The sequence below is a fragment of the Virgibacillus halotolerans genome (genome assembly GCF_016908515.1).
GTDB lineage: Bacteria > Bacillota > Bacilli > Bacillales > Amphibacillaceae > Virgibacillus_M > Virgibacillus_M halotolerans.
Genome location: NZ_JAFBEA010000001.1, coordinates 913,759 through 1,029,101, shown reverse-complemented (window position 1 = coordinate 1,029,101; position 115,343 = coordinate 913,759). Strand labels below are relative to the sequence as shown.

Sequence of the window (115,343 nt, the reverse complement as noted above, 5' to 3'; positions counted from 1 at the left end):
TCACGATATTATTATTGAATCAAGCATGAATCCGTTTCTTATTTCCATGTTAAGACAACTAAGAGGAGTGAATAGTTTTTATAGAAAAGCCATTGTTGACACAGATCCAAAGCATGTAAATAAGGCCCTGGTTGATCATGAAAAAATATATGACGCAATCGCTGCTTGTGATCAAAAATCAGCAAGAAATTTAATGAAAGAGCACATTGAAAATGATTATAGTAGATTTATAAGTTTAATAAAAGAAAAAACGGAGGGATAGGATGTCTAAAGATAAGCCTCTGAAAGGTGTTAAAGTTCTTGAACTAGGCAATATTGTTGCAGCACCATTCGCTGGAAAACTCTTTGCTGAATTCGGTGCTGAGGTAATCAAAGTTGAAGAACCTACTAATGGTGATCCATTAAGGAATTGGCGCGTGATGCATAAGGATACATCTGTATGGTGGCATGTGCAGGCCCGTAATAAAAAATCAATTACGGTAAACATGAGAAAAGAAAAGGGCCAAGATATTATAAAAAGTTTGGTCAAAGAAGTGGATATCGTGTTAGAAAACTTTAAACCAGGTACTTTAGAAAGATGGGGACTAGGTTATGAAGTATTAAAAGAAATTAATCCATCGGTTATTTTAACGAGAATATCTGGTTATGGACAGACTGGCCCATACAGAGAAAAGGCTGGATTTGGAAGTGTTGCTGAAGCTGTTGGTGGTTTACGATACTTAACAGGATATCCAGAATTGCCACCTGTTCGTGTAGGAGTCGCGATGGGTGATATGGTTGCGGGGCTTTATGCTGTAATTGGAACATTATTGGCGCTAAGATCTAGAAATCAAGATAAAAACAAATTGGGTCAAGAAGTGGATGTCGCTCTTTATGAATCTGTATTTAGTTTACTTGAAGGTATGCTACCAGAATACGATTTAACTGGTGCGATACGTGAAAGAACGGGAAGCACGTTACCAGGGATTGCACCATCAAACTCTTACGAATGTGCAGATGGAACATATATCGTAATTGGTGGGAATGGGGATAATATTTTCCAACGCTTAATGGTAGCAATTGATAGAGGAGATCTAGCTAATAACCCGGAATATGCAACGAATCAAGACAGGGTTAAACATGTTGAATTTATTGATGAAGTCATCGGGGCGTGGACAAGAAAACACACGATTGAGGAAGTACAACAAATGCTTGATGAAGCATCTGTACCAGCAAGCCGAATATATAGTATTAAAGATATTATGCATGATGAACATTATAAGGCTCGTGACATGATTCAAGAAATTGAGTTAGATGATGGATTGAAACTTGTCACACCAGGTATTGTACCTAAGTTATCCGAAACCCCTGGGAAGGTTGAATGGAATGGTCCAAAGTTAGGGGAGCATAACGAAGAAATCTATAAAGAATTTTTGGATTTTTCATATAGTGATTTCAAAAAACTCAGAGAGGAAGGAGTTATTTAATGCGAGAAGTCACCATTATTGATGTCAGTGCTCGTGATGGGTTACAAATTGAACCAAATGTTGTTTCTACAGAGGATAAAATTGAACTGATTAATAGATTAATAGCGGCTGGAATTAACAAAATCGAAACAACTTCATTCGTTCATCCTGAAAAAGTACCACAAATGGCAGATGCATCCGAAGTCATGAATAAAGTGGCCACAAAAGCTGAAGTAGATCCAATTGTTTTGATACCAAATATGAAAGGTTTTGAACGTGCGAGTGCGCATGGTAGAGTATATGAAATAAATTGGATATCATCCGCGACAGAAACCTTTAATAAGAAAAATATTAATAGGAGTATCGATGAAAACTTCAAAATATTCGAATCCGTACTTCGAGAGGCAAAATTAGCTGGTATTCGCGTTTGCTTTTCCATTGCTGTTAGCTTTGGTTGTCCATATGAAGGGCATGTCCCAGAGGAAAATGTTCTAAAACTTGTAGAAAGAGCGACAAAAGCAGGCGTAGATAGAATTGGTATTGCGGACACAATTGGAATTGCTACTCCAAATGAAGTAGATAGCCTAATTAAAAAAGTACTAGACGTAGCTGGAGATACACCTGTATCTGTTCATCTACATGATACGCGAGGGTTTGGAGCGGCAAACGCCTATGCTGCGTACTTAGCTGGTTTACGAATTTTTGAAACTTCTATAAGTGGAATTGGTGGTTGTCCATTTGCACCAGGATCAGCTGGGAATTTAGCAACCGAGGATCTCGTGTACCTTTTTAAACGAATGGGGATTCAAACGAATATTAATTTTGAAAAGCTGTTAGACGCTGCAGATTTTGCGGCAAGTCTTTCATCTAAAGAATCTTTGGGAAGAGTTCGACGCTTAAATCGGGAGCGGACGATAGAAGAGGTGCGCTGCATATGAAATTTAAGATAGTATTGTTTTTCGTCATTGTTGGATTGGTACTAACGGGATGTGGTGCCGCTGAATCAAGTTCATCCGAAACAGATACTTCCTCGGATGAATATGAGGCAACTACCATTCGATTAGCATATAACCTACCACCGGATCATCATGTTTCTATTGGGGTAGAGGAGTTTGCAAAAAATGTAACGGAAAAATCTGACGGACAAGTGAACGTACAAGTTTATCCTAACGGTCAACTTCTGACGGACAAGGACATGAATCAGTCTGTTATAAGTGGGGGAGTAGAAATGGGAGTAAACTCTTCTACGATGTGGGCTACGACTGTTCCAGCGATGGGGATTTTTGACGTTCCTTATGTTTTTGACAACTATGAAGAAGCGGGAGAAGCGCTTGGTGGGGATTTTGGTGATAAGCTTCGTTCCGAGATGGAGAAAAGAGGCACAAAGGTGTTGATGTTTGCAGACTATGGTTATGCACAATTTGCTAACAATAATCGACCGTTAGAATCACCAGAAGATTTCAAAGGACTTAAAATTCGTAGCATGGGAAATCTTCCTTCCGAGTTAATTAAGACTTATGGTGCATCGCCAGTATTCATGGGTGGGGGAGAAGTATATATGGCACTGCAAAGAAACACGGTTGATGGTGCTACATCAGGAACGACTGCGATGGTACAACGTAATTATAATGAAGTTGTTCATTATTTGACGATCAATAATTATGCGTATTTAGAGTTTATACTAGCGGTAAACCATGACTTTTGGGAAGAGTTGCCAGAAAAAAAAAAAGTGTTAATTGAGGAAGAAGCTAGCGAAACAGAGGAATGGATTCGTCATCAAGCGAAATTAGAAGATAATCGAACGAAGAATGAGCTTATCGATAGAGGAATGGAAATATATGAAGTATCTGAAAAAGAAATTCCAATCTGGAGAGAAGCGGCAATGCCAGTATGGAATACATTTGTAGAACAAGCTGGTGATGTAGGTCAGGAATTATTAGATATGGTAAATGTAGAATAAAGTTGCCTATCAATAGGGAGGAGCCGTTGTATGAAAAAGATATATGATTTCTTTGATTTATTAATAAAGGTAGGAGCTTATATTGCGGGTATCTTTATTCTAATAACTACATTTATCATTTTCTTTGAAATCGTTTCAAGGGCAGTATTTGGATTACCAACAGCATGGACAACAGAAATATCAATCTACGCTATTATTGGAAGTTGTTTTTTAGGTTCAGCATATGCGGTCAGAACATACTCACATATAACAGTAGATTTAATAGTCAATAATGTGAATGATTTTTGGAAAACCATTTTAGCATATGTATCCAATGCGTTAGGACTTGTATTCAGTATTATATATATGGTTTATGGATTTATCCATGTTATACATACGTTTGATCTTGGAGTTACATCTGCGTCTCTGTTAAGGGTACCAATGTTTCTCCCCGAGCTCTTACTTCCGCTAGGTGGCGTGTTGTTAGTTGCAGCGTTTGTATTGCAATTGATTGATGGCGGTGTGCATGAAGGGGGAGAACATCTATGAATTTCTTTTTTGCTGGCGGTTTAACAACACTATTATTAATTGGATTACCTGTTGCGTTTGCGCTAGGTTTGTTGGCGATATTGGGGTTGTTTTTCTTTGATGGAGGTGCATTTTCTTTTTCAGCAATTCCAATTATATCTTATTCAGCACTAGATGACTTTACCCTAACTGCTTTACCCATGTATGTGCTAATGAGTCAAGTACTTGTCGTAAGTGGAGTGGGTAGAGATTTGTATGAAATGGGTAGCAGGTGGTTCAGACATTTCCCTGGGGGATTGGCAATTGCAACCGTTTTTTGTTGTTTAGTCTTTTCAGCGATTTCAGGATCAAGTGTAGCAACAGCAGTCGCAGTTGGGGCGGTGGCTCTTCCTGAAATGGTCCGTCGTGGTTATGATAGAAGATACGTACTAGGCCTGTTAGCAGCTGGAGGAACGTTAGGAATTTTAATCCCACCTAGTGTACCGATGATTATTTATGGTTCAGTAACAGGTGAGTCTGTTGGGAAGCTATTTATAGCTGGAGTTGTTCCTGGCCTTGTTCTAACATTAGCATTCATGATCTTCTCATCATATCAAATGAGACATATTAAGGACGAACCAGCGACTTGGGCAGAGAGATGGGAAGGATCTAGGCAAGCAATTTGGGGCCTGATCTTACCAGTCATCATTATTGGTGGTATCTATTCAGGTATATTCACTCCGACAGAAGCTGCAGCAGTAGGTGTAGTCATTGCATTTGCGATTGCTTTCTTTGTATATAAAAATCTTAAAATGACAACTCTTAAAAAAATCATTTTATCAACTGTAAAAACAAATGCGATGATCTTGTTTATTATTGTTGGAGCGAAGTTGCTAGGGTATACCATGACGATTCTACAAATACCTCAAATGATTACGCAATTAGCACTATCTTTAGATGTGTCAAAATGGGTTATTTTTATACTTATAAATATCGTTTTAATCATATTAGGTATGTTCTTGGAGACCATTTCAATTTTGGTGATTACGTTGCCAATTCTATATCCAATCATAACTTCTTTAGGATTCGACCCAATATGGTTTGCGGTTATCATGGTTATCAATATGGAATTGGCATTAATTTCTCCTCCAGTTGGTCTAAACCTATTTATATTAAAAGGGCTGGATAAAAGGAATACAATTAGTGAAATCGTTAAAGGTGTTATTCCCTATGTAATTATCATGGTAGCATTTATAGTTGTCCTGTCATTCTTCCCAGAAATAGTAACATTCTTAGTTGATAATGTTGAATAAATGAATGGGATTTAGAGAAGTCTGATTGAGCATAAAAAAGGTAGTTCATTAAGTTGAACTGCCTTTTTAAATTGAAGTTGAGTTTTTAAAAGAATATATCTTTACCCAATATTCATCAAAGCAACTCCATCCCCATTTCTTCCGAGTATAGTTCCAAATATAATCATTTATTTCTTCTTCACGGCTTGCGTATGTTATGTTAATTGTTTGAGGGGCTGATTTGTTCCTTAAGGTTTTGGTTTTTGCTATAATGACCACGATGTAGCTTTAGTTTTTAATAAATAGGGGGAGTGGAATATGGAAAATAACGTTTTTGAACAGATGGCAAAAAAGTATGATACAGAAGAAAGAATGGAATTAGCTAAAGTTATAGTTAAGGAAGTAAGACCAGAATTACGAAATAGTAAATCAAAATCTTTAATAGACTATGGGAGTGGTACTGGCCTAATTAGTTTAGAATTATCGGATTTAGTGGATTCGATTTTGTTGGTAGATGCATCGGAACAAATGTTGGAGGTTGCGAAAGCTAAAATTACTCACAGAGGAATTAGCAATTCAAAAGTACTTTATTCAGATTTTACTGAAGAAACGCCTGAACTTAAGGCAGACATTGTTTTAATGTCACTTGTCCTTCTTCATATTCCAGATACGAGGAAAATATTACAAGCATTGTACAATATTTTAAATAAGGGCGGCAAGCTAATTATTATTGATTTTGACAAAAATAACAATGTAAATCATCCGAAAATTCATAGCGGATTTTCGCATGAAGAACTGAAGAAAAGGTTATCCGAAGTTGGATTTACATCAATTGAAATGAAGACATTCTATCATGGAAAACGTATATTTGCGAAACAGGATGCTTCGATGTTTATATCCAGTAGTATAAAATGATTTCTTATTTTTTGTTTTTTAATTCCTGCAAATTCTAAAAAAGAAGCATTCATATCAGGCGCCTTGGGACTAGTTCTTTGTACATTTGTGTAGTTAAACATTCTGGTGTTGATCGTTTCGTGGTGTTATTTTCTATTACTTTGGATTAAGGTTTAGAAACGAGATTTCACAGAGTGAAAATCCCACCGGTATTGAGAAGAAAACCGTTTTGATATTTTAAGTGTTGTACTTATTGTTCACGAGCGGGCAAGGAAAATAAAATGAAAGCTGATGTTACATAAACGAACGCTATTCTTTCACAAGAAGGCGTTTTTTTGTAATCATGCTTAAAGCTAATATTAAGTTTAGGGGATTGTGAAGAATTCCATATAGCTAGTTGAGTGAGAAGGCAGAAAAATTTAATCATGTCATTAGCAATTTTAATGCAATTGTCGTTTGATTGCATTAATAAAGCGAATGAGGTATAGTGAATAAAGTGGACAATGATTATCTACTTTGTAAAGGGGGGTGATATGATGCAGATGAAAACAGGTGTGGAACAGTCGGTGTATGCCGTTCTTTTATTGAATATGCTGCCGGATAAAGCAGTATTGCCTGGAGAAGTGATTAGCCAGCAGTTGGGTACTTCACCTACTTATTTTCAAAAGCTGTTAAGAAAGTTAGTTAACGCAGACCTGATTACGTCAGTACCGGGCGTCAAAGGTGGATTTAAATTGAAGAAAAATCCGGAAGATATTCGGATATATGATATTTATCTTGCCATCGAGGGTCAGCAGTCACTTTATTCTGCAAGTGGTATTCTGGATGACATGCTTGATTTGGAAAAAGAGGACAGGTGCTGTTTGTTAGCAGACTTAATGGATGAGGCGGAAGCGGCGTGGAAAACTGTACTGAAGCGCGAAACAATTGCATCTTTATCCAATCAAATCCATTCGGACCGTTTTCAGGTACAAGTGAAAGGGTTGCAAACATGGTTAAATGAAAAAATGGTTGTATGAAAATGAGTTGTGATGAGGAGGAATTAATTGGATAAATTTCAATCACATCATGGTTTTGCACGAACATTTAAGGAAAAAAGTTTAACACTGGGGCTCATATTTCCCCTAGAAGCTTATTCAGGAAGTTTTCCAATCATGGATTTAGAAGCGCAGATGAAGCTTGCAAAGAAAGTAGAAGATCTGGGATTTGCCACCCTGTATGTTAGAGATTCCCCGCTCTATGATCCGAGCTTTGGTGATGTCGGAAGTATTTACGACCCTTGGATGTTTCTGGCATACGTAGCGGCACATACTGATAAAATAGCACTAGGAACATCGAGTATTGTCACAACACTAAGACATCCGCTCCACTCAGCAAAATCAGCTGCCACGCTTGACAGCATATCTCGTCAACGCTTCTTATTTGGGGCTGCAACCGGAGACCGTCCCATTGAATTTCCAGCATTTAAAGTAAACTACGATGGCAGAGCGGCACTATTCAGAGAATCGATAACAGTCATGAAGCAGTTATGGCATGAATCATTTCCGCAAATTCAGACAGACAGGGTAGACCTGACCCAAGGTGATGTAGTTCCTAAACCTGGTTTATCTGATATACCTGTTTTGGGTACAGGATATGGTGGTCAATCGATTGAATGGTTGGCACAAAATACGGATGGCTGGCTATTTTATGCACAGGACGTTAAAGGTCAGGGGGAGCTGATTAAAAAATGGCAACAAGCAGCCGGTGGATTCAAGCCGTTTGCCCAAGCAGTGTCCATCGATTTATCAGAGCGCCCAAACGAAGCGCCAAAACCAACGGGTACGGGATTCAGATCCGGACACAAATTTTTGCTTGACTATCTTCATGCCTATCAGGATGTTGGCGTTAATCATATGATGTTTTCGCTCAAACATGGGAGCCGTCCAGCAGAAGAAGTAATCCAGGAATTGGGTGAGTATGTCTTACCTCATTTTTCGGCAATAACATAATAAATCAACAGAAAAGAGGAAAGAAGATGATTCAAGGTTTAGATCGTATTAATGAATTAGCAAAGAAGCAGCGTGAAGATGGTTTAACAAACGCGGAAAAAGTGGAACAACAAGTATTGCGTGAAGACTATTTACGTCAGATTCGCGGGCAGGTTTTACACACTTTTTCAGGACTGAAAGTGGTCGATCCACTCGGAAATGATGTAACACCGGACAAACTAAAAAAAGAGCAGGAAGCAAACAAGGAATAAATCATGCTTATAAGCATAGAAGAAGGGATGTTAATATATGAAATTAAGTGTACTGGATCAAGCACCAGTTACGAGTGGCAATACGGCTACAGATGCTTTGAAAAAAGCGGAGGAACTAGCTGTTTTAGCAGATGAATTAGGCTATACCCGCATGTGGATGGCAGAGCACCATGGAACAACGTCTTTTTCCAGCTCTGCACCGGAAGTGACGGCAGCACATTTAGCTGCCAAAACGAAAAATATTCGTATCGGTACCGGTGGCGTGATGATGATGCATTATTCCCCCCTAAAATTAGCCGAAGTTTTCAAAACACTGAGTGCCCTTTCTCCTGGCCGAATTGATTTTGGCGTGGGTCGTGCTCCTGGAGGGGATAGAGATTCGATATACGCGCTATCTGAAGGGCGCCAACCGATGATGAATGATATGTACGGGAAATTTGCTACAACATTAAAAATGATCAGTGATGAAGCACCCGAAGATAGCTTATACAGTTCAATGGTCGCAACACCAACAGAAATCACCTTGCCGGAAGCTTGGATGCTGGGCTCAAGCGGCAACAGTGCCCTGCAAACAGCGCGGATGGGCGTTGGTTATTCTTTTGCACAATTTTTTAATGGAGAAATGTCAAAAGCGATTCTAGATGCATATAAAAGTAGCTTTCAACCTTCCGTATTTATGGAGAAACCAGAAATTAATGTTGCATATATGGTGACAGCAGCTGAAACAAAGGAAGAAGCTGAGTTTGAAGCGAGACCACAGGATATTTCCCGTTTATGGTTGACGAAAGGGAGAATTGGTCAGTCGTTAACACCTGAAGAAGCTAAAGATTATCCGTTGACAGAGATGGACCGCATGGCTATTCAGGAAAATCGTAAATTGCATTTAGTAGGGTCAGCTAAAGAAGTCGCAACACAGTTACTAGCGGAACAGAAACAATATGGATTTGATGAAGCAATGATTTGTAGCATTCCGCACTCACAAGAAAAAAGATTAGAAGTTTATCGCTTATTGGCGCGGGAAATGTTTTAACGCGGGAAGTGAGCAAAAGCGTGCATCTTTATATAGCACGCTTTTTCACATTTTTTATACTGATAGAAAAGTATAACTTTTATAGGGAACCAGTATAAGTGCAACTAAAACTTTCGCCATTAAAGGCTTGGCGATAAGCCAAGTTTTCTAATTAGGAGGAAAATGTTCGTTAAGTTTCCCTAGTTTTTGTTAAATGAAAATAGTATTGAGATGAAAAATTGGAGGAATAGAACATGAAATGTAAGATTAACCGAAATGCAGCGAAAGTACTAAACAAAATGTTAAGCGCGGAAGAAACGGAAGGGAAAATGATTCGTGTATTTATTACGCATATGCACGGAGCGCATGCACATTATGATATCAAGCTTGATGTACCGACAGAACATGATGAAGTCGTTAAAACCGACAAAGGTATTGAAGTTTTGTTGGACAAGCGCGAAGAATTTTTAGATGGGGTTTGGGTAAAGTATTTTTATATTCCAGAAGAGGGTTTTGAAATCAATAATCCATCTAAGGAAACCGGTGGGCATCACCACCATTAATCACCTTTTCAATTAACCTGGAGCTAAGCGTCTAAGCATATAAAAAAGATAAGCGTTATGAGGGATAACATTTGATGGTTATCTCTCTTTTTTTGATCAAACTACATATAAGTGGTTGTTTATATAAGCAATTGTTTATATAATGAGTTATGCTTCTTCATATACATTAACTTAGGCGTAATAAAATAGTTACTTTAAAAGGTGGTGAATGTACTTGTTAACATTTAGTGATGCTGAACACCAGTTAAAAGCGATTAGTGAGGAAACAAGATTGAGGATTGTTTCTTATTTAACAATAGATACGCTATGTGTTTGTGAACTGGTTGAACTTCTACAAATGAGTCAACCGTCCATTAGTCAGCATTTAAAGCGGCTAAAGCAGTCTGAAATTATTTTAGAAGAAAGAAGGGGAAAGTGGGTTTTTTATTCCATAAATAAGGAGCATCAATTATACACGTTGCTTCTTCACTTAGTTGATATGCTTCCTTCACCGAAGGAGGATATCAACTCATTAGCAAGTGGGGGAAAAAGAATACTTTGTGAGTGAGCGGAGAAGTAGGAAGGGGTTTTTACATTGGTTTATTTAGCAATTTTAATTTTTCTAGTTACGTTACTATTTGTTATCTGGCAGCCAAAAGGTTTATCCATTGGATGGACAGCATCTGCCGGCGCATTAATAGCGCTTATTACAGGTGTTGTTAACTTTCAGGATGTGATAGATGTAACAGGCATTGTCTGGAACGCTACATTAACATTTGTTGCACTTATTATCATTTCTTTAATTCTGGATGAAATAGGTTTCTTTGAATGGGCAGCTCTACATATGGCTCGCTTTGCCAATGGCAACGGGTTTAAAATGTTTTTCCTGGTCACTATTTTAGGGGCAATTGTCGCTGCATTATTTGCCAATGACGGGGCAGCACTTATCATCACGCCAATTGTTTTAGCGATGGTTAAAGCATTAAATTTTAAGGAAAAAATGATACTACCGTTTATTATGGCGTCTGGATTTATTGCAGATACAACCTCACTTCCGTTAATCGTGAGTAACTTAGTGAATATTGTTTCTGCTGATTTCTTTGAGATTGGGTTTGTTGAATATGCCACCCGAATGATTGTGCCGAATTTATTCAGCTTGGTGGCTAGCATGATCATGCTCTACATCGTCTTTCGTAAAAGCATACCAAAAGATTATGATGCTTCTCAATTAAGACAGCCCCAAGAAGCTATCAATGATTTATTTATGTTTCGCTTGTCATGGGGTGTGCTTTCCGTTTTATTAATTGGTTACTTTGCTAGTGAGTTTATCGGCATGCCCGTATCTTTCATAGCAGGGGCTATAGCTATTATTTTCTTGATTATTGCGCATCGAAGTCCTGCTGTTAAAACGATGACAGTTCTGAAAGGTGCGCCTTGGGCTATTGTCTTTTTCTCAATTGGAATGTATGTCGTTGTTTATGGATTGAAAAATGTGGGTTTAACGAGTCTGCTAGCTACCATGATACAGGCAACAGCGGATCAGGGGATGTTTGCAGCTACGGTAGGAATGGGTTTTATTGCTGCGTTTCTGTCATCTATCATGAACAATTTGCCTACAGTGATGATTGATGCACTGGCAATAGCTGATACAAATACAACTGGAGTGATGAGAGAAGCACTTATTTATGCCAATGTTATCGGTTCTGATTTAGGACCAAAAATTACACCAATTGGTTCCCTTGCAACGCTTTTATGGCTACATGTTTTAAATAAAAAAGGAGTCAAAATTTCTTGGGCTTACTATTTTAAAATAGGAATCATATTGACAGTGCCAACACTCTTTATCACGTTGGTAGGTCTATACTTATGGTTGCAGTTCATTCATTAAAATATACGAGGTAACTATAATTCTATATACAAAGAAGTATTGTAGACATCTATTTAGATGTGGTAAAAGAAAATAATGCAGTAGTAAAGCTTATTAATAAAATTAGATGAGCCGTGGCGGCTATTCGTGGGAGAGTAAACCTAATCTATCTGAGGGAGTTTAGTTTTTAAAGAAATGCCAATTATTTTAGATGGCGTTTCACTTTATGGACTTATACTTGCTTTAGAAAAAGTGGATGGTTAACTGAATTTTACATATTTCGACATGTAGAAGGAGTAATAAAATGGAATGGAAACTAGATCGAACATCAAAGAAACCTTTATATAAGCAGATTGCTGATTTTATTGAACAAGGAATTTTAACAGGGATGTTTTCGCAGGATAGTATGTTACCATCCGAGCGAATCCTTGCGAAAGAACTCGGTGTTAACCGAAGTACGATCGTGTCTGCTTACGATGAACTTCAGTCACTTGGTATTGTTGAACGCAAGAAAGGAAGTGGGACACGGATTAGTACAGATATATGGGGAGTTTCCCATAAACGCATTCCAAACTGGGGGCGTTACATGGAAGACGGATCTTTTTTGCCTAATTTGCCATTTGTACGACGCATTCGTACTGAAACCAGGAAACATAATATTATCAATTTATCTAGTGGTGAATTATCGCCTAGTCTGTGGCCAAATGAGCAATTCCGCACGATTTTTACAGAACACCCATTTATGGAGCCGCTTGGCTACGATCACCCAATGGGAAATGCGTCACTACGTGAAACAATCTCTGCACACGTAAAAGAATACAGAAATATTAATACCTCCTCATCGTCGATGTTAATTACGTCTGGCGCGCAACAAGCACTTCATCTCATCGTTCAATGTTTATTGAAGCCTGGTGATGCGATTGCGATCGAGGATCCTTCTTATTTTTACTCATTACCACTCTTGCAATCTGCGGGTTTAAAAGTCTATTATTTGCCAGTCGATCAACACGGTATTAATCCTGACGATGTCGAGAAATTGTATAAGAAACATAGAATCAAAATGATTTTTTTGAATACATCTCATCAGAATCCAACTGGGGCAAGTCTACATCCGTCACGTCAGAAAAAGATATTGGAAATATCGTCGGAACTAGGTATTCCAATTGTAGAGGATGATCCTTATTCACTTATATCTTTTGATGGGGAAAAGGTTTCAACACTAAAATCAATGGATGAAAGCGGAAATGTTCTTTATATTAGTTCTTTGTCTAAAATTGTTGCTTCAGGCCTCCGGATCGGTTGGGTAATCGGGCCATCTAAAGTAATAAATCGTTTGGCAGATGCGAAACAACAAGTGGATTTCGGTCATAGTATTTTTCCACAATGGGCTGCCGATGAATTTTTAAAAGATCCTTATTTTGATGCGCATATTTCTATGCTAAGGGATGAACTGAAAAAAAGACGAGATGAAATTATCAGAAGTTTAGAAGTGTATTTGGATGAGGAAGTGGAATTTATTCCACCTAAAGGCGGCATTCATATATGGTGCCGGGTTAAATCAGCATTTAATGAAAGTCAACTTCTGGAGGAATCAATGAAAAAGGGTGTTTCGTTTGTTCCTGGTAGTGTGTTCGGATCTGGGAAAGGGTATGTACGATTTACTTATGGACGTGGAGAAACAAATCTGATTCAGGAAGGGATTTCAAGATTTGCTGATGCATTGAAAGTATGTACACGACAATAACCCATCATAACGATAGGGGGCAACAATGCTAGTTATACAATATTCAATGTGTATAACTGGAATTGTTGTCTTTTTTTATCGTAAGAACAGAAGTGGATGGGTAAATTCATATCAAATTGGATGGCCATATTTCTTTTTTTTCCTATAAAATGAAAGAAGGATAGTATAAAGAGAAACTACATCAGAGGAGAATGAGATATTAATCAAAGCAATGAAATCTATTTTGGATGAACATGCTTTGCGTCATGGGAGACATAAATACACTAGTAATTAAAGAGATAATAGACTTATTTTGATTTAATATTGTTTCATATGAAATGACAGGGGGCATACAAATGAACAATGAAGCTATATCTAAAAATGTTCGTGTTGCGGTCATTCAAGCCGCTTCTGTGATAATGGATAAAAAAGCAAGTACTGAAAAAGCGATAGAACTTACGAATCAAGCAGCCGAAAATGGAGCGAAAATCGTAGTGTTTCCGGAAGCCTTTATTCCTGCATATCCAAGAGGGCTCTCCTTTGGCTCGAAAATTGGGAGCCGCACTGATGGAGGACGTCAGGACTGGCTAAGGTATTGGGAAAACGCAATTGTTGTTCCTGGAAATACAACGGATAAGTTGGGAAAAGCTGCCCGTAAAGCTGGGGTGTATCTTATTATCGGTGTTATTGAAAAGGATAATGAAACAAGTGGTGGCACGCTTTATTGTACGGTATTATTCTTTGGTCCGGATGGGTCGTTACTTGGAAAACACCGAAAGTTGAAACCGACAGCAGCAGAAAGGATTGTCTGGGGTGAAGGAGATGGAAGTACTTTGCCGGTGTTCGACACTCCATATGGTAGGATTGGAGCGTTAATTTGCTGGGAAAACTATATGCCTTTAGCAAGGACGGCTATGTATGCAAAGGGTGTTCAACTTTATATCATGCCTACAGCCGATTCTAGAGAATCATGGCAAGCAACAATAAGACATATAGCGATGGAAGGGCGCTGCTTCGTATTATCTTGTAATCAATATGTGACGAAAGATATGTACCCGACAGATTTGGCATGCTATGACGATCTCGCTGATTCACCAGAAGAAATGAGTTCAGGTGGTAGCGCGATTGCAGGTCCGCTTGGTGACTATGTGGCAAAACCGGTATATGGACGCGAAGAGATCATATTTGCTGATTTAGACTTAAAAGACATTGCCCGTAGTCAATTAGACTTTGATGTGGTTGGGCATTATTCAAGACCTGATATTTTTCAACTGTATGTGAATGATGAAAAGATGCAAAGTGTAAAGTGGTTGAATGAAAATAAATAATGGAGGTATCTACGTTGACCCGAGAAGCCCCTACTTTAACAAAAGTGATTTTCTTTTGTAAGTGGAGGGTAGTTCACGGATGGCCTATTTCAGTGTGGAAGAACAAAATATAGAGGAACTTTTTGTGTTTATTTATGAAAGTACAAAGGATTTATCGCCTTTTTGAGTGATTCGTTTATATGTCAGTATTTTAGATGGATGGAGGCAATTAAAATGGGAATTGGATTGATAATATTTTTAATTGTTTTATTTATAGCAGCTATAGGCGGGACGTTTTTTGCGTTTCGGCAAGAAGAAAATAAAATGAAAAAATATGCGGAAGAAGGGCAAACGTTTCAGGATGAATTAAAACGGGCAGAAGAATATGAAGAAAGATCACTAAAATCGAATATACCTGTGCTAAGTTGGATTTATGTAATAACGATCTTACTATCCTTACTTGCTTTCGCATTTTATCTGTTTTAACTAGTAGGAAATTTGTTGTTCATCTATAGTAGTCTTTAAAAGCGTACTTGGAGTTAAAGAAAATACATTATTATATTAAACCAGCACCGTAGTCTAATATTAAACATTGGGCAGCGGGTGAAATGACCTTCTCAGCTAGATTGATTTGAGATACAGCTAAACGAATGTAGTTGGGTTAGGAATAACAGAACATATGCCTTGGAACGCCATTAGCTAAAAAAACTTCTTGCTCAATTATATATCCTGGGTAAGACGTAAGTTGTATTTAAATAGTAAATAAAATTACGGTGGGACAACGAAAAAAACATAAAAAGTAATTGCAAAAAGACTAAAGATCCTTTGTTTTGTCTCAAGGGTTTTTAGTCTTTTTTATATGAAAACCAAAAAAAATCGAGTATGTTATAATAGATCGTATTATATTGAAATTGGGGTAATTCTAAACAGAACAGCATGCCCACAAATACCTCAAAAGTTGAATATTGTCTTTCAAATAAAGGATCTTCTCTCATTATTGGATAGCTTAGTAAATAGGTAATTGGTATAGTTAATTATTAAACGTGAAACTTTTTGATTCAGAAGAGGAGGCGTATATTATGACAATGAATCATGATTTTATGGATTACTGGTTATCGATAGAATCAATACAAAATAAAGTGAAGAAAGATTTGGAAAACGTACTGCAGAGCGAGTACAATCTATCCTTAAAAGAATTCTATGTGCTTTATCATCTTTCTAAGACACCTGATAAAAAACTGAGATTGCAGCAATTGCAAGAAATGCTCGGTTTGAGTCAGAGTGCGCTTTCCAGATTAGTAGGTAATATGGAAGCAAAAAGCTGCGGTGTTTTAGAAAAGCAAATTTGTGCAGATGACCGTAGAGGTACCTATACGCATCTAACAGAATTTGGGGAGCAAAAACTACAAAAAAGTCTCGTTTCCTTCCGTGAAATACTAAATTCACACGTTGCTGATATTGATGTTGAAGGAATTTTAAAACAGTTATTAGAAAAGTTATAAAGTACGTATGTTATTGAAGTGCTCAAAATGAGCACTTTTTTAGGTAGGTTGAACTCTTTAATTTGACATAGATAATATATAGCATATAACATATATGCATGCGTAATGCATATATTTTTTAACAAAGGAGTTTTGTAGATGCTAGATTTATTTAGTCCATTCAAAATAAAAGAATTGAAGTTAAAAAACCGGGTTGTCATGTCCCCGATGTGTCAATATTCCGTTGAGAAAAAGGATGGAATAGCCACTGACTGGCATTATCTGCACTATGTAAGCAGAGCAATTGGTGGAACTGGGTTTATCATGATTGAAATGACAGATGTAGAGCCTGACGGAAGAATTTCGGATTATGATTTGGGGTTATGGTCTGATGATCAAGTGCCTGCTTTGAAGAAGATAGTAGAAGCTTGTCATCATTACGGGGCGAAGATTGGTATTCAGATTGCACATGCTGGACGCAAAGCAGAAGATGCTGCTGTGCCGGTAGCGCCATCTGCAATACCGTTCGACGAAAAGTCCAAAACACCAAGAACGCTTTCAACAGATGAAGTAAAAGATATGGTGGAGAAGTTTCGTAAAGCAGTAAGACGTGCTGTTGAAGCGGGATTTGATGCGATTGAAATTCACGGAGCCCATGGTTACCTTATTCATCAATTCCATTCCCCACTTACAAATAAAAGGGAAGATGAATATGGACAGGATTTGACCAAATTTGGCCGTGAAATCATTCAAGCAGCTAAAACGGAAATGCCTACCGATATGCCACTAATGATGCGTATCTCAGCAAAGGAATATGTAGAAGGCGGCTATGGAATAAACGAAAGTATTGAATTTTCTCGAATTTATCAAGAAGCTGGTGTTGATATGTTTGATATCTCTTCTGGTGGAGAAGGTCAAATTGCAGCTTGGGGGAGACCAGGTACACATGTAGCTTACCAAGCACCGTTAGCTAGACAGATCAAAGAAGCGCTTCAAGTACCGGTCATGGCTGTCGGTAGACTGGATGACCCAAGCTTAGCCAATGCAATCATCGGTAATGAAGAAGCAGATCTTATTGCTGTTGGAAGGGGTATGCTGAGAAATCCTTATTGGACATTGGAAGCTGCTAAACAATTAAAGAAGGAAACAACAGTACCAACGCAATATTCAGCGGGATTCTAATTAATGCACGGATATCCGTTTAAAAATTTAATGGTAATAATATATTAACCTTATTACGGGATTCCCCCTATGAATTTTTTATAAAAGAAGGAGTTTAACTATGACAGACAAGAAAACTTTATTTGAGACCATTACATTAGGTAATACAACATTAGATAATCTGGTAGGTGTTGCACCCATGACACGCATCAGTGCAACACCTGAAGGGGAGGTAACCGACCAGATGGTGTCGTACTACACATCCTTTGCTCGAGGCGGGTTTGGCTTAATCATTACGGAGGGAAATTATATTGATGACATGTATAGCCAAACCTATTTTGATCAATCGGGCATCATTTTTGAGGAACAAGCCCAGGCATGGAAGAAAGTAGTAGACTCCGTTCATCAAGCAGGAGCGAAAATCTTTATGCAATTACAGCATTCAGGTGCGCTTTCTCAAGGAAATCGTTTTGCCCAAGAAACACTCGCTCCTTCCGCTGTTCAACCAAAAGGGGAACAATTAGCGATGTATTTGGGGGAAGGTCCATTCCCAACCCCAAGGGAAGTGACAAAGGAAGAGATTCAAGCTGTTATAGCTGGGTTTGTTCATGCTGCCAAGAACGCTAAGCTAGCGGGGTTTGATGGAATTGAAATCCATGGAGCGAATGGTTATTTACTGGATGGTTTTCTTACTGATTATACAAATCAGCGTACAGATGAATACGGCGGTTCCACGAAAAACCGGGTCCGTTTATCGGTAGAAGTGTCTAAAGCGATTCGCGAAGCAGTTGGAAAGGAATTTACTATTGGTATTCGGATTTCGCAAGCAAAAGTAAATGATTACACACACAAGTGGGCTGGTAAGGAACAAGATGCTGCAATCATTTTTGGCCAATTAGGGCAAGCTGGTCTTGACTATATCCATGTGACGGAATATAAAGCATGGGAGCCTGCATTCGATAAAAGCGGACAATCACTTGCTTCTCTGGCAAAAAAATATGGAGGAGTACCCGTTATTGCGAACGGTCATTTGGAGGATCCGCAAAAAGCGGGGGAGATGATTGAAAATGGAGAAGCAGATGTGATTACTTTAGGTAAAGGGGCCCTAGCTAACCATGATTGGGTTAACAAAGTAAAGAATGGAGAGCCTTTAGCAACGTTTAAACCAGAAGAAGTGTTAAGACCGAATGCAAAAATAAAGGAATTTGAAGTGTGAAATCGTGTCTAGATCTTATAACCTCCCCAACGTTGATCAAACTTGGGGGGGTTGTTTAACTACTCATGTAATTAAGACGCATCTTTGTTAGATTCATTTACCGAATCTAAAACAAGTTCCGCAAAAGCCTCTACTGCGGGTGACAACCATTTCTTCTTTTTGATCAGCATATGGGAATAAATCGGATCGAATTTTCCAGCGTGACGCACCACTTTTAGCTTGCCATTATCAATTTCTTCTTTTACTGTCATATAAGGCAAAACAGCAAATCCAAGTCCACTCATCACAGTTTGTTTGATCGCTTCTATGCTCCACAATTCCATCGATTGAAAGTTATGAATGTTATGCTTCAATAAGTATTGTTCGAACATGACCCGATAACTGCAGCCTTCTTCATTCGTTATAAAAAAAGGCTTGCTATTATCTTTATATTCATCAAAATGATCCGGACCATCATGATTGCTTACAAGAACTATTTTCTCTTCACCTAAAGCATAATGAATGCATTTTTCTACATTTAATTGAGGGAAGACCATTAAAGCAACATCTACCCGTCCGCTGAGTAAATCTATCTGGTTTTGTCCACATGTTCCGTTGGTTAAGATGAGCTTTACGTGTGGATATTTTAAGGAATATTCCCTTATTATGGGACCTAATCTGGAGATGGTTAAAGATTCTGGTGCAGCCACCCGCAATACTCCCTTGACTTGATAGGCACTTTGCATATTCTTGATCTGATCATGAGTAGAAAGTAAATCTTCCGCTAAAGGCAATAATTCCCTACCTAAATGAGTAAGTTGCAATTTTCTTTTTATATAAGTAAACAGTGCGCCTCCGATCTCCTCTTCTAGCGCCTGAATATGAGAGGTTATCGTGGATTGCGTATAACCTAACTTTGAAGCAGCTCCTGTATAACTTCCTATTTCCACAATAGCCTGAAAAGTTATGAGATGTCTAATTTCCATATAACTTCCTCCCTATTTTTGATGTATCGAAATAAATGATAATGGTTGTTTATATTTCAATTTTACTTATGGATGTCATTACCATACAATAAATGCACGCAGAAGTAAATACATCAAGAAGGTGAGTTAATGAGCATGATAGCATTTCTATCGTATGTAATTATTACATCCATTACGCCTGGTCCAAGTAATATTTTAATGATGAATGAAGCACGAAAGTTTGGCTTTGTAGGGTCATGGCGATTCAATAGCGGGATCTTGATCGGATTTGCAGTTCTAGGAATGGTAAGTGGAATATTTACAGCAGGTATGTACAATTGGATCCCTGTTGTAAAGCCATACTTTAAAATAGCTGGTGCAGTCTATCTGCTCTACCTAACCTATCAAGTGGGTTTTCCAAAAAGTTCCGGGAAAGATGCGAAGGATGTAAAATCCTCTTTCCTATCCGGTTTTATTATACAGGTGATAAATATCAAAAGCATTTTATTCTTTTTAACAGTGATGAGCGCATTTATTTTACCGTTTAATCATTCCATGGAATCTATTGTATTTTATATAGCTTTAACAATTATTTTAGGATGGTTAGCCTTACTTTTGTGGTCAGGGTTCGGCTCCATTTTAAAGAACTTTCTAGCTAAATATGACAGGTTATTTAGAGTAATCATGTGTGGGTTATTGATTTACGTTACAGTGACTATCTTTCTTTAAGGCTAAGCGCTTATCTATATCTTTTTTTCGTAGTTTGTTAATAACGGATTTCATTTTCCTCAGTCAATATATTTATCTCTAAATGTAGTGACTGATAATTTAATGAAGAGTCAGATGTACTTTAACCATAACAAAGTGGTTGAATTATAACTCAAAGATATGAATCATTTGGAGGTTGATGTTATTGAACCGTTTAAAAGGATTAAAGAAGATGATGACTGGAGTGGAACCGGCAACACCTATAGCTCAATTACTGGGGATAGAAATAATAGAGGTAGGAACGGTTAAATTATTAGGTCATTCTCCTTTTATAAAGGCTGAATCTACTTTTATGTTGCATTCAAGTGTGGACAATAATATTAATCAAGATAGAGCGTAGTTACAGCCAAAAAAGTAACGGGAGTCAAGCTTTTATTTGGACTCCCTTTTTGGTTATTAATGTGCAACGATAATCATTGTATTTGGATCGACTTCATGGGCAGAAGCATCAAGCGTTTTTTCTAATGTAGTGCTAACTTTCTGCAATGACTCTCTGTTTTCTGTTATAAATACTGGTGCACCACCAGCCTTTATCGTTTCTTGTTTTGTTGAAATAATTGCTATTATTTTGGTAGGTTGTTCCATTTCTTCACTCCTCAATTATTTACTCATCCTTTCCCTTTGTCTGACTCACGGGGTAAACGGATGGCACTGTCGAGAACAGGGACATGTTTTAACACTTCCCTTATTTGGCTGAATTCTTTTTCCTTGGGTAAAAAGAATAATGCTAGCCTTCCATCATCCATATCCCTTTTGGAAAGTGGGACAAGATCGGGTTCGCCGGAATCGAGGTAAGAACCCAGCACATTTGAAATATGATGCAATATGGCCTGTCGTTGTCCTAAATTAGATAAAGTTAAAATGCTATTTTGGTTTTTAGGGATAACAATGACACCTGCCGCCCGTTCCATAATCACTTTTTTACTGCTATCTAATCCTACATTTTTGATATGAATATCATTTACATAAAGATTAGGACCCTCAAATCTGATAGTACCTTCAGTGATATCAGCTATATCATTGAGAAGTTTTCCTTTAATTTTAGTTCTAATGATTAAAGCCCCAACAATTCCAATTATGATGGCAAGCCATATGTTGTACAGGGAAATCAGTGTTGTAATTAGGCCGGTAAACATTACCATATAGTTTCTTCCTTCAAAGGCCTGCGCCATGCCCTCTATAAATGACTCACCTCTTTTTACTAACTCTTTTTGATCCACCTTTTCAAGGGTGTCCCTTTCCATTTTACGAACCTCTCGAAACTGGGTTGCTGCAAGACCCAAAAAAGTAACTGCTGTCCAATCAGATTCTATGACCGCTGGAACGGCTACGGATCCAATGAAAGCGGCAATAAAACCAAATGAAAGATTGATAATTCTTCCAGTTGGATATGTGGGATATTGTCTGAAATCTGTTCTTAACAATAAAATCCTTGCTACAAATCCCACAAGTGTCCCAACAATCACTGATACTAAGTATTGATCCACGATTTGGCCACCTTATTATTTTTTAACCCAAATTAAGGGCAGGCTTTCCTATTTTAATCAATGTTTCAGAAATTATTTATAAAGCGTTCCTTACTTTCGAAAGGAATAGATGTTTTCATTTCAAATTATTGCTATAAAAATTAAATACCCAATATCGAGAAATGCGGTGATGATACGTTATCTCAACAAGAAATCCTTGACGAACTGTCAAAAAACTTGAATACATGGAAAGAAAATTATGGTGTAAAGCGAATTGGCTAACAAATGGAAGGCTTAGAAAAGCTGTTAGGTAAAGTAGATAAAGTTAATAAACAATTTTAAAACGGAAAATTAAAGAGTACAAAGGGCGCCCTGCAAGGAAGTGATAATTAGTGTTTGTAGAGAAGAGCAATAAATATATTTCAACTAGGTCGGGAGAGAATGAAACCGTCGGCTACTTCTAGGTATTTGTCCACTTTAATTATCCAAAAAAGCAAGGAGTTTCTTCACTAAGAAATCCGGCCGTTCCTCTGCAATGTAATGACCGTAGTTTTCAATGGCCCCTCCACTGAGTTGTTCAGTGATTGTAATAGGGATTGACGAAGGGAGTCACCTACAGAATGTCCCCCTCCCGATGCCAGAATAGGCATGGATAATTTGTTTGGAACATCGAGTATCGTACACCATGAAGTTTCACTCAATTAGTGCAATATAAAATAAAATCTTATATACTAATTATTAATTAGAGAAAGAAAAAGGAAGTGCGATATGAAGGATTTTGGACTCATGGTACTGGGTACTTTTTTCTTTGCTTTTTCAGTGGCAATATTTGCAATGCCCAACTCGCTCGCAGAGGGTGGTATCCCCGGACTATCCCTCTTACTTTATTTTGAGTTAGGTTGGTCTCCTGCATTGGTGACCTTGATCGCAAATGGATTCATTTTATTAATTGGTTATCGCTACTTACCCAAGGCGATGATAATAAAATCGATTGCTGCCATTCCTTTATTTTCAATATTTCTGTTCATAATGGAGGACTTTGGATCTACAATGGGTGATCCTCTTCTTGCTGCCCTTTATGCAGGAGTATTTACAGGAATTGGCTTTGGTTTCATCTTTCGTTCGGGAAGTACTATTGGTGGAACGTCCACTATTGCAAAAGTGCTAAATTATAAATTGGGTTGGGAACTAACAGGAACAAACTTGGTGTTAGATGCTTTAGTTGTTGCAGGTGGAATATTAGTTATTGGCCCAATTCTAACTTTATACACAGTAGTGGCTTTGTTTATTGGAAAACGAGTGACTGACTACGTCTTAGAAGGTTTTGAGTCAAAAAAGATTGTTCATATATTCTCGGATTATAGCGAATCAATAGCTCGTTCTATCCGAGAGAATCTTGGTGCCCATACTACTATCTTGCAAGGAAAAAATGATGGTAATGGAAACGATGAGAACCTTATTTATGTTGCAGTTCCAAAACAGCAATTGTTTTATTTAAAAAAATTGATTCGTGAGCTCGATGAAGATGCGTTTACTGTTGTAAATACAGTGAAAGATGTGAGTGGTGGTTCGCTTGCCAAAGCTCACTATCCAACACAAAAAACGTTTAGTAGTGCAAAGGAAGAAAAACAGTACTATAAAGAAAAAGCTGAAGAATGACAAAAACATCTGAATTTTAACCAATTATTTCTTTTAGAAAATACCCTCCTATTTTCAGGTGGGGGGTTATATTCCCTTTTAGGAATCCTTGAATCGCCGTTTCATTTATGATATCCGCCCATTTTAAATCTTTATGATAGATTCCTAGAGAATGGTCCACATTTTGCTGGAATAAAGCCATTCTTGTACTGAATATTCTGATTTATCTTGCGAGTGTTACTACTTTCTCATCAGAAAAAGTAGTAGACAACGATCTTCACCCCTTACTGGTTAACACTTCATTCTATGTTATATCATGACAGGCAAATTTTGTGCAGTTAGCTTAGTAATCAAATTAACTGCGCTGATTAATGTATGAAGAATTTATGCTTATAAAAGGAATAATGATCATTATTAAATCTAGTAATTGTATTTTCAGGCGAAGAACGTCCGTTCCTAAATTAGTTGAAACATGATATGCTATAGAAAAACACAAACAAAAAATGGGTGAGTAAAATGAAATTAATTCTAGCGGAAAAACCATCTGTCGCAAAAAACATAGCAGATGCACTAGACATAAAAGCAAAACGAGATGGCTATTTTGAAGGGAATAACTATATCATTACATGGGCTTTCGGTCATTTGGTCGAGCTGTATGATGCCAAGGACTATGACAGCAAAATGGCTAGCTGGAAAATGGATAATTTCCCATTCATTCCATCTGCATTTAAGTATAAGGTGAAAAGTGACCCTAGAAATCGAAAGCAAGCTGATGGAGGCGCGCAAAAACAGCTCAAGACGATTCATGCATTAATGAAAAGGAATGACGTAGATGCAATCATTTCCGCGTGTGACTATGATCGGGAAGGGCAACTGATTGGTGACAGTATTATTTACCGCGCCAAATTGAATAAGCCTGTTTATCGACTGTTGTTAAATGAGTGGACCCGGGATGAAGTTATCCAGGGAATTGAGAAAATAGCACCGAATGAAACAATGAAACCATTACGAGATGCAGGGATTAGCAGACAATGGACGGACTGGGTCATCGGGATTAATTTAACATCGGTTGCCACCTTGAAGTTTCAGAAGGGGAAAGGGAAGGCGTTAAATATTGGTAGGGTGCTGTTGCCTACATTGAAAATTATTTACGATCGTGATGAGGAAATTAAAACCTTCGTTCCTGAGGATTATTTTAAATTACAAGCAACTTTTCAAACGAAATATGAGAAAGATTATGAAGGTACCTATGTAGAAGCAAATAAGGAAAAGTTTAAGAAAAAGGAAACATTGGAATCGATTCTCGACGCCATTCAAAACAAACCCGCACAAATTATTGATAAGCAAGTAAATAAAAAGAAAGAATTTGCACCATTTCTTTTCAACCTTACTAATCTGCAAGGCTATGTTACAAGTAAATTTAAAGGTTTTACATCTGATAAAGTATTGAAAATTGCGCAATCTCTTTATGAGAAGAAGTTTATTACATATCCACGTACCTCAAGTACAGCATTGGATGAAAGTCTAGTAGGAAAAACAGCGAAAGTATTAAAAACGCTATCGGAAGATTTGCCGTATCAAGATGAGATCAAATTTATGAAAACAAAGCGTGTGTTTAATAATGCTAAAGTGGAAAGCCATAGCGCGATCATCCCAACCTATGTAAAACCAAAGCGTCTTTCAGCGGATGAACAAATTGTCTACACCGCGATAAAGAATCGGTTTATCATGCAATTTATGCCAATTGCCGAATATGAAGAGACTAAATTAATAACAAAAGTAGACGATGCGAAAGGAACGTTTCATTCGAAGGGCAAGGTCCAGCTGGTTGAAGGCTGGAAGAAGGTGGAAAACATCCAGTCCAAGGATAATCTATTACCACTTGTACAAATAAAAGATATGGTGCGTTTCATCGATTCGGAAGTTACATCGCATGTCACCAAGCCTCCCAAATTTCATACTGAAAAAACACTGCTGCGTGTTATGGAAACGTGTGGGAAAAGTTATAAAGAAGATGATGAGCACAACGAAGATACACTGGGCAGTATTTTAACTGGCTTTAGTATTGGAACGCCTGCGACAAGGGCAGATACGATGAAAAAGTTAAAGGATGTTGGCTATATTACGGCCGAAGGTAAAAATTTGCGGTGTACGGAGCTCGGGAAAAAGCTTGTAGAGACCTTTCCTGTTCAAGATCTATTTGATTTGGAATTTACGGGACGCCTTGAAAAAGCACTGTCAGATATACAAAAAGGAAACGCCAATAAGCAGGAGTTTTTAAATATTATATTTACATTTACAAATGATGCGGTGAATACAATCAAAAGTGGACAGGACGTAATCATCAATGAAATAGCATCTCCAACAAGCACAAAAGAAGTACTTGGAATCTGTCCCCAATGTGGCAGTAAAGTCATTGAAGGTTATAAAGGATTTGGCTGTAGCAATTGGAAGAGCGGCTGTAAATTTGTTATTTGGAAAAATGATAAGTATTTAGCAACGATGAAAAAGAAGCCTACCAAAACAATGGTAAAGGCATTGCTGAAAAATAAAACAGCTCATGTGAAGGGATTTACGAGTAAAAAGGGCAATAAATTCAATGCTTATTTGCGCTATGAGAAGAACCCAGAAAATGATTATTATAGCTGGAAGATGACGTTTGAAAATTAGGGAAAAAATCTAGATAAAAATAGTTTTTCTTTGGTAAAAGCTATGTTATAATCAAAAGTTATACTTTTTAGACGTAAATAGTGTATACTAGATAGTAGAGGTAAGCAAAATTCGACAAACGGAGCTTTTATCGAATTGTATTATAATGCTAATTTTCTCTATCACATAAGGATGATATCATGAAAAAGGTTACACTAGGTCTACGAAGAAATTTGGCTCACGGAACACTTATCTGGATTTATTCAAACGACAAGAAGGTATACCACAGTAGGAAGCGGTTTGATACTGTTGCGTTTACGGACCAGGATTATAGTTACTTGGGAGAATTGGAGAAGATGCCACCCAAGAATAAAACCCAATCTAAAGCACTGTCCCAATTATTAAAGGGGTCGGATCGTATTTATGGTATTTGTCTGAATGAGAAGTTTGATCAAATTAGCCCGTATAATGAAACGGGGGAAGTTGAGGTCATTTTCTTCCCTACTTTAGATAAGTTAAAAACCTATGCAGAAACAGAATTTCAGGAGCTGGACCACAAGGAAATTCAACGAAGACAAGATGCAAAACAATTATGGCTGGAAAAAGGAAGAACGTATTTACAAAAAGAAAAACAACGCAATAAAGAAGCATAATATTGCTTTTCCAATCTATCCACTTACTTGCCACAGAGAACGAATAACAAATTGCCACTAATCATTGATGAAGCTTGTAGCTTATCTGTTTATTACGGATAAGATACAAGCTTTTTTTGACAGATTGTCTTTAACATTGATCATTACTTAAAAAGCTGATTTATCCATTTTTAAGTAAAAAAGGTTGGAAAGTTAAATCAAATACCCGTACAATAAGTAAGAATGCAATCATTTAATACATATAAACTGATGCGGAAAAGAAACAAACCAAGATAATGAAGACGATCCAGATAAGGAATAATATGGAGAGGTGGAATTACAATGAATAAATTAATAGGGAAGACAGCAATCATAACAGGAGCAAGCAGTGGCATTGGTGCAAAAATCGCGGAACAATTTGCAAGTGAAGGTGCCAACGTTGTACTTGCAGCAAGAAGAAAAGAAAAACTTACCATGGTGGCTGAAGCAATAAACGCAAAAGGTAATGGGCAAGCATTGGCAGTGGTAACAGATGTTTCAAATCGAGCCGATGTAGAGGATATGGTAAAACAAGCAAGAAATGCTTTTGGAGTAGTTGATATCTATGTGAATAATGCAGGATTGATGCTTGAATCTGTAGTTAAAGAAGGAAATGTAGAAGCGTGGGAGAGCATGATTGATGTGAATATTAAAGGGGTCTTATATGGCATTAATGCAGTTCTACCGGGCATGGTCGAACGCGAAACTGGGCATATTGTGAATATCTCTTCCGTTTCAGGTCAGGAAGTGACAAAAACAAGTACGGTTTACAGTGCGACGAAATTTGCGGCACGGGCACTTTCCATGGGATTGGAAAAAGAACTTGCTAGAACCGGGGTCAGGGTAACAAATGTATCACCGGGCATGGTCGATACCGATCTGATTGCCGATAATAAACTAAAAGATCGAAAGCCACTGAATACGGATGACATTGCAAATGCAATTGTATATGCAGTAACCCAACCTGAGCACGTAAATGTAAATGAAATAACCGTAAGACCAGTCTAATAAAGTGAAATTTAATTCAATTTTTTGCTTTATTCACTAAATGTTAGTTGAACGAATCAGGCTTTATGGGCAATTATCCGACCTGAAATTTCCATTTACCTATCATTTTTGATGTGAGGGGTTATTGTCTGTTAACCTGCGATACAATGCATTTGTATAGTGTGTAGAAATTTTTATAGAAAATCAATAAGATCATTAGCCTAATTGAAGAAACTTTGATATTATTGATATGTTATCCATTTATGTATTATTGACTGGTTTGGGCGATTTTTTATTTAAATAAATGTTGTAATCATTTATAATTTAAACCGCTTTTGTCATTTACAATGAATTTACTTAGAACAAAAAGGAAGGTGGATGTTTCATGAGTACAAACAGACCCAAAATAGTCGTTCTTGGAGCAGGCTATGCAGGAATGATGACTACTAAACGCTTAACACAACAATTTCGTCCGGAAGAGGCGGAGATTGTGCTTGTTAATAAACACAATTACCATTATCAATCAACATGGCTTCACGAAGTAGCTGCAGGAACAGTAAGTCATAACCAGGCTCGTGTCATGATCAGTGATGTATTCAATCCAAATAGAGTACGTCTTATTTATGATGAGGTCGTAGAAGTGAATAAAGATGAACAGCGCGTTGTATTGGAAAACAGTGAGCTTTCTTATGATTATCTTGTTATTTCACTAGGATTTGTAACGAACACATTTGGTATTAAAGGAATGGAAGAACATGCATTCTCAATTGAGGATATTGAATCCAGTCAATTAATCCGTGAGCACATTGAATATCAATTTGCTAAATATAAAAGTGAAGAAAATCCCGATGAAAACAGCTTAAACATTCTTGTAGGCGGTGGTGGCTTCACTGGTATCGAATTTGTTGGTGAACTTGCAGAGCAAATCCCGAAATTATGTAAGAAATATGATATTGATCGAAGTAAAGCACGTATTATTAATGTGGAAGCAGCACCATCTATTTTACCAATGTTCGATAAAGAACTTGTCGCATACGGAAAGAAATCGCTTGAAGATCGTGGCGTAGAATTTATGATTGGTGCAGCAATTTCTGAGTGTACCCCAGAAGGTTTCGTTGTGGGTGAGGACAAAGAATTGGTGAAAGCAGGTACTGTTGTTTGGACAGGCGGTGTAACTGGAAATTCCGTACTTGGAAAATCCGGCTTTGAATTAACTAAAGGAAAAGTAAACGTGGACAGTGACTTACGTATCCCTGACGAAGAAAATATCTTTGTGCTTGGTGACTGTTCATGGGTTATGAATGAAGAGCAAGGACGCCCATATGCACCAACCGCGCAGCTTGCGATGCAGGAAGCAGATGTGGCAGCAGCTAATATTAAAGCGTTGGTAAACAACGCACCACTTGAAAGCTTTGTATTTGATGATAAAGGTACTGTAGCGTCACTTGGTGATACAGATGCAATTGGATCTATCTTCACAGATACAAAATTACGTGGCTTGCCAGCAACGGCGATGAAAAAAGTGATTGATAACCGTGCATTATTCATGATTGGTGGACCTAAATTAGTATTGAAAAAAGGAAAATTTCGCGTATTTTAATACCTGCTCCTTTACCTAGATTATTCGGGGCTCTAAAACAAGGAGGTAATTATTAAATGAAAAAGATATTATGTGGCATTTTATTCGTACTAACTGCAATTATAGGATACCGGGTTGCAAGTGAGTGCTTAGAAGAATCAAGAGATTTTCGTTAATAGGAGCTAAAACCCATCTAGTATTTCACTAGGTGGGTTTTTCAATCAAAGAACAAACTGAAAAGAGATTTGATTGATGAATGTGAATAACCAGTTTACAATGAAGGGGGAGGTAATTTACATGAGTATTGGACTAATTATTTCTTTAATAATATTATTTATTGCCGCAATATGTGGTACATTTTATGCATTTAGGCAGGAAGAAAAGAAAATGAAGCAATATGAAGAGGAGGGTGTAACCGTAGAGGAGGAGTTACGGCGATCTAATGCGTATGAAAAAAGCTCATTAAAGACGAGTCTTCCGGTTCAGGTTTGGATCTATGTCATCGCAATTGGGTTAAGCTTGCTTGCTTTCGCAATTTACCTTTTTTGAAGTGAGCAATGAAAAGCATATCATCAGGAATTCGATGTATCATTTTTACCAGACTTTTTAAACAATCTCTATATTGTATGATTTTTATGGGATACCTCATACTAGGTTCAGGAGGTATCATTTTTTATGAATAAAATTATTTTACTCATGGTTTTAATGATTTTCCCAGGGGATCAGGTGCTGGCTAATAGAGTCAACCCTGATATTACCTTAGATAAACTTGAAATCGAACAATATGCGCTGCCTTATACAGAACATCTTTTTATTGATTATACAAAATATCAGCTTTTAGTTGAAAATTTGAAGGAGAGCGTATATCAGGCACCGGAAAATGCCGTTTTAGATGATGCGGGCGAAATTACTCCAGGAAAAGCAGGGGTTACATTAGATACGCGTCAGTTTCATACTAAGTTCCAGGAAGTATTTTATAATAGTGGAAACGGCAAGTTACATGTTCCTACAATTCCAGTCTATCCAGAAGTGGATAGTGAATTGTTAGCGAATATAAGCGTAAGGGAGCTTGGCACATATGTTACATACTTTAAAAAAAGTAATGAAGAACGAACACACAACATTGCGCTTGCTGCTGAGGCGATAAATAATTATGTTCTCTTTCCGAAGGAGACATTTTCTTTTAATAAAGTGGTAGGGGAGCGAACTAAAGAAAAAGGGTATAAACGTGCACCGGTCATTGTGAAAGGCGAGCTTGCCGAAGATATTGGTGGAGGGATTTGCCAAGTATCATCGACATTGTTTAATGCTGTCGATTTACGAGGGATCCAAATTGTAGAACGCTATGCACATAGCCGAAGGGTGCCGTATGTACCACCAAATCGAGATGCGACAGTAAGTTGGTGGGGGCCGGACTTTGTATTCAAAAACATGTATAGCGAGCCAATATTAATTCGTGCACAATCGAAAAATGGAAAAATGGTTGTCAAGATTTATTCAGCTGAAGAAGTGCGTTATACAGATCAGGAAAAAGGGTCTTGATTAGGATGAATCGTACATGTATCATCATCACATTGATTTACCGGTATAATCTTTCTGTTTTTAGCAACTATATTGTAAATAAATGAGCCAAGTCCGATCCATTTGAAAATGTATAGGAAAGGTACCGTTATCCACAGTAATGGCAGCATTTTAGCAATTTGTATGATTGCGTTAAACCCCTTAAACCATTTCCCATGGTGGTCTACAAAAAGCTGTTTTTCCATTTCCGCTGGATATTCCTTTAAAGTACGAAACGATGTAAAGCTGAGCTTGTTTCTCCAGTCCAGTTTCTTCCATATGGTTGATGAAGTCCGGCACAAGCTACAATAACCATCATAATATATGATCATTTTTATTCACTCCATTCTTCTTCTATTTTATCGCAGTTTGGCGGGCAGTAAAACCCCCACTGAATGTAATTTCACTTTATCACCATTTATTACTCCAAATCAACCGTTTGATGCTTCTTATTGAAACCAAATGGGAAAGGGTGCCATCATGATGGCACCCTTTATTTACCTGAAACCGTTATAGGATCAGGGTTGCCAGAGCAACGTTTCTTTATTTTGCTTTTGCGTAGTTAATTAATCCACCATCTAAAATAATTTCCTTTTGACGAGGCGACAGGTCGTGTGCCAATGTTATTTCTGTTTTATTCTTTAAAGTGGCAGTGAGTTGATTGCCTTGCATGAATTTATTTCTTAAATCTGTAAATGTGAGTAGATCTTCTTGCTCAAGCATTTGGTAATCTTCCTCGTTCACAAATCGTAGTGGGAGAATACCAAAATTAATTAGATTTTGCCAGTGGATTCTAGCGTAATCTTTTACGATGACTGCCCGTAGACCAAGATATCTTGGCGCTAATGCAGCGTGTTCACGACTTGACCCCTGCCCATAGTTAAACCCACCGACAATTGCATGTCCGCCTTGTTTTTTTTGAGCCATAGCCCGATCTACGTAGGTAGAATCAACCGCCTCATACGTAAATTTACTAATCTCAGGCAGATTACTACGGAATGGTAGAACACGTGCACCACCGGCAAGAATCTCATCTGTAGAGACATTATCACCTACTTTTAGTAATACCGGTAATTCCAAGGTGTCAGGTAGATCATCCATTTCAGGAATAGAAACAATGTTCGGCCCTTTTTTAAGTGTTATTTTATTCGCTTCGTTTACTGGTAAAGGTGCATCTAACTGATCATCTTGTGCATTAACGTTTGTTAGTTCCTTCACAGTTGGATAAGGAAAATCCAATGTCCGTGGATCGGTGATCTCACCTGTTAAGGCAGAGGCAGCTGCAACTTCAGGACTGCATAGGAAGACACTGTCTTCTTTTGTACCAGACCTTCCGGGGAAGTTCCGTGGTGTTGTTCTTAAACTGTTTTGTCCTGTTGCCGGTGCCTGACCCATGCCAATACAGCCGTTACAGCCTGCCTGGTGTAATCTTGCTCCAGCTTGCAAGAGACTTGCGATATGGAACTCCTTCACTAGGTTTGTCAGCATTTGCCGTGATGTTGGGTTAATATCAAACGATATGCCCGGGGCAATGGTTCGGTCTTTGACAATTTCTGCTGCAATAGCAAAATCTCTATACCCAGGATTTGCGGACGAACCAATATAGGTTTGATAAATGGGTGTTCCAGCGACTTCACCAACCGGAACTACATTGCCAGGACTAGAAGGTTTGGCAATAAGCGGTTCCAGATCCGAAAGATTAATTTCATCATGAAGATCATATGTAGCATCACTGTCAGCTACAAGTTCCTGCCAATCAGCTTCCCTGTTCTGTTGCTTTAAAAACGCTCTGATTTCTTCGTCAGAAGGGAAAACCGTTGCTGTTGCGCCAAGTTCGGCCCCCATATTAGCAATAACATGGCGATCCATCGCAGACAATTCGTCAAGTCCAGGACCATAATATTCTAAAATTTTTCCAACGCCACCTTTTACATCATAGCGGCGCAGCAATTCTAAAATAACATCTTTTGCACTGACCCAGTCAGGCAACTTACCAGTTAGCTTAATCCCGAAGATCTCAGGCATCTTGATATAGATGGGCTCTCCGGCAACTGCCATTGCTACATCGATCCCTCCAGCTCCCATTGCAAGCATTCCCATACATCCATTTGCACATGTATGACTGTCAGATCCGAGCAACGTTTTACCTGGCTTAGCCAAGCGTTGCATGTGGACTGGGTGGCTGACACCGTTACCTGGTCTGCTGTAGTAAAATCCAAACTTTTTGGCGGCGCTTTCTAAGAATAGATGATCATCGGGATTTTTATTATCGACTTGAATCAAGTTATGATCGACATATTGGGCTGAGGCTTCTGTTTTGGCATAGTCCAATCCCATAGCTTCAAGTTCCAGCATGACCATCGTTCCAGTGGCATCTTGTGATAATGTCTGATCTATTTTCAGACCAATTTCTTCGCCCTTTTTCATTTCACCAGATACAAGATGTTCCTGAATCAGTTTTTGTGCAACATTTAAACGCATTGATATTTACTCCCTTCATAAAACTCTGTTATATATGTTTACCCCAATCAAGGGTTTTAAAACAAAACAGGTATGTTTTTCGTTTTGAAAAACATACCTGTTTTGACTATTCTACTTTTATTTTTGTTTCTGTGCTTCTACTTCTATATTAATTGTTACTTCGTCTCCAACAAGTACGCCACCAGTTTCCAGGGCAACGTTCCAAGTTAAACCGAATTCTTTTCGGCTTATTTTTGTTTTACCTGTAAAGCCTGCAGCCTCATTGCCGCTCATCGGGTCTTTGCTTTGTCCTTCGAAATGAACATCAACTGTGACCGGTTTGGTTACGTCGCGGATTGTAAGATCGCCAGTTACATCATAATTATCTTTTGATTTTTTCTTAATATCTGTTGCGACAAATGTCATTTTTGGATGTGTCTCAATATCGAAAAAGTCTGATGAGCGTAAGTGATCATCACGATCTTTATTTCTTGTGTCAATACTGCTCAAGTCTACGTCAAATTCAATCTTCGCATTCGTTAAATCATTCGGATCCGCTTCGATTACCGCACCAAAGTTATTAAATGCTCCTTTTGCTTTTGAAATCATCATATGCTTTACCGAGAATTCTAATAAACTATGTGCTGTGTCAATATTCCATACTTCTCTTGTCATTAATAAATCCCTCCATGAATTTGTTACTTACTAAATATAACCATATATTAATAAGTTAGTATTGTCAAGCTGAAATAAGAAACTTAACATATTGATGGCTTTCCCGCTATGAATAACATTAAACCACAATATGATGATGGACATGATATAATATAATAGAAAAAATGGTCGAAAAGGTTGATTGAATATGAAGAAATTATGCGTCATTCCTTGCGGGAAAAAGAAAATTTGGGATCTGGAGGCGCATTACCCTCAGGCACCCGCAAAGGAGGTCTATTTAAGTACCTTTCATAAACTTTGCAGGCAGTACGCGGAACAGTTCACCGATCAGTGGGTCGTCCTATCGGGAAAGCATGGATTTTTATTTCCAGATGACATGGTCGACGGTCCGTATGATGTGACATTTGGTCAGCGAAATGCAAAAGTCATTTCGATCGAAAGGTTAAAGCAGCAAGTAATAGATAAACAACTCGATCATTATGACGAGCTCGTCATTCTAACAGGGAAAAAATACAAGCCCTATATAAATGGCGCTTTTGATGAAATGATGAAAAAAACATTTCCGCTAGCAGATTATAAAGGGATTGGTTATATGCAAAAGGCCTTGAAGCAAGCGATTGAGGCTAAAAAATCTTTGTCATAAGCTGTTAGCCGTTCCGAATTTGCACCCATTTGAAAATAATAGTATATGACTTGTTCGCAGGAGGTGCAAATCGTGGACAAAGGTACGATTATTCGGACGGTGTTACTCTTTATCGCGCTTCTCAATCAATTTTTGGTCATGTTTGGTAAATCGCCAATTCCGATTGACAGCGAATTAATCGAGCAGTTTGTATCCGGGTTATTTACTATTATTGCCACTTTAATCGCTTGGTTTAAAAACAATTACGTCACTAAAACGGGGCATCAGCAAAAAGAAATTCTACTGGAAAAAGGATTAACAGCTAAAAGGAAAAGAAAAAACAAGCAGTAAAAAATGAGTTATCGCATTATCTGAGCAACTAGGATAGTAGAAATCTTTCTGCTGTGTAATTCTTTTCGTTGAAAGGTCCGGCAGGTGGCAAGTTTGCTAAAAAACCTTCTCATGATTTACAAAAAATGAGAAGGTTTTCATTTTAAATAATTTGACATTTCGTTATACTAAAAAGATAGGGCAAAATTAAAAACTTATTTAGGAGTGGTAACATGCAAACAACGTACAATCCAACATGGGATCTGGATGCAATATTTCCCGGTGGGAGCGATTCTAAAGCATTTCATACATATATAGATAACATTAAAAATGAGATAGAGGAACTTTCCCAACTCGTATATGATTTTAATCCAAAGGAACCGAATATTTCCATCGTAGTTCAAAAAATAGAAGGAACAATGAAAAAACTAAGTGAGGCATTTGCTTTTGTTAGTTGTCTTAGCGCACAAAATATTAAAGATGAAAAAGCGAATTTATTAGTTGGCAAACGGAATGAATTAAAGGCGGAAATGGGAGCAGTACAGACGAGTTTTGAGCAAAAGTTAGTTTTAATCAATGATGCGACATGGCGGGAGTTACTGGTTCAACCTGAGATAAAAGAGCTCGCCTTTGTTTTAAATGAAGCAAGAGAGCAGGCAAAAGAATTATTAACTGCGGAACAGGAAATCTTAATGAATGATCTAGCTGTGGATGGCTATCATGCGTGGGGTCAGATGTATGACACAATCGTGGGAAATATGAATGTAGAAATTGAAACAGATGGGGAAGTGAAATCATATTCCGTTGGGCAGGCATCCAATCAATTAAACGATCCCGATCGCGCTGTCAGAAAGCATGTATTTGAACAATTAAGTCAAGCCTGGGAGGGGCAGGCGGATTTATTTGGACAAACATTGAATCATTTAGCTGGATTCAGGTTGCAGAAATATAAACACCGGAATTGGGAAAGTCCTTTAAAGGAACCATTAGAAATGAATCGGATGCAGAAAGAAACGTTGGATGCGATGTGGACAGCAATTATAAACAATAAACAGCATTTTGTGAACTATTTACAGAAGAAGGCGGAGCTACTGGGACTAGATAAATTAAGTATGTATGATATCGGGGCCCCATTAACAAAAACAGTAAAAAAGTCCACTTACACAGAAGGAGCGGACTTTATTGTTGAACAATTTAGATCGTTTAGTCCCAAAATGGCTGATTTTGCTGAAATGGCTTTTGAAAAACGCTGGATTGAAGCGGAAGATCGTGCAGGGAAACGCCCTGGCGGATTCTGTACAAGCTTTCCGGCTAGTGAACAAACGAGAATATTCATGACCTATTCAGGGACACCATCCAACATTGCGACGTTAGCACATGAACTAGGTCATGCCTATCATCAGCATGTCATGAACGATGTTAATGGGTTGAATCAGCGGTATGCAATGAATGTTGCAGAAACAGCATCCACGTTTGCTGAAATGATTGTGGCCGATGCATCTGTGAAAAATGCCCAAAACAAAGATGAAAAAGTGGCATTACTAGAAGATAAAATTCAACGTAGTATCGCCTTTTTTATGAATATCCATGCTAGATTTCTGTTTGAAACCCGATTTTATGAGGAACGAAAACAAGGAATGGTTTCAGTAAAACGGTTAAACGAATTAATGGTAGAAGCACAGAAGGAGGCGTATAGTGATTCGATTACAGATTACGATCCGAATTTCTGGGCATCAAAATTACATTTTCATAAAACCGGTGTACCATTCTATAATTTTTCTTATACGTTTGGCTATCTATTCAGTCTTGGTATCTATGCACATGCGAAAGAACAAGGCGGTAGTTTTGAAGAAGACTATATCGCATTATTACGTGATACCGGAAGCATGACGGTCGAGGACCTTGCGATAAAACATTTAAATGTTGATTTAACAAAGCCGGACTTTTGGGAACATGCTATTCAATTATGTGTCAATGATGTAGAGGAATTTATTTCCCTTTAGGACAAAAGTCCCTGTTCAAATGTGATGTGCGCGTATATGATAGATAAAAAGTGGAGGATTCAGTCGTATGAATGATTTTATCGTTTTTCCAAAGATAGGGAGAATGATCTGGCTTGGCGTGATGTGTGCTGTGTTTGTATTGCTAGGTGGAGCCTTTCTCGGTTTTGCGATAGTAGAGGATGAAACGTTATGGTTAGGAGTCGTTGGTGTTGTAACAATTATTTTCTTTGGATTATGCATGATTTACTATGTAAAAGAAGTAATAAATCGGAAGCCTGTGCTGACTGTTTCAGGTGAGGGAATCATAGATCGTTCCAGCTTCATTGGAGCGGGATTAATTAAATGGGAAGAAATTGCTGATATCGATTTTATCAATTTTGGTGGTCAAGTTTTTCTTGGTATCTACACCCATGACCCAAAGCTCATTATTAATCGGACAACTGGTATTAAAAGTATGCTAAACAATGTGAATAAAGGTCTTGTTGATGCGCAAGTAAACATACCAGCCAAAAATCTGGACTGCAACGTGGAGGAACTAGTTAAAGTGATTAATAACCATTGGGCCAAGGCGTTGGAAGATACAGAAATAGTATTTGAGTAATGCGTGCGATAATATTGTCGGGGTACGATTGATATGGTAGAATGAAAGCTGAATAATAAAAAAAGCATAAATGAAAAGCCTGCAGGGGGAGCCATTTGGCTGAGAGTGAACATCATTTGTTCTTACCCTTTGAACCTGTTAGTTAGTACTAGCGTAGGAATCGTAGTCTTTTTGATGGAATAAAAAGTAATGTGCGTGGAGCGTCCCCATCAGAAAGTCTCCCCTCAGCATTGCTTTTTTTGTTGCAAATTTTTAGTATCGTACAATTTAAGATGGGGAGGAATTTTAATTTGAGTTCAAAAAGGATTTTATTTTTAATTGAGGTAGCTATTTTTACTGCATTAGCTTTGGTCTTAGATCTTGTTCCATTTCTACAATTTAAAATTTGGGCACAGGGTGGTTCTATTTCATTTGCAATGATCCCAATATTTATCGTGGCATTTCGTTGGGGAATAAAAGGTGGATTAATATCGGGATTTTTATGGGGCGTTTTACAGGTTGCTGTGGGTACAGCATATATATTAACGCCGCTGCAAGGATTCATTGATTATGGTTTTGCTTTTACTGCACTAGGTGTTGCTGGTATTTTCGCAAAGCCGATCCAGTTAGCAGTGAAAAAGGGGAATACGGGAGTCTATTTATCCTATATTACCTTAGGTGTATTTATTGGGTCGATGCTTCGTTTTATCGCCCATTATATTGCTGGTGTTGTTTTCTTCAGTTCAGCGATTGAAGGCCAGCCTGTATGGTTGTACTCATTTGTTTATAATATATCCTACATGTTCCCGGCATTTATATTGTGTACGATTTGTGTGTTTTTCCTGTTTCATAAACAACCGAAAGTGTTATTAAACGCTAGCTAAAATATTGTACTTTTACAATGCAGTTCCTGTTGTAAACCAGTCTATTAATAAAATGGCTTCTTCAATGGTGAACAGTTGCAAATCGGAAAGTTCCTTTGTAATGTACACGCAGAGAAAAAGGCGGAAAAGTAATAAATGGACAACCTTCTCATTGAGAAGGTTGTCCATTACTTTATGCTAAATAACTATTTACATTGTCATTGTTTGTTACAATCAGTAACACTTTACCTTCATCCATATCTGCTTCAAATTTTTCCGCTTCTTCTTTGGAAAAACCAATTTCTTGTACTTTTGTACGTAATTCATCCCCTTTTTTATGGAACAGATTGCCTACTGCTTCTGAGAAATCCATCTCTTTTAAGCCAATTTCATTTGCACCGGCATTGTCTGCGATACGGTCTGTTCTGTCGTCGTCATGTGAAAGAATGTAAACATCTTTCTTGTCAATCCCTTTGTCCTTTAAGATGTTCACGTCAATTTGTAGTTTTTCATCATTAGTGTATTCTTTTACGAATGGTTTCAATGTTGAATCCTCCTTATTTGTTGTATATTCTATGCATTCCCACTCTGACCAGATTAAAACATAAAAGGTATATTTCTTTTTATCGCAGTTTTGCAGGCAGTAAAACCTGCATCTCACATATAGGGAAACTTTAGGATACGTGAAGTATATTTCCGAAGCGGTAAGACAAGAAATATGATTCATTACTTAGAAAAAACAACAATCAATTAGAGAACAGGCTGTCTATAATTGTGAAAAAGGTCGCCATTTTCTTGTCTCCTGCATAGGCTATAGCACAGCCTGAGGAGGGGGATAGTCGATGGTGGAACTTACAATATCTCATTGGTTATATGGTTTCTTTACCTTAATGATAATTGCTACAATGGTTTTTCGAAAAGGAGTTGTACTCCCGACTTTATTGGGGACTTTTGTAATTGCATGGGTGTATAAGGGGAACGTTGTGGAAGGATTTACAGCGATATTTAATGCGAATTTAGTTGCCGCACAGGAATTGTTTAATATCTTCTTAATCATTACGTTTATGATCGCACTGTTACATTCCTTGCGTGATTTGGGTGCGGACCAACGTATGATTCGGCCAATCCAAAAATGGATGGTGAATGGGCATGTTTCCTTTTTTGTGCTTGTCGTTGTCACCTATGTTATATCATTGTTCTTTTGGCCAACACCGGCTGTTCCTTTAATTTGTGCATTACTTGTACCAGCAGCTGTAAGATCCGGACTGCCAGCAATGACTGCGGCGGTTGCAATAGCGATTGCCGGACAAGGGATGGCATTGTCCTCGGATTATATTGTGCAGGTGGCTCCGAGTCTCTCAGCAAAATCTGCTGGGATCGATACAGCGATTGTTGCTGACAAATCACTCATCTTATCATTGATTACAGGTGGCGTAGCAATTCTTTTAGCTTATTTGTTCTATCGGAAATCGATACGGGAAAAAGGGGATCCGATGAATGAACAGGATGCCCGTAAATTACAATCGACTACAGCAGCAAAGAATGAAGTACGGACCCGTCATTTAATGGCGTGGAGTAAGTTATTTTCGATTTTTGTTCCTTTAGCATTAGTGGGTGTCGTTATCTACATGATCTATACAAAACTGTCTGTTGGCAGAATGAGCGGCTTAGAGGGTGGTGATGGTGCGGCGTTTATTGGTGGGGTTGCTGTTATATTATTGTTACTATCAACTGTTGCTTTTGGCAGACAGCATGCACTTGATTATATTAGTAACCACATCACAGACGGATTTGTTTTTGCATTTAAAGCAATGGGGCCAGTTATACCAATTGCGGGATTTTTCTTTTTAGGTAGCGCGGAATTTTCTGGATCTATTTTAGGTGTGGAGGATAATCCACCGGGGTTTTTATTCGATCTTGTACAGTCAACACAGGAGTTTCTGCCGCAAAATGCTTTGTTGGTTGGAATGAGTATACTGGTGATTGGCATTATAACTGGTCTGGACGGTTCGGGATTTTCTGGATTACCACTTACAGGTGCACTAGCAGCCTCGCTACAAACAGGTTCAATCGATTCAGGTACATTGGCAGCGATTGGTCAAATGGGGGCAATCTGGACAGGTGGAGGTACAATTGTTGCCTGGTCATCACTCATTGCAATAGCTGGATTTTGTGGTGTGTCAGTCATGGATCTGGTACGAAAGAACTTCATCCCTGTCATACTTGGGTTGATTGTTTCAACAATTGTAGCTGTTTATTTCTTATAATCAAAGAAGACCATTCACGAGAACGCTTTCTTTTGCTATAATTGAAATAGTTGAATTAATTAGGGATTGATATCCTTGTATTTTATCGCAGTAATGAAGTTTCATTTTATGAGTAATTTAAAAATTGCATTAGTTTGTTTAAAAGGTAGTAAAAGAGGATACAGGATAACAATCCCATATATATATAAATAGAGGAGGTATCGCGTGCAGGAGCACATCATTGTTACGATTAATCAAAAGGAATATTTGGCGAAACCAGGCCAGAATTTATTAGATTTAATTAACACAACGGATGAATTTGTACCACAGATTTGTTATAACGAATCTTTAGGTCCCATACAAACCTGTGATACATGTATGGTTGAGGCTGATCATGAAATCGTTCGGGCTTGCGGAACTACGATCACAGCAGGAATGAATGTAAATACAACAATAGATACAACCAAGCGGGCACAAAAAGAAGCGTTGGATCGGATTTTAGAGAATCATGAATTGTATTGTACAGTTTGTGATTATAACAATGGGACGTGTGAAATTCATAATGCGGTGGCAGATTTTGGATTGGAGCATCAATCCCGACCATTTGAGGCGAAACCGTATGAAGTGGATAATTCGGGATCCTTTTATCGTTATGATCCGGATCAATGTATTCTTTGTGGACGCTGTGTAGAAGTATGTCAGGATGTGCAGGTGAATGAGACACTGCTGATTGATTGGGAGCGTGAACAACCGCGTGTCGTTTGGGATAATGATGTACCAATCGATGAATCCTCTTGTGTGAGTTGTGGCCAATGTGCAACAGTATGCCCATGTAATGCGATCATGGAAACCTCAATGGTTGGTGAAGCTGGTTATATGACCGATCAGCCACCGGGATTATTACGCTCCATGATTGACGTAACGAAAAAGGTGGAGGCCGGATATGGCGGTTTATTTGCGATTTCTGATACAGAGGCAGCCATGCGCGAAGAACGGATTGAAAAAACAAAAACCGTTTGTACATATTGTGGCGTAGGCTGTACATTTGATGTGTGGACAAAAGATCGTAAAATTTTAAAAGTGGAACCACAGCACGATTCACCAGCAAATGGGATTTCAACTTGTATTAAAGGGAAATTCGGTTGGGATTATGTGAATGCTGAAGAACGATTAACCAAACCACTTATTAGAAAAGAAGATCATTTTGCTGAAGTGGAATGGGACGAGGCGTTAAACTATGTAGCCAAGCGTTTTAATGAAATCAAACAGGAGAAAGGTCCGGATGCACTTGGATTTATTTCTTCATCCAAGGCAACAAACGAAGAATCTTACTTAATGCAAAAGCTTTCCCGGCAGGTGATTGGGACCAACAATGTGGATAACTGTTCGCGCTATTGCCAGTCGCCGGCGACACAAGGATTGTTTCGTACAGTTGGACATGGGGGAGACTCCGGTTCGATTGATGACATTGCAGCAGCGGATATGGTCATGGTAATTGGGTCAAATACGGCAGAATCCCACCCCGTGATTGCATCAAGAATTAAACGCTCCCATAAACTGTTTGGCCAGAAATTGTACGTATTTGATTTGCGTAAACATGAAATGGCTCAACGTGCGGATCGGTTTTTCCAGCCTAAGAGTGGGACAGATTTAGTCTGGTTATCGGCAGTAACCAAATATATTATTGATCAGGGATGGGAAAGTAAAGCGTTTATTGATGAATGGGTCAATCATTTTGCTGATTATAAGGAAAGCTTAAGTCAATTTACGTTAGAATACGCGGAAGCATTAACAGGCATTTCACAGGCCGATTTAAAAGAAATAGCAAAGCAAATCGTAAGTGTTGATAAAGTGGCTATATGCTGGGCGATGGGTGTTACACAGCATCAACTGGGTAGTGATACCAGTACAGCAATTTCTAACTTGTTACTCATTACGGGTAACTATATGAAAAGCGGGGCTGGTGCCTATCCATTACGTGGTCACAATAATGTGCAGGGCTGCAGTGACTTCGGGAGTATGCCCAATTTCTTCCCAGGGTATGAAAAGGTCGCAAATGATGCGGTAAGAGAACGTTATGAAGCCGCATGGAATACGGAAATTCCTATTGAGCCAGGAAAAGACAACCATGAAATGATTCGTGCGATTCACGATGGTGAATTGACTTCATTATTTGTTATTGGCGAAGATACTGGAATTGTTGATGCAAATATTAATTATGTAACCGATGCATTTGAAAAGCTAGATTTCTTTGTTGTTCAAGATTTGTTCTTTACGCGGACAGCGGAATTTGCCGATGTCATTCTGCCGGCGGCTCCAAGTCTGGAAAAGGAAGGTACATTTACGAATACGGAAAGACGAATTCAACGTTTATATCAAGTGTTGGATCCTGTAGGAGATTCGAAACCGGACTGGGTTATCCTGAAAGAAATAGCAAATGCAATGGGATATAATTGGGATTATACCCACCCATCAGAGATTATGAAGGAAGCGGCATCTCTTGCACCATTGTTCGCGGGTGTCAGCTATGATCTATTGGAAGGTTATAATAGCTTACAATGGCCAGTTGCTGCAGATGGAACGGATACACCGTTGCTATTTGTTGATGGTTTTCCGTTTGAAGATAACAAGGCGAATTTATATCCATTGGAATATGAGCTTTTATATGACACGGATGATGAATTTGATTTACATGTAAACAATGGCAGGGTGCTGGAGCACTTCCATGAAGGAAATATGACCTATAAATCTGCAGCCATTACAAGAGAAATGCCGACAGCTTTTATTGAAATTTCTCCGGAACTAGCGGAGGAGCGAGGTGTGACAGAAGGTGCTGAAGTTAAATTGATTTCCCATACAGGGGAGGTAACAGGTCCTGTACACATTACAGATCGTGTTTCCGGAAAAGAACTTTATTTACCTTTAAATTCAAACGGGAAATTGGCAGTGAACTATTTAACAGATAACCGTGTAGATAAGGATACGAATACACCTGCATATAAAGAAATCGCAGTAAAAATGAAGGTAATTAAAAAGCAGGGAAAAAGTCCATTACCAGGTCACAATCATCGACGGGGTAACCGCCAGCCGCAAAATGGTGTCGAGGTAAAACGTAAATGGGAACGGACCGATTATATTTTCCCAGGGAGTCAGGTGAAGCAAAATGGCTAATCCAATTACAGAAATGAAGCGAATGGAATTTTCCGAAGAGGCTATTGAAGAGCAAAACCTGGCTGAAGTGACAGCGGCAGTTAGTGAGAACAAGGACGTGATTTTAAAGGGTATTGATCTACTTGCAACATTAGACGAAAGTGGCGCATTGGATGCTTTAAATGCGCTTGTCAAGCACAAACAAGATGCATTGGAAAATGTCGTTGGAGAAATAAACAAACCGCAATACGCTTCCACACTGGAAAATATGAGTGAGTTATTTTTTCTACTTGGTGATCTGAAAGTGGATCAAATCTCTTATTTTGTGGAAAAGATCAATGAGGGGATGGGGGAAGCACGCGTAGCCTCAAAAGAAGAACCCACTTCCTATATGGGGCTGATGAAGACGTTAAAAAACCCTGAAGTTAATCGTAGTATTACGATGCTGCTGGGCTTTCTCCGTGGTATGGGAAGAGAGTAGTAAGATGGATGGGTCTGTTTCTGTGCAGAAACAGACCCATTTGATATATAGTATGGGAATACAGGGAATTAGTAGAAAGGATGAAACCATTGAAAGCATTTGTACATGAATATGGAGAAATGAAATTGAAAGAAATGAAAGAACCGATAGCGGGAGAAGGAGAGGTTGTTGTATCACTTCATGCTGCAGGTTTAAATCGTCGTGACCTGGGATTGCCCAATCGTCGCGGGTCTGAAGCCGATGCATTAATTTTAGGGTCTGATGGTGCCGGTACGATTGATTCAGTTGGCGTGGGTGTTAATGGTGTTACAGTTGGGGATGAGGTAATCATTAATCCGGCACTCCGTTGGCAGGATAATAGTGATGCACCACCACAAGGATTTGATATCCTCGGAATGCCTGACAATGGTACATTTGCAGAAAAAATTGTGCTGTCCGCGGAACAAGTGGAACCTAAGCCTGCACATCTTTCGTGGGATGAAGCGGGTGTGCTAGCTTTATCCGCACTTACCGGATTTCGGGCATTGTTTACAAAAGGGGAAATAAAAGCAGATGAAACCGTGTTTATCCCTGGTGCAGGTAGTGGTGTCGCCACTTATTTGATTTCTTTTGCAAAAAATATCGGGGCAAAGGTAATTGTGACTTCCCGAAGTGAGGACAAACGTAAACAGGCGAAGGAACTTGGTGCAGATATTGTACTTGATACAGCAAGTGATTGGCCGAAAGAATTAGTCAACGAAACGATTGATCTGGTAATTGACAGTGTGGGACGAGCTACGTTTAATCGCTCACTGGAAGTATTGAAAAAAGGCGGACGAATCGTTGTTTTTGGAGCCACAACGGAAGATAACGTTGAACTTAATTTACGAGCATTCTTTTATGGGCAGTATCGATTAATTGGTACGACAATGGGAAGCCGACAGGAGCTGCGTGCCATGCTGGAACACGTCGAGAATTATAATATGCATCCAGTGGTCGATAGCATTTTTTCCTTAGATAATGCCCAAGGCGCATTTGATTATTTACGGGAAGCAAATCAATTTGGGAAAGTAGCATTACGGATTAAATAGAGCTGAGAAGGCCAGCAGACATTTCTGTTGGTTTTTTTATAGTCGGGCATTATAATTTCGTTATCCCAAATAAGGCGTAATCAAATCAATCGCTTTTTGTACTTTCTCACTATTTCTTTGATACATCTCTTTTGTCTCCTCATTCTCTGTTGCTAAAGCAAATAATTCCAAATCCGCTTGGCACTTTTTCAGCGAAGCAAGTAGAAGGGGTTTTTCTGTTGCTTCAGCAACTGTGAGTTTATCGTCATACAAATCAATCGTCAATTGCCCATCTGTATCAGCTTGAGCTAAAAAGACGTTTTCGATGCTGACATTCATTTTGTCTAATTCAGTCTCCAACCAATTGGTGTTTAACGACATATTGGTCAAGGGCTCCAATAATACTTTTCCGTCCATGACCACGGTTTGTGGTTCTTTTTGTGGTGCAGTCTTAAGTCCAATATCCTTTGGTGTTAGTGGTTGATTTTCCCTCTTTGGTAAAATACTTAATGAGCCTGAAGGTTCTAAAACGGCAAACTCGACATCAGATGCCAGAAAAACATCGTTCGCTCGTAACTTTTCGAGTAAATCATCTGATGAATACCCTTCCTTCTTTAAGTTATCTTCCATGATTTTCCCATCTTGAATGAAAATTGTACTCTTCCCTTGGGTCCAGTCACGAAATGTTTTACTTTTTAAGGAAATTTGTTCTATGGTGAAAGGAACTAGAAACCATACAAAGATTGCGAGTAATCCGTATATAAAGTTAATCTGTGCGTCAATAGAATGGATAGCAACAATTCCACCTAAAACAATGCCGGAAATATATTCAAAAATATTTAACTCCGACATTTGTTTTTTTCCGAGCCATTTTGTGATGACAAATAATACAGAAACAAGTATAAATGATCTGGCTATAATAGTGAGCCATTCCGGCATCATTTTTCACCCTTTCCTACATTGTTATTTATATTGTGGTTCCTCTTTTGCTAATTGGATGACCTGTTTTTTTAGGTCTTCTTTTATTTCTGAAATCAGTTGCGCTGATTGCGTAAAAGCTTGTCTGCTTTGGTCCTGCTGTGTTTTCTTTGCCAATAGGCTTAAAGATGCTTCAGCGCTCTTTATGGTTGAAAAACAGCTTTTTACTTGTGATCCAACAGTCATATAAACCCTCCCTTTTATCCTTTTGGTTTAAATAGTATTGCCCCAATTACACCAAAAATGATGGCAGCAGAGATGCCTGCACTGGTAATTTCAAACATACCGGTAATAACCCCGACAATGCCGTGTTTTTCTGCCTCAGCCATTGCACCGTGCACCAATGAATTACCAAAACTTGTGATTGGTACAGTTGCACCGGCCCCAGCGAAGTCAATCAGTGGTTCATACCATCCAAGTCCGTCTAAAACAGCACCGGAGATAACAAGAATGGTTAAGGTGTGAGCTGGTGTTAATTTGAAGACATCAAACATAATTTGTCCGATTACGCAAATGATCCCACCTACAACAAACGCCCAAAAAAACATCATGATGGGTCACTTCCTGATTCGATTGCAACAGCATGAGCAATGCAAGGGATGGTATCTTTTTGCTGCATGCTCATTGGAGAATGGAGGGAGCCAGTTGCTACGACAAGCATCCGATTTACTTCTCCTTGTTCCATTAAACGAAGAAAATGACCATACATTCCGATTGCTGAACATGCCGGGCCACTTGCGCCAGCAAGAATCGGTTGGTCTTCCCGGTAAATGGTTAAGCCACAATCGACATATTGTTCATCCGAGATATCGATCCCGCGTTCCCTTAGCAGATCTAAAGACACCTTCCTACCAATATGCCCCAGATCACCAGTAATGATTAAATCGTAAAAGGAAGCATTGACGTCTCTTTCTTTTAAATGCGTCTCAATTGTGTCGACAGCAGCGGGGGCCATCGCACCTCCCATATTAAATGGATCTGTGAGGCCCATGTCGACGACTTTACCAATGGTTGCTGCGGTAACGACAGGCCCATTTCCTTCTTTAGCAACTAAGGCGCACCCAGCTCCAGTTACTGTCCACTGTGCAGTAGGCGGTTTCTGTCCGCCATATTCAGTAGGATAACGAAATTGTCTTTCTGCTGCAGCATTGTGGCTGGAGGTACCACTTAAGATATAGTCAGCACCATCACCATTGATAATAGCGGCGGCTAGTGCAAGACTTTCGGTAGATGTCGCGCAGGCACTGAATAATCCAAAGTAGGGAAGGTCCATCGTTTTTGCTGCAAAGGTTGTTGGCGTAATTTGATTGATTAAATCTCCACTAATAAAAAACTTGACTTGTCCGATACTAATATCACTTTTTTTAATTGCAATTTGACACGCTTCTTCCATCATCATTTGTTGTGCCTTTTCAAAAGAATCTTGTTTAAGCCAGATATCGTCATGTAAGAGATCAAAGGCATTGGGAATTTTTCCTTTAGCTTCAAAGGGGCCGCCAACAGTGCCTGTTTGAATAATGACAGGTTTTTTATCGAATCGCCATGTTTGATGACCAATTAACATTATAAGCCCCCCCAACTGGTTAAAATCGTTTTGATAAGCGCAATAACAAAGGCGGCAAATACGCCATATACAATCACCGGACCGGCTAATTTCAGCATGTTGCTGCCTACACCTAGAATGAATCCTTCTGTCCGGTGCTCAATAGCTGAAGCAATAACGGCATTACCAAAACCGGTAACAGGTACAGCAGAGCCAGCCCCTGCAAATTGACCGATTCGATCATAGACACCAAAACCAGTTAATAGCATGGTAATAAAAATTAACGTTGCTACGGTCGGATTCCCAACTGTCATTTCTGTAAAGTTGAAGAAATACATATATAAAGTTGAAATGATTTGACCGATAAAACAAATAAATCCACCAACCAAAAATGCCTTGATGCAGTTTTTGAATAGCGTTCTTTTGGTTTCCCTTTGTTGCTGAAAGACTTGATATTCTTGCGCAACAGGTGGTAGGTTCTTTTTCTTTTTATCTGCCAAGGTCTATTCACTCTCTTCTTTTAAGTCTTTTCTTTCGTTAGCTTGATCAGCTGCTTGATTTCTTTTGTCAGTTCTTTCTTAGGTATAGCTTTCGATTGAAGTTCCTTTTCCAGCTTTTCTAATTCAAGATTAATTTTTTGGTCAGTTGATAATTCAACTTTCAAGTTTGGGAATTGCTTTTTCATTTGTTTTGTTAGTTCTTTTCTAGTATTTTCCAATTTAAATCGTCTGTGATGCTCAATTTCCACTGCAATTAAAAGTTCATCCTTCGTGTTAACAGCCTTTACGGATGTGATGCCGTCATATTGACTAAGTGCTCGTTTTGCCTGGTTGGCAGGTTGTTGATCAATCGGACTGTTCGCAGCTGTGTTGGTCAATTCAATTGATTGATTATTATGTTTGGTTGAATCGTTGGCTGAGTCGGTTCCACAGCCGATAAGTAGAAGGGGAAAAAGTAATACAATCATTATTTTGTGCAGATACATCATTATTCCCTCATTTCCAAAGATAGGAAGGAGGTTGGCAGCAACCAACCCCAAATAAGATTTATTGCTTGTATTGTGGTTCTTCCTGTTCAATTTCTTGCATTCTCGGCTCAACATTTTGTAAAACGGTCATTGTTTGCTGTGCCGCATCCTGATAAAGCTTTTTTGCTTGTTTATTATCCGTCTGAAGTGCAAATTGTTCGAAGCTTGCCTGTGCACTTTTTAACCCTGCAATCGTTTGTTTTACCTGGCTAGCTACTGTCATAAGAATCCTCCTTTAGAATCGATCTTCCCTATTATATTGATAACTTTTGCATGTAAATATACTTTCTATTTTTTTCCTTCCACGGTCTTGCCTCGCTATTTTAGATGAAATAGGGATGGAAACCATATCAATTAAAGCTTATTTTTGATACACTTTAATTATTGAAAATATTAACGCCTAGCAGGAAATAAAGAAAGGATTGGTCTAATGTGGTGGAAATACGCAAACCGCTTCCGGTAGGTGAAGCCGTCCAAAAAGTGATGAATTACCGTTTCGCTGGAAAAAAGGAAAAAATATCGATTCATGATAGCGATTTTCGAAGGTTGGCAGAACCAATTATTGCAACAAATAACATTCCATCATTTGATAAATCACCATACGATGGATTTGCGCTTCGTTCAGTTGATACGGAAAACGCTTCACGAGATAATCCAATTGAATTTGAAGTTGTGGAACATATTGGTGCCGGACAGGTCCCGTTAAAGAAACTAGCAACAGGTCAAGCAACAAGGATTATGACAGGTGCTAAAATCCCTGCTGGTGCAGATTGTGTTGCCATGTTTGAGGTATGCAAAGCTTATGAAGTTGACGGACAACCGTTCATGTCGATAAAAAGGAAGATGGAAGTAAATCAAAATGTCATGCAGGAAGGTTCTGAGGTAAAACAGGGTGAAAAACTGATTGATGCAGGAACAATGATAAATCCTGGAGTGAAAGCCGTTATGGCAACGTTCGGCTATCACGAGGTGCAAGTAGCCAAACAGCCGATCATAGGTGTTATTGCTACTGGTACAGAGTTGTTAGATGTTGATGAGAAATTAGAACCTGGAAAAATTCGTAATTCCAATGCATATATGATCGCATCACAAATTAAACAAGCCGGTGCCCAGTATAAATATTTTGGGAAAATGGCAGATGAATTCGAACCGAGCTATGCATTGATCGAGCAGGCACTGGAAGAGGTGGATATATTAATTACAACGGGTGGCGTTTCTGTAGGAGATTTCGATTTGATGCCAGCTATTTTTGCTGAATTGGGGGCAGAAGTGCTTTTTAATAAAGTAGCGATGCGCCCAGGCAGTGTAACAACGGTTGCGGTGAGGGATGGTCAGCTATTGTTCGGGTTATCAGGAAATCCATCCGCGTGCTATGTTGGATTTGAACTGTTTACCAGACCAATTATACAGCATGCGCTATTCAATAATAAGCCGTTCTTGAAACGGATTCAAGCGACATTGGCAGATGAGTTCCCGAAACCAAATCCGTTTATGAGATTTGTACGTAGCTATGTTACATATGACCATGGAGAAGTGAAGTTGAAGTTATCTGGGATAGATCAATCCAATGTGGTTACCTCTTTGGCGCATGCGACAGCACTGATGGTCTTACCAGGTGGCACACGTGGTTATGACAAAGGTGATCAGGTGGAAGCACTTTTATTAACTGAATCAGAGGGTCAACAAGCATTTTAACAAGGAGGAGTGATTGCAGTGGAAAGTGAAATTAAACCTATCAAAGATCATTTTGGCAGAATGCTGAAGGATTTACGGATTTCCGTGATTGACCAATGCAATTTCCGCTGTGTTTATTGTATGCCGAAAGAAATATTCGGAGCAGATTATCCCTTTTTATCTGAAAGTGAGCAGTTAAGTTTTGATGAAATCGTTCGTTTAGCAAAGTCTTTCGCCCAATTAGGAGTAGAAAAAATCCGTATTACTGGTGGAGAACCATTGTTGCGAAAGAATCTCGATCAATTAATCGCTCGATTATTAACAATACCGGGAATTAAAGATATTGCCTTGACAACGAATGGCATTCTGTTGGCAAAGCGGGCAAAAAAGCTCAAAGCTGCTGGCCTGAATCGTGTGAATCTTAGTCTAGACGCGATTGAGGATGAAGTGTTTCAACAAATTAACGGTCGGGGAGTCGGTACACTTCCAGTGATGAAGGGGATTGAAGCGGCCCAGGAAGCCGGGTTAAAAGTGAAGATTAATATGGTCGCTAAAAAAGGGATGAATGAAAGTCAAATCCTGCCGATGGCCCGTTACTTCAAGGGGAAAGATGTCATTCTGCGTTATATTGAATTTATGGATGTCGGTAACCATAATGGCTGGGATTTAAATAATGTCGTTTCCAAACAACAGATCGTTGATACGATTGACAAAGAAATGCCACTTGAATCAGTTGAAAGCAACTATTATGGTGAAGTTGCTTCCAGGTATCAATACAGTGATGGTGGGGGGGAAATAGGTGTTATTTCATCTGTAACAGATTCCTTTTGTGGAACGTGTACGCGCATTCGTTTATCGGCAGATGGGAAGCTTTATACATGTCTGTTTGCTTCCGAAGGATTTAATATTAAAGAAAAATTAAGAAATGGGCTTACAGATATACAGCTTAAACAGGAACTTTCAGCATTATGGGGAGATAGAACTGACCGGTATTCTGATGAAAGATCGGAAGGAAAAAAAGGAAATCGCAAGAAAATTGAAATGTCCTATATTGGAGGTTAATAGATGAAAACCTTTAAATTAAAAACACTTGAAATTGTTGAACAAGAAGATGATGAAATTATGCAAAACAAGATCAGATTGGAAGATGGCTTAATCATTAACCAAGAGGATGAGCAAAACCATTGGGTGATTGAAGCATATGTAGCACGAAGTTATTTAACATTTTTTAAAGCATTACAGGCGGACAAACATGAAGTATTATTACAAGTGAAAATTACAAAGGAAAGCAATGACTATGCTACATTTATTACATCACTAATTGGGCTAAACGAAATAGGAGAAAATATTAATGTTCTATTTAAAGGAACAATTGTAGATAGACAAAAGCATAAAATTGAAGAAATGCTGACCAATTTGATTGATGCAGGATATCAAGGAAATGACCTTCTGGAGAAATTTAAAGAGTTAACATAAAAGATTAGCCCAGTAAAGGCTAATCTTTTTGTTTCAATCAAGGGATTGGGCTGATATACTATCATTATATTTCTTTGGCTGTTCTAGATTATTGTTTTTGCAGGAAACAATAAACGGGAATGCTTTATTGGCAGTCGGTATATGCGAAAACAGTCATTTTTTAAAAGGATAATTAATATTAGGTAAGTTAAGGAGTAAGGCTTATGCATGAACGATATCGGCTCTTAGGCTGGGTAAATAAATTATCCCCAGCGCAAATGTTATTATTTTTTTATTTTATTACAGTAATTATTTCAACACTGCTTATGTCTTTGCCGATCGTTTATCAGGATGGGGTAGAAGTTCCGTTTATTGACATTGTTTTCACAGCGGTAAGTGCATTAAGTGTTACAGGGTTAAGTTCCATAACACTTGCAGACACACTGAGTACCACGGGGATTATTTTTCTTGGATTTATCTTACAGCTCGGTGCAGTCGGAGTTATGTCGATTGGTACGTTAATATGGCTGCTGTTAGGTAAGAAAATTGGACTAAAAGAACGACGCTTAATTATGACAGATCAGAATCAAACCGGATTCTCGGGGATGGTCCGATTGATCAAGCAAATTGTTTATGTATTATTAACGATCGAATTGATCGGTTTTATTGTATTAGGGACTTATTTTCTACAATATTATCCAACAGCAGGGGAAGCTTATTTAAATGGCTTTTTTGGGACTATTAGTGCTGTTTCCAATGGTGGCTTTGACATTACAGGGAACTCACTTATCCCATTTAAAGATGACTATTTCGTGCAGCTCATTAATATGTTATTGATCATCTTTGGAGCAATAGGGTTTCCGGTCTTAATAGAAGTAAAACAATTTGTCTTTTCTCAAAAGGATAAACGCATATTATTTCGTTTTAGCCTCTTTGCAAAAGTTACAACGGTTACCTTTTTCGCTTTAATTGTTATAGGTGCGCTTATGATATTTTTACTGGATATTACGAATTTCTTTGCGGATAAATCTTGGCATGAGGCATTCTTCTATGCTTTATTCCAATCGGTTACAACAAGAAGCGGTGGTCTATCTACGATGGATATCACCCAGCTGACAGAGCAAAACCATCTTTTTATGTCCTTTTTGATGTTTATTGGTGCTTCGCCGAGCAGTGCTGGTGGTGGTATTCGTACGACTACCTTTGCGTTGGTGATTATCTTTATTATCACCTATGCCAGGGGAGGGGAGAGCATCCGTATATTCAACAGGGAAGTTCATGAAGAAGATTTATTAAAAGCTGTTACGGTTACGCTGATGGCGATTATTATTGTCTCAAGTGCGGTAATGGTCATTTCTGCGATTGAGCCGTTTTCGTTAACGGAAATTATATTTGAGGTGACTTCAGCGTTCGGTACAGTGGGACTTTCCCTAGGGATCACAAGTGAGATAAGCATGACTAGTAAAATTATTTTAATGCTGCTGATGTTTATTGGCAGGGTAGGCATTATCACCTTTTTGTTTATGTTTAAAAATAGTAAGAAGCGTGGGAAGTACCATTATCCAAAAGAGAAAATTATTATTGGTTAATTGTAGGGGATACAATATTTCAATAGTAAAGAAATATAAAAGTTTTCGACTCCTTTTGTTCGCGACAAAGTGAGCCACGTCTACCTTTGAACATACAGGATGTACTAGTGGAACGTTTCAAAAGTCTTTTCCACAACCTTGAAATGAACAATTACATGTTTGAAAATTATTTTCGGTGGTTTGCTTTACTGTTTTGATTCATCGAAGTCAATATCATAAACATTTCAACTTATTCTTAGTCCGAAGTATAGACTATCATTTAATCATTCATTAATTCGGAGCACTACATCGTTGATTGGAACGGAAAGCGTCCGCCTGCAGTGGAAATCAACAGTTTTAGCACACATCCAAATAGTTCAGACTTACACACACAGATTTTAAGTGACAAAATTGACTCAAATATTTGCAACAGAATAATGTTCAACACCTGTAAGGACGCTAGCGCTTTTGTTCAATATGTATAACAGCCTGTGCTATTATTTTTGGATAATAGCACAAGCAATCGTTTAGCAATAAAAAGCTGCGCCCACAATGACTAGAAGAATAAAAAGCACAACAATTAATGCGAAAGAATTTCCTTGGTTGCCACATTGCTCATATCCGCATCCACCGAATCCGCCATAACCGTAGCCCATAGATTTTCACCTCCCGCCTGTTACATTTACACTATATGATACATAAACGAATGTGTATGGACGATTTCATCAAATAAAGCAAAAAATATCATGTTTATTGCCCATAAGCCTTGGCGGGAGGGGATATTTTTTATTTTTTCGGATCGGACATTTTTAGTATTTTTAATTGGTCATTTTCATAGCCAATCGTAAATTCTAATTTTGAGGTGGATTTACTAACCTCTTTTTTATTTCCTTCTCTTTTTTCGATCGTTACTTCTGCACTTGCTTGCAGTTGGTTATCTTCCACGTCATTTGCCTGCAGATTCTTATATGTTAAACCAAGTATATCAATTGAATTATCCCTAAATGTTGAATAGGTTAAATTGGATTGGATGGAGCTACTTAGTACGGTATAGGCGTTGACGTAATCTCTAATATCAATACTTGTTAAATAATAATCAATCATGTATAAAGCATCTTCTTTAAATTGCTCGGGGTCAGGTGTGTGAATCATATCTGACGTACTGGCAAAATCCAATTGATCATTTTGCGCTTCATTGGACCATTGTTCCACCTGATCAACTACTTCACTCATGGGGATGCTGAATCCAATGGTTCCATCCTCGGTACCAACAGAGTTGACGCCAATAATCGCTCCGGTTTCACGATTAATTAAAGGACCACCACTATTTCCGTGTGTAATTTGTGCAGAAATTTGATAGACGCTATTATAATCATAGCCATCGATAGCGAAATTGCGGTCCGTTCCAGAAATAATTCCTAATGTAACCGTATTTTGAAATCCATGTGGACTCCCTAATGCAATAATTTCATCGCCGATTTCCGATGAATTTTCTTTTTCTATCGGCAAAATGGTCTGATCAGCAAGCTGTGGAACCCGAATCACAGCAATATCAACACCATCACCAATCCCTACAACCGCTGCGGGATAGGTTTGTGCATTGGATGTCCGCACATAAATCACGTCGGCATCCTCAATCACATGGGCATTCGTAACAATATCGCCTTTTTGATTATAAAGAAATCCGGAACCAGTAATTACACTATCTTGATTTTGCCCTTCAATTTGTATCACATTTTTCTCTGCCTCATGTATGATTGATTTTAAATCCACAGCTTGCAGGCTCTCTGAAACATGATTGATCGCCGGTTTGGTCATCGGGATATCTTGTGTGTGCCATTTATCATACATAAAGATGAGGCCTGTTACGCCAATGATAACGATGCATAGGGAAGTGATAATAGGAAAAAGCTGTTTTTTGTGCATGACGTTCACCTCAGTTGATTGTAATGCTTAATCGGTATACCAAGTTATTTTATTTACCTCAATCGTTAAGTTTTTAGCTTTTTCTTCTTTGTCTAAATGTGTAAATTTAAATTCCCCTGACTCTTTTGGGTATAATTTGTCAGGATAAACAAAAACTTCATTCGTTAAAATCTCGGACTTCTTTTTATTATAAATGGTATACTCAATTAATATCGAGTTGATGGGAATGGTTGCGTCACTTTTAACCTCACCCTTGACGACTAGTTTTCCGTTTTTATCACTTTTAATGTTGGCAGATACCAGTTCAATGGCCTCATCTTCATTAAACTTCTGATCTTTGGCAGCGGTATCCATCGCTTGCTCGATACGTTGCTGTTGTTCCGATTCAAATGCTGTCTTTTCTTTGTCAATTGTTGTCTGTAGACTTCGCAGTTTTTCAGATTCGGGCGCATATTTTAAACCATCTTCAATCAGTGTTTGTGCATCTGTAAATTGCTTCGTGTTTAACTGTTCGGTTGCCTTCGAAAAAAAATATTCTATAATTTCGTTACGTATATCTTTCGTCATATCTTCCGCTTCATTGTCATTGATTGCATCAGCTTCCCAGATTAAAATTTTCAATTCATCAATACCGGGATCCTTTTTTAATGATTCCTTCAGTTTCGCTATTTTAATGGTATTACGCTTGAACATAATCTGATCAATTAACATAGCAACAGCATCACCATTAAAACTATTTAAGTTGCTTTCTGCCTCTTTAATGATTGAAAGTGCCTGTGAATAATCCTTTTTCTTCAGTAAATCATCTGTCTTGGTTAATAAGGATTCTACTTCTAATGCTCGCTCAGCAAACGCTAAAGACGTCTCAGCCTGCACGAAATTATCTTTTTTATCCAAAGCTTTCGTAAACAGTTTACTTGCTTTATTATAATCCGCATCAAGTGCTGCCTGTTCACCTTGCACATAGGATTCTTTTGCATGTGTTGTATTACTTTGCAGCATAAAATAATAGATACCGGAAGAAACTAGGAATACGGCAGCAATAATGAGTGGAATATACCAATATGTATTAAATTGCTTTTTGTTTATAAGACGATGATGCATATCGTTAGGTAGTTGTTTACCGCATTTGATACAATATTGCTCATCCTCATTGACGCTTGTTCCACAGTATGGACAGTGCAGCATCATCATCACCTGCTTCCGGTTGTGGTGTACTAATTATGACATTAGGTTTATTTTATCATAGAATTACTTTATTTAGGTCGGGAAAATTGATATGATGATATGGAAGGATGTTTTTTCATAAAATAAAATATGATTGATTGCGCTTATTACATAAAGGAGGCACATACTCATGTGGGAAATAGCTTTTGGAATCATTTGTTTTGGACTTGTAATACTTAATATCGGATACTGCATTTTTGACAATGAGAAATAAAACCTCAAATTAAGAAGGTCGGGCATTCGTTGCCCGACCCTTATACTACGATAACGCATTCTATTACTTTGTTCTGGACCAATCGGAAAACGGAAAAATAATAAACTCTGATCGACCGATAATTTCATCTTCATTAATAAGCCCCAAACCATTTCTGCTATCTTTACTGATTGCACGGTTATCTCCCATTACAAAATAGCTATCATCCGGGATTTGAATCGGTCCGAAATTCCCAGTTTCCATTTCTGCTTGTTCACTAAGAAATGTTTGATCGTATTTTTTACCATTAATGTATAAATCATAACCACTAATTTCAATTGTTTCACCAGGTAAGCCGATTACTCTTTTAACATAATTTTTTAATGGTCTTTGGATGATGACAATATCTCCCCGATCAGGTTTACCGATAATATAAATTGCTTTATTAAAAATTACTCTCTCGCCATCTTCAAGTGTTGGATCCATACTTTCACCTTCGACAATGGAAGTAGCGAAAATAAACGACCTTAGAAAAATGGCAATTAATATAGCAATTAATATAGCTTTACCCCATTCCAACCATTCATTTTTCTTTTTTGCTTCAGTCAAGTGAGACATCCTTTCCAAAAAACATTACATAAATATATTAGCATAGTGACCGTAACTATTCGAATATAAACCTTTCCGCAAGTTGCTCCAGTTCCACATTTTCAAGCAAATAATAAAAAAATTTAAACTTGTATTACAGTGATTATTTATGCTACATTTATATAAATTGAGTGAAAGGGGAGTTTACTATTATAATGTATGCGAACGATGAGCTACTCGTAAGAATAGAATCCCAGCGTAATAAAATGACAGAAGTAGCATTAGATAAAGGGTTTACGAGTGCGGAGTCCATAGCAATTAGTCAGGAACTGGATCGATTATTAAATCTGTATGAAAAAGCGAAGGAAAGCAGGAAAATATAAATTCTCTAGGCAACACCCAATGTTAGATGTTCGTCCCCAATGATCTTCCATTTCATACACTTCCTCTTGTTATGTTAACCAAATCGTTTATCTTTTGAAAAACCCTTACAATTGCATGTTTTATTCTGAATTTACTCATTAGTTTAGTAACTGTAATATAGTGACACTAAACCTTAACAAAATGTTCAAATAATTATGATTTGTGAGCAAGAAAATAGGGTATACTAATAATAGTACTATAAAGGAGTGTATATGATGAGACCTAAAACTTTAACCTTTGAACAACTTGTTAATGAAAATAGACAAGAACTTTTAGAGGATGAAAAGAAGATATCGCAAATTGAAATGCGATTAGATAAGAAACGAGCGGCGTTAGCGAATTCTGAACGCAAATAATTTTTCTTATTAAAACAGCTCTCCCATTAGTGGGACGAGCTGTTTTTACTTTTGTTTGCGGTTTTACCTAGTTTTACTTTTCTTTGTGGGCTTCCATAAAGTTGCATAAGTATGACAGCGCCGATGATACATCCCATACCGATCATTTGTATCCAGGTAAACGCCTCTTGAAAAATAAATATGCCAATCAATGTTGCAACAACAGGCTCTATAGTTGATAAGATAGAAGCCTTTGAAGCTTCTGTATGATGCAGTCCATATGTATAAATAATATATGCAAAGGCTGTAGGTAAGAACCCTAGACCAAATGTATAGAATAAAACGGTTGGATGAAGTAGCAAGTGAAATTTATCCTGATAAGGAAAAAATGGAATTAATGCAATGGCCGCAACGATAAAAGTGAATGTTGTAATCGTTAAGCTTGTATATTTCTTTAATGCAAACTTGCTAAAAATGCTATAGAAGGCATAACCAACTCCAGAACCCAAACCAAAGAGTAGACTCGTCAATTGTAGCGCCTTTAGATTAAGTGGAATTAAGCCAACGACCAAACAGGTACCAAGTAATGTAATGAATAAGGAGGTGAGCTTAATGCTTGTTAATGGTTCCTTAAATAAAATAAAAGACATGATCGTAACAAAGGCAGGTGCTGTATATAATAACGCAGTGGCTACTGGAATGGTAGATAGTTCAATGGCCGTAAACATACAGTAATTGAAGAAAATAATACTTAAAATACCAGTGCCAAGAAAATACTTTATATCAGCGAATGATTGCAACTTCAGTTTTTTTGGCGAGACGATTAATAAATAGATGAATAACAATAGGGCGGAGGACCAAGCCCGTAATGTAACCACTTCCATCGGTGTAAACCCCAAGGCATATAAATGTTTCACATACCATCCAATGGTTCCCCATAGCGCAGCACCAATGATTATGTAGGTAAAGGCCTTATTCAAGATGTTAACCACCTTTCCATAGAAAAGACATTTAAATTGATTATACCAAATTTACAGGAAGATTATGATAAAGTGATGCGTATATAAATGAAATAGATCGTTTAGACTGTGGATAGGAGAGTTAGGTGCGTAATCATTGTAAATAGGAGTGCTAATCATCGAAGATAAGATTTTATATTTAATCCTTGTTTCTTTTGTTATCGGAATGATTTTTTTAATGATACAACCATTAATCAAATGGCTTGTCAGACTTCAGTCTGTAAAATTATTATGCTATATGTATTGCAGTCTATTTATACTGCTATTATTCTTCGTGACGATTTTATTTGTCGGAAGTATGCGGGATTTAGCCATTCCATTGTTAAAGATCCTATTACAAGGGATAGCAATCTTTGGCGGTGTTTTATTTATACTGTACAGTACGTATTATCTGCTGAAAGGGAAGCGAAAACAAAAGCGCGTATGAAAGGAGTTCATACGCGCTTTACTATTCCTCGTTTTCAATACCTAATCGTTCCTGTAATTCTTCCATCCATCGGAAGACCTGAACGAATCTTTCTTGAGGTGAACTTAAATCTTCGGGGGCTTCTTCCATCACTAACTTTTTTTCTGCTTCAGTTAAATTTTCATACCTATCTTTTAAGACGTGCATTTGTTCCGCATAACGGCCGAGCTCATACATGAAATCTTTCAATTCAGTCATAATGATTCCTCCTTTAAATTGTGTATTACCTTAATTGAAAGTAATCAAACAATCGGAGTCTTTAATCTTACTAATTTCGATGTGATCTTCGTGGTGGCCATTCCATTTTTCCGAGTGAAGATGGGGTGAAATAAGCGGACGAATATTTTTTTTGCTTCTTTGGGATTTTCTTCTCGGGTTTCCAATCAATATAACGATAAACTACTCTCTTGGCTTGTGATAGGGACATCTTTGATTGGGGATTACGATAATTTTCATCTAATGCTCCCAGATGCTCAAGCGATTTGAAGTCTTCTTTTGACGGAGGTATATGGAAAAAGTAATTGTCCACTTTGATAAGCAGGGTGGAATGTTGATTACTGAATTTAGGATGATTGGAAAAATGAAGACCTACTTTCCTTGCTCTATTCTCCTTTAGCAGCCGATTAATGGTTTCTTTTTTTAAATAATATAAATGTTGCGGCTCTGGGGCTGTTTTTGCATGGCGATTAATAGAATATAAAGCTTGGGCAATTTCCCTTAATGGGATATCCTGTTCCATCGATGTTCCTCCCTTCTTTATATTATAACTTGTCCTTATCGTAACGCAAAGCTTGTCTGGACGCAAGAAATAATATAGAAATAGTTGTTCAATGTATAAAAAAGAAGATTGGAAATGATAGCTTTCCATTCTTCTTTTTTGCTATAAAGAAAGCGTTATATACTTTTCTGCATAAATGCACAAAGGACTTTCGCTTAAAGCCCTGGTGAATGCCAAGTTTTATTAATAGTATCCGTGATAATAATATGGGGGAGGGGGTCCATAATAATAGTATGGAGGGGGATAGTAGCCTCCATGGTGGAATGCCCCATACAGAAGCGGTGCAACAGCAAGACCAGCTAGAAACGGGATGACGGGTAAGATACGTTCATCTCCATTTTCGGATGTGCGATAGGCAGTTGGATAACCATAAGAAATTGGAATCAAAGAAAACCTTCCTTTCAATAATTGGTTGTATACCAGTCTATGCATCACTAAGAAAATGGAGCATGATTACTTGCTAGCTATTATTTTTCAGCGTATATAAATGAATTTCAGGCTTGCATAAAAAGCGATACGGCAGCCTTGTTGTACCTATTCCACTATTGACAAATAGGGTTAGTTTGTCGTGATTAAATGTGAATTTACCCTGGACATATTTCACAGCATATGCAGGCGTATATAGATCGCCGATAAAAGGGAAGCGAACCTGTCCACCATGGCTGTGTCCGGATAATTGTACGTCCACAGGATAATTAACAGTTGTATCCGCATAGTCCGGTTCATGTGCTAATAGCATGGTGAACAAATCCGGATTTACGTTTTTTAATGTTTCCTCTAAGTCCGGTTTGCCAAGTATGACATCGTCAATTCCTGCTAATACGATCCGGTCGCTATCCATTTCAATAATAGAATGATTATTTTTTAATAGTTCAAAATTTGCCTGTTCCATTACATCTTGGATAATCTCTGTCCCATATCCACCATGGTCGTGGTTTCCATATATCCAAAACTTTCCGCAAGGGGCTTTTAATGCTTTTAATGCATTGGTTAATTTACTGCTCCAATAGTACTGATCGGGTTTGTCAACGAGATCTCCTGTAAATACAATTAAATCAGGCTGCAATGCATTTATTTGTTCGACAAGCTCATTGAATTGTTCTAATGTATAATGGAATCCGATGTGGGTATCAGAAAATTGTATGATTTTAAAGTTATTAAATGCGGGTGTTATTTTATTTGAAGTAATTGCTTCTTCGTGTATTTGTAGCATAAAAGGTTCAATTTCACGGGCATAATAAAATGTTCCGCCACCTAATCCAACCAAAGCTAACAAACTGCCAATTGTTCTTTTTAAGAAAGATCTTCTATTCATTATTTCATACCTTTCATGATCGTTCATTCATACAAATTATAGCACGGAAAAGGGGCTAAAGAGCAAGTTTTTTTGCGAAATGAATTACTTTAGTTATCTGTATTTTTTGACTTCAATTATATTAGAGAATATCGTTGTATGTAGTAATTTATTACAGACTGGAAATGATGGTGGCGGAAACGGCAATATGTTACCAAAATCCCTCCGTCATGCCATGGGAATTTACCGATATAGAGATATGTACTACGGAAAAATTAAGCATTTAATGGCGGCAGAATAGATGTTTCTTCATATAATATATGGTAAACTATTCATGTAGAGAGAGAATATATACGGGAAAAGTGTATTTTAGCAGTAAAGAAATTATTTATATTTCTGCTCACTGGATAAAAAAGTGACGTTTATGCGTTGTAAGTGCAACTAAGGCTATTCGTATAAAGACTTACGGATGCCAAGTTTTCTGAAAAGGGGTGTTTGGTTATGAGCACAATTCAAGACAAACATATAACAGATATTTCTGTTGGGGATTTAATGATATCCTCCGAAAAAGTTGCCCATGTACAAATAAGTAATCCTTTAGAACATGCGTTGTTAGTACTTGTGAAGTCAGGCTATTCGGCTGTCCCTGTACTTGATTCATCTTATAAATTCGTCGGGACGATAGGCAAGACAGTTATTTTAAATCAAATTCTGGGTCTGGAGCGTATTGAGATCGAAAAGCTCTCGGACATACTCGTGCAGGAAGTAGTGGATAATAATATTCCTTCACTTTCTAGAGATAGCAGTTTCATGGAAGGTCTCGATGCTGTCATCAATCATCCGTTTATTTGTGTTGTAGATAAGGATGGTTACTTTGACGGTATTTTAACGCGTAGGGCAATTTTAAAACAGTTTAAAAAAAGTATGTATACGACCGATTTATTTAAAAACGTGTAAAAGATAAAAGATAAATAACAAACCTTGCCTGCTTCGATGGGCAAGGGTTTTTTTCGTTTCTTGCCTGCAGAATATCTTTTTCTCAAATGGAGAAACTAGTGGAGCATACCAGAGGTTCTTTTCCAGAGCAAATATTTGAGTCAACTTCGTCACTTGAAATCCGTGTATAAGTCCGAATTATTTGGTTGTGTGCTAAAACCGTTGATTTCCACTGCAGGCGGACGCTTTCCGCGGGCACGGCTTCAGTCCCCTCGAGAAACCCACTCTGCGGGGTCTTCAGACACGTGCTGTTCCCGCTGGAGTCGCCGCCTTCCGTTCCAATCAACGATATAGTGCTTCAAATTAGTGGATGATTAAATGATGGTGTATCTTATATTTCGGACTAAGGATAAGTTGAAATGCTTATGAAATTGACTTCTATGAATCAAAACAGTAATGCAAGCTGCCGAAAATGAAAACCCATCCTAGCAAATGGAATACGCGAGACTCCTGCGGGAAAAAGGCCTCGATGAGACCCCGCAAAGCGCCAGCTTGGGGAGGCTCATTAGCCGCCCGCGGAAAGCGAGTGTATTCCATTTGCGGCAATCGAAGAGAATATTTTGGCACATATTTTTTCCAAACATAAAATTTATCATTTCAAGGTTCTGGAAAAGACTTTTGAAACGTTACACTAGGTATGTAAATTTTCATACGAAGGAGGAAGAGAAATATGGCACGTATCGGAGTAGAAGAATCGCTTAGTGATGTAAAGGATGCATTAGTTCAGGCGGGTCATGAAGTTATCGATTTACATTCGGAGGAAGACGCAAGCGGCTGTGATTGCTGCGTGATTACAGGGCTTGATAAGGATATGATGGGAAATGCAACGGCAAGTATTGAAGGCCCGGTAATTAATGCCCAAGGTAATAATGCGGATGCTATTTGTCAGATGGTAGATGAAAGATTAAGCTAAATAGGATGATTAAGGCAAAACTGGTTTCCAGCAAGTGGAATCAGTTTTGCCTTTTTTGAATTTATGAATCTTTAATTAGGGTATATGTTGACCTTCGTCCTGGCAATACTTATAAAGGAACCGTTATTATATTTGGAGGGATGAACATGGTAGAAAGAATGGTAGGTACACAAGCACCACGTTTTGAAATGGATGCTGTTATGCCAAATAAAGAATTTGGCAAAGTCAGTTTAGAAGAAATAATGAAAGATGATAAATGGACAGTACTTTTCTTCTATCCAATGGATTTTACATTTGTATGTCCGACAGAAATTACAGCAATGTCTGATAGATATGACGAATTTGAAGATCTTGACGCGGAAGTAATCGGCGTGTCCACTGATACGATACATACACATAAAGCATGGATTAACACAGATCGTAGTGATAACGGTCTGGGTGAATTAGCATATCCATTAGCAGCAGATACAAGCCATAAAGTTGCTACAGATTATGGTGTTTTAATTGCAGATGAAGGTGTTGCACTCCGTGGCTTGTTTATTATTAATCCAGAAGGTGAATTACAGTATCAAACTGTATTTGATAATAACATCGGTCGTGATGTTGATGAAACGCTACGCGTACTGCAGGCGTTACAAACGGGTGGTCTTTGCCCGGCAAACTGGAAGCCTGGTCAGGCAACACTATAAGAAACAAATTGAAATAAAATTCATATATAAATATAGATGATATACATTAGGAGCCGGCATACACAATAGGAATATTTCTTTTTTTCTGCCGGCTTTTCTTACACTGATATGGGAGGCAGGAACGATGAAATTAAGAGAACAGATGCCTGAGCTTGATGGCGCAACGACATGGTTAAACAGTAATGGAATCGCAAAAGAGGAGCTTATCGGAAATAAGCCTACACTGATTCATTATTGGTCAGTCAGCTGTGGACTATGCAAAGAAGCAATGCCGAATGTGAACGAATTTCGTGATGAGTATAAAGATGATCTGAATGTGATTGCAGTTCATATGCCACGTTCGGAAAAAGACTTAGATCTTGAACTGATTGAAGAAGTTGCCAAAGAACATCATATTACCCAGCCAATCTTCGTTGATAATGGTCTCAAACTAGCGGATGCTTTTGATAACCAATATGTTCCTGCATATTATGTATTTGATGCGGAAGGCCAGCTAAGACACTACCAAGCTGGTGATGGTGGTATGAGAATGTTGAGAAAACGTGTGAATCGTGTTTTAGGAATCAATGATAAATAATAAAGGTTGTTTATCTTCATTTTGAACAGGAACTAACAGGTGACCCCCTTGTAGGTGTGCAGGGGGACTTTTTGCGTTTACTGGCTAACTTTACTTATGAATAATGCGGAAAATACGGATTAAAAAAATATTTTTAAAAATTAGGTAAAAGAACTGGAAATTTGTTTCGGAACCCGTTATATTAGTAAATACGGAAAAACATCCGTGGGGGAGGGAACGCTTTGTGGATATATTTAAAAAGTTAAAGCAGTTTTTTTGGCCATATAAAAAATATTTCTTTTTATCTTTGTTCTTTTTATTTTTTGTGACGATTATTACTGTGGTATATCCAATTATTTTACAGCAAACGCTTGATGAGGTAGTGCTTAAAAATCGATATGGTCTCATACCATATATCGCGCTTGTATTTTTAGTCTTAATGATTATAAAAGGATTTGCAACGTATTACCATCAATATTTGGGAGATTTGTTTGGGGTAGCAACTGTATATGAATTAAGAGAGGCCTTATATGGAAAACTACAAAACTTGTCTTTTAAATACTATGATAATGCAAAGACCGGTGATATTATGTCTCGCTTAACTGCAGATGTTGAAGGGTTTCGGTTTTTTCTTTCTGCAGGCGTTGCAGAACTGATTCGAATTACATTGTTAATTGTATTCAGTTTATCCGTGATGTTTTATTATTCGGTACCGTTAGCGTTGGTCACAATGGCAGCGATGCCATTTTTGGCATTTGTTGTTTTTCAGTTTGATAAAAGGGTACATCCGGCGTTTAGAAAGATTAGAAAATCATTTGGTAGATTAAATACGCGTGTCCAGGAAAATATCAGTGGCATGGAAACTGTAAAATCATTATCTCGTGAAGATTTTGAGATTGGGCGATTTTCTACAAGTAATAAAACATATAGAGATAATTATCTTAATACAGCAAAAATTTGGTCCAAATATTTTCCGCTTATGGAATTCATTGGAGATTTTTGTGCTTTAGCATTACTTGCTTTTGGCGGATATTTGGTTATTACTGATGCCATCAGCCTTGGTGTGTTAGTAGCATTTTTTAGTCTGGTTTGGTATATTCTTGGGCCATTAATGAATTTAGGGTTCGTCATCAACCAGTTTTCACAAGCGAAGGCTTCCGGGGAACGTTTACTGGAGATCCTCGAAGAGAAGGAGGATATTGTGGAAAAAACAGATGCACTAGATATACCGATTCAAGGCCATGTAACATTTAAAGATGTGACATTAAACTATTTAGCGGATGATGATATGGCACTAAGTCATGTTACTTTTGATGCCCCACCAGGTAAGATCATTGGACTAATTGGTGCAACAGGATCAGGTAAAACGAGTATTACCCAATTGATCACAAGATTTTATGAACCACAGGAGGGAAAGGTACTTGTCGATGAGCGACCTGTTGCCGATTATAAACTGAAGGCTTTACGTAAATCGATTGGTTTTGTACTGCAGGAACCGTTTTTATTTTCTACTTCGATCCGGGAAAATATTGCCTATGGAAATCCGGAATTGCCGGATGAACAGATTATTGATGCTGCAAAAAGAGCACAGGCTCACGAGTTTATTATGGAAATGCCAAAAGGGTATGACACGATGCTTGGTGAACGTGGTATGGGCTTATCTGGTGGGCAAAAGCAACGTATCGCAATCGCTAGGGCAATTTGTATAAATCCAAGTATTCTTGTTCTTGATGATGCAACTTCCGCGGTAGATATGCAAACAGAATTTAAAATCCAAAAGGCATTAAAGGAAGTCATGCAGGGAAGGACATCCTTTATTATCGCACACCGGATTTCATCACTTAAACATGCGGATGAAATATTGGTATTGGAGGACGGTGAAGTGGTGGAACGTGGTACCCATGACTTCCTTGTGACACAAAAGGGGGCTTATCAACGAATTTATGATATTCAATACCAGGACCGTGAAGTGATCATGGATACAACAACTTAATAGAGGAGGGATTGGCATTGGTAAAAGTAAAAAGTAAACTGGAGGAGAGTCGGCACCTTAAACGATTTCACTATACAATTGATCAGGCAGTTGAAAAGCAATTTAACTGGAAGCAAATGCTAAGGCTGCTTACTTATTTAAAACCATATGCGAAGACGTACCTTCCAGGAGCTATTATTGCTATGCTACTATCGACAGTGGTAAGGTTAATTGTCCCGATTTTAATCGGTAAGGTAGCGATTGATGTAGCAGTTAAAAATAAAGATACGACCCTACTAACTTATCTTGTTATCGGAATTGGAATCCTATATTTACTCAGCTATGTAGGAAATATATTTCGAATAAAATGGGTCAATATTTTAGGGCAAAATGTGATTTATGATTTGCGTCAACATTTATTTTCCCATGTACAGCGATTGTCACATCGTTTTTTTGATACAAGATCAGCTGGATCAATTTTAGTAAGGATTATGAACGATGTAAACTCCTTACAGGAGCTGTTTACGAATGGAATTATTAACTTATTGATGGATGTCGTAACATTGATTGGTATTATTGTTATTCTATTGGCTTTGAGTCCGAAATTAGCACTTGCGATTATGATTGTTATTCCATTAATGTTTTATATTTCAACCAAATTAAGAAGAAATATTCGTCGTTCCTGGCAAAATGTACGAATACAGCAATCACGTCTGAATTCGCACTTAAATGAAAGTATTCAAGGCATTCGTATTACGCAATCATTTACACAGGAGCGGGAGAACGCAGCGTATTTTGATGGAATTAATACCGATAACTTTGAGAGTTACCGTGTTGCATCGAAAAAAAGTGCGATGTTCAGCCCATTTGTTGAAATGAGTAATGCAATTGGAACCATTATACTAATTACCTATGGTGCTTACTTAATTCTATTAGGGGCTGGTAATGGCGGAATTGAAATCGGGACATTTGTATCTTTTGCCTTTTTCCTTGGGATGTTCTGGGATCCAATTTCAAGGTTGGGTCAAATGTACAATCAACTCTTAATGGCAATGGCTGCATCAGAGCGGATATTTGAATTCTTAGATGAACAACCAAATGTAGAAGAAAAGGAAAATGCCTTTGAATTTGCAGAAATGGAAGGTCAAATAACATTTGATAAAGTTCAATTTTCATATGAAGCAGATCGTATCGCACTTCATGAAATTTCACTAGATATCAAACAAGGGGAGACGGTAGCCTTAGTTGGACATACAGGTAGTGGAAAGTCGACGATAGCAAATTTAATTAGTCGCTTTTATGACCCGACAAGTGGATCGGTTAAGATTGACGGGCACGATTTACGTAATGTGCAATTGGATAGTTTACGGCAAAAGATTAGTGTTGTATTGCAAGATACGTTTGTTTTTTCCGGCACGATTATGGAAAATATTCGTTTTGGACGTCCAAGTGCAACGAATCAGGAAGTCATTGAGGCAGCAAAAGTTGTTGGTGCAGATGACTTTATACAGCGTTTAGCACATAATTATGAGACAGAAGTTGAAGAACGTGGAAATATCTTGTCTGCAGGTGAACGTCAATTGTTGTCCTTTGCTAGGGCATTACTGGCAGACCCAAGTATTTTAATTCTCGACGAAGCAACAGCAAGTATTGATACAGAAACAGAAGTGAAAATACAAACCGCTTTAGGTAAACTATTGAAAGGAAGAACAGCAATTATTATCGCACATCGTCTTTCAACAATCAGGGAATCGGATAATATATTTGTGCTGGAAAACGGTAAAGTATTAGAAAATGGCAATCATAGCGAATTGATGGCTAAACGTGGAGAATACTTTGGTCTCGTTAAATCGCAGTTTCAAATGTTAGATGCCATATAGAGAAAAGATGCAGGTCTAATTGCAGACTTGCTTCTTTTTTGTTCCAAAATAGTATGGTAAACTGAATGAAAAAGCATGTTTGATTGATGGAGGAAGTAGTATGAAACGGGAATTTGCTGTAATTGGTTTAGGACGATTTGGTGGCAGTATTTGTAAGGAATTGAGTATGGAGGGGATGCAAGTACTGGCAATTGATATTGATGAAGATAGGGTAAACGAATATAAAAATATCGCATCCCATGCAGTTATTGCAGATACAACAGATGAAGTTTCACTAAAAGAAATAGGTATCAAGAATTTTGACCATGTGATTGTGGCTATCGGAGATAATATTCAGGCTAGTATTTTAACAGCCGTTATTCTAACGGATTTAGAAATTAAAAAGATTACGGTAAAAGCACAAAATGATTATCATGAAAAAATACTGACCAAAATTGGCGTTGATCAAGTCGTCCATCCAGAACGGGACATGGGGAGGAGAATTGCCCATAATATTATTTCCAACAACATTCTCGACTACCTTGAATTATCAGATGAACACAGTATTGTAGAGGTAAAGGCTAGTAAAAGGATGATTGGAAAATCGCTTGTTGATCTTGACATCCGGGCAAATTATGGCTGTAACGTTGTGGCGATTAAACATGGAAAAGATATAAACGTATCGCCAAGCGCAGAAGATGCGTTAAAAGAGAATGATGTATTAATTGTAATTGGCGCTGATATAGATATTTCTCGATTCGAAAAACATCTTGTAATTGATGATAATTAAAGAAGGGTGTTTCCCTTCCCCGCGTTATTTGCGAAGCGTTGAGATACTTCGCAATTTATACTACTTTTAGATTCATTACTCAGACAAAACAATAATCTTTTAGAGAATAGCCTTAAAAAAAAACCGTATCCTTGCAGATATGGTTTTTTTTTTGAGGAATTGGGAATAGAACAAGTAGTTATATTATTTGTATGGAATAGAAAGGATGTCACTTGTGCAAAACAGACGAACAGGAGAAATTATAACAGAGCTACTTGAACAATGGAAAATCGATCATATATACGGCATGCCAGGAGATTCGATTAATGAATTGATAGAGGATCTACGAAAAAAACAAGAATCAATTCAGTTCGTTCAAATCCGGCATGAAGAAGTCGGCGCTTTATCCGCTAGTGCCTATGCAAAACTGACAGGAAAGATCGGTGTTTGCTTATCTATAGCCGGTCCAGGCGCGGTGCATTTATTGAATGGTTTATATGATGCGAAGGAAGATGGTGTACCGGTTTTAGCAATAGTGGGGCAAGTATCAAGTACGAAAGTCGGAACGAATACTTTTCAGGAAATAAATTTAGAAAATATGTTTGATGATGTAGCTGTCTTTAATGAACGTGCAGCCTCTGCAGAACAACTGCCTGATTTACTTAATATGGCAATTCGTTCGGCCTATGCGAATAATGGACCGGCCGTATTAATCGTTCCTGATGATTTATTTAAAGTGAAGCAAAAATATGATGTACCTTTAACAGCGCCAATGTATAATAAACCTGCCGTTATACCGGACCAGGAATCAATGTCACAGGCTGTACATTTAATAAACAATGCGAAAAAGCCGGTCATCCTCGCGGGAAGAGGTAATAAAGGTGCAAGTCAATCATTAATTGATTTTGCAACAACCATTCAAGCACCTATCGTATTAAGTTTGTTAGGGAAAGGAATTATACCGGACTATCATGAATTAAACCTGGGGCAGCATGGCCAAATTGGAACGAAGCCGGCCTATGGGGCTATCATGGAAGCTGATTTACTATTACTTGTTGGAACCTCATTTCCATACCGGGAATTCTTACCTAATAACACAAAAGCAATTCAAATCGAAATAGAGTCCGATAAAATCGGCAATTATTATCCAACTACGGTTGGTTTGTGTGGTGATATCAAAAAAGTTTTACCAATGCTTACGTCAATGGTTACTGGAAAAAGTGACAGTCCTTATTTGCATAAATATCAGGAGAAAATGAAAAAATGGCATATTCATATGCAAGCGGAGAAGAAAGAGAAATCACATCCAATTCAAGCACCTCAGGTTATGCATGAGTTAGAACAAGTCGTTGAAAATGACGCGGTGATATCAAGTGATGTTGGCAATGTAACCGTATGGACAGTACGCTATTTTCCATTTACAAACCAAAATTTTACGATTTCCGGTCGTTTAGCAACAATGGGGGCCGGATTGCCAGGTGCGATTGCAGCACAGATTGCTTTTCCTGACAAGCAAGTTGTTGGAATATGTGGTGATGGGGGGTTCTCCATGGTTATGCATGATTTTATGACAGCGGTGAAATATGAACTTCCCATTAAAATTGTTATATTAAATAACAGTAAGATCGGAATGATTAAATATGAACAGCAAGAGATGGGACATTTAAATTATGAGACAAATTTAGGCGAGGTAGACTTTGCTGCATTTGCCAAGGCATGCGGTGGAGATGGTTTCCGTATTGAAAAAAATGAAGACCTGGCAAATACGATGAAACAGGCATTTCTATCAAATAAGCCAACAATCATAGATGTAGCCATCGAAGATATGGCACCATTACCAGGTAATATTTCTTATGGTCAGGCTATTAAATACGGAGAGTTTTTAATAAAGGATTTCTTTACGAATAAAAAAATAGAATTTCCAGATTTGAAAACATCGTTGCGTCGTTTATTATAAAAAGAGACATGGCCGGAAGCTCCCAGCCATGTCTCTTTTTCGTTACTAGTGAATTATCATTTAAACTTCCATGATAATTGGAAGTACCATTGGTCTACGTTTTGTTTTTTCGTAAAGGAATGGTGCAATTGTATCGGTAATTTCATTTTTAATTTCTGACCATTGCGTTGTTTTTCTCTCCATGACTTTTGCCAGATGTCCGGAGACAAGTTTCTGTGCCTCATTAATCAAGTCCTCGGACTCTCTCATATAAACAAAACCACGGGAGATGATATCTGGACCAGAAGCAATTTTGAATTCCTTCATGTTAATGCTGACCACGACAATGACCAAACCTTCTTCAGAAAGTATGCGACGATCGCGTAATACAATATTTCCGATATCACCAATTCCGCTTCCATCTACATAAATAGATCCGGAAGGAATTTTACCAGCGATAGCGGCATTATCTTTTCCTAATGCAAGTACATCACCATTATCCATGGTAAATGAGTGATCCGGTTCAATATCACAAGCCTCAGCAAGCTTTATATGCTCTTTAAGCATGCGGTATTCTCCGTGTATCGGCATGAAGTACTTCGGTTTAATCAAGCGAAGCATCATTTTTTGTTCTTCTTGACTACCATGTCCGGAAGTGTGAATGTTACTTAACTTACCGTGTATGACATCTGCACCAGCCCGGTATAATTTATTAATCGTTCTACCAACACTTACTGTATTTCCTGGGATTGGAGATGAAGAAAATACAACCGTATCATTTGGTATAATTTGTATTTGTCTGTGTGTTCCATTAGCAATGCGAGATAGAGCAGCCATTGGTTCCCCTTGCGAACCGGTACAAAGGATTGTTACTTCGTTTGCCGGAAGCCGGTTAATTTGATTGGCTTCAATAAACGTATTCTTAGGTGCTTGAATATATCCCAATTCTTGACCGAGTGTAATGGCAGATTCCATACTGCGACCAAATACCGCGATTTTTCGTTTGTGCTTTACGGCAGATTCGACAACCTGTTGTAATCGATAAATATTTGATGCAAAGGTAGCGAATATCAGTCTTCCATCAACTCTGCTAAATATATCGTTAATGGTTCCACCAACTACCTTCTCAGACATTGTAAATCCGGGAACTTCACTATTTGTACTGTCTGAAAGTAAGCAAAGTACGCCTTCTTTACCAATTTCAGCCATTTTTGCTATATCAGCTGGTTCGCCGACAGGAGTAAAGTCAAATTTGAAATCTCCTGTGTGGACAATATTTCCAGGAGGTGTTTTTACAACAACACCATATGAATCCGGAATACTGTGTGTGGTACGGAAAAAACTAACGGAAGTCTTACGGAATTTAATAACATCATCTTCTTGAATTGGGTTTAACTTGGCAGTTCTCAATAAACCGTGTTCATCTAACTTATTACGTATCAATCCGAGTGCAAGCTTACCTGCATATATTGGCACATTAATTTCACGTAAGAGATATGGGATTCCTCCAATATGATCTTCGTGTCCATGAGTTATAATTAATCCTTTTATTTTATCTTGGTTTTGTATGAGATAGGTGTAGTCTGGTATGACATAATCAATACCAAGCAGTTCATCTTCAGGGAATTTAATTCCAGCATCGATTAAGATGATTTCATCCTGAAATTGAACAGCATACGTGTTTTTCCCGATTTCACCGAGACCACCTAATGCAAAAACAGCTGTTTGGTCGTTTTTTACAAATTTCATCTTACACGTTCTCCAATTTAAAATCGCTGGATTGTTTTTCATAATTTAAATGTGCCTCATCTAATTCATGGATAAATTCGATGTTCATTTCTCTGCCTTGCAACTTATTTCGTACTTCGCGTTCTGAATCAGCTTCCACGTACAGAACCTGGGTGCGTTCACGTACAGGAATTTCGTTTACTAATGCTTGATATAAAACTTTATAAACCATTTCATCTCTCCTGACAAATTTCATTTTCTATTTTGTTTGATTTTTTTCTTGCGTAAAAAAGCTATGCTCACAAGAGCAATAACGCTTATAGCTTGTTTCATTCAAATGTTAACTGAGATTCCGCTCGACATTTCGTTTTGTTCCGTTCCATGCGCTTCCGTAGCATGATAACGTTATTTATGATACCTTAATTGTTGTGATTGGTTACATCAATGGTAGTCTTTTTCACAGGTTGTTGGTACACGTTCTCGGCCTAAAAAGTCTTTCCAGCGTTTCTTGAGCTTTTCTTTTAGGCGTTTTAACATGTGACACACATCTCCTTTCAAATATTAAGAAAAGCAACAAAAATATTCTACCGATCCAATCCCTCTTATTTATAGTATAGTACGATTCGGGTAATATTGGAATAAAATATACTCAAATTGTATAAAAAAGATTCATAATGACTGTAAAATGATGGCTATATCTATTTTTTACAGAGAAATGATTCCTATACATAGTGGTCATATAATAAGGCTGTTTTCGTATACGTTGTTGCCATGGATAGAAAAAGCGACATAAGAACATGTTGATTTCCGCTCCGGGCAGTCGCTTTCCGAAATGGTAAGACATAATGCAGTTTATACCTACTATTAAGATACATTACTTCGAAAAAGCAACATCTATTAGAGCACAGCCTATCATAACGAATGAGGAGTAGATAATATGGAAAATAACATTGTATTTTTTGATATTGATGGTACATTGCTGGATTCAAACAAGCAAATTCCGTCATCAACAAAAAGGGCGGTTGAGAAATTAAAACAAAATGGCACATATGTAGCAATTGCAACTGGAAGGGCGCCATTTATGTTTGAGGCTATTCGGGAGGAACTCGGAATAGATTCATTTGTGAGCTTTAATGGGCAATATGTTGTTTTTGAAGGGAAAACGATTTACAACAATCCCTTGGAACAAAAGGGTTTAAAGGAATTATATCGTAATTCAAGTGCGTATCGTTACCCGATGGTTTTTATGAATGAGGAAACGATGCGTGCCACGGAAGGTAATCATCCACACATTACAAAGAGTCTGAGCAGTTTGCAATTTAAATATCCTAAAGTAGATCCCGATTTTTTCGAGGATAATACGATCTATCAAGCATTATTATTTTGTGAACAAGACCAGGAAAAGGCATTCATAACAAAAGATGATGTTTTTCACTATATTCGCTGGCATGATTATTCCTGCGATGTATTACCGGGTGGTGGATCGAAAGCAGTAGGGGTACAGAAATTGATTGAAGCAGCTGGGTTTTCTCAGGAAAATGCTTATGCTTTTGGTGATGGTTTAAATGACTTGGAGATGTTACAGGAGATTGGGACAGGAGTTGCAATGGGCAATGCTGTTCCGGATTTGAAGCACGTAGCAGATTATACGACGGATCATGTGGATAATGATGGCATTATGAATGGCTTAAAACACTTTCAATTGCTGTGAATAAAAGAGCCAGTTCAATGATGAACTGGCTCTTTCTCTATTCAACTGCTTTTGCATCCTCCGGTATGAGATATGGGTTTTCCTTGTTTATATGATCATAAAACATGATGCCGTTTAAATGATCAATTTCATGTTGGAATACTACCGCGGGATATCCTTTAAGTCGTAACTTTATTGGATTACCTTCAATGTCGGTAGCCTTTATGGTCACCCGAGCGTAGCGGGGAACATAACCCTCAACCGGTCGATCAACCGAGAGGCAACCTTCACCAGAGGATAGGTAGGACATTTCAACAGAATGGCTAACAATTTTAGGGTTAACAAGACCGTAGCTATAAAGTTTGCCATTTTGATCTTCGAAATGAACAGCTGCTAGGCGTTTATTTAATCCTAGTTGTGGTGCAGCCAATCCGACACCGGGTCTTAATTTATACTTTTCAGCAATCGTTTCATCCTGGCTATTCTTTAAAAAAGTAATCATTTCAGTTAAAAGTTCTTTATCCTCATCGCTTAGGGGTGTTTCCACCGGGTCAGCAATGTTCGTTAAGGTCGGATTACCTTCACGAACAATATCTTTCATTGTAATCAATTTTTCTCACTCCTTACTCATGCAGGTGCATACGTTGTAATCATATTTTATCATATATTGATCCGGATTTTCATAAATTACTATACCACAAAGTGAAACTAAAGTTTTTGTGAAGGTTTTACTAATTCTTATGTTATACTGGAAAAAAATAAAAAATGCAAGAAAGCATTAGAGGGAGGGATCCTTTCGTGTTGTTAAAAAGGCAACTACTAAGCATACTATCAATTGGCTTTATTATTGTTTTATCGGCTTGTAGTGGAGCGTCAACAGAGGAAAAAATACATAATCATTTAGAAGAAGCCGTTTCAGCAGAGACGGGTTTTGAAGAACAGCAAAAAGATATTACTGATCTGGAAAAACAGGAACAGAAAATTTATGGTGAAATTATCAAATTAGGGATGGAAGAATTTGATGAGATAAAAGAACTTTCCCAACAAGCGTTAAAATCAATCGATAAACGTTCGGAAGCGATAAAACTGGAAAAGGAAAGCATTGATGAATCACAAGAAGCATTTAATGAAACAGATTCTTTAATTGATAAGCTGGAAGAAAAAGAAGTAAAAGCGAAAGCAGAACAATTACAAAAGGTAATGAATGATCGTTTTAAGGCGTATGGCACATTGTATAAGGTTTACAGTAAGTCTTTAGAGCAGGAAAAGGACCTATATGGGATGTTGCAGAAAGAAGAATTAGAACAAGAGGAATTAACAGAGCAAATTACAGCCATTAATGAAAGCTATGAACAAGTATTAAAAGCCAATGATCAATTCAATGAGGATACAAACGCATATAATGACTTGAAAAAGGAATTTTATGACGCAGCAGATATTAATGTTACATTTGCTGATAATACAGAAAAAAAATAACAAGTAGGAAATGGGCTGGATAACTTTTATTCAGCTCTTTTTTTATTGAAAAGTTTAGCTTTTGAGTAATACAGTTAACATAACCAATTATAACAGCGAATGGAAATCTGTTAGCGGAACCGAGGAAGTGCATGTAGTCCTATAACAAAAATGAATAAAACGAAACAAAGTGTTTGACCATTTCAATGATATAGGCTAATATTTAAGTTGGATTAAGAATTGTACCAATGGTTTTTTGGGTGAATGTATAACAGATTTTTATTTGTCCTTCTTAAAGATTGAATAGCAGCAAATAAGGGTACATGATTTAGAGTGAAAGGTACAATTTTACTTGTTTTGGGAAGGCTATGAAGGAAATATTAAAAAGATATAAAGGAAGAGGTGGACGATTTTGAAACACGTACTTGAAAGTGTCGAAAGTCAGTTCGAAGTGTTCCAGATTCTAAATGAAGATGGGAAAATTGTTAATAAAGACGATATGCCGGATTTGTCGGATGAGGATTTAAAAGAACTTATGCGTAGAATGGTCTATACACGGGTATTGGATCAACGTTCTATTGCATTAAATCGTCAAGGAAGATTGGGTTTCTACGCACCGACTGCCGGTCAGGAAGCGTCGCAGCTAGGAAGTCATTTTGCACTTGAGAAAGATGATTTTATTTTACCGGGCTATCGGGACGTACCACAATTAATTTGGCATGGTCTTCCACTATACCAGGCTTTTCTATTTTCCAGAGGACATTTCCACGGTAATCAGATGCCTGAAGGTGTAAATGCTTTAAGTCCACAAATCATTATTGGTGCACAATATGTACAGGCTGCAGGTGTAGCATTAGGCATGAAGCTTCGTGGCAAAAAGGCAGTGGCTGTTACTTACACTGGTGATGGTGGAACTTCACAGGGTGATTTCTACGAAGGAATGAACTTTGCGGGTGCATATGGTGCACCAGCGATATTCTTTGTACAAAACAACTACTTTGCTATTTCAGTGCCGGTTGAGCAACAAACTGCTGCAAAAACATTAGCGCAAAAAGCAGTAGCAGCTGGTATCGAAGGTATACAGGTAGATGGTATGGACGTGCTGGCCATGTATGCTGCCACGAAACATGCACGGGAACGCGCAATTAATGGAGACGGACCAATGCTTATTGAGGCGTTAACCTATCGTTATGGACCACACACGATGGCTGGGGATGATCCAACACGTTACCGTACAGAAGATCTTGATAATGAATGGGAGAAAAAAGACCCAATCGTACGCTTCAGAACGTTCTTGGAAGGTAAAAAGTTATGGTCTGAAGAAGAAGAAAATAAAGTGATTGAACAAGCAAAAGATGATATTAAAGAAGCGATTAAAGAAGCGGACAAATATCCGAAACAAAAAGTGACAGACCTGATGGAAAATATGTATGAAGAACTTCCACACAACCTACAAGAACAATGGGAAGAATATAAAGAAAAGGAGTCGAAGTAAATCATGGCTCAAATGACAATGATTCAAGCGATAACTGACGCAATGCGCGTAGAATTGAAAGATGATGAAAATGTACTTGTATTTGGTGAAGATGTTGGTAAAAACGGCGGTGTTTTCCGTGCTACAGAGGGTTTACAGGATGAATTTGGCAAAGAACGTGTATTTGACACACCGCTAGCTGAATCGGCAATTGGCGGGCTTTCAATTGGACTGGCTCTGGAGGGTTATCGCCCCGTACCGGAAATTCAATTCTTCGGTTTCGTTTATGAAGTGATGGATTCCATTAATGGGCAAATGGCTCGTATGCGTTATCGTTCCGGCGGGACAAAATCACAACCAATTACGATTCGCTCGCCATTTGGTGGTGGTGTGAATACACCTGAAATGCATGCAGACTCGCTTGAAGGCTTGATTGCTCAGCAACCAGGGATTAAAGTTGTGATACCATCGACACCATATGATGCGAAAGGATTGTTAATCGCTTCTATTCGGGACAATGACCCTGTTGTTTTCTTGGAGCATATGAAACTATATCGTTCATTCCGTGGGGAAGTACCTGAAGAAGCATATACAGTTGAACTTGGTAAGGCGGATGTGAAACGTGAAGGTAAGGACGTGACACTCATTGCCTATGGTGCCATGGTTCATACATGTTTAAAAGCAGCTGAAGAGCTTGAAAAAGATGGCATTGATGCAGAAATTATTGATTTAATGACTGTCTCACCATTGGATATAGATACGATTATTGAATCAGTTAAGAAAACAAACCGCGTCGTAGTGGTTCAAGAAGCACAACGTCAAGCAGGTGTAGCGTCCACAGTTATTTCTGAAATTCAGGAAAGGGCAATTTTACATCTGGAAGCACCGGTATTAAGAGTAACAGCTCCAGATACAGTGTTCGCATTTTCTGAAGCAGAAAAAATTTGGTTGCCAGATCACAATGATGTTATTGAAAAAGTAAATCAAGTAATGAACTTCTAAAAAATAAAGACGGGAGGTAACAATTATGGCTTTTGAATTTAAATTACCGGATATTGGTGAAGGAATTCATGAAGGTGAAATAGTTAAATGGTTTATAAAAGCAGGCGATGAGATTCAAGAAGATGATCCACTGTGTGAGGTGCAAAATGACAAATCTGTCGTTGAAATACCTTCACCGGTACAAGGAACAGTTAAAAAAGTATATGTTGAAGAAGGTACGGTAGTAGTTGTTGGAGACACGATTGTATCCATTGATGCTGAAGGGTACGAATCAGAGGATACTTCAGAGGAAGAAACTGAAGACAAAGGTGAAAAAGAACAATCTGAAAAACAAGAAGAGAAGCAGCCTGTAGCAGATGACTCTAAATCAGAGGAAGAAGATGCACAGTCTGATGATAGTCGCGTGATTGCGATGCCATCTGTAAGAAAATATGCTCGTGAACAGGATGTTAAAATCCAAAAAGTTACTGGATCAGGTAAAAATGGCCGTATTTTAAAAGCGGATATTGACAGTTTCTTGAGTGGTGATCAACCTGCGAAAAGTCAGGATAGTTCTGAAACAGCTGAAGCAACAGAACAAGCAGAAGAAAAACAAACTGCCACAGCACCACAAGGCGCATATCCAGAAACCCGCGAAGCAATGAGTGGTATTCGTAAAGCAATTGCAAAAGCAATGGTAAATTCGAAAACGAAAGCACCTCATGTAACATTGCTGGATGAAATAGATGTAACAGAACTGGTTGCACACCGTAAGAAATTTAAGGCTGTTGCAGCAGAGCAGGATATTAAATTAACGTATCTACCATATGTTGCAAAAGCACTTGTTTCTGCATCACAGAAATTCCCGATTTTGAATGCATCGGTAGATGATGAAACAAACGAAATTATTCACAAGCATTATTATAATATAGGTATTGCTGCAGACACGGATAGAGGTCTACTCGTTCCTGTTGTAAAAGATGCCGATCGTAAATCAATATTTTCTATCTCTAAAGAAATTAATGAATTGGCAGAAAAGGCACGAAGTGGTAAACTTACATCTGATGAGATGAAGGGTGCATCCAATACAATCACAAACATTGGTTCAGCAGGTGGTCAGTGGTTTACGCCTGTGCTTAATTATCCAGAAGCAGTCATTTTGGGTATTGGACGTATCGCTGAAAAACCTATTGTTCGCGATGGAGAAATTGTTATTGCTCCAGTACTTGCATTATCATTTAGTTTTGATCACCGTATTGTTGATGGAGCAACTGCACAACTCGCATTGAATCAAATCAAACGATTATTGAACGATCCACAATTAATTATGATGGAGGCGTAGATTATGGTAGTAGGAGATTTTCCAGTTGAAGTAGACACATTGGTTGTCGGGGCAGGACCAGGAGGATATGTTGCTGCAATCCGTGCCGCACAATTAGGACAAAAGGTAACCATCGTTGAAAAAGGAGCAGTAGGTGGCGTATGTTTGAATGTTGGGTGTATCCCATCAAAAGCATTAATTCAGGCTGGTCACATGGCTGCACAGGCACATGGCAGTAAAGATTTGGGAATTTCTACAGAAAAAGTTACTGTTGATTTTTCCAAAGTGCAGGAATGGAAAGGTTCGGTAGTTAATAAGCTTACATCTGGTGTTGAAGGCTTATTAAAAGGAAACAAAGTAGATATCGTCAAGGGAGAAGTTTACTTTGTGGACGAACATACAGTGAAAGTGATGGATGATAAAACGTCACAAACATATAAATTTAATAACTGTATTATTGCAACAGGATCTTCACCAATTGAAATACCAAGCTTTAAATTTTCCGATCGCGTACTTGACTCAACAGGCGCGTTGGCTTTAAAAGAAATCCCTAAGAAAATGGTTGTTATTGGTGGCGGTTATGTTGGAACTGAGCTTGGTTCTGCTTACGCCAACCTGGGAACTGAAGTTACTGTTCTGGAAGGCGCAAAAGATATTCTTGGCGGATTTGAAAAACAAATGACACAGATCGTCAAAAAAGGATTGAAAAAGAAAAACGTTGAAATTATTACTGAAGCAATGGCAAAAGGTGCAGAAGAAACAAAAGACGGTGTGAAAGTTACGTATGAGGCAAATGGCAAAGAAGAAACACTTGATGCTGACTACGTACTGGTAACGGTTGGCCGTCGTCCTAACACCGAGGAAATTGGTTTAGAACAAGCTGGTATTGAAGTAGACGATAAAGGTCTTATTAAAATTGATAAACAATGCCGCACAAGTGTAGATAACATTTATGCTATCGGTGATATTGTTGAAGGCCTGCCACTCGCACATAAAGCCTCTTATGAAGGTAAAGTGGCTGCTGAAGTAATCGGTGGAGAAAAATCCGAAATTGATTACCTTGCAATACCATCTGTTGCATTCACTGATCCCGAACTTGCAATGGTAGGTTATACGGAAAAAGGAGCGAAGGAAGCAGGATATAAAGCAAAAGCATCCAAGTTCCCATTTGCAGCTAATGGTCGTGCATTGTCATTAAATGACAGTGAAGGTTTCTTAAAACTAATCACAAGGGAAGAAGATGGACTGGTTATCGGTGCACAAATTGCCGGACCCAATGCCAGTGATATGATTGCTGAAATTGGTTTAGCTATTGAAGCAGGAATGACCGCAGAAGATATTGCACTTACTATCCATGCACATCCTAGTTTAGGGGAAATCACCATGGAAGCAGCTGAAGTTGCATTAGGTACACCAATTCATATGTTGTAATGTAAAGAAGACGAAGGTTCAAGTAGGGTTCTAGCCTTATTTGAACCTTCCTTCTTGTTTATTTCAAAGCCTGACGATACTTATCATCCCAGTATGGGGAGGGGTGGTGTATGGTAACGCGGCGCAGATATAAGAAAACAAGCGTGCTGTTATAACTAACAGCACGCTTGTTTTCTTATTGAATCGTTAATTGCAATTCATTCACTATTTCCGTTTTGGACATTTCTCCGGTGAGCCGGGAAATGGTTTGTCCATTTTTTAAAATAAGTAATGTAGGGCTATTTGAACTGACCTTATAATTAAGTTCGTCAATGTTTTTTTCTTCTTCCAAGCCACCCTTGAATTCATCCGGGTATGCCGCTTTTAGTTCTAAAAGTGCATCCATATATATATTTTTTAACGATTTACTTGATTGATCAGTGAAAAGCATTACGTCATAATCTGCGGGCTGGAATGTGATGACATCTACTACAGCATCTGTTTTTTGGCATCCCGTGGTCAGAAGTAAAAAGAAAAGTAATAGAATAGCATAGTTTTTCCTGATTTTTAACACCTTCCTATGATGTCAAACAGTAAGCGTGAGCACTTATCTGATTTTGATTGACTATAGAATAGTGTAACAAATAAAAGGGCTAACAACCGGTATGTTATGGAACTGTTAACCAAATGCAACAGATTTGTAGGGAAAGTAATTATTTGTCAATATGTGTTACTGATTTGCAACTTCTAAATAAAAAGGTTAGACCTCTTCATTTAGAAGAAATCTAACCTTTTCTTATTCTTTCCTTTTTAATTCCATCTCTTTCGCTTCTTGTTTAAAGGCCTTCATTAACGATATAACGATTAATATCAGTATGATCGCAAATGGAAACGCGACGATGATGGAGGCGGTCTGTAAGGCTTGTAGACCACCTTGCCATAACAATACTGCGGCAGCACCTGATTGCAAAATACCCCAGATAAGTTTGACAACGTTTGGAGGGTATAGGCTACCACCAGTCGTCTGCATCCCTAATACAAATGTTGCTGAATCTGCCGATGTAATAAAGAAAATACTGACCAGGAGGATCGCGATAATCGACATGAACGTTCCTAGTGGAAATTGGTCCAGCATGGCAAATAATGCTGCTTCTTCACCAATTTCATTTACTTGTTGCATAATATTGGCATCCTGGAAGAATTCTAAATTGATCGTTGTTCCGCCAAACACTGTAAACCAGATTGCACCGAAAATAGTAGGTACTAACAGGACTCCTGATACGAATTCTCTAATCGTACGACCACGGGAAACCCGTGCAATAAAAGTGCCTACAAATGGTGCCCAAGCAATCCACCATGCCCAATAAAATACTGTCCAGTCTTTGATCCACGAGTTACCCGGATCAAACGGAGTCATTCGCAAACTCATACTTGGCAAATCTTGAATATAGCTACCAAATGTAGATGTAAAAAGGTTTAAAATAAAATTTGTTGGTCCTATAAACAGTAATAGTAACATTAAAGAAATGGCTAGTACTAAATTTGTGTTACTTAAATATTTTATACCTTTATTGATCCCTGTCATTGCGGAAGTTAAGTATAATACCGTAACGATAAGTATGATGATCATATCTAATGCTATTGATTGGTTGATACCGAAAACATAGGATAATCCACTACTAATTTGGATCGCGCCGAAGCCCAGTGATGTTGCAACACCAAAAACTGTTGCAATAACAACAACAACATCAATTGTCGTACCCCAGGCACCTTTTATACGGTTACCGAATAAGGGAACCAATATGTCACTTATAAGACCCGATGACTGGCGTCTAAATTTGAAATAGGCTAATGCCAATCCAAGTGTTGCGTAGATTGCCCATGGGTGTAATCCCCAATGGAAAAAACTATACTTCATTGCTGTTGCAGCTGCTTCAGCTGTTCCACCTTCACCATACGGTGGGATATTAAAATGGGATAGCGGTTCTGCAGCGCCCCAGAATACTAAACCAATACCCATTCCAGCACTAAACAACATAGCAAACCAAGAGATGTAACTGTGTTCTGGCTTATCGTTTGGTTTACCCAATTTTATTTTCCCGTATTTGGAAAAGATTAGGTAAATGGCAAAGATCAAAAATGTTGTAGCACTTAGTAAGTAAAACCAGCCGAATTGATCGACCAAATAGGTTTGGATTGCTGTCGTAACGGTATCAAGATTTGCATTTGGTAACACTTCCTTAGGAATAATTCCCCAAACAACAAATAGAAATGCTAGAACTGCTGAAATGTAAAATACGCGAGTAACTTTACTCATAAACAAAATTCCTTTCTGTAATGATAAATTTTCAGTTAAGTAAAACGGTACAAATAAGAATCTAAGGACAAAGAAAAGTACTCATCGAAATAGGGCGATCGTAAATTTAAAGCACAATTATGTATTTAAACATATCAAAGCATAATGATCAAATACTTTATGCGCCCAATCCGTATCTTTACTATTTCCTTTTGTCCATATTATCATTCTTAAATAGGGATAATTAAATGACTGAATGGTAATGTATCTACCCTATACCCTATAAAGATTTTTTTTAAAACAACGGTATTCACAGGAAGGATAATTCCGTTATAATGGTAGCGTGGTATGAATACAAAAAGAAGAAAAATAGGAGGGGTCGGATGAAAAAGATATTTTGGCTGTCACTGTTGGCAATGCTAATTGTTTTATCAGCATGTAGCAGTAACCAAGCTAGTAAAGAACAAGAGCCAGATGATGCAACTAATGAACAGAAAAAGGATAACGCCCAAGAGAAAGAAAACCCGGAGCATGCAGAAGATAGTGCGTCAGACGGACACAAAAAAGATGATAATCAAGGGGAAAAAGAACAAGAAGCTGATCCAGATCCGGAATATAGAGTTTCTGATACTTGGAATATTGTTCCTTTAGATAAAGAGACAAATGATGAAGTCGCTTTGATAACGATTGATGATGCACCAGACAAGCATGCAGTCGAGATGGCGAAAACGTTAAAAGACTTAGATGTTAATGCAATATTTTTCGTTAATGGGCATTTTATTGAATCGGATGAAGGACAAGAAAAATTAAAAGAAATACATGATATGGGCTTTTTAATTGGTAACCATACATATACACACCCATTTCTACCAGATTTATCGGCAGATGAACAAGAAGAAGAAATTGTTAGGGTCAATGATAAGGTCGAAGAAATAATTGGGGAACGTCCAAAATTTTTCCGTGCTCCAAATGGGGCGAATACGGACCATACGAAACAAGTTGCGAAAGATGAGGGCATGACATTAATGAATTGGACCTATGGATACGATTGGGAACCAGAGTACCAGACAAAAGAGAAAATAACGGATATGATGCTCAACAGCGAATATTTGGGGAACGGTGCAAACTTACTAATGCATGATCGCGATTGGACTGCGGCTGCTTTGGCAGATATTGTTGAGGGGCTGCGTGATCAGGGATATGAGTTAATAGATCCAAAATTAATTGAGACGGAATAGAAGACAGAAGGTCAACAACCTGTTAGCAATTGCTAGCAGGTTTTTTAATGATAACGTATATTTTTAATGCGTTATACTAATTAGGGGTTGCATCTTTTAATGTGACATCATATAATATGAATACGCTATCATAATGCAATGAAGGAGATGGGCTAAATGGGAACGATTGTTTGTCAGGAGTGCGAAAAGGTTATTGAGCAGTATGACGATGAAAAAGTTACTACCCTTTATGGCACTTGTCCAAATTGTAACGGAAAATAAAAACAAGAAAGAACTGCAATCGAGATTGCAGTTCTTTCTTGTTTTTATTACTTCATTAAAGTGGTAGGATAGTTGTAGTAAATATGAATCCAAAGGGGATGGGATAAACATATGGGGTGGAATACACGTATAACAAAGTTATTAAACATTGATTATCCAATAATACAGGGTGGATTAGCTTATTTGGCATATGCTGATCTGGCTGCAGCCGTTTCTAATGCTGGGGGTTTAGGACAAATCACTGCAATGAGCCTTCCAAATCCGGAAAGTTTAAGAGAAGAAATTAAACGTTTAAAAACAATGACTTCTAAGCCGTTTGGTGTTAATTATGCGATTGGGCAACATGGCCGTCCTTTTGAGCAAATGGTAGAAGTAGCGGTTGAAGAGGAAGTACCGGTTATATCTGTAACTGGAGGTAATCCACAAGGTGTGTTGGACTTAATTGCTGACCACCCGATTAAAAAGCTCGTTCTTGTCGCTTCAAGGAGGCAAGCGGAAAAGGCGGAAGAACTGGGAGCCGATGCAGTGATGGTCGTTGGTCAGGAAGGTGGGGGACATTTGGGGAGAAGTGATGTCGGCACATTCGTACTGACACCAAAAGTAGTGGATCACGTGTCTATTCCTGTTATTGCATCAGGCGGTATTGTGGACGGAAAAGGTTTAATGGCAGGACTTGCGCTTGGGGCTGAAGGAATTGAAATGGGAACACGATTTATTGCTACGGAGGAATGCGTCGATGCCCATGCAATTTATAAACAAGCGATTTTGGATGCAGATGAAAATGCAACGGTTGTTATTAAGCGGACGCTTGGATCACCGGCAAGAGCTTTGAAAAACAGCTGGACAGATCAAATTTTAGAAAAAGAAGCATTGGAAGCAGGATATGAATCAATAGGGAATTACATAAGCGGAGAAGCGAATAAGCGATTTATTTATGATGGAAAAGCCACACAGGGGTTTGGCTGGGCTGGTCAGGGTTCAGCTAGAATCCATGATAGTCCATCCGTAAATACATTAATTCAATCGATGATCCTGGAAGCGGAAGATATACAAAAAAAGTGGAGTAACGTGAGGTGAGGAACGATGGGTTATCATTACCCAATTGATGAAACATGGACGAAAGAAGAAGTAGTGGATGTTGTAAACTTTTTTAGCTTAGTGGAAAAAGGCTATGAAAAAAGTGTGAACCGTGATGAATTGATCCTATTGTATAAACGGTTTAAACAAATCGTACCTTCGAAAAGTGAAGAGAAGAAGTTATTTTCGGCGTTTGAATCGGCATCAGGTTATTCCAGTTACCATCTGATAAAAAAAGCACGAGCGTCAAATGAAAACAAGATAAAAATGTAAAGAGAGAGCATCGAAATAGATGCTCTCTCTTTATCTACTTAGCGCTTAAAGCTTGCTGATAAAATGGAATCAATGTTTGAAATGTGCTTTTAGCTGTTTCTAAAAACTTTTCCCCATTTGTGACGCGTTCATCATCAACAGGTAGATGTTGTCCTATTAGGAACTCAGCTTTTTTCACATCGCGAAATCGTTCAACGTCCTTTAATTGTAATTCAGGAAGTGCTATAGCACCTTTTTTCATATGATCAAGGGAAACGACGTAATGGTCAGGAAGTTGTTTTATCTCATCAAAATGATTAATAAACGTCTCGGCGATCGCCTTTTTATGGTCCAATTCATAAATAAGTGCTAACCAGATGAATATGTGATCATCAAACACACCGACTTGAAAATGCGGATGTTTCTTATATCCTCGTTTATTATCAGCAATGGCGAGCCATGTGTCCTGGGGTGGATTCACAGTTCTTCTGGCATGTCTTGCGATATGTAAATAAACTTCATTACCTAAATGAGCAGACAAAAAGTCAGTTAATTCGCTCCCGATCTGTTGAAATTTAGGCTGTATTCTTGATTGAATAGCCTCCATACGTTCATCTAAACCCTCTATAGAAAAAGTATCAAAATCCCTTTTTTCAAATCCATTAAATGTCAAATTAGTCATCCTTTCATTTTCTCCATACATTATAATAATTATTAATTATATACTTTGCTACGTCAAGCTAAATACCTCCAGAATAATATAGTATAAAATAAAAGTAATCTAATCAGGTTTAAAACCAGGCAAATAAGGGGAATTTATATAGTAAGTAGCACAATGAAAAAAATGAATGAACTAAATTGGAAAATTATCATAAAATAAAAACAAGTAATCATGACAATACCGGCAAGTAAATGATAAACAAAATGAAGGGTTGTGGATGAATTGAAATATGTAATGGAGGCGCTCAGACGTAAAGAAGCTGAGGAACAACTACCGGTAATTCGTATGGAGATTGATTATGAACTTGTAACACTTTTCGACGCGTTACAAGCAAATAATACGGTTGACATTATTAAAACAAAAGAGCGATTAGAACAACTGAGACTACAATGGCTTGAGATTGAAAATGATGAAACATAATTTACGACCCCAATATGTATATGCCACGAAGAAATAAGTGTGCCATGTATATATTCGGGTCGTTTATTCGTTTTTAACGCGTTAACAATGACGCGGGTTCCGGTCTTTGATACAATATAAGACATATCAACGTACTGGGGGAATACTGATGGACTTGGAACTACGTGATCAACTTTATGCACAAGCAAAGGAATGGGTTTTAGCGGCCGGAAAACAAATTAGAAATAAAATAAATGATCCGCTCGTAATTGATACAAAATCAAATCCCAACGATCTTGTTACGACAATGGATAAAGAAACAGAAGCGTTTTTTGCAACTGAAATTAAAAATAAATACCCTGATCATTTCATATTAAGTGAAGAAGGGTTCGGGGATGACTTAAAAACACTGGATGGAACGGTATGGATCATTGATCCGATAGATGGAACGATGAATTTTGTCCACCAGAAAAGAAACTTTGCTATTTCAATTGGTATTTATCAGGACGGTGTTGGTGAAATTGGTCTTATCTATGATGTGATGTCTGACATTTTGTATCATGCAAAAAGAAACGAAGGGGCATATAAGGATAAGGAAAAACTGGCACCATTAAAATCAGATGTGAAATTGGAACAATCTATTCTCAGCTTAAATCACTTTTGGTTGTGTGAAAATCGATTAGTGGATGAACGCGTGATGCAAGGTTTAGTTAAAAAGGTCCGCGGTACGAGAACATATGGATCTGCAGCTTTAGAGTTTGCGTATGTTGCGGAAGGGATATTGGATGGCTACCTTACCATGACGTTATCACCATGGGATGTTGCTGCCGGAATGGTTATCGTCAATGAAGTAGGTGGTGTAACGGGCAATATTGATGGGGAAGCCCTAAATATGTTGAAGCGGAATTCTGTTTTTACATGCAACCCGGTTATTCAAAAAGATATTATAGACGATTATTTTGTTAAAGGAAAAAAGTGACCCACTGATGTGGCGTCACTTTTTTTTCCGTTTTAATGATAAACCAAAACCCATGATTGCAAATCCCAATACTAAGAATAAAAGAATCAGCCAAATATTTTGAAATGCGATTGAAATCCCTACTAATACAAACATGGCAATAACCAAAATTGCCAAGAGTAGCATGGATACGTTTATATTTTTCATCAAAACACCTCTATTTCTACATTGTTAAGTATATCCTAAATTAAATTGAAGTTCAAAAAGTTTTGTCGAAAGTCATATTTTAACTAGCATGACCTACAAAGATTTAGTATGATGGTAAAAGAGTTTAAACATAATGGGGGAGACAGATGGATAATAATTTTAGTCTTATTTTTGATTTACTCATACATTATAATGGTACAGCCCACATATTCTGGATATTTTTTGTGCTTAATTATATATTTGCAGCAATTGCCTTCCAGTTGGGGTTTGCAAAAAAACTACCACCATTAAAAACTGTGTTCGTTTATATCATGCTTGCTGTTGGAGTTTATATTATAACGATCTTTAGTATATTTAAATTACCAATTACGGAAAGCTTAATTATCATATCACTGGTACTGGGAATTTATCGCTTTCGCTTACATAGAGAGAGACAACGGAAAGCCCAAAATAGCTAAACAAAAAACGCCTTTAGGGCGTTTTTTGTTTAGCTATACCTAGGTAGATAGTAAAGTTTTAAATTTTACTACTGCATCGTGCAACTAAGGCATTCGCCATTAAAGGCTTAGCGAATACCAAGTTTCCTAAAAGTAATGATCGTCTTCCTTTTTCTTCTTCTTATAAAGGTGGAAATGACCAGTAGCTTGACGCTGTTTTGTTTTATAGTCAATTCGCTTATAACATTTTTCACATAAGTACATTTGATTTCTACGATTTCTTAAGCGTTTAGCACGTAATGAATGGTCGTCCAATCCCTCTATATGGTCACAAAGAACACATTTTACTTGCATGGCTTCACCTCTATAATAAATGTATCGTTTAATGCTTCTTATTAACTGGAAATATAATATATTTAAATTGTAACATAGGACTTGTATTTAGAATAAGCATACGTATTAAATTACACCGATGCAAAAACAATTTTAAGCTATTAGTAGGACTCATATTATCACCATTATGTTGGACGATAAGCCAAATTTTCCAATGTTTTATATAAAAATATGTGGGGAATATATAAATAAGCTAAAAGAAGAGAGGGCGATTTAATGAAAAAACGTTATATTATCTCAGCAGCAGGTGTAGCCGGTGCTGTCGGAGCTACATTAGCTGGTCGACGCTATTTCAAAAACAAAACGGAGCAGAACAAAGTGACTACGTTTGAAGATGCGGGTATTCCGGATCAGACCTCTAATATGGATTTGGCTCAATTCGAAAATGCGAAAATGGTTTCAGAAGGGTCTCAATTTGGTGTTAACTATTACAATGAAATGAAAGAGGAATTGGAAGAACAAGCAGAACAATAAGACAGAAAAAAGCTGGCATTTAGTAATCAAAACTAAACGCCAGCTCTTTTATTTTTGATTGGATTGTTCTTCTTCGACATCATCTATTTTTTCTTTGTCTTTCTCGGGAATAATTTCCTTGTTTTGATCTGGTTCTTGTGGCCGGTTTTCATTTATCGGGAATTCAGGCATGTATCTTCCGACAATTGCGGATAATTCGTCGACAAATCCATAGACAGGATGACCTTGACTGATTTTATTTGCCATCCCGCGGAGCCTTTCCATGACATCCGCATCGGCGATAACGACAGCGGTTTTCCCGTAAGGATCATGTTGTAGGGCTTCTACGACGGAGTATTTAATGGTACCCACCCGTGACCTGTCTAAATCTTTATCTACATCGATACCAACAACTGCATAGGGTCCCGCAACTACTGCAGCTGCATCATTAACATTGGGTACGTCACTTGCCAGATCAGCTAAATGTGTGGCCATTTCACTATATTTCAGATCGGGATTCTCTCTTGGGTCCGAATTTTTAACGTTAACAAACTGATTATTACGTTGTTCTTTATCAGCTAAAGAATTGCTGTCTTTTTGCTGGCATCCAACGATAAGAAGCAAGCAAGATATAGATAATATAATTAAACGTTTTTTCATTCTGCATCCTCCTGGTAAAAGTATTTTCTACTGTTATTTTGGTTAGAATGCAAAATAATATACGAAAAAGGCCAATACAGTATTCGTGTATCAGCCTCAAAGTGTTAATTAATGATAATCTTACTTACGTTTTTGATAGGTGCATCTTTATTTGAACCGTCGTTAAAATAAAAATATACTGGGCCATCATCTTTTAGTGGTTTGCCTTTATTGGCAAATTGAAGATAGCAATACTTTAATTCAGAAAGCGATATTTGTTTATCCCCATCCTTGGTAACCAAGGTTGCCCCCGTTGCGTCCGGTTTTATTTCTGCGTTCTCGACAAAATCAATAATGGGCATAACATAGGAGTTTTGTAAAAACTTTTCTCCTTCATGTCGTGAAATACTTTTATTTACCGGGGGTTTCATATGCTGTGGATAAACGGCACGTTCCCATCTTTGTGCGGCTTTTTCTGCCTCGTCTGTATCTGTGGTTGGAACAGCATTAACTGTGAATGCTTCATCTAACAATACTTTTCTGTCATCGAAGATCCAAACCGTCGGATCCAAGGTTATAGCGTATGTAACATTTCCAGTAATTGGTACGATCATTATTTTTCCCCCTAAGAATATATATCAATATTAAGAATAGCAGACCTCTGAGAAGATTTCACCAATTTAAAATAAAAATCACGCAATCCCATTATTTTAGTTGCATTTTTCCAGTGCTAACGATAATATAGTATTGAGGAAAGTCTTTTGAGGAGTAAAGAAAACACGTGCCTGTTTTCTTTCTTTTAAGCGCGCAAAGGAGCGATACATCGCAGACGAAATTCTTTTCGTCGGACGAAGGCTTCGCCCAAAGGCTTGGCGAATGTCAAGTTTTCTAATGGAGGGGATAGAAATGATGCCCGAGGTGACCATAACACATCGTGAAAAAGCCCAAGCCCTTCTAAAGGCTGATGCTGATAAAATTTTGCGACTAATAGAAGTTCAAATTAAGAACTTAACGATGCCACAGTGCCCGTTGTATGAAGAAGTACTTGATACACAAATGTTTGGTCTCTCAAGAGAGATCGATTTTGCTGTGCGTTTGAACTTGATCAGCGAAACGGAAGGTAAAGCACTTCTTGGGAATTTAGAGAAGAAGCTTAATATACTACATGAGACAGCGCAGAATTCGGTGTGAACTTTGTTGATTCATGTGTTGGCTTTGTGAAATTTTGCAAGAGCCTTGCCTGCATATTTAATTGGCAAGGTTTTTTATTTATATTCATTTACTTTAATAAGTAAATGGTTTGAAAAATGATGATGAAACAATATATATTTTTTGAAATATGATATACTAGGTAAAATATTTCTAGTATACTTCCAATAGAAATAGTGAAAAGGGATCATTGGATACATATTTTTCGAACAAGCATCATGTTCAGGTGCCGGATTGGTTAGCTGTAAAGCTCGCACTAGACATTGATAAAGCTGATTATTCTGTTTTTTGGTATCGTGATTGTTGTTTTGTTCTTTTCCCGGTCAGCTTTTTATTACAAATGCTGGTCTGGAAAAACATATCTTAAAGCCGGATAGGAATAAGATCTGGCAAATACAATATGGTAACTTAAAAAGTTGTTCATCAGAATAGGGGAGGAAAAGCATGACTGAATTAAATCAAATAAACAAAGTGTTAGTAGCAAATAGGGGAGAAATTGCAATCCGGGTTTTTCGGGCTTGTTCTGAGCTGGGTATCCGGACCGTTGCAATTTATTCGAAAGAGGATTCAAGCTCATATCATCGTTATAAAGCAGACGAGTCTTACTTAATTGGAAAGGATAAAAAACCGATTGATGCTTATTTAGATATCGAAGGGATCATTGAGCTGGCTAAAGAAGTAGGCGTAGATGCCATTCATCCAGGCTACGGTTTTTTATCTGAAAATATCGATTTCGCGAAACGTTGTGAAGAAGAGGGCATTATCTTTATTGGACCAACAAGCGAACATTTGAATATGTTCGGTGATAAAGTGAAAGCAAGAACAGAAGCACTTCATGCTGATTTACCAGTAATACCAGGGACGGATGGACCGGTATCTTCTGTTAATGATGTTCTAGAATTCGGGAAGAAGAATGGCTTTCCAATTATGATTAAAGCTTCATTAGGTGGTGGCGGCCGAGGAATGCGGGTTGTTCGTAGCGAAGCCGGTGTATCGGAAGCTTATGACCGTGCAAAGTCGGAAGCAAAAGCGGCGTTCGGCAATGACGAAGTATATGTTGAAAAACTAATTGAAAACCCAAAACATATTGAGGTACAGATAATTGGAGATACACAGGGGAATATTGTCCATTTATTTGAAAGAGATTGTTCCGTACAACGGAGACACCAAAAAGTTGTAGAAGTTGCACCGAGTATGTCTCTAACTGCTGAACTTCGAGAAGAAATATGTGAAGCGGCAGTTAAACTAATGAAAAAAGTAGGTTACATTAACGCCGGAACGGTTGAATTCCTCGTTACGGATGACGCTTATTATTTTATTGAGGTAAATCCACGTGTACAAGTAGAGCACACGATTACGGAAATGATAACTGGTATAGATATTGTACAAACACAAATAAAGGTTGCAGATGGACAAGCTCTTCATGAATCCATTGGTATGCCAGAGCAGGATCAGCTTGCAATTAATGGGGTTGCTATCCAATCACGTGTAACTACCGAAGATCCGTTAAATAATTTTATGCCTGACACAGGTAAAATAAATGTTTATCGTACTGGCGGCGGCTTTGGCGTTCGTTTGGACGCTGGAAACGGCTTCCAGGGAGCAATAATTTCACCGCACTATGATTCTTTGCTCGTTAAAGTCTCGACGTGGGCATTAACGTATGAGCAAGCGGCAAATAAAATGGTTCGTAATTTAAAAGAATTCCGGATTCGGGGAATTAAAACGAACATCCCGTTTTTGGAAAACCTGATGGTTCATGAACAATTTTTATCAAGTGATTACGATACGACTTTTATTGATAAGACGCCTGAATTATTCGTATTTCCAAAACGGAAAGACCGTGGTACAAAAATGCTTACTTATATTGGTGAAACCACTGTTAACGGCGTACCAGGTGCAGAGAAAAAAGTAAAACCGGATTTTTCCAATTTAATTATTCCTAAAATAAATAAACTGGAAGAAATCCCTGCTGGAACAAAGCAGATTTTGGATGAACGAGGCCCAGAAGGATTGGCGGAGTGGCTTAAAGAACAAAAAGAGGTTCTTCTGACCGATACAACCTTCCGGGATGCGCATCAATCATTGCTCGCTACACGCGTACGAACAAAGGATTTATTGCAAATAGCAGAGCCAACTGCACGACTGTTACCCAATTTATTTTCAGTGGAAATGTGGGGCGGCGCAACATACGACGTTTCTTACCGGTTCCTGAAAGAAGATCCATGGGAAAGATTATTAAAATTACGTGAAAAAATGCCCAATGTTTTATTTCAAATGCTATTACGGGCAAGTAATGCGGTTGGGTATAAAAACTATCCAGATAATTTAATTAATCAGTTTGTTGAAAAAAGCGCTGAAGCAGGCATTGATGTGTTTCGCATATTCGACAGTTTGAACTGGGTGGAAGGTATGAAATTGCCGATAGAAGCTGTCCGGAACAACAATAAAATCGCGGAAGCATCTATGTGTTATACAGGCGATATCCTCGATGTTGGACGAGGGAAATATGATCTAAGCTACTATAAAAATTTAGCAAAAGAGCTGGAAGAATCCGGTGCGCATATTTTAGGGATAAAGGATATGGCTGGCTTATTAAAACCGGAAGCAGCTTATCAATTAATAGCAAGCCTAAAGGAATCAACGGATCTGCCTATCCACCTTCATACACATGACACAAGCGGTAATGGCGTTTACACATACGCTCGTGCAATTGATGCAGGAGTTGACGTAGTAGATGTGGCAAGTGGGCCAATGGCAGGACAAACATCACAACCTAGTGCGCAATCACTCTATCATGCGCTGGAAGGTACTGCACGTCAGCCAGAAATAAATGTGGATAACTACGAAAAGCTGTCCTATTATTGGGAAGGTGTAAGGGATTATTATCAGGATTTTGAAAGTGGAATGAAAGCTCCACACACGGAGGTATATTTCCATGAAATGCCTGGCGGACAATACAGTAATTTACAACAACAAGCAAAAGCAGTCGGACTTGGCGATCGCTGGAATGAAGTGAAAACAATGTTCCGTACGGTAAATGACATGTTTGGCGATGTTGTTAAAGTTACACCATCCTCAAAAGTAATCGGGGACATGGCTTTATTTATGGTACAAAATGGTTTAACTGAAGATGCAATCTACGAACATGGGGAGTCGATTGATTTTCCTGATTCAGTAATTGAATTTGCACAGGGGTATATTGGACAGCCATACCAGGGATTCCCACAAGAATTACAACGGATTATTTTAAAAGGGAAGGAACCTATTAAAGTTCGTCCCGGGGAATTATTGAATCCTATTGATTTTGCTGCATCAAGAGAATCGTTATTCCAAGCACTTGATCGTCCGGTTACTAGTTTTGATCTGATTTCATATGCATTATATCCGAAGGTGTTTATGGATTATAATAAATTCTGTGAGCAATATGGGGATGTCTCTGTATTAGATACACCTACATTCTTCTATGGCATGAAGTTAGGTGAAGAAACTTCAATTGAAATTGAACAGGGTAAAACATTAATTGTAAAGCTTGTATCTATCTCTGAGCCAAAAGAGGATGGAACACGTGTTATCTACTTTGAATTGAATGGTCAATCTCGTGAGGTTGTTATTCAGGATAATAGCTTGAAGTCATTGATTGATAGTAAGCCGAAAGTTGATAAAAACAATGACAAACATATCGGTGCGACGATGCCTGGTACAGTTATAAAGGTAATTTGTGAAAAAGGTAAAAAGGTTAATAAAGGTGATTACTTGTTAATTACTGAAGCAATGAAAATGGAAACAACCATACAGGCACCATTCTCAGGTGTTATCAAAGATATTCACGTAAGTAGTGGGGGAGCAATCGCAGTTGACGATTTATTAATTGAATTTGAATAAAACAAAAGCGGGAGAAGTTATACAACACTTCTCCCGCTTTTTCTAAGCTTATTTAATTTTACTTTTCTTTTCAGCCTGAGCACTTCTCGACGATAACAAAATGAAGTAGCTTAGCATGGCGAAGAAACAGGAAATAACCAATGCGTGCATGAGTGCAATACCTAAGTTTAACATAGTAAAAATGATCATCGCACCAAAGAATACTTGTAGTACAATGAGGGACACTGTCGTAATCCATCCCCAGAACATTACAGGGCTATTACGATAATTCCTGATCATTTTGATAAACAAAAGGACTGTCCAAATAAATAAAAGACCTGCTGCCAAACGATGTCCCATTTGAATCCATTGCTCAAAGCTATATGCAGAAAAATTAAATGGAGAAATATTTGAACAGAATGGCCAATCCTTACAAACCATTTCCGCACTTGAATGACGTACCAAAGCACCTGTATAAACAACAAGGATTGTGTAAATTGTCAGTAAATAAATCTCAATGCGGTGTTTCTTTTGAATGAACAATGCGTTGGCATCAAATTTCCTATCTATTTCAAATATTAGCAGCGTTAGTAAAAATACAGAGGCAAACGATACGAGTGAAATACCGAAGTGTGCCGCCATAACAAAATCGGATTGTCCCCACATAACAGCAGCAGCGCCAATAAGACCTTGTAATAATAGAAAAAAGACAGACAAAAAAGCTAAAAACTTCGTTTCACGTATATGACCGATATATTTCCAGGCTAGAAAAGATAGTGCCAGAACAGTGAAGCCAACAATTCCGGAAACCAGTCTGTGGCTAAGCTCAATGACTAGTTCAGCTGTAATCTCAGAAGGCATAAATTGTCCGTGGCATAACGGCCAGGTACTTCCACAACCTGCACCGGAACCCGTTTTTGTTACAAGCGCCCCACCAATTAGGATAAAGACCATTCCAATGGTAGAGACAACAGATAAAATCTTTAAAATTTTAACCATAGTACAGCCTCACTTTATGATGATTATAAATACAGATCGATACAATACCTTAATAATAGTACCATATCCTTATATAATGCAATCAAATACATATTAAAAATGACAAATGACACACAATTGTTATACTCTTAGACGTTATTGTGGTTTCCAAATTAAAAAACGCAAATACCCCTTGCATTGTTCCGTATAATTTGCTAGAAATAGAGTAGATGGTAATTCGCTCTATCTCAAAAAAGTACGGCAAATTAGTAGAATTGTTATACATAAAAACAACACAAATGCTCATCGTAAATAAAAACTTTACAATAAATTACTTTACGCTGTTCTATGGGGTGTAAGACAATTCCATCATTTCGTGGTACAATGAACTTGATAATCAAGGATACTTTAATCAAAGTGAGATAAACTTAATTTAAAGGTATGCTTGTTTTTATTGTGTAATTTGACAAGTGAGAAGGGGGGATATATGGATGAATAAGGTGGAGACACCATCTTCACAAATGATCGGAAATCCTGCACTGTCGGATGAAGTGCATCATGTAACGTTATTATCTGACATAAAAGCACTTGTTAAGATAGGAATCGTCAATTCTAATTTAATAACTGTTTTTACTGGATTTTGGTTGGCGTTATATTTTACCAATGCCGGATTTTTAGCTAATCTGGATTTGTTTTTATTAACAATGTCGGGCAGTGCATTAGTGATCGCCGGTGGTTGTATCCTCAATAATTGGTATGATGTTGATATCGACCCTGTTATGAAGAGAACGAAAGACAGGCCAACTGTAACGGGAAGAATTCCTTTGAAAATAGTTCTTACAATGGGGCTAATTTCTACTGGGATCGGTTTACTACTTCTATCTTTTACGACCCTAGAGGCGACATTGTATGCTTTTATAGGGTGGTTTATCTACGTTGTATTGTACACTGTCTGGTCTAAACGAAGATATACATTGAATACCGCTATTGGGAGTTTCTCCGGAGCAATGCCTCCTTTAATTGGATGGGCCGCAGTTGATTCCAGTATGCATGTTGTACCAATTGTATTATTTATAATCATGTTTATATGGCAAACACCACATTTTCTTGCATTAGCAATGAAAAAATGTGAAGACTATAAAACAGCAGGTGTTCCAATGTTGCCGGCAGTACACGGTTTTAATATAACAAAGCGTCAAATTGTTATATATATTGCCTGTTTATTACCATTGCCATTTTATTTAGTTTCGTTGGGATCAACGTTTGTTGTGATTGCGACGGTTCTAAATATAGGTTGGTTATCAATGAGTATTAGTGGATTTTTTATGAAAAATGACATAAAATGGGCTAATATGATATTTATATATTCATTATTTTATTTGATGATCATGTTCTTTTCAATGGTTGCTGTTACAATTGAATTTCCATTTAGTTAATGTAGTCCTTTATAAAAATTTATATATAAGGAAGAAATAGAGAAAGAGAGGTATGCATACATGAAAGGTTGGATGGGAAAATTCAAGGCTTTATTCCTATTAAGTTCGCTAGCACTGTTCTTAACTGGATGTGGTAAAGAAAACCTGACAGCGCTAGTGCCCAAAGGGTATGGTGCTAAGTCTTCAATGGATTTAATTATTCTTACGACAGTCATTATGTCTTTTGTGCTCTTAGCAGTTATGATTTTCTTTGTTATTGTCTTAGTGCGCTTTCGTAAAAAGAAGGGTCAGGAAGATTACATACCGAAGCAAGTGGAAGGTAATCAAACCCTTGAGACTATCTGGACAATTATCCCGATTATTTTAGTTATCATCATGGGGGTACCTACAGTCATTGCTACATTTGATTTAGCCGATGCATCAAAGGCTGACGAACACATAAACGTTGATGTTACAGGTAACCAGTATTGGTGGCATTTTGACTACGGTGAAGATGAATTCCAAACGAGTCAGGATCTGTATATTCCTACAGGAGAAAAAGTTTATTTACATCTGAAATCGTCTGATGTTATTCACTCATTTTGGGTACCAAGTCTTTCAGGGAAGTTAGACGTGAACCCTGAAAACGAAAACACGATGTTCTTAGAAGCACATGAAGAAGGCGTTTACTGGGGGAAATGTGCTGAGTTATGTGGCCCGTCCCACTCATTAATGGACTTTAAAGTAATCGCTGTAAGTCCAGATGATTATGAACAATGGGCAAAAGATATGAATGACTTTGATCCTGAAGCAAAACCGAAAGATACGGTTGCACAGGAAGGTCAGGAATTATTTGAGGAAAAAAGCTGTATGGGCTGTCACGCAGTTGGTTCATCTCCAGTTGCAACCGGACCAAATCTAACGGATTTTGGTAATCGTACAAAAATTGCCGGTATATTGGAACCAACAAAAGAAAACTTAGTTGATTGGATTCAGGATCCTGAAAAAATTAAACCTGGAAATGAAATGACTGGTAAATATCCAAGCCTTTCAGATGATGAAGCAGATAAAATTGCAGAGTACTTGTTGCAATTAAAACCAACTGATGTGGCACCAGAAAGTGCAAGTAAATAGTATGAATAAATTTAGGAATGAAAGATGTAAAAGGGGGTTTAAGTCGTGAGTGTAGCAGCTACACAGAAGAAGGGATTCGGCGCTATGTTATGGGATTACTTAACTACAGTAGACCATAAAAAAATTGCACATTTATATTTAGCTGGCGGCGGTTTCTTCTTCATACTCGGTGGATTAGAAGCTTTAGTTATCAGGATTCAGCTGATAAAGCCTGAGAACGATTTTGTTAGTGCAGGTTTATATAACGAAATGATCACGATGCACGGAACCACGATGATATTTTTGGCAGCAATGCCGATCTTATTGGGATTGATGAATGCCGCCATGCCGTTACAAATAGGCGCGCGCGATGTTGCCTTCCCATTTTTGAACTCATTGGGTTTCTGGTTATTTATGTTCGGTGGATTGTTACTGAATTGTAGTTGGTTTTTAGGAGGGGCCCCGGATGGTGGTTGGACTTCCTATGCATCCTTTGCACTAACGTCGCCTGGTCACGGAATTGATTTCTATGTTCTGGGCTTACAGATAGCCGGTGCGGGGACATTAATGGGTGGTATTAACTTCTTAGTTACGATTGTTAATATGCGAGCACCTGGAATGACATATATGCGTATGCCATTATTCTCATGGGCTACGTTCATCACAAGTGTACTTATTTTATTTGCGTTCCCTGCATTAACGGTAGCATTATTTCTGTTAATGTTTGACCGTATGTTTGGATCGGCATTTTTCGATGTCGCCTTAGGTGGTAACACCGTTATCTGGCAGCATTTATTCTGGATATTCGGACACCCAGAAGTGTATATTTTGATTTTACCGCTGTTCGGATTGTTTAGTGATGTTTTTGCAACTTTTTCTAAGAAACGATTGTTTGGTTATACTGCAATGGTTTTCGCAACGATGCTGATTGCATTCTTAGGATTTATGGTGTGGGCTCACCACATGTTCACAGTTGGATTAGGTCCGGTTGCTAACTCGATCTTCGCAATAGCAACCATGGCAATTGCAGTACCGACAGGTATTAAAATCTTTAACTGGCTTGCCACAATGTGGGGCGGAAGTATAACGATCAACTCGGCGATGCTATGGTCGTTAGGATTTATACCTACATTTACAATTGGTGGTATGACTGGGGTTATGCTAGGCTCCGCTGTTGCGGATTATCAATATCATGACACATACTTTGTTGTGGCCCACTTCCACTATGTTATTGTCGGTGGTACAATATTTGGAATCTTTGCCGGCCTGCATTACTGGTGGCCAATGATGTTTGGCCGAATTTTAAATGAGACGATGGGTAAGATCACATTCTGGTTTTTCCTAGTTGGTTTCCATTTAACTTTCTTTATCCAGCATTTCTTAGGACTAATGGGAATGCCGCGTCGTTATTGGGTATTCTTAGAGGACCAAGGATTGGATTTAGGTAACTTAATTAGCACAATAGGTGCATTCCTAATGGCAATAGCTGTTATTGTGTTCTTTATTAACATTATTTACACAGCTGCTAAAGGGGAGAAATCTTCACCGGATCCATGGGATGGTCGTACTTTGGAATGGGCTGTAGAAACGTCACCGCCGCCATTCTATAACTTTAAGCAACTTCCGCTTATTCGTGGACTTGATCCATTATGGATTGAGAAAACGGAAGGTAAGGGAAAAATGACACCAGCGGAACCATTGGGTGATATTCATATGCCAAATGGCTCGATCTTACCATTCATCATGTCGATTGGATTCTTTATTGCAGGATTCGGCTTCATTTATCATGGTGATCATGCAATATGGTATCTTGCATTGTATGGTGGAATGGCGTTAGCGCTTGGTTGTATGGCTGTAAGATCGCTTAAAGATGACCATGGTTTCCACATTAAGAAAGAAGAACTTGAAAGGGAGGCTGACTAATATGAGTCAAGATCATTCCTTAAATCCTGAAACAATGCCAAATGAGCCGGAAAAAGCCACCCTTGAAGGTAAAAATAAATTTTTGGGCCTTTGGTTCTTTCTAGGCGGAGAAACTGTGCTGTTCGCTAGTCTGTTCGGAACGTATCTTGCTTTGAGAAATTCAGCGGCAGATGGTCCAACATCTGAAGAATTATTCGGGTTAGGTCTCGTATTCCTTATGACTATTTTGTTACTGACCAGTTCATTAACAAGTGTCTATGCTATGTATCATATGAAAAATAATAATTTTAAAAAGATGCAAGTATGGCTTGGGATTACCGCATTACTGGGTATTGCATTCTTAACTTGTGAAATATATGAGTTTACACATTACATTACAGAATATGGATTTACATTCCGTTCATCTGCGTTTGGTTCCGCATTCTATACATTAGTTGGATTCCATGGTGGACACGTAACATTTGGTTTGTTCTGGTTGATCGGACTTATGATACGTAATGCGAAACGCGGATTAAATTTATACAACGCACCGAAGTTTAATACATTCAGTCTATATTGGCATTTTATTGATGTTGTATGGGTATTTATCTTTACAGTTGTATATTTAATGGGAAAGGTGGGTTAATAAATGACTGATAACACCAATACCAATCAAATTGATCCATTCCAAAAGCAAAAGAATAAAGAAGAATTGAAGAAACATTTAATATCGTTTGCGCTTATGATTGTCTTTACTGTTATTGCATTTGTCATTGTCGCATCTGAATCAATGGAGAAGATGTTCGTTATTCCGTTGATTATCATCATGGCAGTGGTTCAGGTTGGATTTCAGTTTTACTATTTTATGCACTTGAAAGAAAGAGGACATGAAATGCCAGCGGTAATGATTTATGGAGGCGTATGGTGTGCATTGTTGACGCTAGCAGCCTTAGGAGTTATTACCTGGTGGTAAAATATAAGGTATTTAAAAAGGAGATCGGGTTATCATACCCGGTCTTTTTGTTTGATACAAATTTAAGAGCGGGTCAATGCTTTCGCTATTAGACCTTGGTGAAAGCCAAGGTCTCTAACAAATTTGTCACATTATATGTGTGTGTTTAAGGATCAAATGCGTTATAATATAGGATAGGTTATAATCAGTGTTATGGAGTGGATAATTATGTGGCTGGAGTTACAAATTTTTGGATTTCGCGCATTGTGGAGTCCTTATTTCTTAGCTTTTGTACTTATTTTAGGCTTGGCCTATTATTTAATAACAGGACCATACCGCCATCGATTTGGTGGGGATGAAAAGCCAACAGGCAAGCAGCAGATATACTTTTATATGGCTTTGTTTTTGTTATATGCTATCAAAGGAGCCCCTATTGATCTGTTATCACATATAATGCTGACGGCACATATGATTCAAATGGCAATTTATTATTTAATATTCCCCATTTTTATCATTAAAGGAATTCCGGCATGGATCTGGAAGAAAATCGTTAATATACCAATCATTAAACCAGCGCTTAAGCTGTTAACGAAGCCGCTTATTTCATTGCTGCTGTTTAATTCATTGTTTTCGCTTTATCATATTCCGGCGGTCTTTGACTTTTCAAAGTCATCACCGATTGCACACACAACGATCTCATTGGTTATCTTAGTGGCTGCATTTATTGTATGGTGGCCGCTTATGACTCCTTTGAAGGAATTTGATACGATGAAGCCGTTACTTAAACTCGGTTATATCGTTGCGAATGGCGTTTTAATTACACCAGCATGTGTTTTGATCATTTTTGCGCCTGATCCACTATTTGCTGCTTATAGTCAGGATGGTGCATGGATACAGGCAATGGCCTTATGTGTGCCAACCGACGTCTTAACAGGTATTAGTGGCTCTATTTCAGGACCAGAGTTGTTTTCTCCGATGAGTACGGTAGAGGATCAACAGCTTGGCGGGATTATTATGAAAATAATGCAGGAAATTGTTTATGGAATCTTATTGGGACGCGTCTTCTTCAAATGGTTTAATAGAGAAAGTCGTTCCATTGATCCACTTCCGTCTACACCAATATCAGAAAACTGATCATTGGCGGGCAATAAATAACACGGGTTTCACGAGTTGTGAAATTCGTGTTATATTCTTATGTTTATTTTTATATTTAAGCGATTTGTAAAACGATGAAGACATTAGTATAAAAGCAAAAGAGGTCTTTGGCATTAAGATTTTGGCGATAAACCAAGTTTTCTAAGAAGGAGACAGTGCAACCATGCCTTTTTTACCAACACTTAGTACATTTTTTATTTTATTAAGTGCCATACTTGTAGCTATCGGCTGGCGGTTAATTATCAAAAATAGAAAAAAGGCGCATAAAAAAGTAATGATTGCCGCCGCGATCAGCGCATTATTGTTCTTTATTATTTATGCTTCCCGTACCGTTTTTGTCGGCAATACAAGCTTCGGTGGTCCAGAAGATTTAAAAATTTATTATACAATATTTTTGATCTTTCATATCACGCTGGCAACGATCGGCGCTGTATTTGGGATTGTAACACTCGTATTGGCATTCAAACGGAAAATTACAACACATAGAAAGATAGGTCCTGTAACAAGCATTATTTGGTTTTTAAGTGCGATAACAGGATGTATGGTCTATTTGTTACTATACATTCTTTATGACGGCGGGGAAACAACAAGTATGATTAAAGCTATATTGGGAACATAATAAGGGTGATCACAATGAGTGATCACCCTTATTACTTGTATGCATATTATTTTTTATATTGCTGAATTTCATCGACGACTTTAGTTACTAAGTTATTTGCACGTTCCACTAGATTTTTCGGGAAGTTTTCTTCTTCTCCATATTCCACACCGTGCGGATAATAGTGCTTACCTAGAAGTGGAGTCATCAGTTGAATCACTGCATCACCGCGATCAACATCGCCTTCTAACGCATAGCCTTGGATACGAATATAATATGTAATGTTTTTTTCCTTGGAACCAATTTTATAATCATAAGTTACTCTTTCATAATCCCATTGACCAGCACGAATAAATGCATGTTTTCCTGTTAGATGATCCAGAGGTTTTAAATCAATAACAACATCTTCAATTCCTGTGTTTTCCAGTCTCATTTTATTCACCTCGCATATTTGTCCTCACTCATTTATAATAATACGAAATCATATAAGATGCAATGGAAAACACTGTGTCAGGCAAATTTACGGAACTTGGGGCGTATCTTATGAAATAATAGGGAAAGTAGAATGTAAAATGATTTGTAATCATATAGATGTTTAACATAAAGAAGATTTGGTTCAAGTATTTTCTAATTCCTTGAACCTTAGTCACACGTACCTTGTAGTGTGACCCGCGAAGATAAAAAATTTAAATATATTTAAAGGAGAACATTTTTATGCGGTTTATACGATCTTTAATTATTTTATCACTCGTTGCTATTGGTATCTTCTTTGTATTGGAGCAATTTGATCCACCAGCAGACGAAGCGAAAGACAAGATAAGTAAAGTAGTAAAGGAAAAGAAAAATCTATTGGAAAACAAGTCAGTACCAGAAAAAAGAGTAGAAAAAATACCGCTTGATGGGGATATCTACCAGTGGGTTGGCCAATCTTCTGATAAGCTCATTGAATCACTTGGAGAACCAGAAAGAAAAGATAAAAGTGCCTATGGGTACACATGGTGGGTCTATACCGATCAGACATCACAATATATTCAGTTCGGTATATTAGATGATGAAATTGTAACAATTTATGCAACGGGAGACGATTTGGATATCGAACCAATTCAAATAGGACAGGATTATCAAACGGTTGATGACGCGCTGTCTTTTTCCAATGAAGTATCCTACAATAAGGATGTATCTTCCTATCAATTTAAACTGAAACCTGAGGATATGGAAATGCGTCCTTTGGCAAAAATCACCGATGATATATTTATTCAATGTTATTTTGATACCTTCACAAATGAGTTATCTTCCATTCGGATATTAACAGCAGATGTGTTATTGAAACATCATCCCTATGAAATAGCGTATCGCGGTAATTTACCAGAGGAACCGGATCTATCTGATGAAGATTGGGAACAAGTTGATTCCGGAATGGAGAAACAAATATTTGATCTCACGAATGTGATGCGAAATCAGTATGACATGCCGGCACTGGAATGGGAAGAAACAGCAAGTGAAGTGGCATTTACCCATAGCAAAGATATGGCCGATAATCATTATTTCTCACATGATAGCTTGGACGGTAGCGGGTTAAAAGAACGACTGGCGGTAAAAGACATTTACTACTTGTCTGCAGGTGAAAATATTGCAGCGCAGTATACAGATGCGCCCGCAGCTATGATTGGCTGGCTAAATAGTGAAGGTCACCGTGAAGCATTATTTAATGATGCATACACACATTTAGGTGTCGGTGTGCATCACTTGTACTACACACAAAACTTTTTAGGCAAACCATAAAGTAAAACCCCATTCAATGGTGTTTTACTGGCTGCCAAACTGCGATAAATAATGTTTTATCAGACCCCACCGTGAAGTTTGGTGGGGCTTTTTGCATTGCTAAAAGGATATCAGTATAAGTGCAACTAGAGCGGCCACTAATGTTTCGCACAATCCGGGTGAATGTAACATAAAATACAAATGATAGATATTGAGTCAGAGATGGGGTGAATCATTTGGCTGATAACAATCTGGATCCAACTGTGATTGCATTTAAGCATTTTATTAATAAGCACCCTGCGTTAATTAAAGATATAAGAAAGCATGGCAGATCATGGCAGGATCATTATGAAAAGTGGGTATTGCTAGGGGAAAATGACCCGTATTGGGATCAATATAAAGTAGGAAACAATGAGCAGCAAGCCGGAACAAAGGAAAAAGAGAAATCATCAGAACTATTTAGTCATTTAATCAAGATGGCGGAAAACATTGATGTCGATAAATTGCAAACGCAGGTTCATCAATTAAATAATACGATTACAACTGTTCAGGAAGTTATAACCCAATTCCAACAATCAAAAAGCAAGTCAACTTCAGCAAATAAACCGACCAATTGGCTGCAGGATTAAGGAGGGATAAGGTGGATTCATTTAGCTATTATTATGTGTCAAATAATCCGGAAATTGCCAAGTTTATTCGTTACAATCCTGTTTGGTACCGTTATTTATCACGTGATCCTAATCGAATCAACGAGTTGGAAAAAGAAGCAAAAAAATTCTATGGAAAAACATTTCCACAAAAAGTGGAGAAATTAAATAATCAGATGCAGATGGTTAGTATGCTTATCCAATTTGCCGGGGCAATGAAAGATTAGCACATATGTATTTTCTTCCTGTTCTATTAGTGATAAGATGATGGTGGAGGTGGTAACATGATAGCTACATTAGAATATGTAGACATACTTGACACATCAGAACAGCTAGGAAAAATGATAATGAACTCTGAGGTCATGGAATCATACAAAAGCGCACAACAGGTACTTAATCAAGACAAAACAGCACAACAGCTTATTAAAGCTTTTATAGATATGAAAGATAATTACGAAGATATTCAGCGGTTTGGCAGTTATCATCCGGATTATAATGAAATAATGAAGAAGGTTCGAACTACTAAACGAGAAATGGATATGAATGATAAAGTAGCGGCCTTTAAAATTGCCGAACGAAGTTTACAAAATCTGTTGGATGAAATTAGTCAATATGTCGCTTTAAGTGTTAGTGAACAAATTAAAGCGCCGAAAGATGGTGCAGCATTATCTGATAGTGGTTGTGGTTGCGGAAGCGGCGGCGGGTGCAGCTGTGCATCGTAAATCTAAGTTGGATAAACCTTCACCTTTATGGAAGATTATTTGATCAAACGGAAATCGTTTGCTAAACTAAGATAAAAGTGATGTGAGTGAGGAAAAGATATGAGAATAAAAAGGCAAGGAATGATTGTCTGGTTTCAACATATGAAGAACATAAAACAAATTAAGAAATATGGACATTTAATCTATACATCAAAAAGATTAAAGTATGCGGTTCTTTATGTTGATCAAACGGAGCTTGAACATGTTGAGCATAGATTACTAAAGCTTTCATTTGTTTCAAAAATTGACCGTTCTTATAAGCCTTTTGTGGAGACGAACTTTGAAAACGCAAAACCGGATAAAGCGAAAGAGTATGATTATAAAATGGGAATTTAATGCCTTTGCGGGTTTATCGAATCCGCAAAGGCATTTCGTTATTGTGAAAAAGAAAAAACCTGCAGGCATAAGCGCTGCAGGACCCTTCGTTTTCTAAAATAAAAAACAGAAAGGCAAAGGGAGAGGAGAAACCGGAAGAAGAACTTATGGGGAAATTAAGTCTTCTCCGTATATTGAAACAACCAAACTAACAATATGCTGTTTCACATGTTATTATGTACGAGAACAAAAAAATATATACATATCATATCATTTTTTCTATCTATCGTTTTCTAATGCTTCATTTTATGGTAGGATTAATGGCGAATAGTGTCAATCCGAGGTGGAATTATGCGTATCATAGCAGGTGATTTAAAGGGAAGACAACTTAAAGCTGTTCCAGGCAAAAACACCAGACCAACTACAGATAAGGTGAAAGAAGCTGTATTTCAGGTCATCGGGCCTTTTTTTCAAGGTGGGGCTGTATTGGATCTATTTGCAGGAAGTGGTGGATTAGGGATAGAGGCAATCAGCAGGGGAATGTCCCATGGTATTTTTATTGATAAGCATCCTAAAGCGATACATACGATTCATGAGAATTTAACGTCAATGAAAATAGCGGATAAAGCGGAGGTATTCCGTGCTGATGCATTCCGTGCGGTACATGCTGTAGCAAAGAGGGACCTGCAATTTAATCTTATTTTACTTGATCCACCATATGGCACGATAGATTATGGGGAATTTCTAAATGAGATTGTTAAACTGGAGCTGTTGAAGCGGAATGGGATAATTTATTGTGAACATGATATAGCTGAGAGACTTCCAGTGCAGCACTCGGATTTTCAGGTGGTAAAAAAGGCGAATTATGGTGGAACAATTGGAATAACAATATTTCAGACAACAACATAAAAAGAGGGGTGTATCGCATTGAGTCGTTTAGCAATCTGTCCAGGAAGTTTTGATCCTGTTACATATGGACACTTAGACATTATCAGGCGTGGAGCAAGCATTTTTGATCGGATTATCGTAACAGTATTTAATAACCAATCGAAATCACCATTATTTGATGTGCAGGAAAGAATTGCGCTGATTGAAGAAGTAACAAAGGATTTGCCTAACGTTACTGTTGATTCTTCTGACGGGTTATTAATTGACTATGCAAAGGAAAAAAATGCACAGGCTATTATCCGGGGATTACGCGCTGTTTCCGATTTTGAGTATGAAATGCAGATTACTTCTATGAATAGAAAACTCGATAAAAATATTGAAACCTTTTTCATGATGACGAATAACCAATACTCTTTTCTCAGTTCAAGTATTGTAAAGGAAATAGCAAAGTATCAAGGAAACGTAGCTGATGTCGTTCCACCTGTTGTAGAAAAAGCGTTAAAAGAAAAATACAATGTATGAATAGAAAAGATGCTGCCGGGATTCAAGCAGCATCTTTCCTATTCATCCGTTTGTATAATATAACCGCAGTAATAGCCAGGGAAACGATGGTTATTAATGGGCCTGCATGTTTTAAAAGTTCTAAGGTATTTATCCATATATTGTTTGTGATATCCTGTGATACTGGTATATCGCCTGGCTCGAAGGCCTGTTTATTTAGATAGAGCGGCTTATAGAGCAGAATGGTTAATATACTGGCAAATATGCCGTGTAAAAATCTGGCGAAAAAATAAGGTCGAAAGCGAATATCCGTTTGAGCGAGGATACTTGCTACTTGCGCTTGAATCGAAAATCCATTAAAACCTAAAATAAAACTGATGATAATTGCTTTGGGTAGCAATGTATCGGTTGCTATTTCTGATATCATATCCGCACCAATGGTTATTTCAAACATCCCTGAAAATAACGGGAGTGCGAGTTCAGCAGGAAGCATTAATAAGCTCAACCCCTGTTGCAGGACGACGGTGAAGATAGAAGTTATACCAACGATAAAAAGCAGTTTAATGAGCACTGAGAATAAGACAATGAATCCCCCGACCATGACCAGTGTCTTGATGGAATTAACCACTGCATCGCCGATAATTTCACCAAGTGCACGTTTATCTTGTATACGGGTACGATGCATTTCTTTTAGTGCTTTTACAGCTTTATTATCATCACTTTGCGGTAATTTTCCGCTATTGGATTCATTTTTGCCATAAAATCGCATACAGATACCAACGAGTGCGTTACCAACGTAATGACAGGTTGCCAGTAATATGCCTATCCTTGCATCATGGAAAAATCCAACAGAAACAGCTCCAAAGATAAAAAGTGGACTTGTTGCATTTGTAAATGAAACGAGCCTTTCTGCTTCTACTTTGGACACTTGATTATCTTCTCTAAGCCTGGCCGCAATTTTTGCTCCTGTAGGATAACCACTTGCCATACCTAAAATCCACCCAAAACTCCCTACCCCTGGAACATTGAAAAGTGGTCGCATAATCGGCTCAAATAAAACACCAATAAATTTTACAACACCAAAGGCAAGTAACAATTCGGAAATAATAAAGAAGGGTAATAAAGAAGGGAAAACGATCTCCCACCACATATTCAACCCACGTATACTTGCCTCCAGTGCCTGATCCGGAAATTTTATCAAGGAAAATGTGATGAAAATGGTTACGCCTGCCAATAATAATGTTTTAATGATCTGTTTCAAAATGAAGCCCCCCGGGAATGAGCCTTGCTCTGTACTTCTTGATTTGGTAGTAGTAAAATAATGTTTGTTTGTGATTACTTTTTTGGTACAAGTCTTTATCAATATACGCTCATACACATCCGATTTATGCCATACACTTTTAAAAAAAGCGTTATTGTTGTATTTTAAAACAATATAGATGTAGTGCCACAGCAAGGAATGGAAGGGGAGTTATCGTGAGATTTTCAAAAAAACATATTATTTATTTAGTTGTTATCGTAGTGCTTGCATACTTTTTATCGGCTTATAAACTTCCATACTATATCTATAAACCAGGTGGAGCGGATGCGTTAAATCCGATAGTTGAAGTTGATGACGGGTATCGAAGTGAGGGCGATATGCACCTTGTTACAGTAAGTGGTTTGCAGGCTACACCAATTCAATACGTGTGGGCAAAAGTCTTGTCCTATAATGAGATTTTGCCGATTGATCAGGTGTTTCCTGAAGGTATTTCACAGGACGATTATATGCATGCCCAGTTGCAAGTGATGGAAAGCTCCCAGGAGGCGGCAACAGTTGTTGCCTATGAAGCAGCTGATAAAGATATAACCATTGATTATAAGGGCGTCTATGTTGTATCTGTTGTTGAAGGTATGCCTGCTGATGGAAAACTGAAAGCGGGGGATCGGATTATTGGTATTGATGGTAATGAGATAAAAGAAGCTGATGACCTAACCGATTATATCGATAAAAAACAAGCAAATGATACGGTCGCCTTAGATGTTGTTCGGGAAGAAAAAGAGCGTACAGAAGAGATTACGTTAGAAGCATTTAGTGATCAAGAAGATAAAATAGGTATGGGTATTCAATTAGTCACTGACCGTAGTGTAAGTGTAAACCCTGAGGTTCACTTTTCAAGTGGCAGTATCGGGGGACCGAGCGCCGGGTTAATGTTTTCATTGGAAATTTATGATCAATTAACAGAAAAGGATTTGACAGGCGGGTATCAAATTGCGGGTACGGGCGAAGTGGATTATAGTGGAAATGTGCTGCGCATTGGAGGCATTGATAAAAAAATCGTCGCGGCTGATAAAGAGGGCTGTGATATTTTCTTTGCTCCTAACGAGAATGGTGCCAAAGATTCCAACTATCAACTGGCAAAAAAAACAGCAGAAGATATTGGAACAGATATGAAAGTGATTCCAGTTGATACATTTGACGATGCCATAGATTATTTACAAAACATGGAACAGAAACAATAAAAATAAAACCTGCCCATTTATAGGGCGGGTTTTATTTTTAATTCTATATTATGGCATTTGTATCACACCATAATGGGTGGCTGTAATTCCTGCTTGCGGAGCAGATGAAGTCGTTCCGACGGGAGAGCGCTGTAATAAGCATTACTTGCTTTTTCTTCTAAGAAAAACAGCGGATCCATTTTTCGGCTTGGCTTCGTGATGATTGGTATGTCTGTTTGCTTTTTTTGGACATTTAAATAGGTCCTTCCTGTCTGTGTTAATCCCAGCAAGCGGATGTAAGGGACAGATGCTTGCTTGTTTATTTCCGCAATATCTTTTTTTGTTGTATTTGTCAGGATATGTACAAACATACGTTGCAGTCTTGTCCAAGTATATCTTTTTGTTTTAATGGCCTGTACCCAATCATTAAAAGAGGTAGCTTTCCTCGCTGTTTTCTTGATCCGGTGTTCTAACCCCTCGTCAACACCATGAATCGCTCTAAGCTCCTCTAAAGACATTGTAAGCACACGGTAATGTAGCAGTTGAAAATAATCTTCCCACGTATGCCACTTTCCAGCAATCTCTTTATATTGCTGGAGCTGTTGAATTGTTCCCTCGGGAATCGTTTCTTTGATAACGCTTGTTATATGGTGATTTTCCAGTAGTTGTTTACGAATACTGGTTGCACTTGCTATTGGATTTGTTATGCTAGTATCATGGTAATCATTTTTAGTTCGTTTAATTGTTGTGGCCTGAATTGGCAGATTATGCTCTAATATTGCTTTTACGTAACTGAATCCGAGTATATTGTTCGGCTGCGCTAGATTCATTTCGTGGGTAGTTAATCCTATTTTTTGATACGCATGTCTACTTGCTTCCGGAAAGGACATTCCTGTTCCCAGGTAATGATGGAGCGTTTTCTGATAGATGGGTGCTTTTTCTTTAAAGGTTTTGTAGCTGTCAATAAAATGAGATATATCACCAGATTCACTACCAAAGCAAATACTTGATACACCAATTTCATCAAGGCTTTGGACGGCTCCTTTTGCAAATAAATCACTGTTCTGAACTGCAAAAGCGTAAGGTAATTCAATGACAATATCGATGCCAGCGCTTAATGCTGCTTTTGTCCGGTGAAATTTATCAATGATTGCTGGCTCACCCCTTTGCAGGAAAGCTCCGCTCATTACGGCAATCATGCAATCGGCACCAGTTTCCTTTTTAGCCTCCTGTATATGATAGGCATGACCATGATGAAAAGGATTATATTCAACGATTAAACCACAGGCTTTCATACGTTCAGCTCCTTTAAAGATGATGCTTTATATTGTATCAAAAAAACAATTAAAACGCATAATTGAAATAAAAATTGCTTAAAAAAAAGACTATCAAATGACAGAAAGGGAATCCTTTGAATAGCTGTAAAGAAAATATGTTGACAAATGTCTGTTTTTCTTTTAAAATTACTCTTGTTGCCTAGAGGTGATACAAATGAAATTTATATTAAGCCAAATTAAAAAAAGTGCTTATCATGGACCTTTCACATTTGATGATAAGGTAGATGTTTCTGAACTGGAAACAATGAATAATGATATACGTAAAATAGAACCTGTACGGGTCTATGGTACATGTATCCTACAGGGAGAGCAGATTATTTTCTCATTTACGATTGAAGGAGAATTAATTTTGCCCTGTGCACGTACACTGGTGGATGTGCCTTATGCTTTTGAAGTGAAGGCAGACGAGGTGTTTTCTACGTCGCCCTATTATGGTGAAGAGGAAGAAGAGAATGAAATTCATCCTGTTGATGGAGAAGTGATTGATTTAGCTCCATGGATAAAGGAAAATATTTTATTAGAACTTCCTTATCGCGTATTTGCTGATGAGGCTACAGAACAAGAAAAAGCTCCGATAAAGGGGCAGGACTGGGAAGTAGTTTCAGAAGTGAAAGAAGAAGAGGCGATCGATCCACGCTTAAAGAAACTGGAATTTTTGTTTAAGGATAATAAGAAAGAAAAATAAGGATCAACGTTCATATTTTGCTTTCATTTTTTGAAGGAGGTGTAAGTCATGGCAGTACCTAAAAGTAGAACTTCTAAAAAGGTAAAAAATCAACGTCGTACACATAAGAAATTACACGTACCTGGCATGGTAGAGTGTTCAAACTGTGGAGAATTAGCAAAGCCACACCATGTTTGTAAAGCGTGTGGACATTATGATGGTAAAGAAGTGGTAAGTCAGTAATCGTAAAGGTTCAGATCAGCAGATCACAAATCAATGTGGTCTGTTTTTTTATGTCGAAAATTATGCTAAGCTTATACATAGGTAAAAGTAGAAAGGACGAAATCAATGACAGAAATGATTCAATATCATAGAGATGATCAAGCATATGGAGTAATTTGTTTAAATAGACCAGAAAAACACAATGCTGTAAATAAAGAAATGGTTGAACAATTGCATGCTGTTCTTCAACAGGCCAAGCAGGATGAACTGCATTTCCTGGTTATTACTGGCGCCGGTGAGAAAATGTTTTGTGCTGGAGGCGATTTAACAATTTTACATGGTGAACTAACTCCGGACGAAGCATTCTCACGCCTGTATCCAATGAAAGAAGTATTGCATGAAATCATTTCATTTCCCGTACCTACCATTTGTTTATTAAATGGAGACGCCTTGGGTGGGGGATGTGAAATTGCTACTGCGTGTGATATCCGCATTGCCAAAGAAGACACGAAATTTGGATTTATTCAATCCCAATTAGGTATTATACCTGGCTGGGGCGGTGGTGCATTATTATATGAAAAGGTTAATTCAAGTTTCGCCTTCCAGTGGCTTATGGAAGCTGAAACATTCGAAGTGGAATATTTATTGGAGCGCGGTTGGCTCCATCGCACCATTTCAAAACAAGAATGGGGTAATCGTGAATTAATACTTCAACCTTACCTATCCAAATCTTATCAGCAAATGCTATTATTAAAAAATCAATTTAAATTGAAACTATCCAGTCTTGCATTGTCATCACTAATGAGTGAAGAGGTTCGAAATTGTGCGACTTTGTGGGATTCTCCTAAACATAAAGAAGCTGTTAAAGGACTTTTATCTAACTAAATCAGTAAACGCGATTCTATCACGCCTATTTTTTGCATACATTGATAGCAAAAGGATAAGGAGGGATGGAATGAACGCGACACGCCAAGATGCCTGGACAAAAGATGAAGATATGATGCTAGCTGAAACGGTACTCGGGTATATTCGAGAAGGAAAAACGCAGCTTGAAGCCTTCAAAGAAGTAGCAAAACAACTATCACGTACATCTGCTGCCTGCGGTTTTCGCTGGAATGCGACAATTCGTAAACACTATCAGGAAGCCATTCAAATAGCGAAGCAAGAAAGAAAACAAGGTGGCAATAATGACATATGGACGACTGTAGAACCTGTATATCAGGAAAAACAAACAATAGAAACTGCAATATTATTGCTGGAAAAAATGAAAAGTCATTTTCCAGATGAAAATAAGCTTATCCAACAAGAGCAAGCAATTATTGTAGAACAGTTAGAGCAGGAAAATATCAGGTTAAAGGGAGAATTGAAGCGATACGATCAAGCGTGGGAGGAAATGGGGAAATTATGGGGGTGGGTGAAAACCAGTAACAATGAGTGAAATGTTAAAAGACATGAATGGCGTGTAAACATTCATGTCTTTTCAATTGCTTTTATTAAGCATCTTTTTCCTTCACACCTTCAGGCATCCAGATCAGTGGGTTCTCCCCAAGATCCCTTTCCATCTCATAATGCGCTTTTTGAAAGCCCATTTTTTCCCAGAAGTGTTTGGAGTTAATCAGTGGATTTGTTTTTATTGGCAATTTATATGCCTTTGCAAAAT

125 protein-coding genes, 1 pseudogene and 1 riboswitch (2 of these 127 only partly in view) are annotated in these 115,343 nt (G+C 37.9%); of the genes and pseudogenes, 89 read left to right on the top strand and 37 right to left on the bottom strand.

The features are described 5' to 3' along the window. The 21 genes and pseudogenes from JOC34_RS05770 to JOC34_RS05675 all read left to right on the top strand — a co-directional run. Positions 1-262, top strand: partial view of a GntR family transcriptional regulator gene (locus tag JOC34_RS05770; protein WP_338062645.1) — the 3' portion only. The gene continues 452 nt to the left of window position 1, outside the view; the window shows 262 of its 714 coding nt (coding positions 453-714); its start codon lies beyond the left edge, outside the window; the stop codon is at positions 260-262. Position 263: 1 nt separating this feature from the next. After that, a complete protein-coding gene (locus JOC34_RS05765; RefSeq protein ID WP_205135749.1) occupies positions 264-1,466 on the top strand; it encodes a CaiB/BaiF CoA transferase family protein in 1,203 nt (400 codons plus the stop codon). Further along, positions 1,466-2,383 carry a hydroxymethylglutaryl-CoA lyase gene (locus tag JOC34_RS05760; RefSeq protein WP_205135748.1) on the top strand — a complete coding sequence of 306 codons (918 nt, stop codon included), beginning with the start codon at positions 1,466-1,468 and terminating at the stop codon, positions 2,381-2,383. The genes JOC34_RS05765 and JOC34_RS05760 overlap by 1 nt, the downstream gene beginning before the upstream one ends. Next, the gene (locus JOC34_RS05755; protein WP_205135747.1) at positions 2,380-3,405 is read left to right on the top strand and encodes a TRAP transporter substrate-binding protein; all 1,026 of its coding nucleotides are present in this window, start codon (positions 2,380-2,382) and stop codon (positions 3,403-3,405) included. The genes JOC34_RS05760 and JOC34_RS05755 overlap by 4 nt, the downstream gene beginning before the upstream one ends. 30 nt (positions 3,406-3,435) lie before the next feature. Further along, positions 3,436-3,933, top strand: coding sequence for a TRAP transporter small permease (locus JOC34_RS05750; RefSeq protein WP_205135746.1), 498 nt, complete (start codon positions 3,436-3,438; stop codon positions 3,931-3,933). Next, positions 3,930-5,204, top strand: a complete 1,275-nt coding sequence (locus tag JOC34_RS05745; protein WP_205135745.1) for a TRAP transporter large permease — start codon at positions 3,930-3,932, stop codon at positions 5,202-5,204. Before JOC34_RS05750 ends, JOC34_RS05745 begins: the two co-directional genes overlap by 4 nt. A 297-nt stretch (positions 5,205-5,501) precedes the next feature. Beyond that, positions 5,502-6,098 (top strand): class I SAM-dependent DNA methyltransferase, encoded by a 597-nt coding sequence (locus JOC34_RS05740; RefSeq protein ID WP_205135744.1) that lies wholly within the window; start codon positions 5,502-5,504, stop codon positions 6,096-6,098. A 515-nt stretch (positions 6,099-6,613) separates the two neighbouring features. Next, positions 6,614-7,096: an RrF2 family transcriptional regulator gene (locus JOC34_RS05735; RefSeq protein WP_205135743.1), complete on the top strand. Its 483-nt coding sequence runs from the start codon at positions 6,614-6,616 to the stop codon at positions 7,094-7,096. Between the two features lie 27 nt (positions 7,097-7,123). Continuing rightward, on the top strand, positions 7,124-8,068 hold the full coding sequence (locus JOC34_RS05730) for an LLM class oxidoreductase (RefSeq protein WP_205135742.1): 945 nt from the start codon (positions 7,124-7,126) through the stop codon (positions 8,066-8,068). A 26-nt stretch (positions 8,069-8,094) separates the two neighbouring features. Beyond that, positions 8,095-8,319, top strand: coding sequence for a DUF896 domain-containing protein (locus tag JOC34_RS05725; RefSeq protein WP_205135741.1), 225 nt, complete (start codon positions 8,095-8,097; stop codon positions 8,317-8,319). Between the two features lie 37 nt (positions 8,320-8,356). Continuing rightward, positions 8,357-9,349: an LLM class flavin-dependent oxidoreductase gene (locus JOC34_RS05720; protein ID WP_205135740.1), complete on the top strand. Its 993-nt coding sequence runs from the start codon at positions 8,357-8,359 to the stop codon at positions 9,347-9,349. A 233-nt stretch (positions 9,350-9,582) separates the two neighbouring features. Continuing rightward, positions 9,583-9,891 (top strand): iron-sulfur cluster assembly accessory protein, encoded by a 309-nt coding sequence (locus tag JOC34_RS05715; RefSeq protein WP_205135739.1) that lies wholly within the window; start codon positions 9,583-9,585, stop codon positions 9,889-9,891. A gap of 214 nt (positions 9,892-10,105) precedes the next feature. Further along, positions 10,106-10,438 carry an ArsR/SmtB family transcription factor gene (locus JOC34_RS05710; RefSeq protein ID WP_239544065.1) on the top strand — a complete coding sequence of 111 codons (333 nt, stop codon included), beginning with the start codon at positions 10,106-10,108 and terminating at the stop codon, positions 10,436-10,438. A 27-nt stretch (positions 10,439-10,465) separates the two neighbouring features. Then, positions 10,466-11,758, top strand: coding sequence for an arsenic transporter (locus JOC34_RS05705; RefSeq protein ID WP_205135737.1), 1,293 nt, complete (start codon positions 10,466-10,468; stop codon positions 11,756-11,758). A gap of 283 nt (positions 11,759-12,041) precedes the next feature. Next, positions 12,042-13,481 carry a MocR-like pyridoxine biosynthesis transcription factor PdxR gene (gene pdxR, locus JOC34_RS05700; RefSeq protein ID WP_205135736.1) on the top strand — a complete coding sequence of 480 codons (1,440 nt, stop codon included), beginning with the start codon at positions 12,042-12,044 and terminating at the stop codon, positions 13,479-13,481. Between the two features lie 335 nt (positions 13,482-13,816). Beyond that, positions 13,817-14,788: a carbon-nitrogen hydrolase family protein gene (locus tag JOC34_RS05695; protein WP_205135735.1), complete on the top strand. Its 972-nt coding sequence runs from the start codon at positions 13,817-13,819 to the stop codon at positions 14,786-14,788. Positions 14,789-15,001: 213 nt separating this feature from the next. Next, a complete protein-coding gene (locus JOC34_RS05690) occupies positions 15,002-15,253 on the top strand; it encodes a hypothetical protein (protein WP_205135734.1) in 252 nt (83 codons plus the stop codon). Between the two features lie 160 nt (positions 15,254-15,413). Further along, positions 15,414-15,511 (top strand): annotated as a pseudogene (locus tag JOC34_RS22175) (arginase family protein); the annotation flags it as partial. 335 nt (positions 15,512-15,846) lie between these two features. Next, positions 15,847-16,269: a MarR family winged helix-turn-helix transcriptional regulator gene (locus tag JOC34_RS05685; RefSeq protein ID WP_205135733.1), complete on the top strand. Its 423-nt coding sequence runs from the start codon at positions 15,847-15,849 to the stop codon at positions 16,267-16,269. Positions 16,270-16,407: 138 nt separating this feature from the next. Next, positions 16,408-17,430, top strand: coding sequence for an NADH:flavin oxidoreductase/NADH oxidase (locus JOC34_RS05680; RefSeq protein WP_205135732.1), 1,023 nt, complete (start codon positions 16,408-16,410; stop codon positions 17,428-17,430). A 100-nt stretch (positions 17,431-17,530) separates the two neighbouring features. Beyond that, on the top strand, positions 17,531-18,625 hold the full coding sequence (locus tag JOC34_RS05675; RefSeq protein ID WP_205135731.1) for an oxidoreductase: 1,095 nt from the start codon (positions 17,531-17,533) through the stop codon (positions 18,623-18,625). A gap of 71 nt (positions 18,626-18,696) precedes the next feature. On the opposite strand, the gene JOC34_RS05670 is transcribed toward JOC34_RS05675, so the two are convergent. Then, on the bottom strand, positions 18,697-19,590 hold the full coding sequence (locus tag JOC34_RS05670; RefSeq protein WP_205135730.1) for a LysR family transcriptional regulator: 894 nt from the start codon (positions 19,588-19,590) through the stop codon (positions 18,697-18,699). 129 nt (positions 19,591-19,719) lie between these two features. Here JOC34_RS05670 and JOC34_RS05665 point away from each other — a divergent pair, with 129 nt between their 5' ends. Both JOC34_RS05665 and JOC34_RS05660 read left to right on the top strand, forming a co-directional pair. Then, positions 19,720-20,298, top strand: coding sequence for a LysE family translocator (locus tag JOC34_RS05665; protein ID WP_205135729.1), 579 nt, complete (start codon positions 19,720-19,722; stop codon positions 20,296-20,298). 184 nt (positions 20,299-20,482) lie between these two features. After that, complete coding sequence (locus JOC34_RS05660; RefSeq protein WP_205135728.1) at positions 20,483-20,677, top strand: hypothetical protein; 195 nt, start codon at positions 20,483-20,485, stop codon at positions 20,675-20,677. Between the two features lie 56 nt (positions 20,678-20,733). On the opposite strand, the gene JOC34_RS05655 is transcribed toward JOC34_RS05660, so the two are convergent. Both JOC34_RS05655 and JOC34_RS05650 read right to left on the bottom strand, forming a co-directional pair. Then, positions 20,734-20,922, bottom strand: a complete 189-nt coding sequence (locus tag JOC34_RS05655) for a capping complex subunit for YIEGIA (RefSeq protein WP_205135727.1) — start codon at positions 20,920-20,922, stop codon at positions 20,734-20,736. A 23-nt stretch (positions 20,923-20,945) separates the two neighbouring features. Continuing rightward, complete coding sequence (locus JOC34_RS05650; RefSeq protein WP_338062644.1) at positions 20,946-21,803, bottom strand: YIEGIA family protein; 858 nt, start codon at positions 21,801-21,803, stop codon at positions 20,946-20,948. A 768-nt stretch (positions 21,804-22,571) separates the two neighbouring features. On the opposite strand from JOC34_RS05650, the gene JOC34_RS05645 reads away from it, so the two are divergent. The 7 genes from JOC34_RS05645 (at position 22,572) to JOC34_RS05615 (ending at position 30,869) form a co-directional block, all read left to right on the top strand. Beyond that, positions 22,572-23,462: a YitT family protein gene (locus tag JOC34_RS05645; RefSeq protein ID WP_205135725.1), complete on the top strand. Its 891-nt coding sequence runs from the start codon at positions 22,572-22,574 to the stop codon at positions 23,460-23,462. A gap of 495 nt (positions 23,463-23,957) precedes the next feature. Next, on the top strand, positions 23,958-26,111 hold the full coding sequence (locus JOC34_RS05640) for a type IA DNA topoisomerase (RefSeq protein WP_205135724.1): 2,154 nt from the start codon (positions 23,958-23,960) through the stop codon (positions 26,109-26,111). 179 nt (positions 26,112-26,290) lie between these two features. After that, the gene (locus JOC34_RS05635; protein ID WP_205135723.1) at positions 26,291-26,743 is read left to right on the top strand and encodes a hypothetical protein; all 453 of its coding nucleotides are present in this window, start codon (positions 26,291-26,293) and stop codon (positions 26,741-26,743) included. A gap of 321 nt (positions 26,744-27,064) precedes the next feature. After that, the gene (locus JOC34_RS05630; protein ID WP_205135722.1) at positions 27,065-27,769 is read left to right on the top strand and encodes an SDR family oxidoreductase; all 705 of its coding nucleotides are present in this window, start codon (positions 27,065-27,067) and stop codon (positions 27,767-27,769) included. A gap of 364 nt (positions 27,770-28,133) precedes the next feature. Then, positions 28,134-29,348 carry an NAD(P)/FAD-dependent oxidoreductase gene (locus tag JOC34_RS05625; RefSeq protein ID WP_205135721.1) on the top strand — a complete coding sequence of 405 codons (1,215 nt, stop codon included), beginning with the start codon at positions 28,134-28,136 and terminating at the stop codon, positions 29,346-29,348. Between the two features lie 276 nt (positions 29,349-29,624). Beyond that, a complete protein-coding gene (locus JOC34_RS05620; RefSeq protein WP_205135720.1) occupies positions 29,625-29,876 on the top strand; it encodes a hypothetical protein in 252 nt (83 codons plus the stop codon). A gap of 126 nt (positions 29,877-30,002) precedes the next feature. Continuing rightward, entirely contained in the window at positions 30,003-30,869 is an 867-nt protein-coding gene (locus JOC34_RS05615; protein ID WP_205135719.1) for a VanW family protein, read from the top strand. Here the strand turns inward: JOC34_RS05615 and JOC34_RS05610 are convergent. The 3 genes from JOC34_RS05610 to JOC34_RS05600 all read right to left on the bottom strand — a co-directional run bounded on the left by JOC34_RS05610 (position 30,851) and on the right by JOC34_RS05600 (position 34,022). Beyond that, entirely contained in the window at positions 30,851-31,219 is a 369-nt protein-coding gene (locus JOC34_RS05610) for a thiol-disulfide oxidoreductase DCC family protein (protein WP_205135718.1), read from the bottom strand. The two genes, JOC34_RS05615 and JOC34_RS05610, sit on opposite strands and share 19 nt — an antisense overlap. Before the next feature lie 211 nt (positions 31,220-31,430). After that, a complete protein-coding gene (locus tag JOC34_RS05605; RefSeq protein WP_205135717.1) occupies positions 31,431-33,368 on the bottom strand; it encodes an aconitate hydratase in 1,938 nt (645 codons plus the stop codon). A gap of 117 nt (positions 33,369-33,485) precedes the next feature. Further along, entirely contained in the window at positions 33,486-34,022 is a 537-nt protein-coding gene (locus JOC34_RS05600) for a YceI family protein (RefSeq protein WP_205135716.1), read from the bottom strand. Positions 34,023-34,209: 187 nt separating this feature from the next. On the opposite strand from JOC34_RS05600, the gene JOC34_RS05595 reads away from it, so the two are divergent. The 5 genes from JOC34_RS05595 to thiT all read left to right on the top strand — a co-directional run bounded on the left by JOC34_RS05595 (position 34,210) and on the right by thiT (position 38,441). Then, complete coding sequence (locus tag JOC34_RS05595; RefSeq protein WP_205135715.1) at positions 34,210-34,665, top strand: DUF6884 domain-containing protein; 456 nt, start codon at positions 34,210-34,212, stop codon at positions 34,663-34,665. A gap of 72 nt (positions 34,666-34,737) precedes the next feature. Beyond that, positions 34,738-34,995: a phage holin gene (locus tag JOC34_RS05590; RefSeq protein ID WP_420856098.1), complete on the top strand. Its 258-nt coding sequence runs from the start codon at positions 34,738-34,740 to the stop codon at positions 34,993-34,995. 212 nt (positions 34,996-35,207) lie between these two features. Then, complete coding sequence (locus JOC34_RS05585) at positions 35,208-36,977, top strand: M3 family oligoendopeptidase (RefSeq protein WP_205135714.1); 1,770 nt, start codon at positions 35,208-35,210, stop codon at positions 36,975-36,977. A 67-nt stretch (positions 36,978-37,044) separates the two neighbouring features. Continuing rightward, entirely contained in the window at positions 37,045-37,578 is a 534-nt protein-coding gene (locus tag JOC34_RS05580; protein WP_205135713.1) for an STM3941 family protein, read from the top strand. Positions 37,579-37,652: 74 nt separating this feature from the next. After that, positions 37,653-37,756, top strand: a riboswitch (TPP riboswitch). A 112-nt stretch (positions 37,757-37,868) separates the two neighbouring features. After that, positions 37,869-38,441, top strand: a complete 573-nt coding sequence (thiT, locus tag JOC34_RS05575) for an energy-coupled thiamine transporter ThiT (protein ID WP_205135712.1) — start codon at positions 37,869-37,871, stop codon at positions 38,439-38,441. Between the two features lie 172 nt (positions 38,442-38,613). Here the strand turns inward: thiT and JOC34_RS05570 are convergent, their stop codons facing one another. After that, a complete protein-coding gene (locus tag JOC34_RS05570; RefSeq protein ID WP_205135711.1) occupies positions 38,614-38,964 on the bottom strand; it encodes a YflT domain-containing protein in 351 nt (116 codons plus the stop codon). 301 nt (positions 38,965-39,265) lie between these two features. On the opposite strand from JOC34_RS05570, the gene JOC34_RS05565 reads away from it, so the two are divergent. The 4 genes from JOC34_RS05565 to JOC34_RS05550 all read left to right on the top strand — a co-directional run bounded on the left by JOC34_RS05565 (position 39,266) and on the right by JOC34_RS05550 (position 45,367). Beyond that, positions 39,266-40,687 (top strand): hypothetical protein, encoded by a 1,422-nt coding sequence (locus JOC34_RS05565; protein ID WP_205135935.1) that lies wholly within the window; start codon positions 39,266-39,268, stop codon positions 40,685-40,687. A gap of 204 nt (positions 40,688-40,891) precedes the next feature. After that, a complete protein-coding gene (gene fdhF, locus JOC34_RS05560; RefSeq protein ID WP_205135710.1) occupies positions 40,892-43,837 on the top strand; it encodes a formate dehydrogenase subunit alpha in 2,946 nt (981 codons plus the stop codon). Beyond that, positions 43,830-44,297: a helical membrane plugin domain-containing protein gene (locus JOC34_RS05555; protein ID WP_205135709.1), complete on the top strand. Its 468-nt coding sequence runs from the start codon at positions 43,830-43,832 to the stop codon at positions 44,295-44,297. Before fdhF ends, JOC34_RS05555 begins: the two co-directional genes overlap by 8 nt. A gap of 89 nt (positions 44,298-44,386) precedes the next feature. Then, positions 44,387-45,367 (top strand): zinc-binding dehydrogenase, encoded by a 981-nt coding sequence (locus JOC34_RS05550; protein ID WP_205135708.1) that lies wholly within the window; start codon positions 44,387-44,389, stop codon positions 45,365-45,367. Positions 45,368-45,427: 60 nt separating this feature from the next. Here the strand turns inward: JOC34_RS05550 and JOC34_RS05545 are convergent, their stop codons facing one another. The 7 genes from JOC34_RS05545 to JOC34_RS05515 form a co-directional block, all read right to left on the bottom strand. Then, on the bottom strand, positions 45,428-46,285 hold the full coding sequence (locus JOC34_RS05545) for a DUF421 domain-containing protein (protein ID WP_205135707.1): 858 nt from the start codon (positions 46,283-46,285) through the stop codon (positions 45,428-45,430). A 24-nt stretch (positions 46,286-46,309) separates the two neighbouring features. Beyond that, a complete protein-coding gene (locus tag JOC34_RS05540; RefSeq protein ID WP_205135706.1) occupies positions 46,310-46,510 on the bottom strand; it encodes a DUF1657 domain-containing protein in 201 nt (66 codons plus the stop codon). 14 nt (positions 46,511-46,524) lie between these two features. Further along, on the bottom strand, positions 46,525-46,875 hold the full coding sequence (spoVAE, locus tag JOC34_RS05535; RefSeq protein WP_205135705.1) for a stage V sporulation protein AE: 351 nt from the start codon (positions 46,873-46,875) through the stop codon (positions 46,525-46,527). Continuing rightward, positions 46,872-47,888, bottom strand: coding sequence for a stage V sporulation protein AD (spoVAD, locus tag JOC34_RS05530; protein ID WP_205135704.1), 1,017 nt, complete (start codon positions 47,886-47,888; stop codon positions 46,872-46,874). The genes spoVAE and spoVAD overlap by 4 nt, the downstream gene beginning before the upstream one ends. Next, positions 47,888-48,367, bottom strand: coding sequence for a stage V sporulation protein AC (gene spoVAC, locus JOC34_RS05525; RefSeq protein WP_205135703.1), 480 nt, complete (start codon positions 48,365-48,367; stop codon positions 47,888-47,890). The genes spoVAD and spoVAC overlap by 1 nt, the downstream gene beginning before the upstream one ends. Positions 48,368-48,387: 20 nt before the next feature. Further along, on the bottom strand, positions 48,388-48,852 hold the full coding sequence (locus tag JOC34_RS05520) for a YhcN/YlaJ family sporulation lipoprotein (protein ID WP_205135702.1): 465 nt from the start codon (positions 48,850-48,852) through the stop codon (positions 48,388-48,390). Between the two features lie 61 nt (positions 48,853-48,913). Next, the gene (locus tag JOC34_RS05515) at positions 48,914-49,117 is read right to left on the bottom strand and encodes a DUF1657 domain-containing protein (RefSeq protein WP_205135701.1); all 204 of its coding nucleotides are present in this window, start codon (positions 49,115-49,117) and stop codon (positions 48,914-48,916) included. Positions 49,118-49,326: 209 nt separating this feature from the next. On the opposite strand from JOC34_RS05515, the gene JOC34_RS05510 reads away from it, so the two are divergent. From JOC34_RS05510 to JOC34_RS05495, 4 genes are all read left to right on the top strand, one after another. Beyond that, on the top strand, positions 49,327-50,589 hold the full coding sequence (locus tag JOC34_RS05510) for a molybdenum cofactor synthesis domain-containing protein (RefSeq protein WP_205135700.1): 1,263 nt from the start codon (positions 49,327-49,329) through the stop codon (positions 50,587-50,589). A gap of 18 nt (positions 50,590-50,607) precedes the next feature. Beyond that, positions 50,608-51,630, top strand: coding sequence for a GTP 3',8-cyclase MoaA (moaA, locus tag JOC34_RS05505; RefSeq protein ID WP_420856097.1), 1,023 nt, complete (start codon positions 50,608-50,610; stop codon positions 51,628-51,630). Between the two features lie 3 nt (positions 51,631-51,633). Then, complete coding sequence (locus tag JOC34_RS05500) at positions 51,634-52,044, top strand: YwpF family protein (protein WP_205135699.1); 411 nt, start codon at positions 51,634-51,636, stop codon at positions 52,042-52,044. Positions 52,045-52,247: 203 nt separating this feature from the next. Beyond that, entirely contained in the window at positions 52,248-53,612 is a 1,365-nt protein-coding gene (locus JOC34_RS05495) for a TrkH family potassium uptake protein (RefSeq protein ID WP_205135698.1), read from the top strand. Positions 53,613-54,118: 506 nt separating this feature from the next. Here the strand turns inward: JOC34_RS05495 and JOC34_RS05490 are convergent. From JOC34_RS05490 to lepB, 4 genes are all read right to left on the bottom strand, one after another. After that, positions 54,119-54,247, bottom strand: a complete 129-nt coding sequence (locus JOC34_RS05490) for a YjcZ family sporulation protein (protein ID WP_205135697.1) — start codon at positions 54,245-54,247, stop codon at positions 54,119-54,121. Positions 54,248-54,377: 130 nt separating this feature from the next. Beyond that, positions 54,378-55,517 carry a S1C family serine protease gene (locus tag JOC34_RS05485; protein WP_205135696.1) on the bottom strand — a complete coding sequence of 380 codons (1,140 nt, stop codon included), beginning with the start codon at positions 55,515-55,517 and terminating at the stop codon, positions 54,378-54,380. Between the two features lie 27 nt (positions 55,518-55,544). Beyond that, a complete protein-coding gene (locus JOC34_RS05480) occupies positions 55,545-56,705 on the bottom strand; it encodes a zinc-ribbon domain-containing protein (protein ID WP_205135695.1) in 1,161 nt (386 codons plus the stop codon). Positions 56,706-57,021: 316 nt separating this feature from the next. Next, positions 57,022-57,546: a signal peptidase I gene (gene lepB / locus JOC34_RS05475; RefSeq protein ID WP_205135694.1), complete on the bottom strand. Its 525-nt coding sequence runs from the start codon at positions 57,544-57,546 to the stop codon at positions 57,022-57,024. A gap of 194 nt (positions 57,547-57,740) precedes the next feature. Here lepB and JOC34_RS05470 point away from each other — a divergent pair, with 194 nt between their 5' ends. Together JOC34_RS05470 and JOC34_RS05465 are read left to right on the top strand one after the other, a co-directional pair. After that, positions 57,741-57,908, top strand: coding sequence for an aspartyl-phosphate phosphatase Spo0E family protein (locus JOC34_RS05470; protein ID WP_205135693.1), 168 nt, complete (start codon positions 57,741-57,743; stop codon positions 57,906-57,908). Between the two features lie 255 nt (positions 57,909-58,163). Next, entirely contained in the window at positions 58,164-58,304 is a 141-nt protein-coding gene (locus JOC34_RS05465) for an FbpB family small basic protein (RefSeq protein ID WP_205135692.1), read from the top strand. A 26-nt stretch (positions 58,305-58,330) separates the two neighbouring features. Here JOC34_RS05465 and JOC34_RS05460 read toward each other — a convergent pair whose 3' ends face one another. Further along, entirely contained in the window at positions 58,331-59,263 is a 933-nt protein-coding gene (locus JOC34_RS05460; protein ID WP_205135691.1) for a DMT family transporter, read from the bottom strand. Positions 59,264-59,480: 217 nt separating this feature from the next. Here JOC34_RS05460 and JOC34_RS05455 point away from each other — a divergent pair, with 217 nt between their 5' ends. Further along, a complete protein-coding gene (locus JOC34_RS05455) occupies positions 59,481-59,729 on the top strand; it encodes a hypothetical protein (protein ID WP_205135690.1) in 249 nt (82 codons plus the stop codon). A 21-nt stretch (positions 59,730-59,750) separates the two neighbouring features. On the opposite strand, the gene JOC34_RS05450 is transcribed toward JOC34_RS05455, so the two are convergent. The 3 genes from JOC34_RS05450 to JOC34_RS05440 form a co-directional block, all read right to left on the bottom strand. Continuing rightward, positions 59,751-59,966, bottom strand: coding sequence for a hypothetical protein (locus JOC34_RS05450; protein ID WP_205135689.1), 216 nt, complete (start codon positions 59,964-59,966; stop codon positions 59,751-59,753). Between the two features lie 70 nt (positions 59,967-60,036). Next, the gene (locus tag JOC34_RS05445; RefSeq protein ID WP_205135688.1) at positions 60,037-60,507 is read right to left on the bottom strand and encodes a YkyB family protein; all 471 of its coding nucleotides are present in this window, start codon (positions 60,505-60,507) and stop codon (positions 60,037-60,039) included. A gap of 499 nt (positions 60,508-61,006) precedes the next feature. Beyond that, entirely contained in the window at positions 61,007-61,861 is an 855-nt protein-coding gene (locus JOC34_RS05440; RefSeq protein ID WP_205135687.1) for a metallophosphoesterase, read from the bottom strand. A gap of 480 nt (positions 61,862-62,341) precedes the next feature. Between JOC34_RS05440 and cbpB the strand changes: the two genes are divergently transcribed. The 8 genes from cbpB (at position 62,342) to JOC34_RS05400 (ending at position 71,551) form a co-directional block, all read left to right on the top strand. After that, on the top strand, positions 62,342-62,797 hold the full coding sequence (gene cbpB, locus JOC34_RS05435) for a cyclic-di-AMP-binding protein CbpB (protein WP_205135686.1): 456 nt from the start codon (positions 62,342-62,344) through the stop codon (positions 62,795-62,797). A 709-nt stretch (positions 62,798-63,506) separates the two neighbouring features. Next, a complete protein-coding gene (locus tag JOC34_RS05430; RefSeq protein ID WP_205135685.1) occupies positions 63,507-63,749 on the top strand; it encodes a YkuS family protein in 243 nt (80 codons plus the stop codon). A gap of 146 nt (positions 63,750-63,895) precedes the next feature. Beyond that, positions 63,896-64,438: a peroxiredoxin gene (locus JOC34_RS05425; RefSeq protein WP_205135684.1), complete on the top strand. Its 543-nt coding sequence runs from the start codon at positions 63,896-63,898 to the stop codon at positions 64,436-64,438. Between the two features lie 124 nt (positions 64,439-64,562). Continuing rightward, on the top strand, positions 64,563-65,015 hold the full coding sequence (locus tag JOC34_RS05420) for a redoxin family protein (RefSeq protein WP_205135683.1): 453 nt from the start codon (positions 64,563-64,565) through the stop codon (positions 65,013-65,015). A 223-nt stretch (positions 65,016-65,238) separates the two neighbouring features. After that, positions 65,239-66,987 (top strand): ABC transporter transmembrane domain-containing protein, encoded by a 1,749-nt coding sequence (locus JOC34_RS05415; protein ID WP_205135682.1) that lies wholly within the window; start codon positions 65,239-65,241, stop codon positions 66,985-66,987. A 116-nt stretch (positions 66,988-67,103) separates the two neighbouring features. Then, positions 67,104-68,846, top strand: a complete 1,743-nt coding sequence (locus JOC34_RS05410; RefSeq protein WP_239544137.1) for an ABC transporter ATP-binding protein — start codon at positions 67,104-67,106, stop codon at positions 68,844-68,846. Between the two features lie 100 nt (positions 68,847-68,946). Beyond that, complete coding sequence (locus JOC34_RS05405; protein WP_205135680.1) at positions 68,947-69,615, top strand: potassium channel family protein; 669 nt, start codon at positions 68,947-68,949, stop codon at positions 69,613-69,615. 214 nt (positions 69,616-69,829) lie between these two features. Continuing rightward, positions 69,830-71,551 carry a pyruvate oxidase gene (locus JOC34_RS05400; RefSeq protein ID WP_420856094.1) on the top strand — a complete coding sequence of 574 codons (1,722 nt, stop codon included), beginning with the start codon at positions 69,830-69,832 and terminating at the stop codon, positions 71,549-71,551. A 60-nt stretch (positions 71,552-71,611) separates the two neighbouring features. Here the strand turns inward: JOC34_RS05400 and rnjA are convergent, their stop codons facing one another. Further along, a complete protein-coding gene (rnjA, locus tag JOC34_RS05395; RefSeq protein ID WP_205135678.1) occupies positions 71,612-73,279 on the bottom strand; it encodes a ribonuclease J1 in 1,668 nt (555 codons plus the stop codon). 1 nt (position 73,280) lies between these two features. Next, the gene (locus tag JOC34_RS05390) at positions 73,281-73,490 is read right to left on the bottom strand and encodes a DNA-dependent RNA polymerase subunit epsilon (protein WP_205135677.1); all 210 of its coding nucleotides are present in this window, start codon (positions 73,488-73,490) and stop codon (positions 73,281-73,283) included. 705 nt (positions 73,491-74,195) lie between these two features. Here JOC34_RS05390 and JOC34_RS05385 point away from each other — a divergent pair. Continuing rightward, on the top strand, positions 74,196-74,969 hold the full coding sequence (locus JOC34_RS05385) for a Cof-type HAD-IIB family hydrolase (protein WP_205135676.1): 774 nt from the start codon (positions 74,196-74,198) through the stop codon (positions 74,967-74,969). Positions 74,970-75,006: 37 nt separating this feature from the next. On the opposite strand, the gene def is transcribed toward JOC34_RS05385, so the two are convergent. Beyond that, the gene (gene def, locus JOC34_RS05380) at positions 75,007-75,558 is read right to left on the bottom strand and encodes a peptide deformylase (protein WP_205135675.1); all 552 of its coding nucleotides are present in this window, start codon (positions 75,556-75,558) and stop codon (positions 75,007-75,009) included. Between the two features lie 188 nt (positions 75,559-75,746). Between def and JOC34_RS05375 the strand changes: the two genes are divergently transcribed. The 5 genes from JOC34_RS05375 to lpdA all read left to right on the top strand — a co-directional run bounded on the left by JOC34_RS05375 (position 75,747) and on the right by lpdA (position 81,610). Continuing rightward, positions 75,747-76,424, top strand: coding sequence for a YkyA family protein (locus tag JOC34_RS05375; protein WP_338062635.1), 678 nt, complete (start codon positions 75,747-75,749; stop codon positions 76,422-76,424). A 391-nt stretch (positions 76,425-76,815) separates the two neighbouring features. Further along, complete coding sequence (pdhA, locus tag JOC34_RS05370) at positions 76,816-77,898, top strand: pyruvate dehydrogenase (acetyl-transferring) E1 component subunit alpha (protein ID WP_205135674.1); 1,083 nt, start codon at positions 76,816-76,818, stop codon at positions 77,896-77,898. A 3-nt stretch (positions 77,899-77,901) separates the two neighbouring features. Continuing rightward, positions 77,902-78,879, top strand: coding sequence for an alpha-ketoacid dehydrogenase subunit beta (locus tag JOC34_RS05365; protein WP_205135673.1), 978 nt, complete (start codon positions 77,902-77,904; stop codon positions 78,877-78,879). A 25-nt stretch (positions 78,880-78,904) separates the two neighbouring features. Continuing rightward, positions 78,905-80,200, top strand: a complete 1,296-nt coding sequence (locus JOC34_RS05360; protein ID WP_205135672.1) for a dihydrolipoamide acetyltransferase family protein — start codon at positions 78,905-78,907, stop codon at positions 80,198-80,200. A gap of 3 nt (positions 80,201-80,203) precedes the next feature. Beyond that, positions 80,204-81,610, top strand: coding sequence for a dihydrolipoyl dehydrogenase (gene lpdA / locus JOC34_RS05355; RefSeq protein ID WP_205135671.1), 1,407 nt, complete (start codon positions 80,204-80,206; stop codon positions 81,608-81,610). Positions 81,611-81,785: 175 nt separating this feature from the next. Here the strand turns inward: lpdA and JOC34_RS05350 are convergent, their stop codons facing one another. Together JOC34_RS05350 and JOC34_RS05345 are read right to left on the bottom strand one after the other, a co-directional pair. Further along, a complete protein-coding gene (locus JOC34_RS05350; protein WP_205135670.1) occupies positions 81,786-82,163 on the bottom strand; it encodes a thioredoxin domain-containing protein in 378 nt (125 codons plus the stop codon). 222 nt (positions 82,164-82,385) lie between these two features. Further along, positions 82,386-83,906 carry a glycine betaine uptake BCCT transporter gene (locus tag JOC34_RS05345; RefSeq protein ID WP_205135669.1) on the bottom strand — a complete coding sequence of 507 codons (1,521 nt, stop codon included), beginning with the start codon at positions 83,904-83,906 and terminating at the stop codon, positions 82,386-82,388. Between the two features lie 362 nt (positions 83,907-84,268). On the opposite strand from JOC34_RS05345, the gene JOC34_RS05340 reads away from it, so the two are divergent. The 4 genes from JOC34_RS05340 (at position 84,269) to JOC34_RS05325 (ending at position 86,734) form a co-directional block, all read left to right on the top strand. Further along, positions 84,269-85,123 (top strand): polysaccharide deacetylase family protein, encoded by an 855-nt coding sequence (locus JOC34_RS05340; RefSeq protein ID WP_205135668.1) that lies wholly within the window; start codon positions 84,269-84,271, stop codon positions 85,121-85,123. 156 nt (positions 85,124-85,279) lie between these two features. After that, positions 85,280-85,384 carry a GapA-binding peptide SR1P gene (locus tag JOC34_RS05335; protein ID WP_205135667.1) on the top strand — a complete coding sequence of 35 codons (105 nt, stop codon included), beginning with the start codon at positions 85,280-85,282 and terminating at the stop codon, positions 85,382-85,384. Between the two features lie 111 nt (positions 85,385-85,495). After that, positions 85,496-86,461, top strand: a complete 966-nt coding sequence (locus JOC34_RS05330) for an NAD(P)H-dependent flavin oxidoreductase (RefSeq protein ID WP_205135666.1) — start codon at positions 85,496-85,498, stop codon at positions 86,459-86,461. A gap of 6 nt (positions 86,462-86,467) precedes the next feature. After that, positions 86,468-86,734: a UPF0223 family protein gene (locus JOC34_RS05325; protein WP_205135665.1), complete on the top strand. Its 267-nt coding sequence runs from the start codon at positions 86,468-86,470 to the stop codon at positions 86,732-86,734. A gap of 34 nt (positions 86,735-86,768) precedes the next feature. On the opposite strand, the gene JOC34_RS05320 is transcribed toward JOC34_RS05325, so the two are convergent. Then, positions 86,769-87,386: a YktB family protein gene (locus JOC34_RS05320; RefSeq protein WP_205135932.1), complete on the bottom strand. Its 618-nt coding sequence runs from the start codon at positions 87,384-87,386 to the stop codon at positions 86,769-86,771. A 270-nt stretch (positions 87,387-87,656) separates the two neighbouring features. On the opposite strand from JOC34_RS05320, the gene JOC34_RS05315 reads away from it, so the two are divergent. Both JOC34_RS05315 and JOC34_RS05310 read left to right on the top strand, forming a co-directional pair. Next, entirely contained in the window at positions 87,657-87,854 is a 198-nt protein-coding gene (locus JOC34_RS05315) for a hypothetical protein (protein ID WP_205135664.1), read from the top strand. 148 nt (positions 87,855-88,002) lie between these two features. After that, positions 88,003-88,812, top strand: a complete 810-nt coding sequence (locus tag JOC34_RS05310) for an inositol monophosphatase family protein (protein WP_205135663.1) — start codon at positions 88,003-88,005, stop codon at positions 88,810-88,812. Between the two features lie 15 nt (positions 88,813-88,827). On the opposite strand, the gene JOC34_RS05305 is transcribed toward JOC34_RS05310, so the two are convergent. Next, positions 88,828-88,998, bottom strand: coding sequence for a DUF5325 family protein (locus JOC34_RS05305; RefSeq protein WP_205135662.1), 171 nt, complete (start codon positions 88,996-88,998; stop codon positions 88,828-88,830). Between the two features lie 146 nt (positions 88,999-89,144). Here JOC34_RS05305 and JOC34_RS05300 point away from each other — a divergent pair, with 146 nt between their 5' ends. Then, positions 89,145-89,456 carry a YlaH-like family protein gene (locus JOC34_RS05300; protein WP_205135661.1) on the top strand — a complete coding sequence of 104 codons (312 nt, stop codon included), beginning with the start codon at positions 89,145-89,147 and terminating at the stop codon, positions 89,454-89,456. A gap of 126 nt (positions 89,457-89,582) precedes the next feature. On the opposite strand, the gene JOC34_RS05295 is transcribed toward JOC34_RS05300, so the two are convergent. Beyond that, positions 89,583-89,789 carry a YlaI family protein gene (locus JOC34_RS05295; RefSeq protein ID WP_205135660.1) on the bottom strand — a complete coding sequence of 69 codons (207 nt, stop codon included), beginning with the start codon at positions 89,787-89,789 and terminating at the stop codon, positions 89,583-89,585. Positions 89,790-90,044: 255 nt separating this feature from the next. Here JOC34_RS05295 and JOC34_RS05290 point away from each other — a divergent pair, with 255 nt between their 5' ends. Continuing rightward, positions 90,045-90,302: a hypothetical protein gene (locus tag JOC34_RS05290; protein ID WP_205135659.1), complete on the top strand. Its 258-nt coding sequence runs from the start codon at positions 90,045-90,047 to the stop codon at positions 90,300-90,302. Between the two features lie 48 nt (positions 90,303-90,350). Here JOC34_RS05290 and JOC34_RS05285 read toward each other — a convergent pair whose 3' ends face one another. Beyond that, on the bottom strand, positions 90,351-90,941 hold the full coding sequence (locus JOC34_RS05285; RefSeq protein WP_205135658.1) for a YhcN/YlaJ family sporulation lipoprotein: 591 nt from the start codon (positions 90,939-90,941) through the stop codon (positions 90,351-90,353). Between the two features lie 104 nt (positions 90,942-91,045). Then, complete coding sequence (locus JOC34_RS05280) at positions 91,046-91,534, bottom strand: hypothetical protein (RefSeq protein WP_205135657.1); 489 nt, start codon at positions 91,532-91,534, stop codon at positions 91,046-91,048. A 295-nt stretch (positions 91,535-91,829) separates the two neighbouring features. On the opposite strand from JOC34_RS05280, the gene JOC34_RS05275 reads away from it, so the two are divergent. Then, positions 91,830-92,111 carry an Fpa/YlaN family protein gene (locus JOC34_RS05275; RefSeq protein ID WP_205135931.1) on the top strand — a complete coding sequence of 94 codons (282 nt, stop codon included), beginning with the start codon at positions 91,830-91,832 and terminating at the stop codon, positions 92,109-92,111. 462 nt (positions 92,112-92,573) lie between these two features. Further along, positions 92,574-96,014, top strand: a complete 3,441-nt coding sequence (gene pyc / locus JOC34_RS05270; RefSeq protein ID WP_205135656.1) for a pyruvate carboxylase — start codon at positions 92,574-92,576, stop codon at positions 96,012-96,014. A 48-nt stretch (positions 96,015-96,062) separates the two neighbouring features. Here pyc and JOC34_RS05265 read toward each other — a convergent pair whose 3' ends face one another. Further along, complete coding sequence (locus JOC34_RS05265; protein ID WP_205135655.1) at positions 96,063-96,992, bottom strand: COX15/CtaA family protein; 930 nt, start codon at positions 96,990-96,992, stop codon at positions 96,063-96,065. A gap of 470 nt (positions 96,993-97,462) precedes the next feature. On the opposite strand from JOC34_RS05265, the gene cyoE reads away from it, so the two are divergent. From cyoE to JOC34_RS05230, 7 genes are all read left to right on the top strand, one after another. Then, positions 97,463-98,407: a heme o synthase gene (gene cyoE, locus JOC34_RS05260; protein WP_205135654.1), complete on the top strand. Its 945-nt coding sequence runs from the start codon at positions 97,463-97,465 to the stop codon at positions 98,405-98,407. Positions 98,408-98,467: 60 nt separating this feature from the next. Beyond that, positions 98,468-99,520 carry a cytochrome c oxidase subunit II gene (coxB, locus tag JOC34_RS05255; protein WP_205135653.1) on the top strand — a complete coding sequence of 351 codons (1,053 nt, stop codon included), beginning with the start codon at positions 98,468-98,470 and terminating at the stop codon, positions 99,518-99,520. 45 nt (positions 99,521-99,565) lie between these two features. Beyond that, on the top strand, positions 99,566-101,422 hold the full coding sequence (ctaD, locus tag JOC34_RS05250; protein ID WP_205135652.1) for a cytochrome c oxidase subunit I: 1,857 nt from the start codon (positions 99,566-99,568) through the stop codon (positions 101,420-101,422). 1 nt (position 101,423) lies between these two features. Continuing rightward, positions 101,424-102,047: a cytochrome (ubi)quinol oxidase subunit III gene (locus JOC34_RS05245; protein WP_205135651.1), complete on the top strand. Its 624-nt coding sequence runs from the start codon at positions 101,424-101,426 to the stop codon at positions 102,045-102,047. Positions 102,048-102,050: 3 nt separating this feature from the next. Beyond that, positions 102,051-102,374, top strand: coding sequence for a cytochrome c oxidase subunit IVB (ctaF, locus tag JOC34_RS05240; protein ID WP_205135650.1), 324 nt, complete (start codon positions 102,051-102,053; stop codon positions 102,372-102,374). Positions 102,375-102,581: 207 nt separating this feature from the next. Continuing rightward, positions 102,582-103,487: a cytochrome c oxidase assembly factor CtaG gene (ctaG, locus tag JOC34_RS05235; protein ID WP_205135649.1), complete on the top strand. Its 906-nt coding sequence runs from the start codon at positions 102,582-102,584 to the stop codon at positions 103,485-103,487. Positions 103,488-103,671: 184 nt separating this feature from the next. Further along, positions 103,672-104,127 carry a DUF420 domain-containing protein gene (locus JOC34_RS05230; RefSeq protein WP_205135648.1) on the top strand — a complete coding sequence of 152 codons (456 nt, stop codon included), beginning with the start codon at positions 103,672-103,674 and terminating at the stop codon, positions 104,125-104,127. Positions 104,128-104,173: 46 nt separating this feature from the next. Here the strand turns inward: JOC34_RS05230 and JOC34_RS05225 are convergent, their stop codons facing one another. Continuing rightward, positions 104,174-104,539, bottom strand: coding sequence for a YugN family protein (locus JOC34_RS05225; protein ID WP_205135647.1), 366 nt, complete (start codon positions 104,537-104,539; stop codon positions 104,174-104,176). A 281-nt stretch (positions 104,540-104,820) separates the two neighbouring features. Here JOC34_RS05225 and JOC34_RS05220 point away from each other — a divergent pair, with 281 nt between their 5' ends. The 7 genes from JOC34_RS05220 (at position 104,821) to coaD (ending at position 109,000) form a co-directional block, all read left to right on the top strand. Beyond that, positions 104,821-105,888, top strand: a complete 1,068-nt coding sequence (locus JOC34_RS05220; protein ID WP_205135646.1) for a CAP domain-containing protein — start codon at positions 104,821-104,823, stop codon at positions 105,886-105,888. Between the two features lie 215 nt (positions 105,889-106,103). Beyond that, the gene (gene ylbD / locus JOC34_RS05215) at positions 106,104-106,496 is read left to right on the top strand and encodes a YlbD family protein (RefSeq protein ID WP_205135645.1); all 393 of its coding nucleotides are present in this window, start codon (positions 106,104-106,106) and stop codon (positions 106,494-106,496) included. A gap of 11 nt (positions 106,497-106,507) precedes the next feature. Further along, on the top strand, positions 106,508-106,741 hold the full coding sequence (locus JOC34_RS05210) for a YlbE-like family protein (protein WP_205135644.1): 234 nt from the start codon (positions 106,508-106,510) through the stop codon (positions 106,739-106,741). A 57-nt stretch (positions 106,742-106,798) separates the two neighbouring features. Further along, positions 106,799-107,236, top strand: coding sequence for a YlbF/YmcA family competence regulator (locus JOC34_RS05205; protein WP_205135643.1), 438 nt, complete (start codon positions 106,799-106,801; stop codon positions 107,234-107,236). A 99-nt stretch (positions 107,237-107,335) separates the two neighbouring features. Continuing rightward, a complete protein-coding gene (locus tag JOC34_RS05200) occupies positions 107,336-107,611 on the top strand; it encodes a YlbG family protein (protein ID WP_205135642.1) in 276 nt (91 codons plus the stop codon). Between the two features lie 330 nt (positions 107,612-107,941). Beyond that, positions 107,942-108,499: a 16S rRNA (guanine(966)-N(2))-methyltransferase RsmD gene (rsmD, locus tag JOC34_RS05195; RefSeq protein WP_205135641.1), complete on the top strand. Its 558-nt coding sequence runs from the start codon at positions 107,942-107,944 to the stop codon at positions 108,497-108,499. A gap of 18 nt (positions 108,500-108,517) precedes the next feature. Then, positions 108,518-109,000, top strand: coding sequence for a pantetheine-phosphate adenylyltransferase (gene coaD, locus JOC34_RS05190; RefSeq protein WP_205135640.1), 483 nt, complete (start codon positions 108,518-108,520; stop codon positions 108,998-109,000). A gap of 22 nt (positions 109,001-109,022) precedes the next feature. Here the strand turns inward: coaD and ylbJ are convergent, their stop codons facing one another. Then, positions 109,023-110,240 carry a sporulation integral membrane protein YlbJ gene (gene ylbJ, locus JOC34_RS05185; RefSeq protein WP_205135639.1) on the bottom strand — a complete coding sequence of 406 codons (1,218 nt, stop codon included), beginning with the start codon at positions 110,238-110,240 and terminating at the stop codon, positions 109,023-109,025. A 215-nt stretch (positions 110,241-110,455) separates the two neighbouring features. Between ylbJ and JOC34_RS05180 the strand changes: the two genes are divergently transcribed. Continuing rightward, positions 110,456-111,481: a SepM family pheromone-processing serine protease gene (locus JOC34_RS05180; RefSeq protein WP_205135638.1), complete on the top strand. Its 1,026-nt coding sequence runs from the start codon at positions 110,456-110,458 to the stop codon at positions 111,479-111,481. A gap of 62 nt (positions 111,482-111,543) precedes the next feature. On the opposite strand, the gene JOC34_RS05175 is transcribed toward JOC34_RS05180, so the two are convergent. Beyond that, entirely contained in the window at positions 111,544-112,755 is a 1,212-nt protein-coding gene (locus JOC34_RS05175; protein ID WP_205135637.1) for a nucleotidyltransferase, read from the bottom strand. A 196-nt stretch (positions 112,756-112,951) separates the two neighbouring features. On the opposite strand from JOC34_RS05175, the gene JOC34_RS05170 reads away from it, so the two are divergent. The 4 genes from JOC34_RS05170 to JOC34_RS05155 all read left to right on the top strand — a co-directional run bounded on the left by JOC34_RS05170 (position 112,952) and on the right by JOC34_RS05155 (position 115,121). Beyond that, positions 112,952-113,482 carry a YceD family protein gene (locus JOC34_RS05170; RefSeq protein WP_205135636.1) on the top strand — a complete coding sequence of 177 codons (531 nt, stop codon included), beginning with the start codon at positions 112,952-112,954 and terminating at the stop codon, positions 113,480-113,482. Between the two features lie 48 nt (positions 113,483-113,530). Continuing rightward, entirely contained in the window at positions 113,531-113,704 is a 174-nt protein-coding gene (gene rpmF, locus JOC34_RS05165; protein WP_205135635.1) for a 50S ribosomal protein L32, read from the top strand. 105 nt (positions 113,705-113,809) lie between these two features. Then, positions 113,810-114,568 carry an enoyl-CoA hydratase/isomerase family protein gene (locus JOC34_RS05160; RefSeq protein ID WP_205135634.1) on the top strand — a complete coding sequence of 253 codons (759 nt, stop codon included), beginning with the start codon at positions 113,810-113,812 and terminating at the stop codon, positions 114,566-114,568. Positions 114,569-114,638: 70 nt separating this feature from the next. Next, a complete protein-coding gene (locus JOC34_RS05155; RefSeq protein ID WP_205135633.1) occupies positions 114,639-115,121 on the top strand; it encodes an RsfA family transcriptional regulator in 483 nt (160 codons plus the stop codon). Positions 115,122-115,176: 55 nt separating this feature from the next. Here JOC34_RS05155 and JOC34_RS05150 read toward each other — a convergent pair whose 3' ends face one another. Beyond that, positions 115,177-115,343, bottom strand: the final stretch of a protein-coding gene (locus JOC34_RS05150) for an N-acetyltransferase (RefSeq protein WP_205135632.1). It continues 310 nt past the right edge of the window; the window shows 167 of its 477 coding nt (coding positions 311-477); the start codon falls outside the window, past its right edge — the gene reads right to left on this strand; the stop codon is at positions 115,177-115,179.

Bases quoted from the DNA above. Each gene is read 5' to 3' on its own strand.
- JOC34_RS05765 (WP_205135749.1), top strand. From the start codon at position 264: ATGTCTAAAGATAAGCCTCTGAAAGGTGTTAAAGTTCTTGAACTAGGC.
- JOC34_RS05760 (WP_205135748.1), top strand. From the start codon at position 1,466: ATGCGAGAAGTCACCATTATTGATGTCAGTGCTCGTGATGGGTTACAA.
- JOC34_RS05755 (WP_205135747.1), top strand. From the start codon at position 2,380: ATGAAATTTAAGATAGTATTGTTTTTCGTCATTGTTGGATTGGTACTA.
- JOC34_RS05750 (WP_205135746.1), top strand. From the start codon at position 3,436: ATGAAAAAGATATATGATTTCTTTGATTTATTAATAAAGGTAGGAGCT.
- JOC34_RS05745 (WP_205135745.1), top strand. From the start codon at position 3,930: ATGAATTTCTTTTTTGCTGGCGGTTTAACAACACTATTATTAATTGGA.
- JOC34_RS05740 (WP_205135744.1), top strand. From the start codon at position 5,502: ATGGAAAATAACGTTTTTGAACAGATGGCAAAAAAGTATGATACAGAA.
- JOC34_RS05735 (WP_205135743.1), top strand. From the start codon at position 6,614: ATGCAGATGAAAACAGGTGTGGAACAGTCGGTGTATGCCGTTCTTTTA.
- JOC34_RS05725 (WP_205135741.1), top strand. From the start codon at position 8,095: ATGATTCAAGGTTTAGATCGTATTAATGAATTAGCAAAGAAGCAGCGT.
- JOC34_RS05720 (WP_205135740.1), top strand. From the start codon at position 8,357: ATGAAATTAAGTGTACTGGATCAAGCACCAGTTACGAGTGGCAATACG.
- JOC34_RS05715 (WP_205135739.1), top strand. From the start codon at position 9,583: ATGAAATGTAAGATTAACCGAAATGCAGCGAAAGTACTAAACAAAATG.
- pdxR (WP_205135736.1), top strand. From the start codon at position 12,042: ATGGAATGGAAACTAGATCGAACATCAAAGAAACCTTTATATAAGCAG.
- JOC34_RS05695 (WP_205135735.1), top strand. From the start codon at position 13,817: ATGAACAATGAAGCTATATCTAAAAATGTTCGTGTTGCGGTCATTCAA.
- JOC34_RS05690 (WP_205135734.1), top strand. From the start codon at position 15,002: ATGGGAATTGGATTGATAATATTTTTAATTGTTTTATTTATAGCAGCT.
- JOC34_RS05685 (WP_205135733.1), top strand. From the start codon at position 15,847: ATGACAATGAATCATGATTTTATGGATTACTGGTTATCGATAGAATCA.
- JOC34_RS05680 (WP_205135732.1), top strand. From the start codon at position 16,408: ATGCTAGATTTATTTAGTCCATTCAAAATAAAAGAATTGAAGTTAAAA.
- JOC34_RS05675 (WP_205135731.1), top strand. From the start codon at position 17,531: ATGACAGACAAGAAAACTTTATTTGAGACCATTACATTAGGTAATACA.
- JOC34_RS05670 (WP_205135730.1), bottom strand. From the start codon at position 19,590: ATGGAAATTAGACATCTCATAACTTTTCAGGCTATTGTGGAAATAGGA.
- JOC34_RS05665 (WP_205135729.1), top strand. From the start codon at position 19,720: ATGAGCATGATAGCATTTCTATCGTATGTAATTATTACATCCATTACG.
- JOC34_RS05655 (WP_205135727.1), bottom strand. From the start codon at position 20,922: ATGGAACAACCTACCAAAATAATAGCAATTATTTCAACAAAACAAGAA.
- JOC34_RS05645 (WP_205135725.1), top strand. From the start codon at position 22,572: ATGAAGGATTTTGGACTCATGGTACTGGGTACTTTTTTCTTTGCTTTT.
- JOC34_RS05640 (WP_205135724.1), top strand. From the start codon at position 23,958: ATGAAATTAATTCTAGCGGAAAAACCATCTGTCGCAAAAAACATAGCA.
- JOC34_RS05635 (WP_205135723.1), top strand. From the start codon at position 26,291: ATGAAAAAGGTTACACTAGGTCTACGAAGAAATTTGGCTCACGGAACA.
- JOC34_RS05630 (WP_205135722.1), top strand. From the start codon at position 27,065: ATGAATAAATTAATAGGGAAGACAGCAATCATAACAGGAGCAAGCAGT.
- JOC34_RS05625 (WP_205135721.1), top strand. From the start codon at position 28,134: ATGAGTACAAACAGACCCAAAATAGTCGTTCTTGGAGCAGGCTATGCA.
- JOC34_RS05620 (WP_205135720.1), top strand. From the start codon at position 29,625: ATGAGTATTGGACTAATTATTTCTTTAATAATATTATTTATTGCCGCA.
- JOC34_RS05615 (WP_205135719.1), top strand. From the start codon at position 30,003: ATGAATAAAATTATTTTACTCATGGTTTTAATGATTTTCCCAGGGGAT.
- JOC34_RS05610 (WP_205135718.1), bottom strand. From the start codon at position 31,219: ATGATCATATATTATGATGGTTATTGTAGCTTGTGCCGGACTTCATCA.
- JOC34_RS05605 (WP_205135717.1), bottom strand. From the start codon at position 33,368: ATGCGTTTAAATGTTGCACAAAAACTGATTCAGGAACATCTTGTATCT.
- JOC34_RS05600 (WP_205135716.1), bottom strand. From the start codon at position 34,022: ATGACAAGAGAAGTATGGAATATTGACACAGCACATAGTTTATTAGAA.
- JOC34_RS05595 (WP_205135715.1), top strand. From the start codon at position 34,210: ATGAAGAAATTATGCGTCATTCCTTGCGGGAAAAAGAAAATTTGGGAT.
- JOC34_RS05585 (WP_205135714.1), top strand. From the start codon at position 35,208: ATGCAAACAACGTACAATCCAACATGGGATCTGGATGCAATATTTCCC.
- JOC34_RS05580 (WP_205135713.1), top strand. From the start codon at position 37,045: ATGAATGATTTTATCGTTTTTCCAAAGATAGGGAGAATGATCTGGCTT.
- JOC34_RS05555 (WP_205135709.1), top strand. From the start codon at position 43,830: ATGGCTAATCCAATTACAGAAATGAAGCGAATGGAATTTTCCGAAGAG.
- JOC34_RS05545 (WP_205135707.1), bottom strand. From the start codon at position 46,285: ATGCCGGAATGGCTCACTATTATAGCCAGATCATTTATACTTGTTTCT.
- JOC34_RS05540 (WP_205135706.1), bottom strand. From the start codon at position 46,510: ATGACTGTTGGATCACAAGTAAAAAGCTGTTTTTCAACCATAAAGAGC.
- spoVAE (WP_205135705.1), bottom strand. From the start codon at position 46,875: ATGATGTTTTTTTGGGCGTTTGTTGTAGGTGGGATCATTTGCGTAATC.
- spoVAD (WP_205135704.1), bottom strand. From the start codon at position 47,888: ATGTTAATTGGTCATCAAACATGGCGATTCGATAAAAAACCTGTCATT.
- JOC34_RS05520 (WP_205135702.1), bottom strand. From the start codon at position 48,852: ATGTATCTGCACAAAATAATGATTGTATTACTTTTTCCCCTTCTACTT.
- JOC34_RS05515 (WP_205135701.1), bottom strand. From the start codon at position 49,117: ATGACAGTAGCTAGCCAGGTAAAACAAACGATTGCAGGGTTAAAAAGT.
- JOC34_RS05500 (WP_205135699.1), top strand. From the start codon at position 51,634: ATGAAAACCTTTAAATTAAAAACACTTGAAATTGTTGAACAAGAAGAT.
- JOC34_RS05495 (WP_205135698.1), top strand. From the start codon at position 52,248: ATGCATGAACGATATCGGCTCTTAGGCTGGGTAAATAAATTATCCCCA.
- JOC34_RS05490 (WP_205135697.1), bottom strand. From the start codon at position 54,247: ATGGGCTACGGTTATGGCGGATTCGGTGGATGCGGATATGAGCAATGT.
- JOC34_RS05485 (WP_205135696.1), bottom strand. From the start codon at position 55,517: ATGCACAAAAAACAGCTTTTTCCTATTATCACTTCCCTATGCATCGTT.
- JOC34_RS05480 (WP_205135695.1), bottom strand. From the start codon at position 56,705: ATGCTGCACTGTCCATACTGTGGAACAAGCGTCAATGAGGATGAGCAA.
- JOC34_RS05470 (WP_205135693.1), top strand. From the start codon at position 57,741: ATGTATGCGAACGATGAGCTACTCGTAAGAATAGAATCCCAGCGTAAT.
- JOC34_RS05465 (WP_205135692.1), top strand. From the start codon at position 58,164: ATGAGACCTAAAACTTTAACCTTTGAACAACTTGTTAATGAAAATAGA.
- JOC34_RS05455 (WP_205135690.1), top strand. From the start codon at position 59,481: ATGATACAACCATTAATCAAATGGCTTGTCAGACTTCAGTCTGTAAAA.
- JOC34_RS05450 (WP_205135689.1), bottom strand. From the start codon at position 59,966: ATGACTGAATTGAAAGATTTCATGTATGAGCTCGGCCGTTATGCGGAA.
- JOC34_RS05445 (WP_205135688.1), bottom strand. From the start codon at position 60,507: ATGGAACAGGATATCCCATTAAGGGAAATTGCCCAAGCTTTATATTCT.
- JOC34_RS05440 (WP_205135687.1), bottom strand. From the start codon at position 61,861: ATGAATAGAAGATCTTTCTTAAAAAGAACAATTGGCAGTTTGTTAGCT.
- cbpB (WP_205135686.1), top strand. From the start codon at position 62,342: ATGAGCACAATTCAAGACAAACATATAACAGATATTTCTGTTGGGGAT.
- JOC34_RS05430 (WP_205135685.1), top strand. From the start codon at position 63,507: ATGGCACGTATCGGAGTAGAAGAATCGCTTAGTGATGTAAAGGATGCA.
- JOC34_RS05425 (WP_205135684.1), top strand. From the start codon at position 63,896: ATGGTAGAAAGAATGGTAGGTACACAAGCACCACGTTTTGAAATGGAT.
- JOC34_RS05420 (WP_205135683.1), top strand. From the start codon at position 64,563: ATGAAATTAAGAGAACAGATGCCTGAGCTTGATGGCGCAACGACATGG.
- JOC34_RS05410 (WP_239544137.1), top strand. From the start codon at position 67,104: ATGCTAAGGCTGCTTACTTATTTAAAACCATATGCGAAGACGTACCTT.
- JOC34_RS05405 (WP_205135680.1), top strand. From the start codon at position 68,947: ATGAAACGGGAATTTGCTGTAATTGGTTTAGGACGATTTGGTGGCAGT.
- rnjA (WP_205135678.1), bottom strand. From the start codon at position 73,279: ATGAAATTTGTAAAAAACGACCAAACAGCTGTTTTTGCATTAGGTGGT.
- JOC34_RS05390 (WP_205135677.1), bottom strand. From the start codon at position 73,490: ATGGTTTATAAAGTTTTATATCAAGCATTAGTAAACGAAATTCCTGTA.
- JOC34_RS05385 (WP_205135676.1), top strand. From the start codon at position 74,196: ATGGAAAATAACATTGTATTTTTTGATATTGATGGTACATTGCTGGAT.
- JOC34_RS05365 (WP_205135673.1), top strand. From the start codon at position 77,902: ATGGCTCAAATGACAATGATTCAAGCGATAACTGACGCAATGCGCGTA.
- JOC34_RS05360 (WP_205135672.1), top strand. From the start codon at position 78,905: ATGGCTTTTGAATTTAAATTACCGGATATTGGTGAAGGAATTCATGAA.
- lpdA (WP_205135671.1), top strand. From the start codon at position 80,204: ATGGTAGTAGGAGATTTTCCAGTTGAAGTAGACACATTGGTTGTCGGG.
- JOC34_RS05345 (WP_205135669.1), bottom strand. From the start codon at position 83,906: ATGAGTAAAGTTACTCGCGTATTTTACATTTCAGCAGTTCTAGCATTT.
- JOC34_RS05340 (WP_205135668.1), top strand. From the start codon at position 84,269: ATGAAAAAGATATTTTGGCTGTCACTGTTGGCAATGCTAATTGTTTTA.
- JOC34_RS05335 (WP_205135667.1), top strand. From the start codon at position 85,280: ATGGGAACGATTGTTTGTCAGGAGTGCGAAAAGGTTATTGAGCAGTAT.
- JOC34_RS05330 (WP_205135666.1), top strand. From the start codon at position 85,496: ATGGGGTGGAATACACGTATAACAAAGTTATTAAACATTGATTATCCA.
- JOC34_RS05325 (WP_205135665.1), top strand. From the start codon at position 86,468: ATGGGTTATCATTACCCAATTGATGAAACATGGACGAAAGAAGAAGTA.
- JOC34_RS05310 (WP_205135663.1), top strand. From the start codon at position 88,003: ATGGACTTGGAACTACGTGATCAACTTTATGCACAAGCAAAGGAATGG.
- JOC34_RS05305 (WP_205135662.1), bottom strand. From the start codon at position 88,998: ATGAAAAATATAAACGTATCCATGCTACTCTTGGCAATTTTGGTTATT.
- JOC34_RS05300 (WP_205135661.1), top strand. From the start codon at position 89,145: ATGGATAATAATTTTAGTCTTATTTTTGATTTACTCATACATTATAAT.
- JOC34_RS05295 (WP_205135660.1), bottom strand. From the start codon at position 89,789: ATGCAAGTAAAATGTGTTCTTTGTGACCATATAGAGGGATTGGACGAC.
- JOC34_RS05290 (WP_205135659.1), top strand. From the start codon at position 90,045: ATGAAAAAACGTTATATTATCTCAGCAGCAGGTGTAGCCGGTGCTGTC.
- JOC34_RS05285 (WP_205135658.1), bottom strand. From the start codon at position 90,941: ATGAAAAAACGTTTAATTATATTATCTATATCTTGCTTGCTTCTTATC.
- JOC34_RS05280 (WP_205135657.1), bottom strand. From the start codon at position 91,534: ATGATCGTACCAATTACTGGAAATGTTACATACGCTATAACCTTGGAT.
- JOC34_RS05275 (WP_205135931.1), top strand. From the start codon at position 91,830: ATGCCCGAGGTGACCATAACACATCGTGAAAAAGCCCAAGCCCTTCTA.
- pyc (WP_205135656.1), top strand. From the start codon at position 92,574: ATGACTGAATTAAATCAAATAAACAAAGTGTTAGTAGCAAATAGGGGA.
- JOC34_RS05265 (WP_205135655.1), bottom strand. From the start codon at position 96,992: ATGGTTAAAATTTTAAAGATTTTATCTGTTGTCTCTACCATTGGAATG.
- cyoE (WP_205135654.1), top strand. From the start codon at position 97,463: ATGAATAAGGTGGAGACACCATCTTCACAAATGATCGGAAATCCTGCA.
- coxB (WP_205135653.1), top strand. From the start codon at position 98,468: ATGAAAGGTTGGATGGGAAAATTCAAGGCTTTATTCCTATTAAGTTCG.
- JOC34_RS05245 (WP_205135651.1), top strand. From the start codon at position 101,424: ATGAGTCAAGATCATTCCTTAAATCCTGAAACAATGCCAAATGAGCCG.
- ctaF (WP_205135650.1), top strand. From the start codon at position 102,051: ATGACTGATAACACCAATACCAATCAAATTGATCCATTCCAAAAGCAA.
- ctaG (WP_205135649.1), top strand. From the start codon at position 102,582: ATGTGGCTGGAGTTACAAATTTTTGGATTTCGCGCATTGTGGAGTCCT.
- JOC34_RS05230 (WP_205135648.1), top strand. From the start codon at position 103,672: ATGCCTTTTTTACCAACACTTAGTACATTTTTTATTTTATTAAGTGCC.
- JOC34_RS05225 (WP_205135647.1), bottom strand. From the start codon at position 104,539: ATGAGACTGGAAAACACAGGAATTGAAGATGTTGTTATTGATTTAAAA.
- JOC34_RS05220 (WP_205135646.1), top strand. From the start codon at position 104,821: ATGCGGTTTATACGATCTTTAATTATTTTATCACTCGTTGCTATTGGT.
- JOC34_RS05205 (WP_205135643.1), top strand. From the start codon at position 106,799: ATGATAGCTACATTAGAATATGTAGACATACTTGACACATCAGAACAG.
- JOC34_RS05200 (WP_205135642.1), top strand. From the start codon at position 107,336: ATGAGAATAAAAAGGCAAGGAATGATTGTCTGGTTTCAACATATGAAG.
- rsmD (WP_205135641.1), top strand. From the start codon at position 107,942: ATGCGTATCATAGCAGGTGATTTAAAGGGAAGACAACTTAAAGCTGTT.
- JOC34_RS05175 (WP_205135637.1), bottom strand. From the start codon at position 112,755: ATGAAAGCCTGTGGTTTAATCGTTGAATATAATCCTTTTCATCATGGT.
- JOC34_RS05170 (WP_205135636.1), top strand. From the start codon at position 112,952: ATGAAATTTATATTAAGCCAAATTAAAAAAAGTGCTTATCATGGACCT.
- rpmF (WP_205135635.1), top strand. From the start codon at position 113,531: ATGGCAGTACCTAAAAGTAGAACTTCTAAAAAGGTAAAAAATCAACGT.
- JOC34_RS05160 (WP_205135634.1), top strand. From the start codon at position 113,810: ATGACAGAAATGATTCAATATCATAGAGATGATCAAGCATATGGAGTA.
- JOC34_RS05155 (WP_205135633.1), top strand. From the start codon at position 114,639: ATGAACGCGACACGCCAAGATGCCTGGACAAAAGATGAAGATATGATG.